This is a genomic window from Streptomyces sp. NPDC020807 (assembly GCF_040641575.1).
Taxonomy (GTDB): Bacteria; Actinomycetota; Actinomycetes; order Streptomycetales; family Streptomycetaceae; genus Streptomyces.
In genome coordinates, this window is record NZ_JBFADU010000011.1 from 1 (window position 1) to 113,394 (window position 113,394).

Below are 113,394 nucleotides of genomic sequence, written 5' to 3' on the forward strand. Positions count from 1 at the left end.
AGCCGCGGGACCGCTCACCCGCGGAGCATCGTCGGCCGCCGCCCCGGCGCCCCGGTCCGGATCCGGACCGGGGCGACGGTGTCCGAAAACCGCGAGCCGGACGGCCCGCGATCCCGCACACTGGGGGCGTGAGGGACGACGACACCCGCTATGAGGCGGTCAGCAGCAGGGACGCCCGATTCGACGGAGAGTTCTTCTTCGCCGTCCGGACCACCGGCATCTACTGCCGCCCCAGCTGCCCCGCCGTCACGCCCAAACGGCAGAACGTCTCCTTCTTCCCGACGGCCGCCGCCGCGCAGGGCCACGGCTTCCGGGCCTGCCGCCGCTGCCGCCCCGACGCCGTGCCCGGCTCCGCCGAGTGGAACGTGAGGGCCGACGTCGTCGGGCGCGCCATGCGGATGATCGGCGACGGCGTCGTCGACCGCGAGGGCGTGCCCGGGCTCGCGGGGCGCCTCGGCTACAGCACCCGGCAGGTGCAGCGCCAGCTCACCGCCGAGCTCGGCGCCGGGCCCGTCGCCCTCGCCCGCGCGCAGCGCGCCCACACCGCGCGCCTGCTGCTCCAGACCACCGACCTCCCGGTCACCGAGATCGCCTTCGCGGCCGGTTTCGCGAGCGTCCGGCAGTTCAACGAGACGATCCGCGCCGTGTACGCCCGCACCCCCACCGACCTGCGCGCCGAGGCTGGCAGCGGCGCGGGAGCCCGTACCGCGCTGGCGGCCGGCGTCCCGCTGCGCCTCGCCCACCGGGGGCCGTACGCCGCCGGCGAGGTCTTCGACCTGCTCGCGGCCGAGGCCCTGACCGGCGTCGAGGAGGTCGTCGGCACCCCGGGCGCCCGCACCTACCGGCGCACGCTCCGCCTCCCGTACGGCTCCGGGGTCGTCTCCGTCGACGAGCGGTCGGCCGGACGCTGGCTCGAAGCCCGCATCCACCTCGCCGAACTGCGCGACCTGACCACCGCCGTGCACCGGCTGCGCTGCCTCTTCGACCTCGACGCCGACCCGTACGCGGTCGCGGAGCGCCTCGGCGCCGACCCCCGGCTCGCCGCAGAGGTCGAGGCCAGGCCGGGCGTACGGTCACCGGGCGCGGCCGACCCGGAGGAGTACGCCCTGCGGGTCGTCCTCGGCCCCGAGGAGTCCGCCCGGGTCGTGGCGGCGCACGGCGTGCCGCTGGAGACCCCCAGCGGCACGCTCAGCCACGTCTTCCCGGGCCCGGGTGCGCTGACCGGCCACCCCGTCGTCGGCCCGCTGGCCCGTGCCCTCGCCGGCGGCGGGCTCCGCCTCGACCCCGGCGCCGACCGCGACGAGGCCGCCGCCGCCCTGCTCGCCGTGCCCGGCGTGACCCCGGAGGCCGCCGCCCTGATCCGCGTGCGGGCACTCGGCGACCCGGACGTGCCGCCGCCGGACGGCCCGGACGCGGAGGAGTGGCGCCCCTGGCGCTCGTACGCCCAGCGGTACGCGTCGGGAAAGCGGTACGCCCACGCGTGACGACCCGCGCCCGCACGCGCATGCGCGCCGGGTCGCACCGGTTCGCCCACCCGTGACGGCCCGCGCCCGCAGGCCCGCCCATGACGGGCCACGCCGGTACATCCCCACGTGTGACCGGCCCGCGCCCCCACACCCACTCATGACGGGCCGCGCCAGCACGCATACCTGCGGCGGGCCGCGCCGATACGCCTCCGAGTGACGGCCCGCGCCGGTACGCCCATGCGTGACAGGTCGCACCGGTTCGCCCACCCGTGACGGCACGCCACCGCACGCCCACCCGTGCCGGCCCCCGCCAGGGTCGTCAGGCCCAGAGCACCGCTCCCGTCCACGCGCCCACGATCAGCAGGCACGCGAACAGCTCCACGAGCACGCTCGTCCCCGCCGCACGCATGGCCGCGCGGGTCGCCGCCCGTGCCTGCCCGTGGCCGCCGAGCCTGAGCCGTTCCGCCAGGTAGATCCCGCCGACGAAGCCGGGGACCGCGCCGACCACCGGGACCAGGACGAAGCCCAGGAGCGCCCCGGCGCCGGCGTACCCGACCAGGCGGCGGTTGACGCCGCCGCCCCGGAACCGGCGTGGTGGCAGCTGCCAGACCACGACCTGGGTGAGCAGCAGCAGGCCGGTGGAGCAGGCCAGCAGGATCCAGGCCAGGTCGGTCCGCTCGTGCAGCGACCACCACAGCATCGCCGCCCACACGAGCCACGTCCCCGGCACGCCGGGGGTCAGCACCCCGAACAGCCCGAACAGCATCACCGTCGCGACCAGGAGGAGCTGCCACACACCCACGGGCCCAGCCTCTCCCAGAACGGAGGAGCCCGCAGGTCGCGCGCGCCGGGCGGGTCGGGCCCGGCCCCTCCCCGGAGGGTGTCTAGCCGCGCGACACCCAGCCCTTCTCGTACGCGTGCCAGCCCAGCTGGAGCCGGGTCGTCACCCCGGTCAGCTCCATGAGCCCCTTCACCCGCCGCTGCACGGTCCGCAGCCCCAGATCCAGCTGCTTGGCCACGCTCGCGTCCGTCATCCCGGCGAGCAGCAGCGACAGGATCTCCAGGTCCATGACGTCCGGACCCGGCGCCTCGTCCTCGGTGACCTGCGCGCCCGCCCCGAGCCGCAGCGGCAGCGCCTCGCGCCAGACCGACTCGAAGAGGCCCATCAGCGATTCGAGGAGGCCGCTCGCGTGGACGACGATCGCGGCCGGTTCGGCGCCCCGCCCGGTCAGCGGGACCATGGCGAGGGACCGGTCGGCGACGACCAGCTTGGTCGGGACCTTGTCGGCGACCCTGATCCGCTCCTCGCGGCTCAGCGCCGCCGAGAGTTCGAGCAGTCCGTTCGGCAGGCCGAGCACCTCCCGCTCGATCACCACCCGGTAGCGGACCCCGCGCCCCGCCGCCTGCTCCTCGGCGTCGTTCTCCAGGCCCGAGACCGCGATCGGCTTGCCCGTCACGAGCGCGCAGACCTCCTCGACCGCGCCCAGCTGGAGCTGGAGGAAGCGGTGGGTGACCGCGCTCGCGCCCGTCACCACCTCGACCAGGTCGTGGACGGCGCCCTCGGCGGCCTCCGCGCGGTACTCCTCCGCGAGCAGCGCCGCCGCCAGCTCCGCCTGCTCCAGCTCGTGGCGCTGCTGGGTGAGGAGCGCGCCGAGCGCGACTCCGGGCGGGGCCGCGACCCAGCGGCCGGTCCTCGCCGAGGACTGGGCGGCGAGGCCCTGGGACTCCAGACGGCGCAGGGCCCGTTCGGTGTCCCGCTCGGGCAGGGCGAGCCGGTGCGCGAGATCGGTGACCTCGGCCGCGCCCAGCGCGACGAGCGCGCGGTAAGCGGACTCCTGGCGTTCGTCGAGACCTATCGCTCCCAGCATGGATGCCCCACCCCTCGCCGTACGTCCGACGGACGCCCCCGAGGCTTCAGAGGACGTTCACCGGAGGGATTCGTTCCGTTGGTGACCTGGCGGGAAACGGCCACGGCGTATTCCCGCCTCGCCCATCATCCCTGTACCGCCCTCACCTCTGCCAATGTGGCGCCACCGCAGCACCAACAGCCTCCGGCAAGAGGTGACTTATGCCCTTTTTCCGGAATCAGATGGGGAGAGCGATGCGCCCGATTTCGCGTACGGCCCTGGGGGCGGCGACCGCCGTCGCCCTGGCCGTCACCGCGGTCGCGCCGTCCATGGCGAATGAGCCGCAGGACGGCACGGCCGGCAAGCGACCGCTGGTCGGCACCGAGGCCTCGGCCCGCGCCGGGGCCGAGACCGCCACCGTGACCCTGGTCACCGGCGACCGCGTCGTGGTCACCCGCGACGCCGAGGGGAACCCCTCGGCCACGGCCCTGCCCCGCGAGGACGGCACCGTCCCCCTCGTCCAGACCCGCCGCGCCGGCCAGGACCTCTACGTCTACCCCGAGGACGCCGCCCGGGCGCTCGCCGCCGACCGCGTCGACGAGGAGCTCTTCAACGTCACGGGCCTGATCCGCCAGGGCTACGACGACGCCTCCACCACCACGCTCCCGCTCATCGCCGTCTACGGCGCCGACCTCGCCGAGACCCGCTCGGTCCCCGCCGCCCCGCGCGGCGCCCGCCGCGGCCAGGTCCTGAGGAGCGTCGACGGCGTCGCGCTCACCGCCGAGAAGAAGACGGCCGCGACCTTCTGGGCCGACGTCACCACCCCGAGCGCCCGCTCCGCCTCCGGCGTCGCGAAGCTCTGGCTCGACGGCAAGGTCCAGGCCGCGCTGGAGGAGTCGACCCGCCAGGTCCACGCCCCCGAGGCCTGGGCCGCCGGATACGACGGCACCGGCACCAAGGTCGCCGTCCTCGACACCGGCACCGACACCGAGCACCCCGACCTCAAGGGGCGCGTCACCCTCGCCGAGAACTTCACCGACTCCGACACCGCGGGCGACCGCCAGGGGCACGGCACCCACACCATCTCCACCGTCGGCGGCTCCGGCGCCGCCAGCGGCGGGAAGAAGAAGGGCGTCGCCCCCGGCGCCGAACTCATCAGCGGCAAGGTCCTCAACGACTCCGGCTCCGGAGCCACTTCGTGGATCATCGCGGGCATGGAGTGGGCCGTCGCGCAGGGCGCCGACGTCGTCTCCATGAGCCTCGGCAACCCCTCGCTGCGCGACTGCACCGACCCGATGAGCCAGTCCGTCGAACAACTCGCGCAGAACAAGGGCACGTTGTTCGTCGTCGCCGCCGGAAACACCGGACCGGCGCTCAACTCCGTATCGGCGCCCGGCTGCGCCCCCAGCGTCCTCACCGTCGGCGCCACCGACCGCGACGACTCCACCGCGTACTTCTCCAGCCGCAGCCCGGTGGCCAACGCGGCCCACACGCTCAAGCCCGAGATCGCCGCGCCCGGCGTCGGCATATCGGCCGCCGCCGCCGGCGGCCGGGGCGTCTCCGCCTACCAGGCCATGTCCGGTACGTCGATGGCCACCCCGCACGTCGCGGGCGCCGCCGCCGTCGTCAAGCAGCGCCACCCCGACTGGACCGCCCAGCAGATCAAGGCCGCGCTCGTCTCCTCCGCCGAGAGCGACCTCCCCGGCGACGTCCGCGAGGTCGGCGCGGGCCGCCTCGACGTCAAGGCCGCCGTCGACCAGACGGTCATCGGCGCCCCCGCCGTCCAGGGCGGCACCTACGCCTGGCCGCAGGACAAGAGCGACCGCACCACGGTCCCGGTCCCGTACACCAACACCACCGACGCCCCGGTCACCCTCGACCTGTCCGTCGAGCAGGTCACCGGCAACGACGGCTCCGCCGTCCGCACCCCGGTCGCCCGCCTCGCCAAGCGCGGCGTCACCGTCCCGGCCGGCGCCACCGTCGAGGTCCCGCTCTCCCTCGACCCCGACGCCCACCTGGCACGCGCGCAGTACGGCGACGTCACCGGCCGCGTCCTCGCCACCGGCCCCGGCGGCATCCACGTCTCCACCCCCTTCTCGCTCTACGTCGAGCCCGAAACGGTCACCCTGCGGCTCAAGTTGATCGACCGTCAGGGCAACCCGGCCGCCGGCGCCTCCTCCGTCGACGTCATCGGCACCGACGACGCCACCGGCGAGCGCCGGTTCAACGACGGCGCCACCGAGCAGCTCTACCGCGTCCGCCCCGGCAGCTACTTCCTCTCCTCCTTCATCGGCACCCCCGACGCCGGCGCGGGGGCCAAGCTGGTCGACTCGCTCAGCTACCTCGGCCGCCCGCAGGTGGAGGTCAAGAAGGACACCACCGTCGTCCTCGACGCCCGCAAGGCCCACAAGCTCACGGTCACCACCGACAGGCCCACCGAGGTCCGCGGCGCCACCCTCGCGTTCTCCCGCCGCTGGGACGACTTCTGGATCCACGCGGCCACCGCCGCCGGCCCCCGGACCATCCGCGGCTACTACGCCTCCGTCGAGGGCCGCGCCGCGGAGGGCACGTTCGAGTTCGGCAGCTACTGGCGCGCCGCCGCCCCGCAGATCACCTCGCTGCGCACCACCGACGGCCTCGACCTCCACCCGGTCACCGGCTCCCTCGGCTCCGACAACCTCGACGGCACCGGCTCCGCCCGGCTCGTCGACGCGGGCGCCGGGACCGCCGCCGAGCTGAAGGCCGCGGGCGTCCAGGGCCGCGTCGCCCTCGTCCGCCTGCCCGACGACTCCACCAACGCGGGCACGATCGCCCGCAACGCCAAGACCGCCGGCGCCGTCGCCGTCGTCCTCCACCACACCACCCCCGAACGCTGGTACCCCGGCGGCTCCCTCACCGGACTCGGCCTGCCCGCCCTCGCCGTCCCCGCCGACGAGGCGGAGCGGCTCCGCGGCAAGCTCGCGGCCGGCGAGGTCACCCTCGCCTGGGAGGCCACCGCCAAGAGCCCGTACGTCTACAGCCTCGCCTTCCCCGAGGGCGGCGCGGTCCGCGAGAAGCGGGCCTACCGGGTCGCCGACGACGCCCTGGGCCGTACCGACGCCACCTACGGCTCCTCCGGCATCGCCGCCGACTTCATCGAAAGCCCCTCGGCCCTCCGTCCGGACGGCGTCGGCATCGGCTTCAGCTGGATCGAGCCCGTCCCCGCACCCGGCGCCCGCGCCGAGTACTACTCGGCCGGGGACACCCGATGGCAGCAGTACGTCGGCAGCAGCTTCCCCTTCGGCGAGCTCATGGTCGGGACGCCCCGCTCGTACAGGGCGGGCGAGTCGCGCACCGAGCGCTGGTACGACGGCGTCCTCGCCCCCACCGCCCCGCGCGACGCCAACGGTGCCGAGGTCCTCGTCGCCGAGCGCCAGGGCAACCTGATCGGCTTCGCCGACGCCATGTGGGGCGACAACACCCACTACGCCGAGCCCGGCTCCTTCGGCGACATCGGCAACGTCGCCCTCTACCGCGACGGCGAGCTCATCGACCGCAGCGCCTGGCCGTTCGGCGTATTCGAGGTGCCGGCCGAGGCCGGCACGTACACGCTCGAACAGAACACGATGAAGCTGGGCGGCAGCAGGGTCTGGGCCCGGTCCGCCTCCGTCAACTCGGTGTGGAAATTCACCTCGGAGCTTGACGAGACGGTCTATTCTCAAGGCATCCCGATTCTCTTCCCCCGGTACGACCTTCCGGAGGACGGACTCAAGACCCTCGCCGCGACCGACGGCCAGAAGATCGGCCTCACCGCGACGGGTCACGCGGGGTACAGCCCCGCGGCGCTCACCTCGGCGAAGCTCTCGTACTCCTACGACGGGGGCGTGACCTGGACCGAAGCGCAGGTCTCCCAGCAGGGCGGGGGCTGGACCGCGACCGTGAACCACGCGGGCGCGACCGGCAGCCAGGTGACCCTGAGGGCCGAACTGACGGACGCCAACGGCAACTCCGTCACCCAGACCGTGGTCCGCGCTTACGACGTGCGCTGATCACGCCGGTCCGCCGGGCGTCCTTCCCGTGGGGGGTGGGGCCGCCCGGCGGATCACCTTTTCCCGTCACCCGTTCGCAGCAACGGTTTTGCGGATGTCCGTTTTCGGGCGCCGCCCGCGGTGGACAATAAGGGCATGACTCAGCAGGGGGACAACTGGTGGGACAAGCTCTACGACGAGACGGAGTCGCCGGAGACGGCCCTCACGGGCGCCGCTGACTCGCTCGACTCGCTCGACGACCACTTCGCCACGACGCCCCGCGCGACCGCGGGACCGCCGGGCCGCGTGACGGTTGACCGCGTGACGGTGGACCGGGCGCCCTGGGAGGCGCCCGCGTCGGGACCCCGCTCGTTCCCGGCGCCGCCGCCGGCGGCGGAACCGGCCGACAAGCCGGACAGGCGGGTGGCGGAGAAGCCGGACGAGCAGTCGGCCGAAGCTCCGGACCACACCCCCACCGTCCAGGTCCCCATGCCCCGCCCCCGCTCCGCCGACTTCGTCGGCAGCCGCCCGCCCACCTACGAGCCCGAACCCACCGCACTCCCCGTCGCCCGCCCCGGCGAGCTCGGCGAACTCGTCGCCGACACCGTCCTCGACGGCGCCCGCTACGGGAACTGCACCCTGCGCGCCGCCTCCGTACGCGGCGACTCCGCCCGCTACCGGGGCGAACCCCGCCGCGACGCCCTCCTCACCGCCCGCTTCGGCCACGACGAGGCCGCGCTCGTCCTCGTCGCCGTCGCCGCCGGCTCGCGCGCCGCCGAGGACGCCCACCTCGCCGCCGCCGACGCCTGCCAGTGGATCGCCGAGGCCGTCGGACGCAGCCACGCCCGGCTCTCCGAGGACATCAGGACCGGCCGCCGCGGCGACCTCAAGTCCGGACTGCACCGCCTCACCGACCGGACGTACGGCAAGCTGCGCGCCCGCGCCGCCGAACGGGGCGCGGCCCCCGACGCGTACACCGCGACGCTCCGCTGCCTCCTCCTGCCCGCCGACCCCGAATGCCGGACGCGGGTCTTCTTCGGCATCGGCGGCGGCGGGCTCTTCCGGCTCCGCGACGGCTCCTGGCAGGACATCGAACCGCTCCTGCCCGAACCGGCCGCCGTCACCGGAGCCCCCGTCGTCGGCTTCGGCTCCCCGACGGCCGCCGCCCGGGCGACGGCCGCCGCGGACGCGGCCGTGCCCGAAGCGACCGACGATGGCGACCGGCTCACCATGGACCTCGGCATCGCGACCGCCCCGGGACCGCTCGTCGAGGAGCCCGTCCCCCCGCCGGCCGAACCCTTCCGCTTCCGGGCCTCCGTCGCCCGCCCCGGCGACACGCTGCTCCTCGCCTCGCCCGGCTTCGCCGAGCCGCTGCGCGGCGAGCCCGCCCTCGGCCGCGAGCTCGCGGCCCGCTGGGCCGGGCAGGAGCCGCCCGGTCTCGCCGCCTTCCTCGCCGACACCCAGCTGAGGGTGACGGGGTACGCCGACGACCGTACGGGGGTCGCCGTCTGGGAGGCGTAACGCGCCGGGCCGTGTGTTGATGGAGCCATGGCCAAACAGAACGTCGCAGAACAGTTCGTCGACATCCTCGTCCGCGCGGGCGTGAAGCGTTTGTACGGAGTCGTCGGCGACAGTCTGAACCCGGTCGTCGACGCCATCCGCCGCACCCCCCAGCTGGACTGGATCCAGGTCCGGCACGAGGAGGTCGCGGCCTTCGCCGCGGGCGCCGAGGCCCAGATCACCGGCGGTCTCGCCGCCTGCGCCGGCTCCTGCGGCCCGGGCAACCTGCACCTCATCAACGGCCTGTACGACGCCCACCGCTCGATGGCCCCGGTCCTGGCCCTGGCCTCGCACATCCCGTCCAGCGAGATCGGCCTCGGCTACTTCCAGGAGACCCACCCGGACCAGCTCTTCCGCGAGTGCAGCCACTACAGCGAGCTGATCTCCAGCCCGAAGCAGATGCCCCGGCTCGTCCAGACGGCGATCCAGCACGCGGTCGGCCGCCGGGGCGTCAGCGTCGTCTCGCTGCCCGGTGACATCGCGGACCTCCCGGCCCCGGAGAAGTCGGCGGAGACCGCCCTCGTCACCTCGCGGCCCACCGTCCGGCCGGGCGACGACGAGATCGAGCGCCTCGTCCGGATGATCGACGCGGCCGACCGGGTGACGCTGTTCTGCGGCAGCGGCACGGCCGGGGCCCACGCCGAGGTCATGCAGTTCGCCGAACGGGTCAAGTCGCCCGTCGGCCACGCGCTGCGCGGCAAGGAGTGGATCCAGTACGACAACCCGTACGACGTCGGCATGAGCGGACTGCTCGGCTACGGCGCCGCGTACGAGGCCACCCACGAGTGCGACCTGCTGATCCTGCTCGGCACCGACTTCCCCTACAACGCCTTCCTGCCCGACGACGTGAAGATCGTCCAGGTCGACGTCCGCCCCGAACACCTCGGCCGCCGCTCCCGGCTCGACCTCGCCGTCTGGGGCGACGTCCGGGAGACCCTGCGGTGCGTGATCCCGCGCGTGCGCGAGAAGACCGACCGCAAGTTCCTCGACAAGATGCTCAAGAAGCACGCCGACGCGCTCGAAGGCGTCGTGAAGGCGTACACGCGCAAGGTGGAGAAGAAGGTCCCCATCCACCCCGAGTACGTGGCCGCGGTCATCGACGAACTCGCGGACGGCGACGCCGTCTTCACCGTCGACACCGGCATGTGCAACGTCTGGGCGGCCCGCTACCTCACGCCCAACGGGCGGCGCCGCATCATCGGCTCCTTCAGCCACGGCTCGATGGCGAACGCGCTGCCGCAGGCCATCGGCGCCCAGTTCACCGACCGCCACCGCCAGGTCGTCTCGCTCTCCGGTGACGGAGGATTCTCCATGCTCATGGGGGACTTCCTCACCCTCGTGCAGTACGACCTGCCGGTGAAGGTGATCGTCTTCAACAACTCCTCGCTCGGTATGGTGGAGTTGGAGATGCTGGTGGCCGGACTCCCCTCGTACGGAACCACGAACAAGAACCCCGACTTCGCCGCCATCGCCCGCGCGGCCGGCGCCTACGGCGTCCGGGTCGAGAAGCCGAAACAGCTCGCGGGAGCCCTCAAGGACGCGTTCAGGCACAAGGGTCCTGCCCTCGTCGACGTCGTCACCGACCCCAACGCCCTCTCCATCCCGCCCAAGATCAGCGGCGAGATGGTGACCGGATTCGCCCTCTCCGCCAGCAAGATCGTCCTCGACGGCGGGGTCGGCCGCATGCTCCAGATGGCCCGCTCCAACCTCCGCAACGTCCCCCGCCCCTGACCTCCTGCCGACGGAGTGTCGGCATGCGGGCGTCCCGGCGGGGCATGCATCCACCTGAGTCCGTTCGACGACGTGTGGGTGGGGGTTATGGCCGGGGAGGCGCGACAGCCGACTCAACTGCTCAGAAAGGTGGGATGCGCCGATCTCACCGCGGTACCGGAGGTGCGGCACGCCTTGCGCGAACTGCTGCGGCGGTGGGGCGAACCGGGCGCCTCCGACGTGGCCGAACTGCTCACCAGCGAGCTGGTGACCAACGCCCTGGTCCACACCGAGCACGGGGCGGTCGTGACCGCGACGGTGGCCCCCGAGCAACTGCGGGTGGAGGTCAGGGACTTCGTCCCGGGACTCAAGGAGCCGGACGTACCGCCCGCCGACGACGGTACGCACGGCAGGGGACTCGTCCTCGTCCGGGCCCTGGCCGACTCCTGGGGGGTCGAGGACCACGGGGCGGGCAAGGTGGTGTGGTTCGAACTGGACGGCGGGGCCGCCTGAGAGAGGCGGCCCCGCCGGTTTCCGTCACCCGGGGCGTCAGCCGAGCTGCCGCTCCAGGTCCTCGAGCTTGCGCTCCAGGGAGTCGAGCCGGGGCAGCGCCTGGGTGTCGTCCTCGGCGGTGAGGTCCACCGTCCGGGAGTCGCCCGTGCGCCCGTCTCCGATACGGGAGTCAGCGCCGCGCACGGCTTGCAGGGAGGGCCGGGGTCGAAGCGGCAGCTGTCCCGCGTCCGCTATGGCGGGCTCCGCGACGGCGGCCCCCACGGACCCCGCCGCGGAGCCGGTGCCCGCACCGGAGCCCGGACCCGCACCGGCACCCGGGGCGGTGCCGAGCGCCGCCATCTCCACCTGCCGGTCGCCGCCGCCGCGACCGAGCCCGAAGGCGCGGTGCTGGCGGTTGATCGCCTTGAGCCGGGCCCGGTCCAGCTTGACCTGGTCGCGTCGGCGGATCCGGTTCTGCTCCTTCTCCCTGCGGTCCTCGCGCACCTCGTCGACCGCCTCGTCCAGCGTCCGTACGCCTTCCAGGAGCATCAGCGACCAGGCGGCGAAGGTCTCCCGGGGAGCCCGCAGCCACCGGACGATCCGGATCTGCGGCAGCGGGCGGGGCACGAGGCCCTGCTCGCGGAGCGCCGCCCTGCGGGTCTGCTTGAGCGCCCGGTCGAAGAGGACCGCCGCCGAGAGCGACATCCCGGCGAAGAACTGCGGAGCCCCGTCGTGGCCCAGGCCCCGCGGCGCGTGCACCCAGTTGAACCAGGCGGCGGCACCGGCGAAGAGCCAGACGAGGAGCCGCGAGCCGAGGGCCGCGTCGCCGTGGCTGGCCTCGCGGACGGCGAGCACCGAGCAGAACATGGCCGCGCCGTCGAGGCCGAAGGGCACGAGGTACTCCCAGCCCCCGGAGAGGCTGAGGTTCTGCCGGCCGAAGCCGACGAGTCCGTGGAAGGAGAGCGCGGCGGCGACCGCCGCGCAGCAGAAGAGCAGGACGTACGAAGCCGTTCCGTACACCGCCTCCTTGCGTCTGCGGCGCTCCTCGCTGCGTTCCCAGGAGTCCTCGGCCGCGGCCTGGTCACCGGCGCGCTTCCCGCGCGCGAGCACCGCCACCGCCGCCAGGACCCCGGCCACCATCACGCCGCCCGGAAGCAGCCAGTCCAGCGATATGTCGGTCAGTCTCATTGCGGTGTCCCTTGCATCGCAGTAGGGCGTTTGGCGGCCCATACTGGCCGACCCCGTGCCGGACTCACGGGGTTTCGGGGCAAGAGCACGCCAACGGGGTGCCAGGGCATACGAATAGGTACGTTCTGGCCGAACGAGTGTTCGGGGCGAGGGAATTCAGTTCGAGCGACGCCACCCTTTCGAGTGGCGTAATCACCCGGGAGTCTCAGGCGGCCTCGGCCAGACGGCGGACGCGCTCGGCGTCGCAGGTGCGCGGGCAGGTGAGGCAGGTGTCCTCGGGCCGCAGGGTGTAGAAGAAGCAGCAGGTCGCGCGGTCGCGGGTGGCGCGCGGCGAGCCGTCGGCGCGCTCGGCGCCGGGCAGCTCGCGGAAACCCGCGGATCCGGCGTACGGCTTGAGGGGCTTGAGCGGCGTGAGCGGCTTCTCGGGCGCGTGCGCCGTCCCGGCCGTGCGCGGTGCCCCGGCCCCGCCGGTGACCGTGCGGGTCGCGCCGGGCAGGAGGAGGTCCAGCTCCGCCACCGCCCGGTCCTCCTCGCCGAGGAGGTCGGCGACGTACCAGAGGCCCTCGACGATCTCGTCCGTCGCCATGCCCCACAGGGCACGGCGGCCGCGCCGCATCCGGGGCCCGAAGCCGTCGAGCACGGCCTCGAAGTGCTCCGCGAGCGAGGCGCGGACCTCCGCGCGCAGCGCCTCCTCGTCCGGGACGACCCGGGCGCCCGGCAGGGCGGCGGCGGGGTCGTCGGGCAGGCAGGCGAACTCCTCCACGCGGACCGACAGGCGGCCGAGCGCGCGGTGGAACGACACGTGGTGCGCGGGCAGGCGGGGGACCCTGCGGTGCAGGAACCAGGGGACGGTGACGAGGAGGCAGGCGGGCCAGGCGTACCGGTGCAGGCCGAAGCCGGCGACGACGTCGGGGCGGGCCTGGGTGCCGTAGTCGCGCAGGACCTGCGCGTTGTCCCAGGCGAGGAAGGCGTCCAGGGCGGGGCCGCCGGCCGCGAGTTCGTCCGCGCCGACCCATCCGGCGCCGCGGGGCAGCCGTGCGTCCGGGGCCGGTTCCTCTATCCGCAGGCCGGGGAAGACCTCGGCGAGCCGGGCGTACGAGGCCGCGACGGGCGAGGTGTGAGGCACGGTCAACAGGGCGGGGACGGTCATGCGGACCACCGAATCGCGAGCGTTGGCAGGTTAGCCTTACCTTACCCGAATCCGGACGCCGTCTCACCACACGCCCGGCCTTCCCACCTGCGAGATGACTCCGCGTGCCCCATATGTCGGCCCGTTCGCCTATGGTGCACAGGGGACCCGGCGCACGCGAGCCGGGCCCGGCACGAGGCCGCAGGAGGACCCGGGTGGAGCAGGGCGCAGCGCGCGAGCGGACGGCGGAGCCGTACCGCCCCTTCGGCGACGCCGCACGCGCGGACGCGGCGGACGCCGTACGCGTCCCGGAACAGGCGCGCGGCGAGCGGGAACGCGGGCGCGAGCAGGAGCGCGGGCTCGACCGGGAACGGGGAACCGAGCGCGACCACGGCCGGGGCCGCGACCACGAGCGCGGTGGGTCCGCGGGGCACGGCGCCCTCGGCCACGGGTACGGGCACGGCGGCCTGACCGCCCCGCGCACCGCCCCCACGACCCCTTCCTCCTCTCCCTCCCCTTCCACCCCGCGCGTCGTCCAGCGGCACTCCGTCCGCGACCAGATCCTCCAGGCGCTGCGCACGGCCCTCGTCGACGGCGAGCTCGTCCCCGGCGAGGTCTACTCCGGTCCCGCCCTCGCCGAGCGCTTCGGCGTCTCCGCGACGCCCGTCCGCGAGGCCATGCAGCGCCTCGCCGTCGAAGGGGCCGTCGAGGTCGTCCTGAACCGCGGCTTCCGCGTGATCGAGCGCACCCCGCGCGAGCTCGCCGAGCTCGCCGAGGTGCGGGGGCTCATCGAGGTCCCCGTCATGCTCCGGCTCGCCCGCACGGTCCCGGCCGCCCGCTGGGCCGAGCTCCGCCCGCTCGCCGAGGCGACCGCGGCGGCCGCCGCCCTGGGCGACCGCGCGCACTACGCCGAGACCGACCGCGCCTTCCACCGCGCGGTCCTCTCCCTCGCGGGCAACGAGCAGCTGCTCGCCGTCGCCGACGACCTCCACCGCCGTTCCCAGTGGCCCCTGATGAGCGCCCCCGCACTGCGCCACGGCGACCTCGTCGCCGACGCCGCCGAGCACACGGCGCTCCTCGACGCCCTGATCGCCCAGGACCTGCCGGTCGTGCAGGCGCTGGTACGGGAGCACTTCGCGGGATCGGAGTGCTGAGCCGCACGGCCGACTAAGGTCGGAGGCGTCAGACCGCCCGCACCGCGCCCGTGAGGTGTCCCATGCCGTCCGCGACCCCGCCCCCGGCACGGGAAGGACGTCGAGCCGTCAGCGGCACGGAAGCCGATGCGGTGGCCCTGCTCGGCTGGCTGACAGATCCGGAGGCGCCCCGGCTCTGCCTCGTCACCGGCCCGCCCGGAAGCGGCAAGACGGCGCTCCTCGACTGGCTCGCCGGGCACGAGCCCCGCGCGGGCCGTCGCCGCCGCGGCCGTACGTCCCGGGTGCTCGTGCCGCTCGCCGGGCAGAGCGCGCTCGCCGCGACCTGGACGATCGCGGACCGGCTCGGCGTGGTCGCCCGGTCGCCGGGCGAGCTCGTCCAGGCCCTCGCGACGGGCGAGAACCGGCTCCCGGGCCGCCCGGTCCTTCTCCTGACGGACCTCCACCTGTCCGCCGAACCGGCCGCCCTCACCGACCTCGTCGGCGAGCTGGCCGGCCTCGGCCGCCTCCGCCTGGCCGTCGAGACCCGCACGGACGACCCGGCGCACGAGGTCCTGGCGTCCGTCCGGCGCGCGAGGACCGTCACCCTCGACGCCGAGGGGATCCGCCCCCCGGCGGCCCCCGCGGCGGGCCCCGGGACCCCCGGCCGCGGTCCGACCGCGCCCCAGGACCGCGACCGTCCGGGAAGCCGCCCCTCGGGCGGGCGCCCGGGCGGCGGCTCGGCACGGGAGCCGGCCCAGGACCGGGAGACGGGCCGTCCCGGCGGCACCGACCGCGCCCGGGCTCCCGAACCGGCCGCCGGGCCCGCCGGAAGGGCGGGCGCCGACGGGGGCCGGGTCCCCGGCCCTGCCGGGGAGTCCGCCGGGGTGGCCGGGGAGTCCGCCGGGGTGGCGGCCGGCCCCCGGGGCGGGGCCCTCGCGCCGGACCTCTCCGATCCGCTGGCCGTGTGCGCCGCCGACCCGCTGCTCGTCACCTCCGCTTACGTCACCGGATCCGGTGACGACCGGGCGGCCGGGTCCGTTGACGATCACGGGGGGCTCAGGAGCGCCTGGCTGAGCGCCGGACAGTCGTTGTGCCGGGCGCAGTCGCCGGCCGACCGGGCGCTCGTCCTGCTCGCCGCGCTCGGTGACGGGGCCGACCCCCGCCTGCGGCCCGCGCTCGCCGAGCTCGCGGCCGGGTCCGCATGGCGGCTCTCGTGGGCCCGGCACCGGGGAGACGTGACGCCTCCGTGGCCGGGGCCCGTGGCCGTGCTGGGCGTCGCGGACGGGACCCTGCTCGTGGGCGACCGCACGGGCACCGTGCGGCTCCTGCGCGAGCCCGACGCGAGCCCCGCCGGGCGCCTCGCGCACTCCGTCCCCGGCCGGATCACCGCCCTCGCGCCCGCGCCGGACGGCACGGTGCTGCTCCTGGACGACCGGGGCAGGCTGCACGCCGTACGGGGGACGGCGCCGAGGCCCCCGTACCTGGAGCGCCTCACCGAGGCCGTCTCCGCGACCCTGGCCCGCCACCCGGGTACTGCCCTCGCGGCCATCGCCGGCTCGGTGGTCGTGGGGGACCGGCTCGGGTCCGTGCACGCCTTCGGCCTGACGGGGCTGTACCAGACCGCCGCGCACAGCGGCCGGGTCACGGCGGTCGCCGCCGTCGAGTCCGAGACCCCGTTCGTCTGCTCGGGCGGCGCCGACGGCTCCGTACGGCTCTGGACCCCGGGCCGTGACCCTCGCACCGAGCCGCTCGCCGAGCGCCGGGCCCCCGTGGTCTCGCTGCACGCGACCGAGACCCCGCACGGGCCGCTCGTCGCGGCGGCCTGGGCGGACGGTCTGGTCGAACTCCTCCGCCCCGAGGGCGGTCCCGCCCTCGCCTTCCGTCCCGGGCCCCCGGTCCGCGCGGTCGCCGTCACCGGAGCGGGCGCGCTGCTGGTCGGCACGGACGAGAGCCTGGTCCGGCTCGTCCCCGGGGAGTGACCTCGCCGGGGCGTCGGCCGTTGAGCCGGTGAATATGCCAGCGACATAGGGGAGGCCGGTCATGGCCGCCGATCGACGCGCCGCCGAACCGGACCGTTCCGCGCTCCAGTGGTACCTGGCGACCAGGCCGGGACCCGTGCCCGGGGTCTTCGGAGCGCTGAGCGGGCCGGCCCGCCGGACCGGCATGACGGTGGACCGACTGCGCCTGGCCGTCGACGTCCTGGCCGCCGACGGGAAGGTCTCGCTGTACCGGGGGATCCCGCGTGCGGCCGTCGCGGTCGGGGATCTGGAGGACCACCAGCGGTTCCACCTCGTCCTCGAAGGGGACGAGGACGCCTGAGCCGAGGCGACGGCATACTGACGCACCGTCACCTCGGCTCTGAGTGGCGTCGGTTCAGGTGGCCGCGCGCGGTGTCAACTGGGCCGTCAGCCACGTCGGCACCCCGCCGAGGAGGCGGAAGAGCCGTCGTGCCTCCTCGCGCAGCCGGCCCGCCTCCGGTTCCGTCTCCGCGTCGGCGAGCGCGGTGAGCGCCGGAGCCGTGCCGACGAGGTAGCCGAGCTCCTCGCGGATCCGCAGGGATTCCGCGAAGCCGTGCCGCGCCTCCGCCAACTCGCCCTCTCTCAGGGCGAGTCCGGCGAGGTGCCGCCAGGTGGAGGAGAGCAGGAGCGAGTCGCCCCGCTCCGCCGCACCCTCGTGCGCCCTGCGGTACGCGGCCCGGGCCGCCTGGGGCGAGTCGCCGAGGTTCTGGGCGACGAGCCCGCGCCGGAAGTCCAGGAGCGGACGCCCCGCGGCCGTGGGGGCGATCAGCGCCGCCGCCCGGCCGAGCGCCATCCGGGCCTCGTCCGCCCTGTCCCGTACCCCGAGCAGGGTCGACGCGTAGGCCAGGTAGCCGCGTTCGCAGGCCGCCGCCCCGCGTTCCTCGTCGGTGCGGGCCACGGCCTCGGCGGTTCGCAGCGCCTCCTCGGCCTCGGCCCAGCCCTGTTCGGTGTAGAGACAGCGTTCGATCAGCAGGGCCGCCCGTTCGAGTGCGGCGGCCGGTTCGGTCGCGTACGGGGCGAGCAGCGCTGCCGCGTCCGTCCAGCAACCTCGGGAGCGGAGCCGCCATATGGCGGTCTCCACGGGAGTCTCCTTGCCGTAGGCGAGGGACGGATCGTCGCCGCCCCTAGATTCGGAACCAGACATGGCGGTATCCGCCACATTGCCCTCCCCGAGCGCGCCATTGAGCTGTTGAGTTGAGCTGTTGGGTAGACGGCATCTCAGCACGAACGGGAGTACCTGGCCAAGGGGTCAGGTGAAAGAATTCACAAGAGTCCGGAGGGCGCGGCGGGGGCACCGGGGGAGGGGGCCGACAGCCCGTCAGATGGCCGCTGGGCCCGGGAAATGGCCTCGGTGGGACCCCTCCGCCGGGTCGGCCGAGGGGTCCCACCAGGCGGTACGCGCCCGCTTGGGGACTCCACCGAAAGGGTGAACGATCAAGCGCCCCGCGAGCTCCGCACGAGCGCCGGGCTCGCGGCACTCAGCTCATGCGCAGCGCGAGGAAGAAGTCGAGCTTGTCCTCCAGGCGGGACAGGTCGCGGCCCGTGAGCTGCTCGATCCGGCCCACCCGGTAGCGCAGCGTGTTCACGTGCAGGTGCAGCCGGGTCGCGCAGCGCGTCCAGGAACCGTCGCAGTCGAGGAACGCCTCCAGCGTCGGGATGAGCTCCGCGCGGTGGCGCCGGTCGTAGTCCCGCAGCGGGTCGAGCAGCCGGGCCGTGAACGCCCGGCGGACGTCGTCCGGCACGAACGGCAGCAGCAGCACGTGCGAGGCCAGCTCGTGGTGGCCGGCGGCGCAGACGCGGCCCGGGCGGGCGGCGGCGACCCGGCGGGCGTGCCGGGCCTCCTCGAGGGCTCCGCGCAGGCCCTCGGCCGAGTGCACGGCGGCGCTGACTCCGAGCGTGAGCCGCCCGTCGTCGCCGAGTCCGGACGACAGCGGAGCGCGCACGGCCGCGAGGAGCGCGTCCGCGTGGAGGCCGAGCGCGGGGACCGGGCCCTCGTCCTCGCTGTCCGGCAGCGGTCCCGCCGCCAGCGGCACGAGGGCGATGGCCTCGTCGCCGCTGTGGGCGACGGCGATGCGGTCGGCGGACTCGGCCCCGACGGTCGCAGGGTCGACGAGGATCTCCTCCAGGAGCGCCTGGGCGATCGGGCCGCCGTCCACGGCGGTGCCCTGGCCGGGCTCCTGCTCCCACTCGACGCGGGCGACGACGACCTGCCAGTGCGGGGCCGTGCCGAGCCCGGGCAGGAGCACCGGGGCGGCGACGCGCAGCCGGGCCGCGATCTCGGCGGGCGCGGCACCCGTCTGCACCAGCTCCAGGACCTCCTGGGCGAGCCTGCGGCGCACGACACGGGACGCGTCGCGCCGGTCGCGCTCGACGGCGATGAGCTGCGTGACGCCCTGGAGCAGGTCGAGCCGGGCGGCGGGCCAGTCGCCCGCGTCCGCCTCGACCGCGAGCAGCCAGTCCGACAGGACCGTCTCGCGCACGTCGCGGACGGCGGGGGCGGCGCCCCGGCCGCTGTTGCGGATCGGGAAGAGCGAGTACGTGGATCCGGCGGCGTTCAGCCGGTGGGGGCCTCGCCTGCCGGTGCGGGTGGCGGCCAGGTGCTCGCCCGCCAGAGTGGCCGCGAGGCCGGGTTCGAGGGGCTCGCCCGCGCCCGCGATCTGGCGTCCGGTGGGGGAGAGCACCCACGCCCGGAGGTCCAGGTCGGAGCCGAGGAGGTCGAGGACGACCTCCGGCCCGCCGCCCGCCGGTCCCGAGGTCATCAGCCGCCGGTGGCGGTCCACGACGGCCGCGAGGTCACCGGCCCGCTCGCCGGACACCTGTCGAACAACATGCTCGGTGATCGTCGCGAACGCAACGGATTCCTCCACGACGAACAGCGGGAGGCGGTGGCGCAAACACGCCTGTACGAGATCGTCGGGGACACCGCCCTGATCGGGCTCGCCGGTCGCGAGCGCGGCGACGCCGACGGCGCCCACCGCGAGCCCCGACACGCCGGCCGACGCGAGGATCCGGACGAAGGGCTCGGACTCGGCCGGGTCCCGCATCCAGGCGAGGCCGGTCAGCACGAGCTCGCCGCCGGACAGGTACCGGCTGGGGTCCTTCAGGTCCGTCGTCATCACGCCGCGTACGGTCCGGTCCAGCTCGTCGTCGCCGCCGAGCAGGCGCAGCCCCAGCGCGTCGTTCTCCAGCAGTGCGCGCAGCCGCATGGTGTCGCCGCCGTTCCTTCGTTTGGGTGGGTCGTGGGTGTCGCGTTGTCGACGGTGGCGTGGTGCCACCGTTTCCAGGGGAAAACGGAGAGGTTTCTGTTCTCCGCCTTTCGTTCGAATCTACAAGACGACCAAGGGACCCAGCCAACTCCTTCATGTTTTCGGTGACTGCACCCGGGCGATCCGGGCTTGTGTACTAGGCCACACACCGCGTTAACAGCACATGAACGTGAAGTCGAGGGCCGGCCGTCTCCCCGGGCCCATCCGTTCGACCCCCGATCGCCAGAATCACTAGAAGAGAGCCACCATGGACTTCCTTCGCCCCGCCAGCTGGGAGGAGGCGCTCGCCGCCAAGGCCGAGCACCCCACGGCCGTGCCCATTGCGGGTGGCACCGACATCATGGTCGAGATCAACTTCGACCACCGTCGTCCCGAGTACCTCCTGGACCTGAACCGCATCGAGCTGCTGCGCGAGTGGGAGGTCGGCGAGGAGAACGTCCGCCTCGGTGCGTCCGTTCCGTACACCCGGATCATGGAGAACCTCCGCGCCGAGCTCCCGGGCCTCGCGCTCGCCTCGCACACGGTCGCCTCCCCCCAGATCCGCAACCGCGGCGGCGTCGGGGGCAACCTCGGCACCGCGTCCCCCGCCGGTGACGCCCACCCGGCCCTGCTCGCGGCCGGCGCCGAGGTCGAGGTCGAGTCGCGGGCGCGCGGCAGCCGCTTCATCCCGATCGACGAGTTCTACACGGGCGTGAAGCGCAACGCGCTCCAGCCCGACGAGCTCATCAAGACCGTCCACATCAAGAAGGCGGACGGCCCCCAGCAGTACTCCAAGGTCGGCACCCGCAACGCGATGGTCATCGCGGTCTGCGCCTTCGGCCTGGCCCTGCACCCCGAGACCCGTACCGTCCGCACCGGCATCGGATCGGCCGCGCCGACCCCGATCCGCGCCAAGGCCGCCGAGGACTTCCTCAACGCGGCCCTGGAGGAGGGCGGCTTCTGGGACAACGGCAAGATCATCACCCCGTCGATCGCGAAGCAGTTCGCCGACCTCTGCTCGGGCGCCGCCAACCCGATCGACGACGTCCGAGGCACGGCCAAGTACCGCCGTCACGCCGTCGGCATCATGGCCCGCCGCCAGCTCGGCTGGACCTGGGAGCAGTACCGCGGAAGCGGCCGCACGCTTGAGGGAGCTGCATAACCATGCGCGTCAATTTCACGGTCAACGGCCGTCCGCAGGAAGCCGACGACGTCTGGGAGGGCGAGTCCCTCCTCTACGTCCTCCGCGAGCGCCTGGGTCTGCCCGGCTCCAAGAACGCCTGTGAGCAGGGCGAGTGCGGCTCCTGCACGGTCCGCCTCGACGGCGTGCCCGTCTGCTCCTGTCTCGTCGCCGCCGGCCAGGTCGAGGGCCGCGAGGTCGTCACGGTCGAGGGCCTCGCCGACTTCGCGAAGGAACGCTCCGAGAACGCGGCGCACGCCGGACACGGCTGCGGCACGGGCGCCTGCGGTGGCACCTCCATCGACCAGGCCAAGCGCTGGGAGGCGAAGCCCTCCCAGGACTCGCAGACCGGCGAGGGTGTGGAACTCTCCCCGATCCAGCAGGCGTTCATCGACGCCGGCGCCGTCCAGTGCGGTTTCTGCACCCCCGGCCTGCTCGTCGCGGCCGACGAGATGCTGGAGCGCAACCCGTCCCCGACGGACGCGGACATCCGCGAGGCGCTCTCCGGCAACCTGTGCCGCTGCACCGGCTACGAGAAGATCCTCGACGCGGTCCGTCTCGCGGCCGCCCGGCAGGGAGAGGCGGTCTGATCATGGCCGGCACCACCACGGGAATCCCCCGCGACGTCACCCAGAACCACACCAAGGGCGGCATCGGCGAGTCCACGCTCCGCCCCGACGGCACCCTCAAGGTCACCGGCGAGTTCGCCTACTCCTCGGACATGTGGCACGAGGACATGCTGTGGGGCCAGATCCTGCGCTCCACCGTCGCGCACGCCGAGATCCTCTCCATCGACACCTCCGAGGCCCTCGCGATGGACGGCGTCTACGCCGTCCTGACCCACGAGGACCTGCCGGCGGCGAAGAACTACGGCATGGAGTTCCAGGACACCCCCGTCCTGGCCTACGGCAAGGTCCGCCACCACGGCGAGCCGGTGGCCCTCGTCGCCGCCGACCACCCGGAGACCGCCCGCCGCGCCGCCGCCAAGATCGTGGTCGAGTACCGCGAGCTCCCGGTCATCACGGACGAGGCCTCCGCCACCGCCCCGGACGCGGTCCTCGTCCACGAGGGCCGCGACGACCACCACTCCGGTCACGTCCCGCACCCCAACATCGTGCACCGCCAGCCGATCATCCGCGGCAACGCGGCCGAGGCCGCCAAGCGCGCCGACGTGATCGTCACCGGCGAGTACACCTTCGGCATGCAGGACCAGGCCTTCCTCGGCCCCGAGTCCGGCCTCGCCGTACCGGCCGAGGACGGCGGCGTCGACCTGTACGTCGCCACCCAGTGGCTGCACTCGGACCTCAAGCAGATCGCCCCCTGCCTCGGCCTGCCCGAGGACAAGGTCCGCATGACGATGGCCGGCGTCGGCGGCGCCTTCGGCGGCCGCGAGGACATCTCGATGCAGATCCTCGCCTCGCTGCTCGCCCTGCGCACCAACAAGCCCGTCAAGATGGTCTACAACCGGTACGAGTCCTTCTTCGGGCACGTCCACCGGCACCCGGCGAAGCTCTGGTACGAGCACGGCGCCACCAAGGACGGCAAGCTCACGCACGTGAAGTGCCGGATCGTGCTCGACGGCGGCGCGTACGCGTCGTCGACGGCCTCGGTCGTCGGCAACGCCTCCTCCCTCTCGATCGGCCCGTACGTCGTCGAGGACGTCGAGATCGAGGCGATCGGCCTCTACACCAACAACCCGCCCTGCGGCGCGATGCGCGGCTTCGGCGCGGTCCAGGCCTGCTTCGCCTACGAGGCCCAGATGGACAAGCTCGCCGCCAAGCTGGGCATGGACCCGGTGGCGCTGCGCCAGCTGAACGCCATGGAGCAGGGCACGATCATGCCCACCGGCCAGGTCGTGGACTCCCCGGCCCCGGTCGCCGAGCTCCTGCGCATCGTCAAGGACCGTCCGATGCCGCCCGAGCGCCAGTGGGAGACCGCCGGCGAGGGCGCGGACGTCCGCGCGCTGCCGGGCGGCCTCTCCAACACCTCGCACGGCGAGGGCGTCGTCCGCGGCGTCGGCTACGCGGTCGGCATCAAGAACGTCGGCTTCTCCGAGGGCTTCGACGACTACTCGACCGCCAAGATCCGTCTTGAGGTCATCAACGGCGAGCCCGTCGCGCTGGTCCACACGGCGATGGCCGAGGTCGGTCAGGGCGGCGTCACGATCCACGCCCAGATCGCCCGTACCGAGCTCGGTGTCCAGCAGGTCACCATCCACCCCGCCGACACGCAGGTGGGCTCGGCCGGTTCGACCTCCGCGGGCCGCCAGACGTACATGACCGGCGGCGCCATCAAGAACTCCTGCGAGATCGTCCGCGAGAAGGTCCTGGAGATCGGCCGGCGCAAGTTCGGCTCGTACCACCCGGCCTGGGCCAACGCCGAACTCCTCCTGGAGGGCGGCAAGGTCGTCACCGACGGCGGCGAGGCCCTCGCGACCATCGCGGACGTCCTCGAGGACCAGGCCGTGGAGGTCGAGGAGGAGTGGCGCCACCGGCCCACGCAGGCCTTCGACCTCGTCACCGGCCAGGGCAACGGCCACGTCCAGTACGCCTTCGCGGCGCACCGCGCGGTCGTCGAGGTCGACACCGAGCTCGGCCTCGTGAAGGTCATCGAGCTGGCCTGCGCCCAGGACGTCGGCAAGGCGGTCAACCCGCTCTCCGTCGTCGGCCAGATCCAGGGCGGTACGACCCAGGGCCTGGGCGTCGCGGTGATGGAGGAGATCATCGTCGACCCGAAGACGGCGAAGGTCAGGAACCCCTCCTTCACCGACTACCTGATCCCGACCATCCTCGACACGCCGACCATCCCGGTCGACTACCTCGAACTGGCCGACCCCAACGCGCCGTACGGCGTCCGGGGCATCGGCGAGGCCCCGACCCTGTCGTCCACCCCGGCCGTCCTCGCGGCGATCCGGGCGGCGACGGGCCTGGAGCTCAACAAGACGCCGGTCCGCCCCGAGGCGCTCACCGGCACCCTGTAGGGACTCTCCGGGCGGTGTGTGCCTCCCCGGGAGCGTCACACGTCCCTCCCCGCCCACACCGCCCGGAGCAGCAGTACCGATTCACCCGCGGTACCGATCCACCCGCAGTGCCGATTCATCCGCAGTACCGATTCACCCGCAGTGCCGATTCATTCGTTCGTCTCGGGCCGTCCCCCGGGTCGTGCAGCCCACGCAGCATCCCAAATCCCGCAGCTTCAACCAGATCAGAAACCTTCGAAGTCTGATGCGGGTGCCCCTTTGAACCTTGGGAGTAGGCCCCATGACCCAGTCGTCCGTGGAGCCCAAGACCGCATCGGAGGACGCGGGCTCCGGCTCCAACGTCCCCGCCGGCCGTTCTTGGCTCGACCGGTACTTTCACATCTCGGAGAGAGGATCCACCGTCGCGACGGAGATCCGCGGCGGCGTCACCACCTTCATGGCGATGGCGTACATCCTCCTGCTCAACCCCCTGATCCTCGGCGGCAAGGATGTCGACGGCAACGTCCTCAGCCAGCCCGCGCTGATCACCGCGACGGCCCTCGCCGCTGCGGTGACCACTCTCCTCATGGGTTTCTGGGGCAAGGTCCCCCTCGCCCTCGCCGCCGGTCTGAGCGTCTCCGGCGTGCTCTCCTCGCAGGTCATCTCGGTCATGACCTGGCCGCAGGCGATGGCCATGTGCGTCGCCTACGGTGTCGTGATCTGTCTCCTGGTCGTCACCGGCCTCCGCGAGATGATCATGAACGCGATCCCGCTGGCCATCAAGCACGCGATCACCATAGGCATCGGCCTCTTCATCGCGATCATCGGCTTCGTCAAGGCCGGCTTCGTCCACGAGAACCCCTCGCCCGGCGGCGGCCCCGTCACCCTCGGCCCGCTCGGTGAGCTCCAGGGCTGGCCCGTACTGGTCTTCGCGGTCACCCTGCTCCTGATCTTCGCCCTCCAGGCCCGCAACATCCCCGGTGCCATCCTCATCGGCATCGTCGCCGGCACGGTCGTCGCGATGGTCGTCAACGCCGTCGCGGACATCCCCGCCAAGGGCGCCGGCGCCTGGTTCTCCGGCCCGCCGGAGCTGAACGGCAGCGCCGTCTCCGCGCCGGACTTCTCGCTCATCGGCGAGGTCTCCTTCAGCGGCTGGGGCGACGTCGGCTACATCACGATCACCATGATCGTCTTCACGCTCGTCCTCGCCGGCTTCTTCGACGCGATGGCCACCATCATCGGCGTCGGCTCCGAGGCGAACCTCGCCGACGAGCAGGGCCGTATGCCCGGCCTGTCCAAGGCGCTGTTCATCGACGGCGCGGGCGGCATCATCGGCGGTGTCGGCGGCGGCTCCGGCCAGACCGTCTTCGTCGAGTCGGCCACCGGCGTCGGCGAGGGTGCCCGCACCGGTCTCTCCTCGGTCGTCACCGGCGCCTTCTTCGCCCTCTGCCTCTTCTTCACCCCGCTCACCGCGATCGTCCCGGCCGAGGTCGCCTCCGCCGCCCTGGTCGTCATCGGCGCGATGATGATGCAGAACGCCAAGCACGTCGACTGGAGCGACCGCTCCGTGGCGATCCCGGTGTTCCTCACCGTGGTCCTGATGCCGTTCACGTACACCATCACCACCGGTGTCGCGGCGGGCGTCATCTCCTACGCCGTCATCAAGGTGGCGCAGGGCAAGGCACGCGAGGTGGGTGCCTTCATGTGGGGCCTCACGGCGATCTTCATCGTGTACTTCGCGATCCACCCGCTGGAGAGCTGGCTCGGCGTCGGCTGACGCCGCCCCGCCCGACAAGCCCTCCCACACTCCGAAGGAGAACCGACATGCTGGACATCGCCGAAGAGCTGAACCGGTGGGTCGAGCAGGGACGCACCTTCGCCGTGGCCACCGTGGTGGCCGTCGGCGGCAGCGCGCCCCGCCAGCCGGGAGCCGCCCTCGCCGTCGACAGCGAGGGGACGGCGATCGGCTCGGTCTCCGGCGGGTGTGTGGAGGGCGCGGTGTACGAGCTGTGCCGGCAGGCGCTCGAAGACGGCAGGACGGTCGTCGAGCGCTTCGGCTACAGCGACGAGGACGCCTTCGCGGTCGGTCTGACCTGCGGCGGCATCATCGACATCCTCGTCACCCCGGTACGCGGCGGGGTCCTCCCGGCCGCGTTCGCCGCCGCCGCCGCGGGGGAGGCGGCCGCCCTCGCCCGGATCGTCTCGGGCCCTGACGACCTGATGGGCCGGGCGCTCCTCGTCCGCCCCGACGGCACGTACGAGGGGAAGCTCGGCGGCCACCCCGAGCTCGACCGCACGGCGGCGGGGGAGGCCCGCGCGATGCTGGACGCGGGACGGACCGGGACCGTCGAGATCGGTGAGGACGGCAGCCGCTGCGGCCGGCCGCTGACCCTCCTCGTCGAGTCCTCCGTGCCGGCGCCCCGCATGATCGTCTTCGGGGCCATCGACTTCGCCGCGGCCCTGGTCCGGGTCGGCAAGTTCCTCGGCTACCACGTGACCGTGTGCGACGCGCGGCCCGTCTTCGCGACCCCGGCCCGGTTCCCCGAGGCCGACGAGATCGTGGTGGAGTGGCCCCACCGCTACCTGGCCTCGACGGAGGTCGACGGCCGGACCGTCCTGTGCGTCCTCACGCACGACGCGAAGTTCGACGTCCCCCTCCTCCAGGCCGCCCTGAAGCTTCCCGTCGCCTACGTCGGCGCGATGGGCTCCCGCCGTACCCACGAGGACCGGAACGCGCGCCTGCGCGACGTGGGCGTCACGGAGATCGAACTGGCGCGGCTGCGCTCGCCCATAGGCCTCGACCTGGGCGCCCGTACGCCCGAGGAGACGGCCCTGTCGATCGGCGCGGAGATCGTCGCGAACCGGCGGGGCGGCAGCGGGGCCTCGCTGACGGGCGCGCACACGCCGATCCACCACGACGGGCCGGACGGGCCGGTGGCGGGCCGCATAGGGTCGGTCGCCTGACCTCGTCCGTACGCCGAAGGGGCGTCCCGGAGAGCTCTCCGGGACGCCCCTTCGGCATGCCGTCGTCCCTTCAGGCTTCCCCTCAGGCCTTCCGCAGCCCGCTCAGCAGCAGCTCGGCGAGCTGGTCGTAGGCCTCCGCGTCCGCGAGTCCCGTGGACGCGGCCACCTGGCGGCGCTGGATGCGGACCATGACGGAGGCGATGACGTCGGCGGCGAAGACGACGTGCACCTCGCGGAAGACGCCCGCGCTGACGCCCTCCTCGATGAGCTGCTGGACGCGGCCGGCGGCGGCGCGGGTGTTGCGTTCGTACACCTCGGCGGCCGGCTCGAAGGCGGCGACGTCGTCGAAGAACTGCGGCGAGACGGGGGCGAGCTCGGCGGAGACGGCCCGCAGGTAGGCGGCGAGCCGCTCGGCCGGGCCGCTCGCGGCGGCGAGAACCGCCTCCACGCGCGCGGTGGCGCGCCGGAAGAAGTGCACGACGGCCGCCCGGACGAGCTGCTCCTTGCTGCCGGCGAGCCCGTACAGGGTCCGCTTCGAGCAGTGCAGGCGGGCGGCGAGATCGTCCAGGGTCAGGCGGGCGAAGCCCTCGCCGACGAGGAGGGCGACGAGGTCCTCGAAGAGGGCGGAGCGGCGCGCGGCTCCGCGGCCCGTCTGCTTGAGGGTGTCGGCGGTCTCGATCACCCGCCCAGTATTCCAGGCCGCCGCAGGAAGGGGCCGGGTCCTCCGACCCCTGAGGGGGTTACGTGAGAACCCTCCTGCGCTACGCTAAGCGGTACTGCAGTACCTGCCCCAGTACCACTTTGCGCGCCGCTGGAGTCGCCATGGATGTCGACCGCCTGCTTCCCACCCCCGAAGCGGCGGACCTCATCGCCCTCACCCGGGAGATCGCCGACAAGGAGCTCTCCTCGCGGGTGAACGAGCACGAGGCCGCCGAGACCTATCCCGAAGGTCTCTTCTCCACCCTCGGCGAGACGGGCCTCCTCGGCCTGCCGTACCCCGAGGAGTACGGCGGCGGAGGTCAGCCGTACGAGGTCTACCTCCAGGTCCTGGAGGAGCTCGCCGCCCGCTGGGCCGCCGTCGCCGTCGCCACGAGCGTCCACACGCTCGCCTGCCACCCGCTGTACGCCTTCGGGACCGACGCCCAGAAGGAGCGCTGGCTCCCGGCGATGCTGGAAGGCCGCGCGATCGGCGGCTACAGCCTGTCCGAGCCGCAGGCCGGCTCCGACGCGGCGGCGCTCGCCTGCAAGGCGGAGCTCCAGGAGGACGGCGGCTACCGCGTGACCGGCACGAAGGCGTGGATCACCCACGGCGGCAAGGCCGACTTCTACGCCCTCTTCGCCCGGACCGCCCCCGGCAGCCACGGCATCTCCTGCTTCCTCGCCCCCGGTGCCACCGAAGGCCTCAGCTTCGGCGCGCCCGAGCGCAAGATGGGCCTCCAGGCCGTCCCCACCACCTCCGCGTACTGGGACGGGGCCCTCATCGAGGCCGACCGCCGGATCGGCGACGAGGGCCAGGGCCTCCAGATCGCCTTCAGCGCCCTCGACAGCGGCCGCCTCGGCATCGCCGCCTGCGCCACGGGCCTCGCCCAGGCCGCCCTCGACGCGGCCGTCGACTACGCCAACGAGCGCACCACCTTCGGCCGCAAGATCGTCGACCACCAGGGCCTCGGCTTCCTCCTCGCCGACATGGCCGCCGCCGTCGACGCGGCCCGCGCCACCTACCTCGACGCGGCCCGCCGCCGCGACCTCGGCCGCCCCTTCAGCCGCCAGGCCAGCGCCGCCAAGCTCATCGCCACCGACACGGCCATGAAGGTCACCACGGACGCCGTCCAGGTCCTCGGCGGCTACGGCTACACGCGAGACTTCCCGGTCGAGCGCTACATGCGCGAAGCCAAGATCATGCAGATCTTCGAGGGCACGAACCAGATCCAGCGCCTGGTCATCAGCCGGGGCCTCGTGCGGACCTCGGAGAAGTAGCGGCCGGCGACACCAGGAAGGCGGCGGGTACGGCGAGCAGCGCCGTGCCCGCCGTCGCGGCGAGCGCACCCGGAAGGGACCAGGACGCCAACGGGCCGGCCACCGCCGCGCCCACGGCGAAGCCGGTGATCTTCAGGCTGGCTCCCGTGGTGAAGACCTGCCCGCGCAGATGCTCGGGGGACTCCCGATGGCGCACCGAGAACAAGGCGGTGAGCTGGGGGCCTTCGGCGACGCCGACGACGAGCAGCGCCGCTGTGAGACCCGCGGGGCCGCCCGTCGCGGCGAGAGCCGGAGCCACGGCCTGGACCAGAGGCGCGACGCCGAGGACCGTCTCGGCGGAGAACCGGCCCGGGAACCGGGCTACGAGGGCGTTCGCCGCCAGCGCGGACACGGCCGCGACGGAGAGCAGGGCGGTGCCGAGGCCCGCGCCCCCGAGGGCCTGGGCGCCCAGGAGCGGGAGACAGGCCGTCAGCATGCCCTGGGCGGAGCAGGAGACGGTCGAGGACACGGTCGCCCGCGCCAGCGCGGGGTTCCGGCGGATCGCGCGGGCGCCCTCGGCGAGGTCGGCGACCACCGTTCCGGACGGGACCGTGCCGACCGGACCGCGATCGGCGGGCAGGCGCCACGCGGCAGGCGCCGCGCAGCCGATCAGCGCGGCGGAGGCCACGACGGCGGTGGACGCCCCCGCGGCCTCCGCGAGGCACCCCGCGGCCACCGGCCCGGCGAGGCTCGCCGTGTGGAAGGTCATCGCGTCGAGCGCGGTCGCCCGGGACAGCCGCTTCCCCGAGGCCACTCGGGGCAACTGGGCGGACCAGCCGCCCGACAGCGCCGGACCGAACAGGCCCGTGAGGACGGAGACGGCGAGAACCAGGGCGAACGGGAGGCGGGCGATCCCGAGGAGGACGACGGCGAGCCCCGTCGCGTACAGGACGAGCGCCAGGGCGAGCAGGCGCCCCGGCCGCGCCGATCTGTCGAGGAGGGCCCCGAGGACCGGTCCGCCGACGGCCGCCGCGACGGTGATCCCCGCGAGGAGCGCCGAAGCCTCGCCGGTGGACCCGGTGAGGGCGAAGCCCGCCAGGAGGAGTGCGGAACCGGACATCTCGTCGCCGGTCCGGGCCGCCGCCGCTCCGGCCAGCCAGGAATGCGTCGCCTCACGTGCGCTCATCGGCCGGACGCTACGGACGTAACTCAAAGGTGCGCAAGATGCGTTACATTCCGGAGGGTGTCCTCACCAGTCGACGACCGCTCCGCCCGGCACTCCGTGCTCGCGACGGCCCGCCGCACGGCCGCCCTGCTCAACGTCCTCGCCGACGACGGTGCCGGGCCGTTCGACGTCGCCGACGTCCTCCGCGCGCACGGCGAACGCGATCCCCTCGACCTCACCGCCACCGACCTGCCCGAACTGCGCACGGCCGCGGGCCTGTTGCGGGCGGTGTTCACCGCCGACGACGCCGACGGCGCGGCCGCCGTGCTCAACCGGCTCCTGCGGGACCACACCGGGCCGCTCCGGCTGACTTCCCACGGCGGTGACAGTCCGTGGCACCCTCATCTGGACTCCGACGACGACGCGCCCTGGGCCGAATGGCTCCTCGCGTCGTCCTGCATGGCGCTGGCCGTCCTCGTCTGGGACCGCCAGCGCCCGCCCGGTCGCGCCTGCGCGTCGCCGAGCTGCGGAAACGTCTTCATCTCACCCGGAAGCGGACCCGAGCGGCGGTACTGCTCGCGCCGCTGCGCGACGCGTGAACGGGTCGCGGCCCACCGCCGACGAGGCGCGGTGCCCCGGCCGTAGTCACTTGGTGAGCGACGCCACGCCCGCCTGGGCGAACCTCTCGTCCAGGTCGCCGGAGGGGGCGCCCGCGACGCCGATGCCCGCGATGGGGGCGCCCTTCGACGTGACGGGGGCGCCGCCGCCGAGGAAGAGGGTGCCGGGGATGTCCTTGAGGGTCGGCGCGTTGGCGAGGCGCTTCACCAGTTCGGAGGTGGGGGCGTTCCAGGAGACGGCCGTGTACGCCTTCTTCACCGCCGACTCGTAGGACTGCGGGCCGGCGCCGTCGCCGCGCAGGGTGACGACGGTGTTGCCGTTGCGGTCGACGACGGCGACGGAGACGCGCTGGTTCTCCTTCTCGGCGGCGTCGAGGGTGGCCTGCGCGGCCTTCGTGGCGGCCTCGATCGTGAGGTGCGTCGACGTGGTCGTGTTCTTGTTCTTCGCGTCCGCCTTCGTGACGGCCGCGGTCTGGGTGGCCGTCGTGGCCTCGTCGGTGGCGCTGGCGGAGTAGGCGCCGAAGCCGCCGAGCGCGACGGCGGCGGCGATGGCTCCGCCGGTCAGGACCCGGGTGCGCGAGGTCTTCTTCACGTGCTTCATGGCTGTCTGCTCCAGGGGTGTCGGGGAACGGCCGCGGGGAGTTCCCCGCTCTCTGACGTCCATCCTGGTGGCCGATCGCTCACGGTCCGTCGTCGTCCCGGCTCGGACCGGCTGGCGCATCGGCCGACCCCGGGGTCAGCCGATCGGTTGACCCCCACCGTGCCGCGAGCGCGGCGAACGCCCCCGCCGCCGCGCTCCGGTAGCCCGCCGCGCGGCGCAGCAGCTCCACGCCCCGGGGCGGCAGGGCGGGGGAGAGGGGGACCCGGCTCAGGCCGGGGTGGGCACGGGTGACGGCGTCCGGCAGGACCGTGGCGAGCGCGGTGTTGCGGACGATCTCGGTGAGCGCGCCGACGGAGTCGGTCTCCACGGCGATCCGGGGCCGGAGCCCGTGCTCGGAGACGTACGCGTCCACGTGTAGTCTGGTCGCGAAGTCCCTGCTCAGCAGGGCAAGGTGATGATCCGTCAAAGATGCTGCCGGCAGCGGGGACTCGTGACCGGACAGGGGGTGGCCCGGGCCCACGACCAGGCCCAGGGTCTCGGTGAAGAGGCTCGTCGCCTCGATGCCCGGGAGGTGCCGGCCGGCGAAGGCGATGCCGAGGTCCAGGCGGTCCGCGAGGAGTTCGGCCTCGACACGGTCCTGCGCCATCTCCCGCACCTCCACGGTGATGCCCGGATGCCGGAGGTGGAAGTCCGCGACGAGCGGGCCCGTCAGGTAGGCCGTGAAGGTGGGGGTGACGGCCAGCCGGAGATGGCCCCGGGAGAGGCCCCCCACGTCCAGCACCGCCCGCTCGCCCGCGGCCAGGTCCCGCAGGGCCCGTCGGGCGTAGCGCGCGTACGCCTCCCCGGCGTCGGTGAGGCGCACCGTACGGCCGCCGCGGTCGAGGAGCTGCGCCCCGAGCGCCTTCTCCAACTGCTTGATCTGCTGCGACAGGGTCGGCTGGGCGATGCGGAGCTCTTCGGCGGCGCGCGTGAAGTTGGCGTGCTCGGCCACCGCGAGCAGATAGCGGAGATGGCGGAGTTCCGGCTGCATGGGGCCAAGTATAGGTGCCAGCTATAGCAGAGATCGATAGCGAGTCTTGGACGCTATAGAGGCTGGTCGTGCAGGGTGAAGCCATGCCTCATCTCGCCGAGGGAATCGCCCGCTTCCAGCGGGAGGTCTTCCCCGCCAAGGCCGGTCTCTTCGCCCGCCTGGCCACCGCCCACCGCCCCGGAACGCTCTTCATCGGCTGCTCCGACGCCCGCGTCGTCCCCGAGCTGATCACCCAGACCGATCCGGGCGAGCTCTTCGTCGTCCGCACCGCCGGCAACCTCGTCCCGGCCCACGCCCCCGGCGCCGACGGCGGCGTCACCGCCTCGGTCGAGTACGCCGTCGCCGTCCTCGGCGTCCGCGACGTCATCGTCTGCGGGCACTCCGCCTGCGGCGCCATGACCGCACTCGCCGAGGGCCAGGACCTCACGGCCGCACCCGCCGTCGCCGCCTGGCTCCGGCACGCCGACGCGGCCCTCGCCCGTACCGCCGCCGGCCGTCGGGGCGACGTCCCCGCGCTCGTACGGGAGAACGTCACCGCCCAGCTCGCCAACCTCGCCACCCACCCGTCGGTGGCCCGCGCCCTCGCCGAGGGGACCGTACGGCTGCACGGCTGGGTCTTCGACATCGCCGACGGCACCGTCGAGGATCTCACCGGCGCCCCGCACGCCTCCCTCGTCGCCTGACCCCCCCTCCCGCGAAACACCGAAAGGACGTACCTCTCATGGTGCACGCCCAGTTCGACCCCACCGCCCGCCAGGCCCTCGCCGTCGCCGCCGTCGACGCCAAGGACCGCAAGGACCTGACCTGGCAGCAGATCGCCGACGCCGCGGGTCTCTCCGTCGCCTTCGTCACCGCCGCCGTGCTCGGCCAGCACGCCCTGCCGGCCCCGGCCGCGAAGGCCGTCGCCGAGCTCCTCGGTCTGGACGAGGACGCGGAGCGCCTGCTGCGCGCGATCCCCACCCGCGGCTCGCTCGACGGCGCCGTCCCCACCGACCCGACGATCTACCGCTTCTACGAGATGCTCCAGGTGTACGGCACCACCCTCAAGGCGCTCGTCCACGAGCAGTTCGGCGACGGCATCATCTCCGCGATCAACTTCCGGCTGGACGTGAAGAAGGTCGCCGACCCCGAGGGCGGCGAGCGCGCGGTCATCACGCTCGACGGCAAGTACCTGCCGACCAAGCCCTTCTGAGACCGAGCCGCCGCGCACGGCGGGGCCGCCACCTCGGAACGGAGACTTCCAGCCTCCGCTTCCTGCGGCCCCGCCTGCGGTTCTATGGTGGGCGGCGCAGATCGCGCGGACCGCGCGGTCCCCCGCGGGCACGCGCCCGGTCCGGCGGCCATCCCGGCGGCAGGGTCGCATCCGCACGACACGAACGAGGAGTTCCATGGACATCGCCGGCTCCGCCGCTCTCGTCACCGGCGCCGCATCCGGCCTCGGCGCCGCCACCGCCGCCGCGCTCGCCGCGCGCGGCGCCACCGTCTACGGCCTCGACCTGGACAAGTCCGTCGCCGCCGCGGGCGAGCAGCCCGAGGGCGTGCGCCTGATCGCCGCCGACGTCACCGACGAGGACCAGGTCCGCGAGGCGCTCGCCGCGGTCGACGCCGACGGCGCGGAGCTCCGGCTCGCCGTGAACTGCGCCGGCATCGCCCCCTCCGCCCGGGTCCTGGGCCGCAAGGGCCCGCACGACCTCGACCTCTTCCGTACGGTCCTCAACGTCAACCTGCTCGGCACCTTCAACGTCATGCGGCTCGCCGCCGAGGCCATCGCCCGGCACGAGCCCGACGAGCACGGGCAGCGCGGTCTCGTCGTGAACACGGCCTCCATCGCCGCCTTCGAGGGCCAGGTCGGCCAGATCGCCTACGCCGCCTCCAAGGCGGGCGTCGCCGGCATGACCATCACGGCCGCCCGCGACCTCGCCCAGTTCGGCATCCGGGTCGTCACCATCGCCCCCGGCATCGTCGACACCCCGATGATGGCCGGGTTCGGCGACGAGGTCAGGGCGGGTCTCGCCGCCGGCGTCACCTTCCCGCAGCGCCTCGCGCGGCCGGAGGAGTACGCCCGGCTGGTCACGATGATCATCGAGCACGACTACCTCAACGGCGAGACGATCCGGATGGACGGCGCGCTGCGGATGGCCCCGCGCTAGCCGGCCCCGGGCCCCGGGCCCCGACCCGCCCGCAGCACTTGGTGCCGGAATTTTCCGGCACCAAGTGCCGCGCGATCCCGGACCGAGTGTTAGGTTCGGGCCATGGGAACAGCCTCGACGAACTCCGCGAAGCCCGCGATGCGGGACTCCCTCATCGCCGCGGCCTTCCAGCTCTTCCTGGAGCGCGGCTACGAGCAGACCACGGTCGACGACATCGTCACGCTCGCCGGCGTCGGCCGGCGCTCCTTCTTCCGGTACTTCCCCTCGAAGGAGGACGTGGTCTTCCCCGACCACGAGCAGTGCCTCGCCGACATGACCCGCTTCCTCGCCGCGAGCGCCGACGCCGACGACCCGGTCGTCCGCGTCTGCGACGCCGCCCGGCTCGTCATGCGGATGTACGCCGAGAACCCGACGTTCTCCGTGCAGCGCTACCGGCTCACCCGCGAGGTCACCGGACTGCGCACGTACGAGCTGTCGGTCGTCTGGCGGTACGAGAAGACCCTCGGCGACTACCTGCGCACCCGCTGGGCGGACCGCAGGGACGGCAGCCTGCGCGCCAACGTCGTCGCGGCGGCCGTCGTCGCCGCCCACAACCACGCCCTGCGCCACTGGCTGCGCTCGGGCGGCGAGGGCGATCCGCTGGCGACGGTGGACGATGCCCTGGAGTTCGTCCGCTCCACCTGGGGCGGGGACGGGGGCGCGGCGGAGGCGCGGGCCGAGGACGACGAGGACGTCGTCGTGGTCATCACGAAGCGGTCCACCCCCATGTGGCGCGTGGTGCGCGAGGTGGAGTCGAGTCTCGGCGAGAACTGAGGGGTCGCGGTATCTCGGATTGAGGGAACTCAGGTCTTTATTTGATGGCACTCAGTGCCATATCTTTTCTCCATGCACGGTCGAGCCGCCGAGTGCAAGGAGAAGCCATCGTGTTCCACGCGGGACTGAGGAGCGGGACCGCCGTCCCTGTCGACGAGGACGCCGACTCCGAGCTCTACTTCCAGCGCTGCCGCTGGTGCCACACCACGACCTTCCAGCGCCTGCTCTGTCCGACCTGCGGGTCGACCGACCTCGCGCCCGAACTCAGCGACGGCCAGGGCGTGATCTCCGTGCGCCGCGGGGTCGCCGCCGCGGACGCCGACCTCTGGCCGGTCCACATGACCGAGGGGTTCGTGGTCCGCTGCCGCGTCGAGGGGCCGCTGCACGCCGTGCGCCCCGGGGTCCGCGTGAGGCTCTCCTCCGGCGTCGGCGTGACGGGCCGCAGGCCGGTCGTCCGGCTCTGCGAGGAGGTCCCGCTCGACGGCTGGCTCTGAGCCCGCGCGGCGAGAACCCGAAGGGGCGGATGGCACAGAGTGCCATCCGCCCCTTTCCGTCGGTCCGCCGGACGGGTCAGCGCGCGCCGATCTCGTCCGTGAGCTGCGGCAGCACCTCGAAGAGGTCGCCGACCACGCCGTAGTCGACGAGGTCGAAGATCGGGGCCTCGGGGTCCTTGTTGACCGCGACGATGGTCTTCGAGGTCTGCATGCCCGCGCGGTGCTGGATCGCGCCGGAGATGCCCGCCGCGACGTACAGCTGCGGCGAGACCTGCTTGCCGGTCTGGCCGACCTGGTTGGAGTGCGGGTACCAGCCGGCGTCGACGGCGGCGCGGGAGGCGCCGACGGCCGCGCCGAGCGAGTCGGCCAGCTTCTCGACGACCGCGAAGCCCTCGGCCGCGCCGACGCCGCGGCCGCCGGAGACCACGATCGCGGACTCGGTCAGCTCGGGGCGGCCGGTGGAGACGCGCGGGGTGCGCGAGACGATCTTCGCCGCGTTGCCGGTGAAGGCGACCGAGACGTTCTCGACCGTACCGGCGGCCGGGGCGGCCTCCGGGGCGGCGGAGTTCGGCTTGACGGTGATGACCGGGACGCCGTGCGAGACGGTCGACTTCACCTGGTACGAGGCGGCGAAGACGGACTGCGTGGCGACCGGGCCGTTCTCGCCGGCCTCCAGCTCGACGGCGTCGGTGATCAGGCCGGAGCCGAGGCGGAGCGCGACGCGGGCCGCGATCTCCTTGCCCTCGCCGGAGGAGGTCACCAGGACGGCGGCCGCCCCCTTCTCCTTGGCGAGCTGGGTCAGCGCGTCGACCTTCGGGACGACGAGCTGGTCGGCGAACTCGGCGCCGTCCGCGACGTACACGGTGGCCGCGCCGTACTCGCCCGCCGTGGCGGCGATCGAGGCGGCGGCCTCGCCGGCGCCGAGGACGACCGCCGAGGGCTCGCCGATGCGGCGGGCGATGGTGAGGAGTTCGAGGGCCGGCTTGCGGACCGCACCGTCGGCGTGGTCCACGAGAACCAGGATCTCAGCCATGATTCATTGCTCCTGAGGGGGTTCCTGAGTGGGTCTCTGACGGACGGTCGGTCAGATGAACTTCTGGGACGCGAGGAACGCGGCGAGCTGCTTGCCGCCCTCGCCCTCGTCCGTGACGATCGTGCCCTGGGTACGGGCCGGGCGTGCGGCCACCGTGTCGACCAGGGTCCACGAGCCGGCGAGTCCGACCTCGTCGGCGTCGATGTCCAGGTCGTCGAGGTCGAGCTCCTCGACCGGCTTCTTCTTCGCGGCCATGATCCCCTTGAAGGAGGGGTAACGGGCCTCGCCCGACTGGTCGGTGACCGAGACGACGGCGGGCAGCGGGGCCTCGATCAGCTCCGTGGCGGCGTCGCCGTCGCGGCGGCCCTTCACGGTCCCGTCCTCGACGGAGACCTCGGAGAGGAGGGTGACCTGCGGGAGGCCCAGGCGCTCGGCGAGCAGCGCCGGGAGGACGCCCATGGTGCCGTCGGTGGAGGCCATGCCGCAGACGACCAGGTCGAAGCCGGTCTTCTCCAGCGCCTTCGCCAGGATCGCGGAGGTCGCGATGACGTCGGAGCCGTGGATGGACTCGTCGTTGACGTGGACGGCCTTGTCGGCGCCCATCGACAGCGCCTTGCGCAGCGCGTCCTTGGCGTCGTCCGGGCCGACCGTGACGACGGTGACCTCGGCGTCGTCCGCCTCCTCCGAGATCCGGAGGGCCTGCTCGACCGCGTACTCGTCCAGCTCGGAGAGCAGGCCGTCGACGGCCTCGCGGTCGGTCGTCAGGTCGTCGGCGAAACCGCGGTCGCCGGTCGCGTCGGGAACGTACTTCACACAGACGGCGATCTTGAGGGTCACGGCCTGTCTCCTTTCAACGGATGGGGAGGAGCGGGAGGTTACGGGAGGTTGCGCGCCATGACGATGCGCTGGACCTGGTTCGTGCCCTCGTAGATCTGGGTGATCTTGGCGTCGCGCATCATGCGCTCCACCGGGTAGTCGCGCGTGTAGCCGTAGCCGCCGAGGAGCTGGACGGCGTCGGTGGTGACCTCCATGGCGACGTCGGAGGCGAAGCACTTGGCCGCGGCGCCGAAGAAGGTGAGGTCGCCGTCGACGCGCTCGGACTTGGCGGCGGCGGCGTACGTCAGCTGACGCGCGGCCTCCAGCTTCATCGCCATGTCGGCGAGCATGAACTGCACGCCCTGGAAGTCGAAGATCGGCTTGCCGAACTGCTTGCGCTCCTTGACGTACCCCTTGGCGTAGTCGAGGGCGCCCTGCGCGATGCCGATGGCCTGCGCGGCGATCGTGACGCGGGTGTGGTCGAGGGTCTTCATCGCGGTGGCGAAGCCGGTGCCCTCGGCGCCGATCATGCGGTCCGCGGGGATGCGGACGTTGTCGAGGTAGACCTCGCGGGTGGGGGAGCCCTTGATGCCGAGCTTCTTCTCCGGGGCGCCGAAGGAGACGCCCTCGTCGGACTTCTCCACGACGAAGGCGCTGATGCCCTTGGAGCGCTTCTCCGGGTCGGTGACGGCCATGACCGTGTAGTACTCGGACTCGCCGGCGTTGGTGATCCAGCGCTTGACGCCGTTGAGGACCCAGAAGTCGCCGTCGCGCACCGCGCGGGTCTTCATGCCGGCCGCGTCGGAGCCCGCGTCGGGCTCGGACAGCGCGTACGAGAACATCGCCGTGCCCTGCGCGAGCGGCGCGAGGTACTTCGCCTTGAGCTCCTCCGAGCCGGACAGGACGACCGGCAGCGAGCCCAGCTTGTTGACGGCGGGGATCAGGGAGGAGGAACCGCAGACGCGGGCGACCTCCTCGATCACGATGACGGTGGCGAGCGCGTCCGCGCCGGCGCCGCCGTACGACTCCGGGACGTGGACCGCGTGCAGGTCGTTGGCGACCAGCGCGTCCAGGGCCTCCTGCGGGAAGCGGCCCTCCTCGTCCACCTCGGCGGCGAACGGCGCGATCTTCGCCTCGGCGAGCGCGCGCACCGACTCCCGGAGCATGTCGTGCTCCTCGGAGGGCCGATACAGGTCGAAGTCCTTGCCCATGATGTGGAGCTCCCCTAGACGCTTGTGGCACTGAGTACCCTCAGCAAAACACACTCAGTGCCACGACGCCAGAGCGCCCCGGCACTGTTCCGTGTCGGGGCGCGAGAAAAAGGGGGGAAGTGGGGGCGGGGAGGTCGGTGTGCGGGGGGCGTGCGCGCCGGGCGGGGCGGCCTGCCCGGGAGGGGGTCCCGGTCCTCAGTCCTCGGAATCGGCGGGGGTGTCGTCGTCCGACCGCCGCTGCTGCGCGGCGTACGCCGCCGCGAGCTCCAGCGCCCGGCCCTCGCTGATGTCGATCCGGGTGAGCAGGACGGGGGTGCAGATCGACGGCAGCAGGTGCTCGAAGAAGACCACGACGCGGTGGATGAGGTCCCGGCGCTCGCGCAGGACCGAGGACATCGTCTGGATGCCCGCGTAGGCGCCCGAGAAGAGCTCGGCGGTGTCCTCGATGTCCACGTGCGGCAGGAGTTCGCCCTGGTCGCGCGCGGCGGCCAGCACCTCGGAGACCTGCGCGATCCAGGTCTCGAACGGCGCGGCGCGGTCGATGCCGCTGGCACCGGTGTCGAGCGCCAGGGCGACGCTGGCCCGGACGACGGGTTCGTGCTGGATCCGGTAGGCGAGGATCAGGCCCTGGTCCACCAGTTCCTGGAGCTTGAGGGGGTGTGGGGGGAGGGGCTCGTCGAGCATCTGGGCGGCGAGCACGCCGAGGGCGAGGTCTTCCTTCGAGGCGAAGTGGAAGTAGAGCGCACCCTTGGTCACCCCGGCGCGCACCAGGATCTCGCCGACGGTCGCCCGCTCGTATCCGCGGTCGGCGAAGACGGCCGCCGCGGCCTCGAGGATGGCCTGCCGGGTTCGGATTGCACGCGCTTGCTGGGCCAAGGCGCCTCCTGTTCTGGCTCGCTGCTGTCTGTGCTCGATATGTTGCGATGTGTGCGGTGAGACATTGAGAAGCGTATCGGTCTAAACATATGATCTTTTACGGGCATATGCCCTTGGCTGATTGCTACGCGGTACGCGGAGGGAAACCATGCAGCGAGACCGGCGAGGATCGGTGACACGCGTCCCGGCGGATCCTCACACCTCTCCTCACACCTCTCCTCCCGCGCCTCCTCGCACCTCTCCTCCCGCCTCCACGGTGACACACGTTCCCGGCCCGTTCGTGCACCGGGAGGATCCGTCCGACATCATTCCGACAGGGTGGACGCGCCTTGAGGAGAACCGGTTCTCCGTCTCCGCCCGCTGGCCCGCCGCCCACCCCTTCTTCTCGCCCGTGGACGACGGCCTCCGGCACGACCCCATGCTCGTGGCCGAGACCGTGCGCCAGGCCACCATGCTCCTCGTCCACGCCGAACTCGGTGTGCCGACGGAGGACCACTTCGTCATGTGGGACCTCCACTACACCGCGGACCCCGACGCCCTCGCCGTCGACGGCCTGCCCCGGGAGGTCGCCGCGGAGGTCACCCTCACCGCGCTCGGGCGGGGCCGCGGGGCGAACCTGCGCACCGACGTCGTGCTCACCCGGGGCGGTCGCCCGCTCGGCGTCGGCGGCGGCACGCTCCACCGCACCTCGGACCCCGCCTACCGCCGGATCAGGGGCGCCCAGCTCGCCGCCCTCGGCCGGCCCGTCCCCCTGATCCGGGGCGTCGCCCCGCGTCTCGTCGGCCGTCGCCGCCCGCGGGACGTCGTCCTCGGTCCCGGCGCCAGGGCCGGGCAGTGGCGGCTGCGGATCGACACCGGACACAGCACCCTCTTCCGGCGCCCGAACGACCACGTGCCGGGGATGGTCCTCCTCGAAGCGGCCCGCCAGGCCGCGGTCGCCACGGTCGGCGGCGAGCCCTTCGTCCCCACCGGCATGGCCATCGCCTTCCAGCGGTACGCGGAACTCGACGTCCCCTGCTGGATCGAGGCCGAGATCGCGCCCGACGCCCGGATCGGGACGGGAAAGGGAACGGCGCCGGCCGAAGGACACCGGTCGGAGACGAGCGTGCGCATCAGCGGCCGGCAGGACGGTCACCCCGTCTTCCTCTGCACCCTGACCGGGCACGCCGCCGAGGCGCGGCCGGCCGGCCTCGGCCTCGCCGAGCGGGTGGCGAGCTGACGTGGGTCCCCGTCTTCTGATCACCGGGGCCAGCGGATTCGTCGGCGGCCGTGCGGCGGCCGCGGCGACGGCGCGGGCCGGCATCGCCCACGTACGCCTCCTGACACGGACCGAGCAGCCCCCGCGGCCCCGGCGGTCCCCGGAGTCTCCCCACCCCTCCGCGCCGGTCGTCGAGAACGTCCTCGGCGACCTCCGCGACCCCGCGTCCCTGCGCCGGGCCTGCGAGGGCGTCGACGTCCTCGTCCACTGCGCCGCCGCGATCGGCGCCGACGAGGAGACCGCCCGCCAGGTCAACGACGAGGGCACCCGTAGCCTCGTCGACGCCGCGGTACGGGCCGGGGTCACCCGGATCGTCGCCCTGAGCACCGCCTCCGTCCACGGCCGCGGCACCTTCAGGGCCGCCGCCCCCGGCACCCTGCCGATCGCCCCCGGCTCGACCACCAGCCGTACGCGGGCGGCGGGCGAGCGGCACGTCCTCGACGCGGGCGGGACCGTCCTGCGACCCCACCTCGTGTACGGGACGGGGGACCGGCAACTGGTACCGGGCCTGGTCCGGCTCCTCACCGCGCTGCCCGGCCCCTTCGCGAACGGCGGCGGCGCGGTGGGCTCGGTGCACTCCGTCATCGACGTGGAGAGCCTGGCGGGCGCCCTGCTGGGCGCCGCGCTCTCGCCGCGGACCGAGCCGGGCGCGTACTACGTCGGCCACCCCGAGCCGGTGCCGGCGGCGGCCCTGATCGCCGCCGCCGAGACGCTGACCGTCCGCCCGCCGGAGGCCCCCGGGACGCCGGTCGCGGACGTCGCGGCGGCCTGTAACCTCCTCGCGGACCTCCCCTTCGCGCAGCACCACCTCGCCATGCTCGCCACCGACCACTGGTTCGCCGACGACCGCCCCTGGCGGGAGCTCGGTTGCGTGCCGGGGCCGGGCTTCGCCGAGGGGTTCGCGGCGCACGCGCCGTGGTACCGGCGGCTGCTCCTCGGCGCTGCCCGAAGCGGACCCACCCCCACATCGTAGGAAGGCACCATCCACATGGCCCGCTTGGCCGGCAGGACCGCGATCGTCACGGGAGCGAGCCGAGGCATCGGAAGAGGCGTCGCCGAGCGGCTCGCCGCGGACGGCGCCCTGGTCGCCGTCCACTACGGCCGCGACGAGGACGCCGCCCGCGCGACGGTGCGGGGCGTCGAGGAGCGGGGCGGGCGGGCCTTCGCCTTCCGGTCCGACCTCGCGGCGCCGGACGCCGTCGACGTGTTCTACGCGGGCCTCGACGCGGGTCTCGCGGAGCTCGGCGAGGAGCCCGGCTTCGACATCCTCGTCAACAACGCCGGGGCGAGCGGCTCCGGCCGCGTCCACGAGCTGTCCCCCGAGGTCTTCGACCGGCTCTTCGCGATCAACGTGAAGGCCCCCCTCTTCCTCATCCAGCGGGGCCTCGACCGGCTCCGTGACGGCGGCCGGATCGTCAACGTCTCCTCCCTCGCGACCAGGACGGCCTTCCCCGAGTCCGTGACCTACGCGATGACCAAGGGCGCCGTCGACACGATGACGCTGGCGCTCGCCAAGGAGCTCGGCCCCCGGGGGATCACGGTCAACGCCGTCGCCCCCGGCTTCGTCGCCACCGACATGAACGCCCGGCGCCGGACGACCCCGGAGGCGCGCGCGGCCCTCGCCGCCCACTCGGTCTTCGGCCGGATCGGCGACCCCGCCGACATCGCGGACGTCGTCGCCTTCCTCGTCTCCGACGAGGCCCGCTGGGTCACCGGCCAGTACCTGGACGTCTCGGGCGGCAGCGCCCTCTGAGGGGTTCGCTGGATAAGGTGGGCGCACGATGACACGTTTCCGCGACAGCGTCCGGTCCCTCCTGCGCGAGCAGGTGCTCGACGCCGCCTACCGCCTCGTCGCCGCCGAGGGCTGGGGCGGCCTGCGCATGACCGGCATCGCGCGCGCCGCCGGGATCAGCCGCCAGACGCTCTACAACGAGTTCGGCTCGAAGGAGGCCATCGGCCAGGCCCTCGTCCAGCGAGAGCTGGAGGGCTTCCTCGTCGGAATCCAGCGCGAACTGGACGCCCACCGAGGCGAGTTGGAGGCCGCGGCGGCGGCCGGGGTCGGCTACACGCTCCAGCAGGCCGTGGACAACCCCCTCATCAAGAGCGTCCTGGTGGCGGCGCGCGGCGGCGACGACGACCTCCTCGCCTATCTGACCACCCGGCCCGAACCCGTCTTCGGGACGGCGATGACCCTGCTCGACGCGTACGCGATCGAGGCCTGGCCCGACGTGGACGAGGAGTCCCGCGGCCTCGCGGTCGAGACGATCGTGCGGCTCACCGTCAGTCACATCGTCCAGCCGGTGGCGTCCCCCGAGGTCTCGGCGGCGCGCATCGCGCGGATCACGGCCCGGATCGCGTACCCCGGCGGCCGCTGACCGCCACTCCCTCGCGCCGATCGACGGGCGGCGGGCGCGCCGACGGGGTACACCTCGACTGAGACCCCGTGACACCCCCATCGCCGATGACGACAGGGAGGCCGCCGTGGACGGCAGAAGCAAAGGGTTCGTGAAGTCCTTCAACCGTCGTGACGGATACGGGTTCGTCGTCCCCGTCGGTTCCGAGGAGCAGGTCTGGTTCAGCGCCGCCGACATCGAGGGCGAGGCCAGGACGCTCTCCGAGGGGCAGCAGATCACCTTCGTCCTCGCCCTCGGCGAGGGTCGTTTCGAGGCGAAGGAGATCCGCCTCTGAAGGCGCCGGCACTCCCATGGGGTGTGCGGGTGCGAAGAGGGCCTCGGCGGGCGCGGTGGTACTGTGCCGAAGCCAGTCGCACCTTTGTACGCACCCGAACGGGCGAGTGCACGGGTCAGGGAATCCGGTGGGAATCCGGAGCTGACGCGCAGCGGTGAGGGCGACGGGCGGAGCATCGGCCACTGGGCACTGTCGCGGGACGGGCCCGGGAAGGCGCTCCGTCCGGATGACCCCGAGTCCGAAGACCTGCTGGCGGCCCCGGCGTCGCGACGTCGCCCGGGGAGCACCGTACGACAGGCTCCGCGCATGAGCCGTGACGCAGAGGAAGCTCCGTGCCGTTCGCACACCCCGTCCCTCGCCCCGCCCGGACCCTGCTCCTGGCCCTGATGTCCGCGCTGGTCCTGGCCGTGGCCGGCTGCGCCGGTGGAACCGCCCCGAAGCCCGCGGCGAAGAACCAGGAGGAGGGCACCGCCTCCGGACACCCCGTGACGCTCGACAACTGCGGTCAGCGCGTACGGATCGACCGAGCGCCCCGGAGGGCCGTCGCGCTCGACCAGGGCGCCGCCGAGATCCTGCTCTCCCTCGGCCTCGCCGACCGGATGGTGGGCACCGCCACCTGGACCGACCCCGTCCTCAAAGGACTTGAGGCGGAGAACGCGAAGGTCCCGCGCCTCGCCGACCGCTACCCCTCCTTCGAGAAGGTCCTCGGCACCGAACCCGACTTCGCCGCCGCCTCCTTCGGCTACACGCTCGGCAAGGGCGGCGTGGCACCCCGCGAGCAGTTCGCGAAGCTCGGCGTCCCCACCTACCTCTCGCCGACCGACTGCGCCGGCAAGGACAACAGCGGCGACGGCGACGGCGTCCGCACCAAGCCGCTCACGATGGAGACCGTGTACGGCGAAATCCGTGACCTGGCCCGGGTGTTCGACGTGAGCGAGCGCGGCGAGAAGCTCGTCGCCGAGCTCAAGGGGCGGGTGGCGAAGGCCGCTTCGGCGGGCGACTTCACCGACGCGACCGTCCTCTACTGGTACGCCAACGCCGAATCCCCCTACATGGCCGGCTGTTGCGGGGCCCCCGGCGTCATCACCCGTGCGCTCGGCGCGAAGAACGTCTTCGACGACACCCGCGAGGAATGGCCCCAGATCAACTGGGAGAGCGTCGCCGACCGCGACCCCGACGTCCTCGTCATCGGCGACCTGATCCGCCGCTCCCAGTCCGCCGAGAGCGCCGCCAGGAAGATCGCCTTCCTGGAGTCCGACCCCGTCACGCGGAACATGACGGCGGTGCGGAAGAAGCGGTACGTGCTCCTCAGCGGCCAGGCCATGAACCCCACCCTGCGCACGGTCGAGGGCATCGAGAAGCTGGCGGCGGCGCTCCGCTCGTACGGACTCGCGAAGTGAGCGCACCCGCCACCAGGAGCCCCGCCGCCACCAGGAGCCCGGTGGCCCTCTGGGTCCTGGCCGGGCTCGCCCTCCTCGGCGCCTCCGTCGCCGTCGCGATCACCGTCGGACCCGCCGACCTGCGGGTCGGCGAGGTCGGGTCGGTCGTCGCCGCCCACCTCGGCGGCGACCCGGGCGCCTCCGGCGTCTCGCCGATCCGGGACGGCATCGTCTGGAACCTCCGTCTGCCCCGCACCCTCCTCGCGGCCGTCTGCGGCGCCGGACTCGCCGTCTGCGGCGTCGTGATGCAGTCGCTGCTCCGCAACCCGCTCGCCGACCCGTTCGTCCTCGGCGTCTCCTCCGGCGCCTCGACCGGCGCCGTCCTGGTCGTCGTCCTCGGTGTCGGCGGGGGAGTCCTCTCCGTCACCGGCGGCGCGTTCCTCGGCGCGGTCGCCTCCTTCGCGCTCGTCCTGCTGCTCAGTCACACCCTCGGCGGCTCCACCGACCGCGTGGTCCTCGCGGGCGTCGCGGCGATGCAGCTCTTCTCCGCACTGACGTCGTTCGTCGTCATGACGGCCGCCGACGCGGAGACCACCCGCGGCGTGCTCTTCTGGCTGCTCGGCTCGCTCGGCGGGGCGGGCTGGGGCGACGTCCGCGTGTGCCTCGCGGTGCTCGTCGCGGTCCTGTTCGTCTGCGGCGGGCACGCGCGGACCCTCGACGCCTTCGCCTTCGGCGAGGACGCCGCCGCGTCCCTCGGTGTCGCCGTCACCCGCACCCGTACGGTCCTGCTGTGCGCCACCGCGCTCCTCACGGCCGCGCTGGTCTCCGCCGCCGGCGCGATCGGCTTCGTCGGACTCGTCCTGCCCCACGCGGCCCGCGCCCTCGTCGGGCCCGGCCACGCCCGGCTCCTGCCGGTGTCGGCGCTTGCCGGGGCCGTCTTCCTCGTCTGGGCCGACACCCTCGCCCGCACCGTGCTCGCACCGCAGGAGGTGCCGGTGGGCGTGGTGACCTCGCTGGTCGGCGTACCGGCTTTCGTGCTCGTCCTCTACCGGACGCGGGGAACACGATGACCTCAACCACCGGTTCCGCCGGGGGGCTTCGCGCCGAGCGCGTCTCCCGCGCCGTCGACGGGACCCCCGTCCTCGACGGGGTCAGCCTCGCCCCGCGTCCCGGCACCGTCACCGGACTGCTCGGTCCCAACGGCTCGGGGAAGTCGACCCTCCTCCGGCTCCTCGCCGGAGTCCTCGCCCCCGACAGCGGCGTCGTCACCCTCGACGGCGAGCCCCTCGACCGGCTCGGCCGCAGGACCGTCGCCCGCCGGCTCGCCGCCGTCGAGCAACAGGCCGACACCCAGGTCGACCTGACCGTCCTCGACGTCGTCCGCCTCGGCCGGGTCCCGCACCGCAGGGCCTGGGCGCCCGCGTCGGCGGCCGACGAGACCGCCGTCCGCTCCGCGCTCGACCGCACGGGCCTGGCCGACAAGGCCCACCGCGCCTGGCGGACGCTCTCGGGCGGCGAGCGGCAGCGGGTCCAGATCGCCCGGGCCCTCGCCCAGGAGCCGCGCGAGCTCCTGCTCGACGAGCCGACCAACCACCTGGACATCCAGCACCAGTTGGAGCTCCTCGGGCTCGTTTCGGGACTCCGGACCACCGCCGTCGTCGCCCTGCACGACCTCAACCTCGCGGCGATGTACTGCGACCGGCTGGTCGTGCTCGCCGAGGGGCGGGTGGTGGCCCGGGGGACGCCCGAGGAGGTGCTGACGGAGGAACTCGTCGCGGAGGTGTACGGGGTGCGCGCCGAGGTCACCCGCCCCGGGAGCGGGGAGCCGGTGCACATCCGCTTCCTCGGCACCCTGCTCCCGGCGGCCGTCGACCGTCAGGGCTGACGCGGGTGGGCCTGCCTACGATGTCCCCATGCCCCAGGAGCCCGAAGCCGAGCCCGAAGCCGAGCCCGAAGCCGAGCCCGAGCCCGAGCCCGACGAGTCCCCTTCCGTCTCCACCCGGCCGCCCGTCGCACCCCGTCCGCCCGTCGCACCCCGTGCGCACGAGCGGACCCCGGGTGCGAGCGAACTCACGGCGGCGGCCGAGGTGTTCGCGCTGCTCTCCGACCCCACGAGGCTCCACGTCCTCTGGCTGCTCACGCGGGCCGAGGCCGACGTCACCGCCCTGACCGAGGCCTGCGGGGCCGCGCGGCCCGCAGTCAGCCAGCACCTGGCGAAGCTGTGCCTCGGCGGCCTCGTGCGCGACCACCCCCACCTCGTCGGGACGGCCGGCGGACCTCACGCGCACCGTGTCCGCGTCGACGAGCTGCACCGCCACTGGCCCTGAGCCGCGAAGGCCACCGGAGCCGGGAGAACGTCGGGAGAGCCCCGGGTGAGCCTCAGGAGGGCGTCAGGAGGAACCCGTCGCCGCGCGGTCGGACTCGCCGCGCAGGACGCAGAACTCGTTGCCCTCGGGATCGGCCAGGACCGCCCACCCCGAGCCGTCGGGCTTCCGCCGGTCGGCGACCATCGTGGCGCCGAGGCCGAGGAGCCGCTCCACCTCCGGCTCGCGCGAGGTGTCGGGGCGCAGGCACAGGTGGACCCGGTTCTTGACCGTCTTGGGCTCGTCGACCTGGTTGAAGTACAACACCGGTCCCTCGGCGAGCATCACCTGCGTCTCCCGATCGCCCGGCCGGTCCTCCGCGCCCAGCGGGCGGCCCGTCACCGCACTCCAGAACCGCGCGAGCCCATAGGCGTCCGCGCAGTCGATCGCCACGTTCTGCACCACCGAAAACATGGGGGTGAGCCTGCCTCACTTCGGGCGCAACTCCAAGAACTCTCGGCGTCCGGGCCCTCCGGCCTGGCACGCTTTCGTTCGTGACCTATGTCGTAACCGTGGAAATACGCATTCCGGAAGGCGCACCGGAGCTGGACGAACTCCACCGCGTGGGCGCCGCCGCCCTCCTCGACCAGGGCTTCGCCTCCGTGGCCGGGATCGAGGGCGCCGACGGCCGGGAGATGGACCTGCTCGACGTGGACGTGGACGTCCACCCCGGGGGCGCGGTCCTGAAGGTGATGGTCGCGGCACCGGCCCTCGAGTTCGCGGAGGACGCGGTCGGCTCCGTGAGCGAAGAGGTGCTCGAACGCACGGAACTGCTCGCCGAGTGGACGGTCGAGAGCAGCGAGGTGCAGCTCCACACCGACGCGGCCCGCGAGAGCCTCGAAGCCGCCGACGGCCCCGGCGCCCCGCCCAGCGACCCGCAGGCCAGGCGCGCCCACCACGCGGCGAAGCCGGAGCCGGCCGGGGACGAGGAGGAGCCGGAGACGCACGACCACGAGGCCGAGTTCCGCTCCCTCGCCCCGCGCCTGCGCGCCTTCACCCCGGCCGTGTTCGGCGTCGCGGGCGACGGGGAGGCGGAGGCCGCCGTCGGCCCCGCGAGCGCCGAACTCGCCGCCGGAGCGCTGGTGTACGGCGCCGAGGTCCTCATCGACGAGCTGTACGACGACGTCCAGGCCCTCGCCGACGAGGACGCCACCGTCGCCGAGTGCCGGGGCCACCTGTGGCACCTCGACCAGCTGCCGCAGCGGCACGCGTCCCAGTACACCGAACTCTTCGCCCGCCGCTTCCTCGTCACGGCCGTCGCCCTCACCACCCGCTTCACCGACGGCAGCTTCCGGCGCCTCGGCTGCCTCGCCGAGGAGCTCGCCCTCCGCCTCCTCATCGAGCAGGCGCACGTCACCCTCGACCTGCACGGTCTCCTCGACGACGAGGTCGCGGCGGCCCTCGCGCACTTCGCGGGCGAGGTGTACGAGTCCCTGGACTTCGCGTGGCTCCAGGACGGGGCGGCGGAGGAGGAGGCCGCCGGCGGTACGGGGCCGGCGGCACCGTACGGCTTCGGCACCTGGTTCACGCCCCTCGACGACACGCGGTACGTCCATCCGTACGCCCTCGACGAGACCGCGGGGACCGGGATCCCCGACACGGCCGGGAGCTGAACCGGGCGGCTGCCGGCCGACGGGGCCGCGCCGGGCACAATACGCGCCATGGTGCACTCCTTCCTCCCCGTCCTCGAACGCATCGGCGAGGAGATCGGGCGCCTCGCCGGGCGCGGCCGCTCCGCCGACTACATCCCGGCTCTCGCCGCCGTCGACCCGCGCCGCTTCGGGATGGCCGTGGCGGAGCTCGACGGCACGGTGTACGGGGTGGGGGAGTGGCAGCAGCCCTTCTCCACCCAGTCCGTCACCAAGGTCTTCACCCTCGCCCTCGCCCTCGCCCGGGAGGGCGACGAGGTCTGGGAGCACGTCGGCCGCGAACCGTCCGGCAACCCCTTCAACTCCCTCGTCCAGCTGGAGTACGAGCACGGCATCCCCCGCAACCCCTTCATCAACGCGGGCGCGCTCGTCGTCACCGACCGGCTCCACCGCCTCACCGGCGACGCCTCCGGCGCCCTCCTCGACTTCCTGCGCGCCGAGAGCGGCAACCAGGACCTCGACCTCGACCGGGACGTCGCCGCGTCCGAGACCGCGCACGGCGACCGCAACGCGGCCCTCGCCCACTTCATGGCCTCGTACGGCAACATCACCACGCCCGTACCGGCCCTGCTCCGCGAGTACTTCCGCCAGTGCGCGATCGAGGCCTCCTGCGCCGACCTCGCCGTCGCCACCGGCTTCCTCGCCCGCCACGGCATCCGCTCCGACGGCTCCCGGCTCCTCACCCGGAGCCAGGCCAAGCAGGTCAACGCCGTGATGATGACCTGCGGGACGTACGACGCGGCCGGGGACTTCGCCTACCGCGTCGGCCTCCCCGGAAAGAGCGGCGTCGGCGGCGCCATCATCGCGGTCGTCCCCGGCACCTGCACGCTGTGCGTCTGGAGCCCCGGCCTCGACGAGCGCGGCAACTCGGTCGCCGGCGTCGCCGCCCTCGACCGCTTCACCACCATCACGGGCCTCTCGGTCTTCTGAGGGCCCTTCCGGGGCGCGCTTATCCGGTGGCGTGGCCCTGCCACCGAAACGGATCATGAACCGCATGAGCGAAGACACCGCACGCTGGAGCCAGGCCACCACCTACCCCGACATGTGGACGGACCCGGAGAACGACCCCCGCCACCGGAGCGACTCCAGCCCGGAGGGCGAGCGCGCGACACTGGAGGAGTTCCTCTCCGGCTACCGCCTGACCCTACGCATGAAGTGCGAGGGCCTCACCCCCGAGCAGCTCGCCCGCCGCTCGGTCCCGCCGTCGACGATGTCGCTGCTCGGCCTGGTCCGCCACCTCGCGGAGGTGGAGCGCGACTGGCAGAACTGGATCACCGAGGGCGAGCCGCTGCCGAGCCTGTACGGAGAGGCCGACGGCGACTTCCTCGGAGCCGTCGGCGACCGGGCCGTCGTCGACGGCGCCTACGCCGACCTGGAGCGCGAACAGGCCGCGACCGACGCCGCCGTCGCCGCCTTCCCCGACCTGGGCGAGCGGATCGGCCGGGACGGGATCGCCGTGCGCGAGCTCATGGTGCACCGCGTCGAGGAGTACGCCCGCCACTGCGGCCACGCGGACCTGCTCCGCGAGTGCGTGGACGGGCGCGTCGGCCAGTAGCGCCCTCGGGACCTCCTCGTACCGCCACCCGATCGAGTGGCGGTACGAGGACGGGCACGGCCCACCGCGCGCCGGACGTCCCCACCCGCCGGGCCCGGCACCGACCCGTCCGGGGCGACTCGCGTCGGGCCGTAACGGCCATGCCCGGCAAGGGGAGTTCAGGTCGGTTCGGTCCCGCTTCCCGCGGCGTCGGCCGGGGGCGCGAGACGTCTCCCGGGGGCGCGCGGACACCCGGCGCGCACGTCGCGAGGCACGGCGCGCGCCCCCGTCGCGTCCCTAGACTCCGCGCACATGTCGCTCTGGCTGCTCAACAACTTCAGCACCACGGCCCTGACCGTGGTCATCGTCGGCGGGACCGTCGTCCTCGCCGTCCTCGGCAGCGTCCTCCTCCGCCGCAGGTACCCGTCCCTCTCCCGGGGCGAGCACAACGACATGGTCGGGGTCACCCTCGGCATGTTCGGCGCGATCTACGGGATCATCCTCGCCTTCGTCATCGTCACCCTCTGGACCCAGCTGGAGAACACGCAGACGATCGTCGCCTCCGAGGCCACCGAGGCCGCGCTCATCGCCCGCGACGCCGCCGCCTTCCCGCCACCGGTCCGCGCCCGCGTCGACGAGGCGCTCAGCGGTTACGTCCACGGGGTCGTCGAGGACCAGTGGCCGAAGATGCGCGAGGGCGTGCCGAGCTACGGCGCCACCGCCTCCAAGCTCCAGGACGTCTACGCGGCACTCCAGGGGTACGACCCGGCATCCGCCCGCGAGGAGGTCTTCTACGAGTCGGCCGTCGCCCACCTCGACGCCGTCGCCGCCCAGCGCCGCGCCCGGCTCACCATGGCCGAGCAGCAACTGCCCCCGCTGCTCCAGCTCCTCGCCTTCGGGGGCGCCCTCGTCCTCATCCCGCTCACCTTCCTCTACGGCATGCGCAAGCGGCGCATCCAGCTCCTCTTCGTCGCCTCGGTCGCCGGCCTCATCGGGTTCAGCCTCCTCCTGGTCCTCGTCCTCGACCGGCCCTTCGCCGGAGACCTGAGCGTGAGCCCCGCCCCGTACCGGGAAGGGGCCCTGGAGCGGTACTGGACCCCCGTGAGCCCACCGGGGACGCACCCGACCGCGTCGTAGGCTGGGCCGCGGAAGCGACACAGAAGAGGAGACCGCCGTGGCAGCGGAGGACACGACCCCCGACCTCGCCGAGGTGACGGCGGAGCTCGCCGCCCTCGACGACCCCAGGGCCCGCGCGGTCAACGAGCGCCACGGCGACGACCACGGGGTCAACCTCGGCAGGCTGCGCGCCCTCGCCAAGCGGATCGGCACGCGGCACGAGCTCGCGCGCGAGCTGTGGGCGACGGGGGACACGGCGGCCCGGCTCCTCGCCCTCCTCGTCTGCCGTCCCAAGGCCTTCGGGCGCGACGAGCTCGACGCGATGATGCGCGGGGCCCGCACGCCCAAGGTGCGGGACTGGCTCGTCGGGAACGTCGTCAGGAAGAGCCCCCACGTCGAGGAGCTCCGGGTCGCCTGGACCGCCGACCCGGATCCGGCCGTCGCGAGCGCCGGGTGGGCGCTCACCGCCGACCGCGTGGAGAAGCGCCCCGACGGTCTCGACCTCCCGGGGCTCCTCGACACGATCGAGGCGGAGATGAAGGACGCCCCGGAGCCCCTCCAGTGGGCGATGAACACCTGCCTGGCCCGCATCGGCATCGAGCACGCCGAGCACCGGGCCCGCGCGCTCGGCATCGGCGAGCGGCTCCAGGTCCTGAGGGACTATCCGACCTCGCCGGGGTGCACCTCCCCGTACGCGCCGGTCTGGATCGCCGAGATGGTGCGGCGCAGGCAGAGCGCCTGAGGGCGACGGCCCCGGTCGTCGTCAGCCGACGTGGACGCGCGGGCGGCGGTCCCGGTCCGGCTCCGCCTCGCGCAGCACCTCCCGGGTGACCGGGGCGACCTCGCCCTGGCCGAGGAGGAAGAAGCGGAGGAAGTTGGCGAAGGGGTTGCCCTCCGTCCACTCGAAGTAGACGTGGGGCCGGACGCCCGTCAGGTCGCGGGAGTGGAGCAGGAGCGCCGCTATGGCGTTCGGCACCGAGGACGACTCGACCGTGAGGACCCGGAAGCGGTCGTGCAGGACCTCGCCGCGGACGGTGAGACCGGCCTCGAACTCGGACGGGTCGGTGACGGTGACCTCGACGAAGACGAAGTCCTCGGTGGTCGGCAGGTCGTTGTCGGCCCGGATCTGGTCGATCTTCTCGCGGTACTCGGTGACGTCCCGCGCGTCGGGCTCGTTGGCGATGAACCGCGGCGTGCGGTGCGAGACGTCCCGGAGGAAGCGTTCGGCCATCTCGTCGAGTTCGACGTGGGTGACCCGGAGTTCGAAGGCGCGGCCGAGGCGGGAGAGGAGTGAGACGAGGATGATGCCGGCGATGAAGCAGGCGCCGATCTTCACGCCGTCGGGGCGCTCGATCACGTTGAGCACGGTCGTGTAGACGAAGACCGCCGCGATGACGCCGAAACCGATCGTCCAGCCGCGCTGGCCGGCCTTGCGGGCGGCGATGGTGACGGCGATGGCCGCCGAGCAGATGAGGACGAGGACGCCGGTGGCGTACGCGCCGCCCTGGGCGTCCACGTCCGCGTCGAAGATCCACGTGACGAGGAACGCGACGAGCGTGAAGACGATGACCATCGGCCGCACGGCGCGGGCCCAGTGCGGGGCCATGCCGTACTTCGGCAGGTAGCGCGGCATGAGGTTGAGCAGTCCGGCCATGGCGGAGGCGCCCGCGAACCAGAGGATGAGGATCGTCGAGACGTCGTAGACCGTGCCGAAGGTGTTGCCCAGGTGCTCGTGGGCGAGGTAGGCGAGGGCGCGGCCGTTGGCCTTGCCGCCGGACTCGAACTCCTCGTGCGGGATCAGCACGGTGGTGATGAAGCTCGTGCAGATCAGGAAGACGCTCATGACCAGCGCGGCGGTCGTCAGGAGCTTCTTCGTGTCGCGGATCCGGCCGGCGGGGTCCGCCTCCGTGTCGTCCGGGTCGCCCTTGACGTGCGGCATCACGGCGACGCCGGTCTCGAAGCCGGAGAGGCCGAGTGCGAGCTTCGGGAAGACGAGGAGCGCGACGCCGACCATGGCGACGACGTTGCCGTGCTCGGCGGTCAGCGCGGCCGTCCAGTCGGTGACGACGTGGCCCTCGGTGATCACCTGCCAGAAGCCGGTGACGACGACCACGACGTTGAGCCCGAGGTAGATGCCGACGAGGACGACGGCGACGCCGATCGCCTCCAGGAAGCCCTTGAGGAAGACCGCGCCGAGCAGCGCGATCAGGATCATCGTGATCAGGACCTGCTTGTCGTGCAGGGCCGACTCCAGGTGCGGGTTCTCCACGAGGTGGGTGGAGGCGTCCGCGGCGGAGAGCGTGATCGTGATGAGGAAGTCGGTCGCCGCGAAGCCGAGCAACGTCAGGACGAACAGCTTGCCCTTCCAGAAGGACAGCAGCCGCGACAGCATCGCGATCGAGCCCTCGCCGTGCGGGGACTCCTCGGCCACCCTGCGGTAGACCGGCAGGGCGCCGGCCAGGGTGACGACCACGAGGACGATCGTGGCGACGGGGGAGAGCAGGCCGGCCGCGAGGGCGGCGATGCCGGGCTGGTAGCCGAGGGTCGAGAAGTAGTCGACACCCGTCAGGCACATGACCCGGTACCAGGGCTGGCCCTTGTGCCCGGCGTCCGGCGCCGTTTCCTTGGGCCGGGAGGGTTTGCCCTTGCCCATGTCGGACAGGCCCTCCAGCATCCACGCGCGCAGCCTGCTCGCGCGCGTGTCCTCGATGGTGGGCATGGGTGGCTCCTGGCTGAAACTCGACGGATGGCGCCGCCGGTGGGCGGGGCCGGGACAGCCTAAGCAGCGCACGGGCCCAAGATCGGGGGTCGCGCGTCAGGGAAGCGTCAAGATGGCCCGGTCGGACGTCGTTCGCGTCACATCGGCGCAGGACGGAGGGGGTCGGGGCCGCCGCGGGCGCCCCGTTCGCGCCCCTCGCCCCGCCCCGTTCGCGCCCCTCACCCCGCCCTCTTCGGGACCTCGCCCCGTCCCCTCCGCGGCTCTCGCCCCGGTTCGCGTAGAGGACGCGTCAAGACAGGCGTCAGGAGTGTTAGGGCGGCGTCAACGGAGGCCGGATCCGTCCGGGAAGGCGGTTTCCTCATCTCGTCCGACAATCCGCTCTTCTTCTTCCCCTGGGAGCTCACGATGGCCGACCTGGCCTTCGTCGTCACCACCGTCGCGGTCTTCGCGCTGGTGGCGCTCATCGCGAAGGGGGTGGCGAAGCTGTGACCGCCGAGAACATCGTCGGCCTCGTCGTCGCCGTCGCCCTCCTTGGCTACCTCGTCCTCGCGCTGATCAAGCCGGAGAGGTTCTGAGCCCCGAGATGAGTCCTGTCCTCGCTGGAATCCTCCAGCTCCTCGCGCTCGTCGTCGCGCTCGGCCTCTCGTACCGGCCGCTCGGCGACCACATGGCGCGCGTCTACTCCTCCGACCGCCACCTGCGGCCCGAGAAGTGGATCTACAAGGCGATCGGTGCGAACCCGAACGTGGAGATGCGCTGGCCGGCGTACCTGCGCGGCGTGCTCGCCTTCTCCCTGGTGGGCGTCCTCTTCCTCTACCTGCTCCAGCGGGTGCAGGGGGCGCTGCCCGGCTCGCTCGGCTTCGTGTCGATCGACCCGGACCAGGCATTCAACACGGCCGCCTCGTTCGTCGCGAACACCAACTGGCAGTCGTACTACGGCGAACAGGCCATGGGCCACGTCGTGCAGACCGGCGGCCTCGCCGTGCAGAACTTCGTCTCGGCGGCGGTGGGGATCGCCGTGGCGGTCGCGCTCGTCCGCGGCTTCGCCCGGTCCCGTACCGGCGAACTGGGCAACTTCTGGGCCGACCTGGTCCGCGGTGTCGTCCGCGTCCTGCTGCCGATCTCCGTGATCGGCGCCCTCGTGCTCGTCGCCTGCGGCGCGATCCAGAACTTCTCCGGCATCCACGAGGTCGGCCAGTTCACGGGAGGCGCGCAGCAGTGGAACGGCGGCGCGGTCGCCTCGCAGGAGGTCATCAAGGAGCTGGGCACGAACGGCGGCGGTTACTTCAACGCCAACTCCTCCCACCCCTTCGAGAACCCCAACGGCTTCTCGAACCTCTTCGAGGTCTACCTGATCCTCGTCATCCCCTTCGCCCTGACGCGGACCTTCGGCCGCATGGTCGGTTCGCTGAGGCAGGGGTACGCGATCCTCGGCACGATGGCCACCATCTGGCTCGGCTTCACCGCGCTGATGATGTGGACCGAATTCGCCCACCACGGACCGGCCTTCGACATCGCCGGCGGCGCGATGGAGGGCAAGGAGACCCGCTTCGGCATCGCGGGTTCATCGATCTTCGCGGTGGCGACCACGCTCACCTCGACCGGCGCCGTGAACTCCTTCCACTCCTCCTACACCGGCTTCGGCGGCGGCATCACGATGCTCGGCATGCAGCTCGGCGAGATCGCGCCCGGCGGCGTCGGCTCCGGCCTCTACGGCATGCTGGTCATGGCGGTCATCGCGGTCTTCCTGGCCGGTCTGATGGTCGGCCGCACCCCCGAGTACCTGGGCAAGAAGATCGGCACCCGCGAGATCACGTTCGCGGCCTGCTACATCCTGGTCACCCCCGCGCTCGTCCTCTGCTTCACGGCGGCCTCGTTCGTCCTGGACACCCCGGCGCACTCGATGACCAACTCCGGCGCGCACGGCTTCTCCGAGATCCTGTACGCGTTCACGTCCGGCGCCAACAACAACGGCTCGGCCTTCGCCGGGCTGAACGCGGACACCCAGTGGTTCAACACCACGATCGGCCTCGCGATGCTCCTCGGCCGCTTCCTGCCGATGGTCTTCGTCCTCGCGCTGGCCGGATCGCTCGCCGAGCAGTCGCCCGTACCGGAGACCGCGGGCACCCTGCGGACCGAGAAGCCGCTGTTCACCGGCCTCCTCGTCGGCACCATCATGATCATTACCGGTCTCACCTACTTCCCGGCCCTCGCCCTGGGACCGCTCGCCGAAGGGCTCGCAGCATGAGCACCACCACTCCGACCCGCGCGCCGCACCAGGACGCGCCCACGGGTCACCGGACGGCCGCCCAGCCCGTCGGCGGTGGCCTGTTCGACCCCAGGCAGCTGATCGCCTCCCTCCCCGACGCGTTCCGCAAGCTCGACCCGCGCGTCATGATCAAGTCGCCGGTCATGTTCGTGGTGCTCGTCGGCTCGGTGCTCACCACCGTGCTGGCGGTCAAGAACCCCGGCGACTGGTTCGGCTGGGCCATCACCGCGTGGCTCTGGCTCACCACCGTCTTCGCCAACCTCGCCGAGGCGGTCGCGGAGGGTCGCGGCAAGGCCCAGGCCGACACCCTGCGCAAGGCCAAGACGGACACCGTCGCCCGCAGGATCACCGGGAAGAACGAGGAGCGCGTTCCCGGTACGGAGCTCCGCGTCGGCGACCTCGTCGTCTGCGAGGCCGAGGACGTCATCCCCGGCGACGGCGACGTCGTCGAGGGCGTCGCCTCCGTCGACGAGTCCGCCATCACCGGCGAGTCGGCCCCCGTCATCCGCGAGTCCGGCGGCGACCGCTGCGCGGTCACCGGCGGCACCAAGGTCCTCTCCGACCGGATCGTCATCAGGATCACGACGAAGCCCGGCGAGACCTTCATCGACCGGATGATCAACCTCGTCGAGGGCGCGGCCCGGCAGAAGACGCCCAACGAGATCGCCCTGAACATCCTCCTGGCGTCCCTCACCATCGTCTTCCTCCTCGCCGTCGTCACCCTCAAGCCCTTCGCGATCTACGCGGGCGCCGACGAGCAGACCTCGCTCATCGTCCTCACGGCGCTCCTCGTCTGCCTCATCCCGACCACCATCGGCGCCCTCCTCTCCGCGATCGGCATCGCGGGCATGGACCGGCTCGTCCAGCGCAACGTCCTCGCCATGTCCGGCCGCGCGGTCGAGGCCGCCGGCGACGTGTCGACGCTGCTCCTCGACAAGACCGGCACCATCACCCTCGGCAACCGCCAGGCCGCCGAGTTCGTCCCGGTCGCCGGGACCACCGCGGCCGAACTCGCCGACGCCGCCCAGCTGTCGTCGCTCGCCGACGAGACGCCCGAGGGCCGCTCGGTCGTGGTCCTCGCCAAGGAGAAGTACGGGCTCCGCGAACGCCACCGCGGCGAGCTCGACCACGCAGAGTGGATCGGGTTCACCGCCCGGACCCGCATGTCGGGCGTGGACGTGGACGGCGGCAGGGTCCGCAAGGGCGCGACCGGTTCGGTCGTCGCGTGGGTGACGGAACGCGGCGGCGAGGTGGCCGAGGACGCCGAGCGGCTCACCGAATCCATTGCCCGGGCGGGCGGCACGCCGCTGCTCGTGGCCGTGGAGGACGACAGGGGCGCGCGCGTCCTCGGCGTGATCCACCTGAAGGACGTCGTCAAGGAGGGCATGCGCGAGCGGTTCGGCGAACTGCGCCGCATGGGCATCAGGACGATCATGATCACCGGTGACAACCCGCTCACCGCGAAGGCCATCGCCGAGGAGGCCGGTGTCGACGACTTCCTCGCCGAGGCCACCCCCGAGGACAAGATGGCCCTCATCAAGAGGGAGCAGGCGGGCGGCAAGCTCGTCGCCATGACCGGCGACGGCACCAACGACGCCCCCGCGCTCGCACAGGCGGACGTCGGCGTGGCGATGAACACGGGCACGTCGGCGGCCAAGGAGGCCGGCAACATGGTCGACCTCGACTCGAACCCGACCAAGCTCATCGAGATCGTCGAGATCGGCAAGCAACTCCTCATCACCCGAGGGGCGTTGACGACCTTCTCGATCGCCAACGACGTCGCGAAGTACTTCGCGATCATCCCGGCCATGTTCGCCGTCGCCTACCCGAGCCTCGACAGGCTCAACGTCATGGGCCTGCACTCGCCCGAGTCCGCGATCCTCTCCGCCGTCGTCTTCAACGCGCTGATCATCGTCGCCCTCGTCCCGCTCGCCCTCAAGGGCGTCCGCTACCGGCCGGGCAGCGCCGACGCGATGCTCCGCCGCAACCTCGGGATCTACGGACTCGGCGGCCTGGTCGCCCCGTTCGTCGGCATCAAGCTCATCGACATGCTCCTCACCCTCATCCCCGGAATCGGTTGATCGCCGCCATGAACAACTCCGTAGGAAACACCGGACGCGTGCTCTGGGCGGGCCTGCGCGCCCTCCTCGTCCTCACCGTCGTCTGCGGCGTCCTCTACCCCCTCGCCGTCACCGGCGCCGCCCAACTCGCCTTCCCCGGCAAGGCGAACGGCTCGGAGGTCGAGGACGCGAGCGGCAGGGTCGTCGGCTCCGCGCTCATCGGCCAGACCTATCTGTCCGGCGGCGAGCCCGACCTGAAGTGGTTCCAGCCCCGGCCCTCCCGCGGCCTCGGCACCAACAGCGTCAACGGTCAGTACAAGCTGGTCCTCTCCGGCGCCACCAACCGCTCCGGCGATAACCAGGACCTCATCACGTGGGTCACCGAAGCCAAGGCCGCCGTCGTCAGGGACAACTCGGTGAACGGCTGGACCGTGAAGCCGTCCGACGTCCCCGCCGACGCGGTGACCTCCTCCGGCTCCGGCCTCGACCCGCACATCTCCCCGGAGTACGCGAGGATCCAGGTGCACCGCGTCGCCGCGCTCAACAAGCTGGACGTCGCCGCCGTCGAGAAGCTCGTCGCCGACCACACCGAAGGCCGCGTCCTCGGCTTCATGGGCGAGCCCCGCGTCAACGTCCTCCGGCTGAACACCGCGCTCAAGGCCCTGGTGGCGCAGGGGTGACGTCCCCCGGCGCGAGGAGGACCCCGGAGGCGACCTCAGAGGGGGACGACCGTCACCTCGGTCGCCTTCACCCCGGTCCACACCGGCACCCCGTCGGCGAGGCCGAGCTCGGCGGCGGCCTGCGGGGTGATCTCGGCGACCAGGTCCGGGGCGTCGGGCGAGGTGACGAGCACCCGCAGCCGGCTGCCGCTCGCGGTGATCTCCCGTACGGTTCCGGGCCAGACGTTACGGGGGCTGCCGGCCGGCCTCTCGCGGTGGACGGAGACGGCCTCGGGCGCGACGATCGCCAGCGCCGCGCCCCCGGCCTCCGGCGGCTCGGCGGCGACCAGGACGCCGCCGCCGTCGAGGGCGAGCCCCTCGGCCGTCGCCGTGCCGGGCCAGGCGTTGCGGCCCAGCATCCGCGCCACCCACGGCGAGCGGGGGTGCCGGGCGACCTCGGCGGGGGTGTCCTCCTGGAGCGCCCGGCCCCCGTCGAGGACGAGGACACGGTCCGCGAGGGACACGGCCTCCACCGGGTCGTGCGTGACGATCAGGCAGACGCCGCCGAAGCCGCCGAGGTGGGTGCGCAGGGTGTGCCGGACGTGCGCGCGGGTCGTCTGGTCGAGTGCGGCGAGCGGTTCGTCGAGGACGAGCAGGCGGGGGCGGGCGGCGAGCGCGCGGGCGAGCGCGACCCGCTGGGCCTGCCCGCCGGAGAGCTGCCCCGGACGGCGGTGGGCGAGGTGTCCGACGCCGAGCCGGTCGAGCCAGTCCTGCGCGGCCCGCCGTGCCTCGGCGCGCGGGACGCCCTGGGCGCGGAGCCCGTAGGCGGTGTTGGCGAGGGCGGTGAGGTGGGGGAAGAGGGCGCCGTCCTGGGGGACCCAGGCGACCCGGCGGCGGTGCGGGGGGAGCGCGGTGACGTCCTCGCCGCCGAGGCGGAGGTCGGCGTGGGCGCGGGGGGTGAGGCCGAGGAGGGCGCGGAGCAGGGTGGTCTTCCCGGCGCCGTTGGGGCCGACGACGGCGATGGTGGTGCCGGGGGCGGCGTCCAGGGTGAGCCGGGTGAAGCCGGTGACGTCGGCGCGGAGGGGCCAGCGGCCCTCGGCGGGGGTGGGGGGAGCGGCCGGCGGGCGCGCGGGCGCGGGGGCGGGCTCCGGCTCGGGTCCGGGTCCGGGTCCGGGTCCGGGTGCGGGTTCGGGTTCGGGTGCGGGCGTGGTGCGCGGCCTCCGCTCGACGGGCGTTCCCGTCCACCGGCCGCGCAGTGAGACCAGGACCCCCATGGCGATGGCGAGCAGCAGCAGGGAGACCGAGGTGGCCGCCTCGGGTTCGTCCTGGAGCAGCAGGTAGACCTGGAGCGGCAGCGTCTGGGTGGTGCCCGGCAGGTTGCCGGCGAAGGTGATCGTCGCGCCGAACTCGCCGAGCGCCCGCGCCCAGGTGAGCGCCGCTCCGGCGACGACGCCGGGGGCCACCATCGGCAGCGTGACGGTGAGGAAGACCCGTACCGGCGAGGCGCCGAGGGAGGCGGCGGTCTCCTCGTACCGGGGCCGCAGCCCGCCGAGCGCCCCCTCCAGGCTGATGACGAGGAACGGCATCGCGACGAAGGTCGCGGCGAGGACGGCGCCGGAGGTGTGGAAGGGCAGGGTGATGCCGAAGGTGTCCTCCAGCCAGGGGCCGAGGAGTCCCCGCCGCCCGAACGCGAGGAGCAGCGCGACGCCGCCGACCGTCGGCGGCAGCACCATCGGCAGCAGCACGAGCGAGCGGACGAGCGCCTTGCCGGGGAAGGAGACCCGGGCGAGCAGCCACGCGAGCGGCACGCCGAGCAGCAGGGAGAGGCCGAGCGCCCAGAAGGACACCACGAGGGACAGCTTCAGGGCCTCGACCGTGCCGGGGGAGCTCAGGTGCCCGGCGAGCTCGCCCCACTCGGTCCGTACGAGGATCCCGATCAGCGGCAGCGACAGGAACGCCACGGCGAGGAGCGCGGGCAGCGCGAGCGCCAGCGGCGGACGCGTTCCCGGCCTGCGGACGCTTGCTCGTTTCATCGATGACCCCACGTTGGTGACCCCACGAAGACGAAGACGAAGACGAAGGCGGGGGCCGTCCGCACCCCCGTGCCGGACAGCCCCCTGGTGCACATGCTGTTACGGCTTCTGGAAACCGGCGTCCTGGAGGATCCTCTGGCCCTCCGGCGAGGAGAGCCAGGCGACGAACGCCTCGGCGGCCTCGGCGTGCTTCGAGCCCTTCAGCGCCGCGGCCGGGTACTGCGCGACGGCGTTCTGGTCGTCCGGGATCTCGACGGCGTCGACCTTGTCCTTGGCGCTCTCGGCATCCGTCCTGTAGACGAGACCGGCGTCGGCCTCGCCCAGCTCGACCTTGCTGAGGACGGAGCGCACGTTCGGCTCCTGCGAGACCGGCTTCACCGCGATCTTCTGCGCGTCGAGGATCTTCTTGCTGTACTTGCCGGCCGGGACCTCGGGCGCGGCGAGGACGACCTTCAGCTTCGGGTCGGCCAGGTCCTTCAGGGCGTCGACCTTGAACGGGTTGCCCTCGCCGGTGGCGATGACGAGCCGGTTCTTGGCGATGACCGCCGGGGGGCCGGTCTCGGCCCTCACCTTGTCCATGCTCTTGGTGTCGGCGGTGACCAGGACGTCGGCGGGCGAGCCCTGCGAGACCTGGGCGACGAGCTCCTGCGAGCCGGCGAAGGAGAAGGTGAGCTTCGTGCCGGGGTGGGAGGCCTCGTACGCGGCTCCCGCCGTCCTGAAGACGTCGGTGAGGGAGGCGGCGGCGAGGACCGTGAGGCCGACCGGGGAGGAGGAGCCGGTGGAGCCCGCCGTCTCCTTCGCTGCGTCGTCGCCGCTCGACGAGCAGGCGGCCAGCGGGACGAGCAGCGCGGCGGTGACGGCGGCGGACGCGGCACGGCGTCCGGTGACGGCAGGAAGCAGGGGCATGCGTTCTCCTCGGAGGAGCTGCGGAAGGGGGCGCGGTGCGGTCGCGCGGTGCTGCGTGAGGGGTGGTCAGGTGCGGTCGATGTGCACGCTGGTCGACTTCACGCGGGCGGTGGCCTGCATGCCGACTTCGAGCCCCAGCTCCTCCACGGCCTCCCGGGTGAGGAGGGAGACCAGGCGGTGCGGTCCGGCCTGGATGGTGACCTGGGCGGCGATGTCACCGAGCTTGATCGCGGTCACGATGCCGGGGAACGCGTTGCGCGCCGAGGTGTACGAGGTCTCCTCGTCGTCGTCGTGCGCGAGTTCGGCGGAGAACGCGGCGAGCGACCTGCCGTCGATCACGCGCTTCCCGTTCTCGTCGCGGTGGGTCGCGACCCTTCCCGCGTCCGCCCAGCGCCGCGCGGTGTCGGGGCTGACGCCCAGCAGACGCGCGGCCTGGCCGATGGTGTAGGACTGCATGTGCGACACCGTAGGGCGCTCAGGCTGTCATCTGCAAGAAATCCGTGGGACCCTCCATGGCGAATGAGAGGGGCGTGGGAGGAAGCTACGAGGGCAGGCGCCGCCCGCCCGCTCGGTCCGCTCGGTCCGCTCCGCCGGCGTCAGCCCAGGTCGACGTGGACGCTGGTGGCCTTCACGCGCGCGGTGACGGTGTCCCCGACCTCCAGCGCCAGCTCCTCGACCGCCTCGCGCGTCACGAGCGACACCAGCCGGTGCGGTCCTGCCTGCACCTCGACCTGCGCGGCGACGTCGTCGAGCCGTACCGCCGTGACGATCCCGACGAACGAGTTCCGTACGGACGTCGGCACGTCGCCCTCGGGCACGGCGTGCAGTCCCGCCCCGCGCTCCGCCGCGAACCGCGCCAGCGCGACGCCGTCGACGGTCCGCCGCCCGGCCCCGGCGCGCTCCATGCCCAGCTTGCCGCCGTCCGCCCACCTGCGGACGGTCTCCGGACTCACGCCGAGCAGCCGCGCTGCCTGCCCCATGCTGTACGTCGCCACGCCTCGCACTCTAGGCGAGGCACCCGCCGGGGCCCGTCCGGTGGGCCCGATGGCTGTGGTCGGACCATAGTTACGATGTCCCGGCGTCGCGGAACAGGCACCGTGGCACCGACTGGCACCGACACAGGAGGCGGCCGTGGAGACCGAGTGGCGACCCGTGAAGCAGGCGCGCACCCATGAACTCGTCCTGGAGAGCATCGAGCGGATGGTGCTCGCCGGTGAGCTGAAGGCCGGGGACCGGCTGCCGCCGGAGCGGGAGCTCGCGACGGCGCTCGGCGTGAGCCGCTCCGCGCTGCGCGAGGCGCTCCGCGTGATGGAGAGCACCGGGGTCCTCGTCGCGCAGGTCGGCCGTGGCCCGGACGCCGGGGCGCGGATCGTCCGCAACCCCGACGACGCCCTCGGTCGGGTCCTCCGCCTGCACCTCGCCCTCGGCAGTTACGGCCTCGCCGACGTCCTGGAGGCGCGGGTCCTCCTCGAACGCTCCAGCGTCGAGGCGGCCGCCCGCTCCGCCTCCGCCCAGGACCTCGACGCGGCGGAGGCGCTCCTCGCCGGCATGGCGGAGGCGGGCGCGGACCCGGCCCGCTTCAACGAGCTGGACACCCGCTTCCACGTCCTGATCGCCCGGGGGTCGGGCAACGCCCTGGTCTCCACGCTGACCGCCGCGGTGCGCGAGTCCGTCCGCACCCTCATCCTCCGGGCGGAGGAGGGTGCGGAGGACTGGCCGACGACGGCGGCGCGCCTCAACGCCGAGCACGCGGAGCTGCTGCGGCTCATCAGGGCGGGTGAGGGCGCCCGCGCGGCGGAGCTGGTGGAGCGGCACATCCGGGAGTTCCACGGCACGCTGGTGGACGAGGAGCCGCGGGGCTGAGGCCGGCGGCGGGGCGGGCGAGGGGCCTCCCCCAGTCGTATGGTCCGACCAAACTGAGGACAGGTCTTTCCGTCCCCAGCTCCTCACTTGTATGGTCGGACCAAACCTGATCTGTGGAGGTCCCCGTGCGCGTCGGACTCTTCGCCACCTGCCTCGGGGACACGCTCTTCCCCGACGCGGTCAAGGCGACGGCCCTGCTGCTCACCCGCCTGGGGCACGAGCTGGTGTTCCCGCCCGACCAGACCTGCTGCGGGCAGATGCACGTGAACACCGGCTACCAGCGCGAACCCGTGCCGCTCGTCCGCCGCTTCGCCGAGCAGTTCGGCGACCCGTCGATCGACGCCGTCGTCATGCCCTCCGGCTCCTGCGCGGGCTGCGTGCGCCACCAGCACGGACTGGTCGCCGAGCGGTACGGGGACGCCGCGCTGCGCGCCGGGGTCGCGAGCGTCGAGGGCAAGACGTACGAGCTGTCGGAGTTCCTCGTCGACGTGGCCGGGACGGTCGACGTCGGCGCCTACTTCCCGCACCGCGTCACCTACCACCCCACCTGCCACTCCCTCCGCATGGTCCGGGTCGGCGAGAAGCCGCTCCGGCTGCTGCGCGCGGTCGAGGGCATCGACCTCGTCGAACTCCCCGAGGCGGACGCCTGCTGCGGCTTCGGCGGCACCTTCGCCGTGAAGAACGCGGCGACCTCGTCGGCCATGCTCGCGGACAAGATCGGGAACGTGACGTCGACCGGCGCCGCCGTGTGCACCGCCGGGGACTCCTCCTGCCTGATGCACATCGGCGGCGGACTCTCCCGCATCCGCTCCGGCACGCGCACGCTCCACCTCGCCGAAATCCTCGCCGCGACCCGTACGGCTCCCCACACCCTCACGGAGGCGACCCGATGACCCGCGAGGCGAGCGGCAAGGCGAGCGGCAAGGCGAGCGGCACGGCGGGCGGCGAGGCGGGCGGCGAGGCGGGCAGTGCGGCGAGCGGCAAGGGGAGCGGCACCTTCCTCGGGATGCCGGGTCTCCCGCCCCGGCCGCCGCACGGGTCGGGCCAGTTGAGGGGAGGGCACACGTTCCCCGAGGCCGCCGCGCGCGAGCTCGGCAACGAGCAGCTGCGCGCCAACCTCCACCGCGCCACCCGCACCATCCGCGCCAAGCGCCTCCACGTCACCGCCGAACTCCCCGACTGGGAGGAGCTCCGCTCCGCCGGCGCCGCCGTCAAGGCCGACACCATGGCCCGGCTGCCCGAACTCCTCGAACAACTGGAAGAACGCGTCACCGCCGCCGGGGGCACGGTCCACTGGGCCCGGGACGCCGCCGAGGCGAACGCGATCGTGACGCGGCTCGTCGAGGCCGCCGGAAGTCGGGAGGTCATCAAGGTCAAGTCGATGGCCACGCAGGAGATCGGCCTCAACGAGCACCTGGCCGAACAGGGCATCACCGCGCACGAGACCGACCTCGCCGAGCTCATCGTCCAGCTCGGCGACGACCGTCCCTCGCACATCCTCGTCCCCGCCATCCACCGCAACCGCGACGAGGTCCGCGAGATCTTCCTCGACGGCATCCCCGGCGTCGATCCCGAACTGACCTCGTCACCGGTCGAGTTGGCATCCGCGGCCCGCGCACACCTCCGCGAGAAGTTCATGACCGTCCCGGTCGCCGTCTCCGGCGCCAACTTCGGCATCGCCGAGACCGGCACGCTCTGCGTGGTCGAGTCCGAGGGCAACGGCCGGATGTGCCTGACCCTCCCCCGGACGCTCATCACGGTCATGGGCATCGAGAAGGTCCTGCCGACCTACGCCGACCTGGAGGTCTTCCTCCAGCTCCTGCCGCGCAGCTCCACGGGCGAGCGGATGAACCCGTACACCTCGCTCTGGACCGGCGTGACCCCCGGCGACGGGCCGCAGGACTTCCACCTCGTCCTCCTCGACAACGGCCGCACGGCCGCGCTCGCCGACGGGATCGGCCGCCAGGCCCTCCACTGCATCCGCTGCTCGGCCTGTCTCAACGTCTGCCCGGTGTACGAGCGCGTCGGCGGCCACGCGTACGGCTCCACGTACCCCGGCCCGATCGGCGCGGTCCTCACCCCGCAGTTCGCGGGCATGGACGCGGCGAAGAACGACCCCAACTCCACCCTCCCGTACGCCTCCACGCTCTGCGGGGCCTGCTACGACGCCTGCCCCGTGAAGATCGACATCCCGTCACTCCTCGTCGAACTCCGGCACCAGAGCACCGAGTTGCCCGGCCGCACCGCCGAACGGCTCGCGATGAGGGCCGCCGCGGCGGTCATGGGCAGTCCGAAGCTGTACAAGGCGGCGCAGAAGGCGTCCCGGCTCGGGCGGGTGGTGGCCGGCAAGGACGGCACGATCACCCGGATGCCCCCGCCGTTCGAGGGCTGGAGCGACAGCCGCGACACCCCGGCGCCGCCCCGCGCCACGTTCCGCGAGTGGTACGCCTCCGAGGCGGGCCGCGCGGCCCTCGCGGAGGCCGCCGCCCAGGGCGAATCGGAGAAGGAGGAAGGCGACCGATGACGAGCGCACGAGAGACGGTCCTGGCCCGCGTCCGCGCGGCGCTGGCCGGAGCCCCGGAGCCCGCCCCCGTCGAGCGCGCGTACCGCCGCGACCGTACGGCCCCGGACGCCGAGCGGCTCGCCCTGCTCACCGACCGGCTCCTCGACTACAAGGCGCGCGTCCACACCTGTACCGCCGCCGCGACGGCCGCGACGCTCGCCGACGTCCTGACCGGCCTGGCGGCCCGCCGCGTCGGCGTTCCCGCCGGTCTGGACCCGACCTGGCTCGCCGACTGGGACGGCGAGGCGATGCCGGACGGCCCGGACGTCCCGGCGGCCGACCTCGGCTCCCTCGACGCGGTGGTCACCGCCTCGACGACCGCGTGCGCCGAGACCGGCACGATCTTCCTGGACGGCTCAGCCGACCAGGGCCGCCGCGCCCTCTCGCTCGTGCCCGACGTCCACCTCTGCGTGGTGGACCTGTCGACGGTCACCGTCGGCGTGCCCGAGGCTCTCGCCCGCCTCGCGCCCCACCGCCCGACGACCCTGATCAGCGGCCCCTCGGCCACCTCGGACATCGAGCTGGAACGGGTCGAGGGCGTCCACGGTCCCCGCACCCTCGTGGTGGTGATCCGCACGGACGTGTGAGGCGCAGGGGCCTCACACGTCCGTGCGATGAAGGTGGCCGAGGTGATCCAGGTGATCGAGGTGTCGGTTCAGGCGCGGCGGAAGCGCAGCGTCCTCAGCTCGAAGGGGCGGAGCTCCACCGGCACGGGACCGGTCACCGGCTCCGCCCCGGCGCCTTCCAGGGGACGTTCGAGGAGGTCCGTCGCCACCACGTCCGCCGCCTCGAAGCCCGGCGTCAGGGTCGTCCTCGCCCGGCCGCCGTGGGCCTCGTGGAAGCGGACGACGACGTCGCGGCTGCCGTCGTCGGCGAGCTTCACGGCCGTCACCACCACCGCGTCGTCGCCCACGGCCACCAGCGGGGCCACCTCGCCCGCGCCGGTCACCTCGCGCTCCGGCAGGTTCACCCGGTAGCCCTCGCGGACCGCGTCCCCGATCGTCGCGCCCGGCACCAGCGCGTGCCGGAAGCGGTGGAGGCCCTGGTCGGTCTCCGGGTCGGGGAAGCGCGGGGCCCGCAGCAGCGAGGCCCGCAGCGTCGTCGTCGTACCGCCGTCACCGCCGTCCGCCCCGTCGCGGACCTGACGGGTGACGTCGTGCCCGTACGTCGAGTCCGTGACGAGGGCGACGCCCCAGCCCGGCTCCTCCATGTGGACGAAGCGGTGGTTGCACGCCTCGAACTTGGCCGCCTCCCAAGAGGTGTTGGTGTGGGTGGGGCGGTGGAAGTGCCCGAACTGGGTCTCCGACGCGTACCGTTCGGCGTGCACGTCCAGCGGGAACGCCAGCTTCAGGAACTTCTCCGTCTCGTGCCAGTCCACCTCCGTGTCGATGTCGAGCCGGCGCGAACCCGGACGCAGCGAGAGCACCTGGACGACCGTCGACTCGCCGAAGGCGCGCGCGACGCGGACCGCCACCGTGCCGTTCTCCGCGGCCGTCGTCTCCGGCGCCACCTCGTCGGCGTCGGTCAGGTCCGTGACCGTGTTCCGGTAGAAGGCGTCCACGTCCCAGGCGTCCCACATGTTCGGGAAGTCCGGGTGGATCTGGAGCAGGTTCGCCGGCGTGCCCGGCGCCACCGCCTCCCGCTCGTTCCCGACGTCGTACGCGGAGACGACCAGGCCCCGGGCGTCGACGACCACCCGCAGGAGACCGTTCTCCAGGACGTACGAACCGTCGGCCCCCTCGCTCAGGCGCGCCGCCCCCGCCCGGGCCGCCGCGCCCGCGCCACCCGCCGGGACGCCGTGCCGCGCGTGCGGCGCCGCGTTGAAGACCAGGGGAGTGCCGCCCTCGCCGGCGAGCGCGGCCTGCGCCGCCTCGACGATCGCGGTCAGCTCGCCCGCGATCCGCCGGTACGTGGCCTCCGCCTCCCTGTGCACCCACGCGATCGACGAGCCCGGCAGGATGTCGTGGAACTGGTGGAGCAGCACCGTCTTCCAGATCCGGTCCAACTCCTCGTACGGGTAAGGGAATCCGGTCCGTACGGCGGCCGTCGCCGCCCACAGCTCGGCCTCCCGGAGCAGGTGCTCGCTGCGCCGGTTGCCCTGCTTGGTGCCCGCCTGGCTGGTGAGCGTCGCCCGGTGCAGCTCCAGGTACAGCTCGCCCACCCACACCGGCGGCTTCGGGTACTCGGCCTGCGCCTTCTCGAAGAACTCGGCGGGCTTCTCCCAGGTCACCCGCGCCGAGCCCTCCAGGTCGCGCAGCCGGGCCGCCTTCGCGATCATCTCTCGGGTCGTGCCGCCCCCGCCGTCGCCCCAGCCGGTGGGGGCGAGGGAGTGGTGGGCGACGCCCTTGTCCTTGAAGTTCCTCGCCGCGTGGGCGACCTCGCCGCCCTTCATGGCGCAGTTGTACGTGTCGACGGGCGGGAAGTGCGTGAAGATCCGGGTCCCGTCGATGCCCTCCCACTGGAAGGTGTGGTGCGGGAACTTGTTCACCTGCGACCACGAGATCTTCTGCGTGAGCAGCCACTTGGAGCCCGCCGCCTTGATGATCTGCGGAAGCCCGGCCGCGAAGCCGAAGGTGTCCGGCAGCCACGCCTCGTCGTTCTCGACCCCGAACTCGTCGAGGAAGAACCGCTTGCCGTGCACGAACTGACGGGCCATCGCCTCCGACCCCGGCATGTTCGTGTCGGCCTCCACCCACATGCCGCCGGTCGGCACGAACCTGCCCTCGGCGACGGCGGCGACCACCCTCGCCCACACCTCGGGCCGGTGCTCCTTGATCCACGCCCACTGCTGGGCCTGCGACATGGCGAAGACGAACTCCGGTTCGCTCTCCAGGAGCGAGGTCATGTTCGACGTCGTCCGCGCCACCTTGCGGACGGTCTCGCGCAGCGGCCACAGCCACGCCGAGTCGATGTGCGCGTGCCCGACGGCGGAGATCCGGTGCGCGGACGGCTCGGCGGGAGAGGACAGGACCTCGTCGAGTCGCGAACGGGCCTCCGCCGCCGTCCCGTTGACGTCCTGGAGGTCCACCGCGTCGAGCGCCCGGTCGACCGCCCGCACGATCGCGTACCGGCGCCCCGAGTCCACCGGCAGCTCGGCCATCAGCTCGCCGAGCACCTCCAGGTCCATCACCAGCTGCCACACGGTCTCGTCGAAGACGGCGAGGTCCATGCGCGCCAGCGTGTACAGCGGGTCGCCGTGCGAGGTCTCGATGTCGCCCAGACGGGTCGGCAGGAAGGGGTGGTAGTCGAGCAGGACCGGGTTGGAGGCGGCCTCGATCCGGTACTCGACCTCCTCGCCGCCCTCCGCCGGCCCGGCGACCCGGACCCACTGGTTGCGCGGGTTGAGGCCCTTCACCGGCGTGCCGTCCGGCCGGTACACCAGCCCCTCGCACTGGAAGCCGGTCATGTTCTCGTCGAAGCCGAGGTCGAGGATCGCCTCGACGGTCCGCCCCGCCCACTCGCCCGGGACCGTCCCCGTCACGGTGAACCAGCTCGTCCCCCACGGCCTGCCCCACGCCTCGCCCACCGCCGCCGGGCGCGTCGCGGCGGCCAGGCCCTCCGCCACCGGCACGGGCTCGCCGCGGGCCTCCCACACGGCGATGTCCATCGGCACCGAGACGGGGTGGACGGCGGGTCGGATGCGTTCGTCCAGGACGCGCTTGAGGCGTGCCTCGACGAGTCCGCGGTCGTCGTGCATGGGGGGCTCCTTCGGTGCGGTACGTGCTGCCGTGCGTGGGGGATGGGCGGTGGGGGTGTGCCGGGAGGCGCTGGGGGGCGCCGTGGGGGTGTCAGTGGACCTGGTCGACGGTGACCACCTCCGTGATCCCCCGCGCTGCCAGGTGCCCCGCGTCGCCCGCGAGCTCCGCCCGCACCACCGCCGGCCGGACGCCGTCCGCGACGAGCCGGAAGTACGCCTCGTAGAACGCGCCGCCCGGCGCGCACACCGACCGCGTCACCATCCCCGGGCCCTCGCCCGCGTCCACCGCCAGGGCCGTGGTGCGCGGCGCGGGTGCGTAGGTCCGGGACCCGTCCCCGTACCCCCGCGCGTACGACTCCAGGACCCGCGCCGTGTCCTTCGGCTCCCGGTCGTTGGTGAGCAGCCCGAGTCCGTACTCGAGCTCGGGGAAGTCGGCGAGCGCGCGCGAGACGTCGTGCGAGCACCACCAGGTGACGCCCCACAGGTCCGGGCAGTCGAGCGCGTTCCGCAGCGTGGCCCCGGTGAACGCGGCCGCGTGCTCCGGCGGTACGAGCGGGGCGGGGGCGCCGACCTCCTGGAGCCACACCGGGCGGCGCGGTTCGCGGGCCCAGGCCTTCGACAGCTCGACCAGGTAGGCCGCGTGGTGCTCGGTGGGGACCGAGGTCCGGCCGTGGAGCTGGGCGGTGCCGTTGAACACCCAGGAGTGGACCGCGGTCATCGCCCCGTGCCGGGCCGCGTGGTCCGGGGTGAAGGGCATGTCGTCCTGGTACCAGCTGGCGTCGTACTCGGCGTGGAGGTGCGGCAGCCCCGGCGCGCCCTCCTCGCAGGCGGCGAGCATCCGGGTCAGCCAGGCGTCGATCTGCTCCGGCGTGGCCCGGTCGGGGTCCGGGTGCGGGTCGGCGGAGAACTGGTTGATCTCGTTGCCGACGGTCATCCCGAGGAAGTTCGGCCGGTCGGCGAGAGCGCCCGCGAGGGTCCTCAGGTACGCGGCCTGGCCGTCGACGACGTCCGGGTCGGTGAAGAGGTTGCGGCGGTGCCAGGTCCGCGTCCAGGCCGGCAGGAAGTCGAAGCTGGACAGGTGGCCCTGGAGGCCGTCCACGTTGACGTCGAGGCCGAGCTCGCCGGCCGTGTCGACGAGGTCGAGGAGGTGCTCGACGGCCCGCGGCCGGATCAGGGTCCGGTTGGGCTGGAAGTACGGCCAGAGGGGGAAGACCCGGACGTGGTCGAGGCCCAGCGCGGCGATCGACTCCAGGTCGGCGCGGACGGCGCCCGCGTCGTAGTCGAGCCAGTGGTGGAACCAGCCTTGGCTGGGCGTGTAGTTGACGCCGAAGCGGGGCGCGGTCGCGGTCATGCGGGGCCTCCAGGGAGGGGTGCGGGGGAGCGGGGGAGGGGACCGGCCGGAGCGGTGCGGCCCGGGCGGATGCCGGCGTCGGGGCTCAGCCCTTGACCGCGCCTTCGCCGACGCCCCGGAAGAAGAAGCGCTGGAGGCAGGCGAACATCACGATCAGCGGGGCCACGGCGATGATCGTGCCCGCCGCGACCACGCGCTGGTTGTTGGCGAAGGTGCCGTGCAGGAAGTTGAGTCCCACGGTGAGCGTGAAGTTGTCCGAGTCCGAGAGGACGATGAGCGGCCACAGGAAGTCGTCCCAGGCGCCCATGAAGGCGAAGATCGCGACGACGGCGAGGGTGCCCTTGACGGCGGGCAGCGCGACCTTCACGAACCGCTGCCAGACGTTGGCGCCGTCGACGATCGCCGCTGGTGGGCCGAGGGCCGCGTCGACGGCGTCATCGTCGTCGACCCCCGGGTCAGCGACCCCCGCCCCGAGACCCTCGCCGTCCTCGGGCTCCCCGCCGTCGCCATCGGCGCGATGGAGGGAGCGGACCGCGGCCCGGGGCCCCGCCGTCGGGGCGGCGGACTCTCCACCATCTGGGCCGACGACGCCGGCGCGATGGACCTGATCGTCCACCACCTCCACGAGCTCGGACACCGCCGGATCGCCCACATGGCGGGCCCGCCCGGCCTCGCCCACACCGCCCGCCGCATCGCCGCCCTCCGCTCGGCGGCCCGGCAGCTGCGGCTCGACCACATCGTCTCGGTGACCACCGACCACTCCGACCGGCAGGGCGCCAAGGCCGCCCGTCGCCTCCTCGGCGCGTCCCTGCGCCCCACCGCCCTCATCTGCCACAACGAGGTCATGGCGGTCACGGCCGCCGGCGTCGCCACCGAGCGCGGCCTGCGGATTCCCGAGGACGTGTCGATCGTCTCCTGGGAGGACTCGGCGCTCTGCCGCGCCTTCCACCCGCCGCTCACCGCCCTCACCAGGGAACCCGGATCGTTCGGCCGCCGGGCGGCGGCCGAGGTCCTCCACCTTTTGGCGGGCGCCCGGCCGCGCCGTCTCCAGGACCCGCTGCCGAGCCTGGAGGTCCGCGAGAGCTGCGGATCGCCGCCGGCCCCCTGACCGGCACGGCCGGCCCGCCCGCCACCCCACGGCCCCTCACCCCAAGACCCCACCACCCCAAGACCCCACCACCCCAAGACCCCTCCACCCCACGACTCTTCGACCCCTCCACCCCACGACCCTTCGACCCCTCCACCCGCCAACGACAGCGAGCGAGACACCCTCCCCATGCCCCTCACTCCCCCCTCCACCTCGGTTTCCTCCTCGGCTTCCGCGTCCACCTCCGCCGCCGACCTCGTCGCGGCGATCGACATCGGCGGTACCAAGATCGCCGGGGCGCTCGTCGACGCGACCGGCGCGCTGCTGGCCCGTACCCGGCATCCCACCCCCGCCACCGAGGGCGCGGACGCGCTCATGGCCCAAGTGGTGCGCGTGCTGGACGAGTTGCGCGCCCATCCCGAGTGGGGACGGGTGCGGGCCCTGGGCGTGGGATCCGCCGGCCCGGTCGACACCGCCGCGGGCACGGTCAGCCCCGTGAACATCCCCGGGTGGCGCGGGTTTCCCCTCGTCGACCGTCTCGACGAGGCCGTCCGCGCCGGGGGTGAGGAGCTCCCGGTGCGGCTGATCGGCGACGGCGCCGCGGTGGCCGCGGCCGAGTTCTGGGACGGCGCGGCCCGGGGTCGTACCCACGCCCTCTGCATGGTCGTCTCCACCGGCGTCGGCGGTGGTCTCGTGCTCGACGGAAAGCTCTACACGGGCCCCAGCGGCAACGCGGGACACATCGGCCACATGAGCGTCGACCTCGACGGCGAACCGTGCCCCTGTGGCGGCCGGGGCTGCGTGGAGCGCCTCGCCAGCGGTCCCAGCATCGTCCGGTACGCGCTGGCGCACGGCTGGAGCCCGCCGGCGGGCGAGGAGGCGACGGCCCGTACCGTCGCGGACGCGGCCCGGCGAGGCGAGCCCGTCCCGCGCGCGGCCTTCGCGCGGGCCGCCCGCGCGGTGGCCGCGGCGGTCGCGGCGACGGCCGCGCTGGTCGAGCTGGAGGTCGTCGTCATCGGCGGTGGCGTCGCGGCCGCCGGCGACCTCCTCTTCGCCGCCGTCCGCGCCGAGCTGACGACGTACGCGACGCTCTCGTTCACCCGCGACGTGCGGGTCGTCCCGGCCCGGGCGGGCACGGACGCGGGCCTGGTGGGCGCGGCGGCGGTGGCCTTCGGCATCTGAGGCGGCGGAGGAGACGAGGAAGCCGGGTCGCGCGGGAGGTGCGCGACCCGGCTTCCTCGTGTCGTCTCAGTCGGGCAGCCGCTCTCCGGTGACGGCGGAGAACAGGTGGATCTCGTCCTCGCGGGGGAGGACGCGCACGGTCTGCCCCCGCAGCCCCTCCTCGCGCCCGTAGGTCCGGACGGTCATGGGTGCCTCCTCGCCGCCGCCCAGGTCCACGCGCCCGTAGGCGAACCCCTCGGATCCGAGCTCCTCGACCGTGTAGAAGGTGACGGGGAGGCCCTTGTCGCTGTGCTTGGCGTGGAAGTCGAGGTGCTCGGGCCGGATGCCGAGGGTGACGGTGTCGCCGTCGGCTGCCTTCCGCGCCGACTCGCCGACCTTGACGATGCTGCCGCCGAAGCGGATGCCCTCGTCGGTGAGCGGCAGCGTGAAGAGGTTCATGGCGGGGGAGCCGATGAACCCGGCGACGAAGACGTTGGCCGGACGGTCGTACATCGTGCGGGGCGGGTCGCACTGCTGGAGGACGCCGTCCTTGAGCACGGCGACGCGGTCGCCCATCGTCATGGCCTCGACCTGGTCGTGGGTGACGTACACGGTGGTCGTCCCCAACCGCCGCTGGAGCGCGGCGATTTCGGCGCGGGTCTGGACGCGGAGCTTGGCGTCGAGGTTGGAGAGGGGCTCGTCCATGAGGAAGACCTGCGGCTCCCGGACGATCGCACGGCCCATGGCGACGCGCTGTCGCTGGCCGCCCGACAGCGCCTTCGGCTTCCGTGCGAGGTACTCGGTGAGGTCGAGGATGCGGGCGGCCTCCCGGACGCGCCGGTCGATCTCCTCCTTGTCCACCTTGGCGATCTTCAGGGCGAAGCCCATGTTCTGAGCGACCGTCATGTGCGGGTAGAGCGCGTAGTTCTGGAACACCATCGAGATGTCACGGTCCTTGGGGGGAAGGTCCGTGACGTCCCTCCCGCCGATCCTGATCGATCCCTCGGTGACGTCCTCCAGGCCGGCCAGCATGCGCAGGGTCGTCGACTTCCCGCAGCCGGAGGGTCCGACGAGGACGAGGAACTCCCCGTCGCTGATGTCGAGTCGGAGGTTCCTGACGGTGGGGGCGTCCGCCCCCGGGTAGGTCAGCGACACGTTGTCGAAGACGATGTCTGCCATGGCGGTTCCTGTCCCATCACCGGCGGTACGTGCCGGACGGTCCGAGTGGGGGTGTCGGCCTTGTGGTATAGACCAATTGCCCCTACTCAATGCGGTCGGTGACGGGCGGGTCAAGCGATCCGCGTCCCCGGCGGACGGCTCCGCGCAAGTGGGGACGTACGCCCCCTTCCGGACGGGACCAAGGACCCCGGCCGGCGAGGGGAGGCCGAGCCGAAGGGCCCGGACCGCCGGGCCGCCCGACCGGGCGACGGGAGCCCACGGGGTGCGCCGGGCGACCACGGGCACACCGGTGTGAACGGGGCGGCTACAGCCCACCCGTGTACAACAGCTTGTTGGGGGTGGCGGGACTGAGGTTGCTGAGGATGCCCTTGGTGGAGTTCCCGTCGAGCCACTGGGCGATCTCCGCCGGTGCCGCCGTGGGGTGTTCGGCCTTGTAGAGCGCGGCGACGCCGGTGACGTGCGGGGCCGCCATGGACGTACCGCTGCCGGAGGCGCTGCCCCCGTCGAGCCGCGCCGACACGATCCCCTCGCCGGGGGCGAGGAGCTCCACGCACCGGCCGTGGTTGGAGAAGGACGCCTCCTCGTCCCGCGCGTTGGAGGCGGCGACGGTGAAGCCGCCCGAGGCCGAGGCGGGCGAGACGCCGCAGGCGTCCTTCGCCGAGTTGCCGGCGGCCAGCACGGGCAGGACGCCGGCGTGGGCGAGCGCGTTGGCGGCGTTGTTGAGCGCCGTGGAGAGGTTCCCGCCGAGCGAGCCGTTGAGCACGGCGGGCTGCTGGGCGTACCGGGCGACCCAGTCGAGACCGGCGATGATCGCCGAGTACGGTCCGGAACCGTCGCAGCCGAGGACCCGGACGCTGACCAGGGAGGCCTTGCGCGCGACCCCGTACGTCTTCCCGGCGACGGTCCCCGCGACGTGCGTCCCGTGGCCGTTGCAGTCCCGTCCGTCCCGCCCGTCGCCCATGGCGTCGAAGCCGGGGACGGCGCGGCCGTCGAACTCGTCGTGGTCGTAGTCGATCCCGCTGTCGAGGACGTACACCGTCACCCCGGCGCCGTTGCCGCGCGTGGTGAAGTCGTCGTCGAGCGGCAGCGTCCACTGGTTGATCCGGTCGACGCCCCAGGTGGCGGCCGGTGCCCGGGACCCTCCGGCGGGGTCGGCGGGCCGCGGCGGGGCGACGGCCATCGCGTCCTCCTCTACCGAGGCGACGCCCGGGGTCCGCCGTACGAGCTCCAGCTGAGCGGCGTCCAGCGCGACCGCGAACCCGTGGAGCGCCTTCTCGTAGACGTACGTCGGCTTCAGTCCGAGGCTCTGCGCCAGCTGCGTCGGGTCGGCGGTCCGGTCGAGCGTCACGAGGTACCTGCCGGGCAGCGCCTTGACGGCCGTGAGCAGCGGCGCGGGCGGCGGCTCGGGCACGACGGCGTCCGGGGACGCGGCCGCGAGGGGCGCGGCGAGGCCGAGGGCGGCGGCGAGTGCGCAAACGAGTGCGACTCCGGTGCGTGTGTTCATGGCGCAGAGGCCATCACGCGTTCGCGACGACTGCCGACGACGCCACGAGGGCGCCCGGGTGATTCCGGCGGAGGCCCGGAACATCACCGCAATGCGCGCACGCGGAAGCGGCCCACGGGTCCGGGGACCCGCGGGCCGCTCGCACGTCGTGGTGCGTCAGGCCGCCAGGGTGGTCTCGGTGGTGGACGCCGGGGAGGCGGACAGGTCCTTCCGAACGGCGGAGGGGACACCCGTCCCCTCGGCCCCCTTGGTCCCCTCGACCCCCCTGGTCCCCTTCGGTCCCGTGGCCCCCTTCGGCCACAGCAGGAGCGAGGCGGTGGCCCCGATCGCCGCGAGTCCCGCGAGGACGGACCAGGCGACGGTGAGACCGGGGTCCGTGCCGAGCCATCCCGCGACCGGGTACGTGACCAGCCAGGCGAGGTGCGACAGGGAGAACTGGGCGGCGAAGGCCTCCGGGACCCGGTTCGCGGGGACGGCGCCCCGGATGACCTTGCCCGTCGGGGTGATGACCAGTGCCATCCCGACGCCGATCAGCCCCCACACGGCCGCGGTGCCGGTCCAGGAGGCGGCCCCGGAGGTGAGTCCGGCGGCGGCGAGGACGACGGCGCCCGCGGTGCCGCCGACGAGGACCCCGGCGCCGGTCGTCATGACCGTGCGGGCGGCGACCCGGTCGAGGACCCGGGGAAGCGCGAGGGCGGCGAGGAGGGTGCCGCCTCCGGACGCGGCGAGCATCCAGGCGACGTCGGACCGTGTGCCGCCGAGGGTGTCGCGCACGTGGTTGACGGTGTTGACGACGACGATCGAGCCGGCCGCCGCGACCACCAGGTTCAGGGCCATGACGCCCCGCAGCCGCGGGGTGGCGAGGAAGGTCCTGATCCCGGCCGCCGCCTTGTCCCAGGCCTTGGCGTGCACGCTGGGGCGGGCGTCGGGGACGCGGGTCGAGAGGACGAGCGCGGTGGAGAGGGCGAACCCCACCGAGGTCCCGAGGAACAGCAGGTCGAAGCCGACGAAGCTCAGGGCGACCGCCGCGAGGACGGGGCTGAGCAGGCTCTCCATGGTGGAGGCGACCTGCGAGGCGGACAGGGCCCGGCTGTAGGCGGCCTCGTCGGTGACGATGTCGGGGATGACGGCCTGGAACGTCGGCGTGAACGCGGCGGACGCGGACTGCAGGACGCCGATCAGCACGTACACCTGCCAGACCTCGGTGACGAGGGGCAGGGCCAGGACGACGAGCGCGCGGACGACGTCGAGGGAGGCGAGGAAGGCCCGGCGCGGCAGCCTGTCGACGTAGGCGGCGGCGAGCGGTGCGATGACGACGTACAGGACCATCTTGATGGTCAGGGCGGTACCGAGAACGGTGGCGGCGCGCGGCCCGGCGAGCTCGTAGGCGAGGAGGCCGAGCGCGACCGTGGTCAGTCCGGTGCCGAAGAGGGCGACGATCTGGGCGCTGAAGAGGCGGCGGTAGTCGCGGAGGGCGAAGAGTCGCATGGCGTGGTCCCTTCCGTGTCCATGCGGTGGGGCAGGGGGGGTCTCTACACATCGGCGGTGTCCTCCGGGGCGGGACAGCGGAGGGAGAGCGGGATCGAACCGGTTCGGCGAAGCACGGGATGCCTCCAGCGAGAACGAGACTCAGTGGTGTGCGTGGTGTGCGTGGTGTGCGTGGTGTGCGTGATGGGCGTGCGCATCCGCCTGCTCACGGGTGCGGACGGTGAATTCGGCGGTGCGCACGACGCCCCCGTGCCGGAAGTCGAGGAAGAGGCGGTAGACGCCACCGGTGGGGGCGACAGCCATGAAGGTGACGTCGGGCCCCGGCACGGCGGTGCCGTCACCGGGCGCGCCCTCGGGATGCACGTGGAGGTAGCCGAGGTCGCCGACGCGGAGCGCGACGAGGTGGCCGTAGGCGCCGAGGTAGGGCTGGAGGTCGGTGACGGGTTCGCCGTCGCGGCTGACGGTGAGCGTCAGACCGCTGGCGGCACCCGGCACGAGGGCGCCGCGAAGGGCGACGGTGTACGCGTCGACCTGGGCGACCGGGCTCTCGGCGGGAAGCTCCCGTGGCTCGTACGCCCCCGCGACCGCCGCGTCCACGCCGAGGGTGAGGCTCCTGCCGTGCCCGGTCGGGTGGATGTCGGCGAAGAACCGCCAGTCGCCGGGCGTCAGGTCCAGCTCGGCGGTCCAGGTGCCCTGCTCGTCCCGGACGGGGTGCACGTGCTGGAACCCGCTGGTGTCCCGCCGCACGGCGATGAAGTGCAGCTCCTTCTCGTGCTCGGCCTCGAACCGGGTCACGGCCCGCCCGTCGGGACCGACGATCCGGAAGGTCACCTTCTGCGCCCCCACCGGAAGCACGCTCGCGTCGAGCTCGAACGAGAACCCGTCCTCGCTGACCGCCAGCCCTCCGGGCCGCTCGCCGCCGTGGCTCCCATGGCCGATGTGGTTGTTCATGACGCTGCCTCCACGTCCTGCTCGGTCGTCCTTGATGTCCACGACCATATACCCCCTGGGGGTATGTGCGCCAGGGGGGCGCGCTGCGGAACGACGCGAAGGACCGCGACCCGGCGCCCCCCGGGGTGGCGCCCCCGACACCCTGTGACGCAGGTCACATCCGATTCCTGTCAGGGATCGGGGCGCTGTCCCGCTCAAGTCACCGAGAGCAAGCGAACCGACAGGAGCGTCACATGAAGCACCGCATCGTCGTCCTCGGCGCCGGTTACGCAGGGGCCTACGCGGCCGGGAACCTGGCCCGCCGGCTGTCCCCCGCGGACACCGAGATCACCGTGGTCAACGCCGAGCCCGACTTCGTCCAGCGGCTGCGGCTGCACCAGCTCGCGGCCGGCCAGGAGATCGAGGCTCCACGGCTCGCCGACGTCTTCTCCGGCACGGGGATACGGCTGCACCTGGCGCGTGTCACCGCCGTCGACCCCGAGCGCCAGGTCGTCACCGTGGCCGACACCGACGGCGGCGCCGACGAGCTCGGCTACGACACCCTGCTCTACGCGCTCGGCAGCCACGGTGACGACCGAGGTGTCCCCGGCGTGGCCGACCACGCCTTCGACGTCGCCGCCCGCCCCTCGGCGCTCCGGCTGCGCGAACGCCTGGACGGGCTGCGCGAAGGCGGGAACATACTGGTCGTCGGCGACGGGCTGACCGGCATCGAGACCGCCACCGAGATCGCCGAATCCCGGCCCGGCCTGTCGGTGACCCTGGTCGCCCGTGGAGAGCTGGGCGCCCAGCTGTCCTCCGGAGCCCGCGGCCACCTGCGCCAGGCCTGCGACCGGCTGGGCATCACCGTCCTGGAACACGCCGGCGTCGAAGCCGTCGAAGCGACCCGGGTCCTGTGCGCCGACGGCACCGCCCTGCCGTCCGACGCGACCGTGTGGACGGCCGGGTTCGCGGTCGCCCCCATCGCCGCCGCCGCCGGGCTGGACGTCACCGAGGACGGCCGGATCCTCGTCGACCACGCCATGCGCTCGCTCTCGCACCCCAACGTCTACGCCGCCGGCGACAGCGTCCACGCCATGGGAGCCAACGGCAAGCCGCTGCCCATGTCCTGCGCCTCGGCAGGCTTCACCGCCATGCAGGCCGTGAAGGCCATCATGGGAAGCCTGACCGGCAGCAGGATCGGACACGTCAAGCTGGCCTACCCGGGCAACCACATCAGCCTCGGCCGGCAGGACGGGATCCTTCAGCTGGTCGACCACGAAGCGCAGCCGAAGCCGAAGTACACGGGCGGCCGGAAGGCCGCACGGATCAAGGCGGGCATCCTCAGGATGTCGCAGTGGACCACCTTGCACCCGACCTTCTGCCTGCCCAGGCGGCAGCGCCCCCTGGCTGCCGCGCCGAACGCCCCCCACCGACAGGGCGGTCGAGTAGCCGCCTAGGCTGGCCAGGTGGACAGCACCGCTACCGATCGCTTCGACACCAGCCGGTTCGAGGCCAGCCGGAATCGGCTGGCCTCACTGGCCTACCGCCTGCTGGGCTCCGCCGTCGACGCCCAAGACGCCGTGCAGGACGCGTACTTGCACTGGCAGGCCGCCGACCGGCAGCAGATCGAGGTGCCCGAAGCCTGGCTGACCAAGGTCGTCACCAACCTGTGCCTCGACCGGCTCCGCTCGGCACAGGCCCGCCGCGAACGCTCCGCCGGCGCCTGGTTCCCCGAACTGCTCCTCGAGGGCGACCCGATGCTCGGCCCGGCCGACACCTTCGAGCAGCGCGAATCGGTCTCCCTGGCCGTGCTGACCGTCATGGAGCGCCTGTCGCCCGTCGAGCGGGCCGTCTACATCCTGCGCGAAGCGTTCTCCTACGGCCACGCCGAGATCGCCGAGATCCTCGACATCACCGAGTCGGCAAGCCAGCAGCACCTCCACCGCGCCCGGACCCGTGTCACCGCAACGCGCCGCCGGGGCGGCCGCGAAGTCGATCCGGCGGCCGCCCGCAGGATCGTCGAGGAATTCCTGACCGCCGCCACCTCGGGGCGCACCGAACGGCTGGTGGCGCTGCTCACCGACGACGTGATCGCCCTCTCCGACGGCAACGGCCTGGCCAAGAAGCTGCTGCGCTACGACAATCCGCGGCGGGTCGCCACCGTCATGCGGGGCGGCTTCACGTCCACGCCCGCGAAGCAGCGGCTCGCCGGCGGCGCGCTCGCCCTCCACTACGCGGTCGTCAACGGTGCCCCGGCCGTCCTCTTCGTCCTCGGCGAGCAGGTCGTGGGCGCGGTGACGTTCGAGGTCACCGAGGACGGGATCGCCGTCGTACGCGGCATCGCCGCCCCCGCCCGCCTCCTGCGACTCGCCGAAGCCTGGCGGCAGCACGGACCGGACACGCCCCTCATCACCGAGTGGTGACCCGGCACCGACCGCGGCCAGGCGCAGCCCCCACGGACGCTCCGGAGCCGTGGAAGTTCCCCTCCAGGCTGATGCTGTCCAGGGCGGTTCCGACGCCGTGATCACACCGTTTCACCGGGGCAGCCCGGCCGGCTACAGCCAGTCCTTCCGCTTGAAGATGACGTACAGGCTCGTGCAGACCGCTGCCATCAGGACGATCGCGAAGGGATACCCCGCCGACCAGTGCAGCTCCGGCATGGTGTCGAAGTTCATGCCGTAGATCGTTCCGACCAGCGTGGGGGCGAACAGGATGGCGGCCCACGACGAGATCTTCTTGATCTCCTCGTTCTGTTCGAAGCCGGCCTCCGCCAGTGCGCGCATCTCGGCGTTCTGTTGTTGGGTGACGAGGGTGGCGTTGACCGTGAGGATGTCGGTGAGGGCCTGGCGGAAGCCGTCCACGCGTTCGCTGGTGTGGGTGACGTGGTCGGCCACGTCGCGGAGGTAGCGCTGGAGTTCCTCGTCCGTGCCGTACTTGGTGAAGCCGGCCATCAGGCCGTGGAGCATGCCGACCAGGGGCCGGGTGGCGCGTTGGAACTCGACCATTTCGCGGGAGAGTTCGTAGATGCGGCGGGAGACCGCCGGGTCGCCGCCGAAGACCTCCGTCTCGATCTCGTCGATGTCGTTCTGGACGCCCGCGACGACCGGGGCGTAGCCGTCGACCACCGCGTCGAGGATCGCGTAGAGGACTGCTTCCGGGCCGAGGGCGAGGAGGTCGGGGTTCTCCTCCATGCGGCGGCGGACCGAGGACAGGTCCGGTGCGGCGCCGTGGTGGACCGTGATGAGGAAGTCCGGGCCGACGAAGAGGTGGAGTTCGCCGAAGTCGACCTCCTCCTGCGCGTCCAGGTAGCGGGCCGCGCGCAGGACCACGAAGAGCGTGTCGCCGTACCGTTCCAGCTTCGGGCGCTGGTGGGCTTCGAGCGCGTCCTCCACCGCCAGTTCGTGCAGGTCGAACTCGGCGGCCAGGGAGTGGAGTTCCGCCTCCGTCGGGCGGTGCAGGCCGATCCAGGCCATGCCCTCGGGGTGCTCTCGCAGCCGGCGGAACGTGTCCGCGAGCGTGGCGGGGGACGCCACCCGTCTGCCCTCTCGGTACAGGCTCGCCTGGACGACGCTGGGCCGCTCGGTGGCGGGCGGTGGGGTGTCGGGGTCGGGCAGCGGCGGCTCCGCGTGGCGGCGCCAGGCCGCTCGGGGGCGGCGGTCGGAGCGGTCCGGGCGGTCCGGCACGTGTCTCGGCCTCCTCTGCGTTCGCCCGTGGCGATCCGGGTGGTGATCCGGGTGGTGACTCGGGTGGTGATCCGGGTGGTGATCCGGGTGGTGATTTGGGTGCGTTTGGGAAGGATATACGCGGCGTGCCCGAGGTCGAATGGACGCGCGGCTTCCGTACCCTCCGTCGTAGCGTCTCCCCATGGTCACCACGGCGAATCCCCCGACCCTCAGCCCCCGCGCCCTCAACCGCGCCACCCTCGACCGTCAGCTCCTCCTGCGCCGGGCGCCCCTCGCCGCCGAGGACGCCGTCGCCCATCTCCTCGGGCTCCAGGCGCAGAACACCAAGCCCCCGTACTACGCCCTCGCCGCCCGCCTCGACGGCTTCCGGCCCGAGGAGTTGTCCGGGCTGATGGAGTCCCGGGCCGTCGCCCGCATCGTGACCATGCGGTCGACCGTCCACACCCACACCGCCCGCGACGCCGTCGCGCTGCGCCGACTCGTCCAGCCCGGCGCCATCGACCGCGAGCTCGCGATCTTCGTCTCCCGCGGCGGCCTCGACGGCGTCGACCTCGACCGGCTCGCCGCCGTCTCCCGCGCCCTCGTCGAGGAGAAGCCCCGTACGCCCAAGCAGCTCCGCGAGGAACTCCTCGAGGAATGGCCTGACGCCGACCCCCAGTCCCTCTCCCTCGCCGCCCGCTGCCTGCTCCCGCTCGTCCAGGTCACCCCGCGCGGGCTGTGGGGGCGGGGCGGGCAGGTGGCGCTCACCACCGTCGACGCCTGGTTCGACGGGCCCGCCCCGGAGGCCGCCGACCTCGACGCGACCGTCCTCCGCTACCTCGGCGCCTTCGGGCCCGCCTCCGTCAAGGACATGCAGACCTGGTGCGGCCTCACCGGTCTCGCCCCGGCCTTCGAGCGGCTCCGGCCCCGGCTGCTCGTCTTCCGCGGCGAGCGCGGCACCGAGCTCTTCGACCTGCCCGACGCGCCCCGTCCCGACGAGGACACCCCCGCCCCGGCGCGGCTCCTCCCGGAGTTCGACAACCTCCTGCTCTCGCACGCCGACCGCACCCGTGTCGTCCCCGCCGAACACCGCTCCCGCACCTGGAGCGGCAACCAGGCCCGCCGGGTCTTCCTCCTCGACGGGTTCCTCGCCGGGCTCTGGTTCCTCGACGAGGCGAAGGACCGCACCACCCTCACCCTCGAACCCTTCGCCCGCCTCACCCGGGCCCAGCGCGCCGAGCTCACCGCCGAGGCGGAACGGACCCTGCGCGTCACGGTGCCGGCGGGTGTTCCGTACGACGTCGTCCACCGTGAACCCGGCGTGACCGGGTCCTGAGGGCGAGCAGAAGCGTTCCGGTCGTGAGCAGGGGGCTGTTCCGATGAGGGCGGGGTCGTCGCGGGCGGGTTCGACACGGGTACGGGCGCCCACGGGCCGGTCGCCGTCGCGCTGAGCGCCCGCTCGGCGGTGTGGGAGTCCAGGAGGCCCTGGCAGTCGGGCCGTTCGGTCGCGGTGACGAGGAAGCGCGGCGTGGGCACCGGGTCCGCGGACTCGACCGTCACGGTGAGCGGGCCCGGGGCGGAGAACACCTGATGAGCGGAACATCGGCTCGCGGGGAGGGGTGCGGGGGTGCGTGGCGCTTGTGGGCGTGGGGGGCGTGTCAGGGCGCCCGGCGGCACGCGCTGTTCAGGGCAGCGCCCCCGCCCTCCGCGCCGCCACCACCGCCTCCAGGCGCGTGTGCGCGCCCAGCTTGCGCATGGCCGAGCGCAGGTAGCCCTTCACCGTCTCCGGGCGCAGCCCCAGGCGCTCCGCCGCCGTGGCGTTCGTCGCGCCCGAGGCGACCGCCGCGAGGACGTCCGTCTCGCGCGGGGTGAGGAGGACGCCCGGGACGGAAGGGACCGTGCCGGAGGCGGATTCCAGGCGGCCGCAGACCGCCAGGAGGCGGTCGCGGACCGCCGGGTCGAGGACCTGCGGGGCCAGTTCGCGCAGCTCCCCGTACGCCTGGCGGACCTCTTCCCAGGACGGCCCGCCGGCCGGCGCCGACGTCGCGTGGCGCACCTCGTCCCGTACCGCCAGCGCCTGTTCGACGTCGCGGGCGGCCGCCACCGCCGCGTCGAAGACCCGCTCGCCGATCGGCAGCGACTCGCGCAGCGCGCCGTACAGCACCCCGCGCACCTTGCGCCGTACGACCACGGGGACCGCGATCACCGAGCGCAGGCCCTCCGCCGAGACCGGCAGGTCGTACTCGTGGGTGATGTGCCGCGCCGACGCGTAGTCCGTCACCGCGCACGGCCGCGACAGCGCGAGGCACTTCCCGCCGAGTCCGGAGCCCGGCGAGACCGTCAGGCCGTGCAGCGCTGGCGTCACCGCCCCGCTCATCTCGGCGATCCGCACCGACAGCCCCTCCTGGAGCAGGCCGCCGAAGACCACGGGCAGCCCGGTGGCGCGGCGGAGCCGCAGCAGCGCCGCGCGCAATTCCACCGAATCCGTCTGGTCGGACACGGAACCACTCCTTCACCCCCGAATGGGGGTAGTGAGACCTGGGTCACCGATTACACGATGTCGGGGACCGGTCCCGCAACGAGGAGAACGACACATGACGGCAGCGAGCGTGCCCCATCCGACCAGCCCGACCGGCCCGACGGGCGCCACCGAGGACTTCCGGGACGCCCGGGACTTCCTGCTCCGGCACCGCGAGGACTACGAGACGGCGTACGAGGGCTTCGTCTGGCCCCGCTTCGACCGCTTCAACTGGGCGCTCGAATGGTTCGACGTCATCGCCGCCGGCAACGACAGGACCGCGCTGCACATCGTCGAGGAGGACGGTTCCGAGGCGAAGGTCAGCTTCGCCGAGATGTCCGCCCGCTCCAACCGCGTCGCCAACTGGCTGCGCGGCCAGGGCGTCCGCGCGGGCGACCGGATCGTCGTCATGCTCGGCAACCAGGTCGAGCTGTGGGAGACCATGCTCGCCGCGATGAAGCTGCGCGCCGTCGTCATCCCCGCCACCCCGCTCCTCGGCCCCGCCGACCTCCGCGACCGCGTCGAGCGCGGCCGCGCCCGCCACGTGATCGTGAGGGCCGAGGACATCGCCAAGTTCGACGAGGTCCCCGGCGACTACACCCGCATCGCGATCGGCGGCGACGGGGTGAGCTGGCTCGGGTACGAGCACGCGGCCCGCGAGTCCGACGCGTTCACGCCCGACGGCGTGACCTTCGCCGAGGACACGCTGATGCTCTACTTCACCTCCGGCACCACCGCCCGCCCCAAGCTCGTCGAGCACACCCACACCTCGTACCCCGTCGGTCACCTCGCGACGATGTACTGGATCGGGCTCAAGCCCGGCGACGTGCACCTCAACATCTCCTCGCCCGGCTGGGCCAAGCACGCCTGGTCGAACCTGTTCGCGCCGTGGAACGCCGAGGCGACCGTCTTCATCCACAACTACACGCGCTTCGACCCGGCCCGCCTCATGAGCGAGATGGACAAGCACGGCGTCACCAGCTTCTGCGCCCCGCCGACCGTGTGGCGGATGCTGATCCAGGCCGACCTCGGCCAGCTGACCACCCCGCCGCGCGAGGTCGTCGCAGCGGGCGAGCCCCTCAACCCCGAGGTCATCGACTCCGTCCGGCGCGCCTGGGGCGTCACCATCCGGGACGGCTTCGGCCAGACCGAGACCGCCGTCCAGGTCTCCAACAGCCCCGGCCAGCCGCTCAAGGAGGGCTCCATGGGCCGTCCGAGCCCCGGCTACCGGGTCACGCTCGTCGACCCGGTGAGCGGCCGTCCGGGCGTGGACGAGGGCGAGATCTGCCTCGACCTCTCCGCCCACCCGGTGGGCCTCATGACCGGCTACCACGGCGACCCGGAGCGTACGGCCGAGGCGATGGCGGGCGGCTACTACCGCACCGGGGACATCGGTGCCCGGGACGAGAGCGGCTACATCACCTACGTCGGCCGCTCCGACGACGTCTTCAAGGCCTCCGACTACAAGATCAGCCCCTTCGAGCTGGAGAGCGCGCTCCTGGAGCACGAGGCCGTCGCCGAGGCCGCCGTCGTCCCCGCCCCCGACCCGCTGCGGCTCGCGGTCCCGAAGGCGTACGTCGTCCTCGCGGCCGGCTGGGAGCCCGGCGAGGAGACCGCCCGCGCCCTCTTCGCGCACTCGCGCGCGGTCCTCGCCCCGTACAAGCGGATCCGCCGCATCGAGTTCGCCGAGCTGCCCAAGACCGTCTCCGGAAAGATCCGGCGCGTCGAGCTGCGCCGCCTCACCGCCGAGGGCGGCGGAACCGAGTACGCCGAAGGGGACCTCTCGTGAACCTCGCGTACGCGCACGGCGTCTCCGACACGCCCCTCCTCGGCGACACCGTCGGGGCCAACCTCGACCGGGCCGTCGCCACCTGGCCCGACCGCGAGGCCCTCGTCGACGTCCCGACGGGACGCCGCTGGACCTACGCGCAATTCGGCTCCGACGTCGAGCGGTTGGCGGACGCGCTGCTCGGCAGCGGCGTCCGCAAGGGCGACCGCGTCGGGATCTGGGCCGTCAACTGTGCCGAGTGGGTCCTCGTGCAGTACGCCACCGCCCGCATCGGCGCGGTCATGGTCACCATCAACCCCGCCTACCGGGCCAGCGAGTTGGCGTACGTGCTCCACCAGGCGGGGATCTCCCTCCTCTTCGCCTCCCTGCGCCACAAGGGGAGCGACTACCGCGCGATGGTCGACGAAGTGCGGGGAGAGTGCGAGGACTTGAGGGAGGTCGTCTACTTCGGGGACCCCAGCTGGGACGCGCTCCTCGCCCGTACGGCCGGGGGAGCGCGCCCCGAGCCGCTCTCCTGCGACGAGCCGGTCAACATCCAGTACACCTCGGGCACGACCGGCTTCCCGAAGGGAGCCACGCTCTCCCACCACAACATCCTCAACAACGGTTACTTCGTCGGGGAGATGATCGCCTACACGGAGCGGGACCGGATCTGCGCGCCGGTCCCGTTCTACCACTGCTTCGGCATGGTGATGGCCAACCTGGCGGCCACGTCCCACGGCGCCTGCCTGGTCATCCCCGCCCCCTCCTTCGACCCGGCGGCCACCCTCAGGGCCGTACAGGAGGAGCGCTGCACCTCGCTCTACGGGGTGCCGACGATGTTCATCGCCGAACTCGGCCTCCCCGACTTCGCGTCGTACGACCTCTCCTCGCTCCGCACCGGGATCATGGCGGGCTCGCCGTGCCCGGTGGAGGTGATGAAGCGGGTCGTCGCCGAGATGAACATGGCCGAGGTGTCGATCTGTTACGGCATGACGGAGACCTCGCCCGTCTCCACCCAGACCCGCCGCGACGACGACCTGGAACGGCGCACGGGAACGGTCGGCCGGGTCATGCCGCACGTCGAGGTCAAGGTCGTCGACCCGGCGACCGGCATCACCCTCCCGCGCGGCGAGGCCGGCGAGCTCCGCACGCGCGGCTACGGCGTGATGCTCGGCTACTGGGACGAACCGGAGAAGACCGCCGACGTCATCGACGCGGGCCGGTGGATGCACACGGGCGACCTCGCGGTGATGCGGGAGGACGGGTACGTCCAGATCGTCGGCCGGATCAAGGACATGATCATCCGGGGTGGCGAGAACATCTCCCCGCGCGAGATCGAGGAGTTCCTCTACGGGCACGCCAAGATCGCCGACGTCCAGGTCGTCGGCGTCCCCGACGCGCGCTACGGCGAGGAGATCCTGGCCTGCGTCGTCCCCCGCGACCCCGCCGACCCACCGACCCTGGAGGAGGTCACGGCCTTCTGCCGCGACCGCCTCGCGCACTACAAGATCCCGCGCCGCGTGGAGGTCCTGGACGAGTTCCCCATGACGGTCAGCGGCAAGGTGCGGAAGGTCGAACTGCGGCAGCGGTTCGGAGGCGGGGCCGGGCAGGGCCTGTCCGGCGGATCAGGGTCGGACAGGTCGTAGGGGGTGTCCTGCCGATGGGGTGTCTTGTCGGTCATGCCGGGCTGATCGGCAGGACACCCTCTAGACGGCGCCGGGCGCTGGCACCTCCGTGCGCACCCGGACCTCCCGGCGCATGCAGATCCGCGGCCAGGCCGACAGGCCGTGGGCGGCCTCCGCGCGGCTGATCGCGCGCAGGCCGTCGGTCAGCGCCGGGTCGGAGTCGTCGAGCGCGCGGAAGCCGAGCCGCGCGTAGTACGGGGCGTTCCACGGGACCTCGCTGAAGGTCGTCAGGGTCAGGGCCGCGAGGCCCTGCTCCCTGGCGGCCGCCTCCAGGTGCTCGATCAGCGCCCGGCCCACGCCCCGCCGGGCGGCGTCGGGGTGCACCGACACCTGCTCGATGTGGGCGGCGCCGTCGACGGTGTCGGAGAGCAGATAGGCGACGGGCCGGTCGTCCGCGTCCACCGCGACCCAGGCCCGCCCCTCGCGTCGGTACGCCTCCAGGACGTCCAGGGGCAGTGGGTCGTCGTCCGCGACAGCCCCCATCCCGAGAGAACGGAACGGTTCGCCCGCCGCCCGTTCGATGTCCTGGAGCAGCGGGAGTTCGGCCGGAGCGGCCGCTCTGATGCGCATACGACAGTATGGCCCGACCCCGTCGGCCACCGGAATGCGGTCGCCGCCGGGGTCGGCCTCAGCCACAGGGGGGGACCTCAGCCGCCGGGCCCGGCCGTCAGCCGCCGAAGTCGGCCCGGTGATCCGCGGCCCACCGGGCGTACGTCCGCGCGGGGTGGCCGGTGATCTGCTCGACGACGTCGTTGACCGGCGCGGGCTTGCCGACCGCCTGGGCCATGAGCGCGAACAGCGCGGCCAGGAACTCGGCGTCCATGAACTGGCTCATCTGCTCGAGGACGGGCGCCGGGTCGAGGTCCTCGACCGTGAGCGGGCGCCCCAGCGCCTCACCGAGGACGCGGACCTGCTGCGCCTGGGTCAGCGACTCCGGACCGGTCAGGTCGTAGGCCAGCCCCGCGTGCCCGCCGTCGATCAGGATCCGCGCGGCGACCTCGGCGACGTCCCGCTCGTGCACGGCGCTGAAGGCCGCCTCGGTGTACGGCGCGCGAATGACGTCACCGCCCTGGAGCTGCATCGCGAACGTCAGCGAGTTGACGGCGGGGAAGAGCAGTCGCAGGAACGTCCACTCGATTCCGGTCGCCTCGACGGCCCGCTCGACGTCGCGGTGGTACTGGGCGATCACGTCGGGCTGCCGGTCGGCGCCCGGCACGACCGCGCCCGAGGACAGGAACACCAGGCGCCGTACCCCGGCCCGGCTCGCGGCCGCCAGCAGCGGGGCGACGTCCATCCCGTACTGCACGACCAGGAAGACGGCCTCGACGCCGGCCAGCGCCGCCGGCAGCGTCTCGGGCCTGGTCAGATCGGCCTGGACGACGTCGACGCCCTCCGGAAGCGCGGCCCGCTCCGGGGTGCGGGTCAGCGCCCGCACCGGGGCACCCGCGGCGACCAACTCCTCCACCGCCTGACGTCCGAAGTGAGCCGTGGCACCGATGACGAGGTACATGGGAATTCCTTCCGTGCGCGTGCGCGCAGGGGGACTGAGGACTGAGGACTGAGGGTTCGAGAGGTCCTGAACGGGCCTGAGCGGGCCCGATGGGGAGTCAGCGGGCCGCCGCGGCGGCCGTGGTGGTCAGCCAGCCGACCGGTCGTCGAGGTCGGACTGCGGTGCGTCGACCCGGAACGGGGCGGTCGTGTCGTTCGTCATGGTCGTCAGCGTAGGATTCCTTTAGGCAAGAGACGTTCCTAATAGGTCGGCAGACTCCGAAGAATGTTGGAAACCTCGGCGCGACTCCTGCGCCTGCTCTCACTCCTCCAGACGCCTCGCGACTGGACCGGCACCGAGCTGGCCGAACGGCTGGCGGTCAGCACCCGCACCGTCCGCAACGACGTGGACCGCCTGCGCAACCTCGGCTATCCGGTGCACGGCACCCGCGGCGCGGTGGGCGGCTACCGGCTCGGAGCCGGAGCCGCGCTGCCACCCCTGCTCCTCGACGACGAGGAGGCGGTCGCGGTGGCGATCGGGCTCAGGACCGCCGCCGGGGGCACCGTCACCGGGGTCGAGGAGACCTCGCTGCGGGCACTGGCCAAGCTGGAACAGGTGCTGCCGGCCCGCCTCCGGCACCGGGTCGACGCCCTCAGGCGGTACGCCGAGGCGGTGCCGCGCGACGACCCGGGCCCGCGGGTGGACGCCGACACGCTGAGCGCCCTCGCCGCCGCCTGCCGGGACCACGAGCGCCTGCGCTTCGACTACCGGAGCCACGACGGCTCCGAGAGCCGACGCGAGGTCGAACCGTACCGGCTGGTCACCTGGGGACGCCGGTGGTACCTCGTCGGGTTCGACGTCGAGCGGAACGGCTGGCGGACGTTCCGGGTGGACCGCCTTCACCCGCGCACACCGGCAGGCCCCAGGTTCGTCCCCCGCGACCTCCCGGAGGAAGCCGTCGACCAGGTGCGCCGGGGCGTGTCGTCGGCCGCCTGGCGGTACCGCGCCCGAGTCGTCGTCCACACGCCCGCCGAACGGCTCGCCGAACGGATCAACCCCGCCATCGGCACCGTCACGGCGGTCGACGACACCCACTGCCTGCTGGACACCGGCGCGGACAGCGTCGAGGCGCTCGCCGTCCATCTCGGCCTGCTCGGCGCCGACTTCACGGTGACCGAACCCCCGGAACTCGTCGAACTCGTCCGTGCCCTCGGTGACCGCTACCGGCGCGCCACCGAGCCACCGCCGACGGAACGTTAGGACGGCCGGCCGCCGGTGGGGCGCTCCGGGCGGTCGAGGAGGCCGCCGTCACGGGCGAAGCGCGGGAGGAAGAGGGCGAGGGCGGGGTCTCCGTACAGCGCCACGTAGAGCTGGACCAGGCGCCCGTCCGTCACCTCGCGGCGGTGGACGGGCAGGGGGTGGCGCTCCCTCAGGGCGGCCAGCAGGCGGTGGGCGGCGGGCGTCGACGGCGGCAGGCGCAGCAGGAGCGCCGCCGCGGCGACCGGTACGAGGGCGATGCCGAGCGCCAGGGGTACGGGGACGGGGCCGCCCCGCTCGCCCGGCCACGGCACGACGAGGCCCGCCCCGACCGTCAGGGGCACGCAGGCGAGCAGCGCACGTGCCGCGCGCAGCCGGCCGGGCGGTCTCAGGAGACCCGCCCGGCCGAGCTCGTGGTGCAGCGCGTCCACGGCCCGCCGTGCCTCCGGGCGCTGGGCGAGCCTCCGCAGCTCCAGGGCCCGGTGCAGCGCCCGGTGCACCCCGAGCTGCACGGGGTCGCGGGTCCGGCCCGGACCGCCGTTGGCCCGAATCGTACGTTTGCGGCCCGCCGCCACCGCCCCGCGCTGGTGGAGCGCGACGAGCGCGACCGTCACGGCGGCCCGCCGTCCTCCCCGCAGCAGCGCGAGCGCCTGCGGCGGCGGCTCGTCATCCGCCGGCCACGACCCGTCCTCCCGGCTGCGCGTTCGCAACAGCCAGGCGGCGACCACCAGTTCGCCGCAGGCCACCCCGATGAACCACCACATCCCCGTCGGCATGACGCCACCCCCCCCGGAGTGTTCTGCCCGGCGGACCGTGATCGTCACCCTCGCGTGGCCGGATCCCGTGGGGGAAGCGGTGCGCGCCCCGGTGTCACGGGCTTCCCGCCGCGAGGTCCTCCGCCGGAGGGTTGACCGGCTGCGGCGTACCCGACAGGTCGAGGACGAAGAGCGGGAGCCCGATCTCGGTCGCCCGCCGCCGGGCCTCCGGGGTGTAGCCCGCCAGCGAGAAGAAGACCCCGACGCTCGCCACGGGCGCGCTCAGACCGGTGAGCCACAGGCACTCCACGGGGCGGACGCCGGTCGGGCGGGCGCCCGGGTCCACCTCGGCGACCAGCCCCGGCGCCCGCAGGTCCATGCCGGACGCGGGGCGTTCCTCGGGCTGGACTACGTCCCGGAACCCGAGCCAGCCGAGGTAGGCCGCCGCCGCCGTGACGGCGTCCTGCGCCGTCTTGACGGCCACCGGCCGGAAGGCGCCGCGCGTCGGTGACGGGCGCGGGCCGGCGGGCGACGGCCCGGGTCCGCGCGCCGGGTGCCGTTCGGCGAAGGGGAGGAGGGCGGGGGAGGCGGGTGCGGCGTCCGGACCGGGATCTGAGCCCGTGCCGGCGCCTCCGCCTGTACCCGTACCCGTACCCGTACCCGTACCCGAGCCTCCGCCTGCACCCGTACCCGAGCCTCCGCCTGTACCCGTATCCGTACCCGTACTCCCGTCCGGGCCGTCGTGGCGCGTCGGGCCCGGGCCGAACCAGTCCGAGCCCGGCTCCGGCAGCCGGGAGCGTACGGGCGGAGCCCCGGCGGGCGGGGACGGCGGTGCCTTGCGCGGCGGCAGCGGGGGTCGGGGGTCGGGGGCCTCGTGCAGCGGCTCATCGAACGGCGCGATCTCGCGCGGCGAGGGCTCGCGACGCGAGGGATCCGCTTCCTCCGGCGCGGACGCGGACGCCGGCCCCATCCCCGATCCCGGCCCCATCCCCGATCCCGGCCCCATCCCCGACCCCGGCCCCAGCCCCGACCTCGACCCCGGCCCCGACTCGGACCCCGTCCCGTCCCCGCCCGCCCCCGCCACGCCCGTCGGGCCCACCGCGATCCGCAGCACCGTCCCGCACGCGCAGCCCAGCTCCGGCTGCGGCCAGTCGTCCTCGCGCCCGCAGGCCCCGCAGCGCACGGTCACCCACAGGTCGGCCCAGTTCCGGTCCGTGATCGGTTCGGCCGCCGCGCCCGCCGTCACCGGCGGGGCCACGGGGGCGCCGCACGGGCACGGGAAGGCGGGCGGCGCGTACATCTGCGTCCGCAGGCACTCCGGACACCGGATCTCTATCGCCTTCGACTCACCCACAACACCAACCCCCCTGTCGTCAGCCCCGCCACATCGTCCACCCAACGGCCGCCCGGAGGAGGCCGTTCGCCCGGACTTCTCTTGACGGTTCTCCGGAAGCCGACCTACATTGCTTCCGTATAGCAGAACAGTATTTCCGCATTACGGAAACAGGTCGCGAGCGAGCCAACGAGCCGCCCGCGCGCCCGCATCCGACCGGCCGAAGCAGGAGCACTCCCATGCCTCGTATGACCGCCGCCGCAGCGGCCGTTGAGATCCTCAAGCGCGAAGGCGTCACCACCGCCTTCGGCGTGCCCGGCGCGGCGATCAACCCCTTCTACCGCGAGCTCAAGAACGTCGGCGGGATCGGTCACACGCTGGCCCGCCACGTCGAGGGCGCGTCCCACATGGCCGAGGGCTACACCCGTGCCAAGGCCGGCAACATCGGCGTCTGCATCGGTACGTCGGGTCCCGCCGGCACCGACATGATCACCGGCCTCTACTCGGCCATCGCGGACTCGATCCCGATCCTCTGCATCACCGGTCAGGCCCCGGTCTCGAAGCTCCACAAGGAGGACTTCCAGGCCGTCGACATCGCCACGATCGCCAAGCCGGTGACCAAGGCCGCGACGACCGTCCTGGAGGCCGCGCAGGTCCCCGGCGTCTTCCAGCAGGCCTTCCACCTCATGCGTTCCGGCCGCCCGGGCCCGGTCCTCATCGACCTCCCGATCGACGTCCAGCTGACCGAGATCGAGTTCGACCCGGAGACCTACGAGCCGCTGCCGGTCTACAAGCCGTCCGCGACCCGCGCCCAGGCCGAGAAGGCCCTCGGCTTCCTCCTGGAGTCCGAGCGCCCGCTGATCGTCGCCGGCGGCGGCATCATCAACGCCGACGCCTCCGACCTGCTCGTCGAGTTCGCCGAGGTCACCGGCATCCCGGTCATCTCCACCCTCATGGGCTGGGGCACCATCCCGGACGACCACGAGCTCGCCGCCGGCATGGTCGGCGTCCAGACCGCGCACCGCTACGGCAACGCGACCTTCCTGGAGTCGGACTTCGTCCTCGGCATCGGCAACCGCTGGGCCAACCGCCACACCGGTTACAACATGGACGCCTACACCAAGGGCCGGAAGTTCGTCCACGTCGACGTCGAGCCCACCCAGATCGGCAAGATCTTCGCCCCCGACTTCGGCATCGCCTCCGACGCCAAGGCCGCCCTGGAGCTCTTCATCGAGATCGCCAAGGAGTGGAAGGCCGCGGGCAAGCTGCCGGACTTCTCCGCCTGGGCCGCCTCCGCGCAGGAGCGCAAGGCCACCCTCCAGCGCCGCACGCACTTCGACGACATCCCGATGAAGCCGCAGCGCGTCTACGAGGAGATGAACAAGGCCTTCGGCCCGGAGACGCGTTACGTCACCACCATCGGTCTCTCCCAGATCGCGGCCGCACAGTTCCTGCACGTCTACAAGCCGCGCCACTGGATCAACTGCGGACAGGCCGGCCCGCTCGGCTGGACCATCCCGGCCGCCATCGGTGCCGCGACCGCCGACCCGGAGACCCCGGTCGTCGCGCTCTCCGGCGACTACGACTTCCAGTTCATGATCGAGGAGCTGGCGGTCGCCGCCCAGCACAAGGTCCCCTACGTCCACGTCCTCGTGAACAACGCCTACCTCGGTCTGATCCGGCAGGCGCAGGGCAACCTCGGCATCAACTTCGAGGTCAACCTCGAGTTCGAGAACATCAACACCCCGGAGATCGGCGTCTACGGCGTCGACCACGTCAAGGTCGCCGAGGGCCTGGGCGTCAAGGCCATCCGCGTCACCGACCCGGACAAGCTGGGCGAGGCCCTGGAGCAGGCCAAGAAGCTGGCCGTCGAGCACCGGGTCCCGGTCGTCGTCGAGGCGATCCTGGAGCGCATCACGAACATCGCGATGAGCAAGACGGTCGACATGAGCGACGTCACCGAGTTCGAGGACCTGGCCACCGAGCCGGGCCACGCGCCGACGGCGATCAAGGCCCTCCAGGTCTGACGAGGCCGCGATCTCTTAGGCTGTGACCTCTTAGGCTGTGACCTCGCCGAACGGCCCTCGGTGCATCGCGCCGGGGGCCGTTCGACGGCGGATCCAGAGCCTTTCCGAGAGGACGCACCCCATGCCCGTCGTCACCCGCCTCGTCACCCACGTCGAACTGGACGAGGTGGCGACGACCCCCTCGCAGCTCTCGGTGTCGGCCCGCCTGGAGGCCGAACTCTCCGACGGGCGGCCCCTGGTCCTCCTCGACGACCGGGGCTGGAGCGAGTCCGTCCTGGGCGACGGGGACCTCCGCGACCTCCTCGACGTCGCCGACATCGAGGACACCGCCCGGACGGTCGTCGGTCCCGACGAGCCCTTCGGCGACGAGACGCGCGAAGAGGCGGACGCCGCCCACTGGTCGGCCCTGGCCGCCCACGTGGAGGCGAAGGCCCCGGGAGTACGGGTGGTCGGCGCCGAGCTCGCCGGCCTCACCCACGACGTCGTCCTCGGCGAGGGACTCCGCCGCTGGGCGGGTCTCGACACACCGCGAACGGACTGACCGACCCCGCCACTTCCCGGGCCCGCCACTTCTGCGGCCCCAGGGCCTCACGCCTTCTGCGCCCGTACGAGCACGGCGCCCGCCTCCGTCCACCCTGGGCCCGATCGCCCGGATGCGTCGGCGTGCCCGCGTGCAGCGTCTTGAGCGAGGCGACCGTCTCGGCGAGCGGAGACAGTACGAAGGCGCTCCCCGCGAGGGTGTCCGTCCCGATCCGCCACCAGCCCGATGTTTCGCCTCCCGGCAAAACAACATGCACGGGCGCGTGCCGGCCCGCAGAATCCAGGGATGTCCAGCCCACGCATCCGCGACAGCTCCGTGTCAGCCGAGAGCCCCGTTCCCGCAGACGACGTCACCTACCGCGCCGTCTTCCGCACGCCCGAGTTCACCCCGCTCTTCCTCACGGGCGCCGCCCAGATCGCCGCGCACACCGTCGCCGGGCTCGGGCTCGCGATCCTCGTCTACCGCGCGACCGGCTCCCCCCTCCTCTCCTCCCTCGCCCTCTTCACCCCCTCGCTCGCCCAGCTCGTCGGCGCGACCACCCTGCTCTCCGCGGCCGACCGGGTCCCGCCGCGCGCCGCCATCGCGGGCATCGCGCTCTTCTTCGCCGTCGGCACCGCCGTCCTGGCGCTCCCCGCCGTGCCGACCTGGGCGGTCTTCGCCGTCCTCCTCGTCCTGGGGCTCGCGGCCTCGCTCGGCGGCGGCGTCCGCAACGGCCTCCTCAACGAGATCCTGCCGCGCGAGCGGTACCTCCTCGGCCGCTCGGTGACGAACATGTCGGCCGGCGTCTGCCAGATCGCCGGGTTCGCCGCCGGCGGCGTCCTGCTCGCCGTGCTCTCGCCGCGCGGCACGGTCCTCGTCGGCGCGGGGCTCTACCTCGCCGCCGCCCTCGTGGCGCGTTTCGGCCTGGACGCTCGCCCGCCGCGCACCTCCGGGCGGGCCTCGGTCGCCGAGACCTGGCGGACCAACGCCCGCCTGTGGGCCCTGCCCGCCCGGCGCCGCTGCTACCTCGCCCTCTGGGTGCCGAACGGGCTCATCGCCGGAGCCGAGTCGCTCTTCGTCCCGTACGCCCCCGAGCACGCCGGCCTGCTCTACGCCTGCGGCGCGCTCGGGATGCTCGTCGGGGACGCGGTCGTCGGCCGCTTCCTGCCCGCCCGGCTCCGCGAACGGCTCCGCTACCCCCTCCAGGCACTCCTGGCGGCCCCGTTCCTCGTCTTCGCCCTCGACCCGGGACTGCCGCTCGCGGCCGTCCTCGTGACCCTGGCGACGATCGGGTACGGGGCGACCCTCCTGCACCAGGAGCGGCTGATGGGCCTGGTGCCGGAGGAGCTGAGCGGGCACGCCCTGGGGCTGCACGGATCCGGGATGATGGCGCTCCAGGGCGTGAGCGCGGCGCTCGCGGGCGCCGTCGCCCAGTTCACGTCCCCGCGCACGGGCATGGTGGCGCTCGCGGTCGCCTCGCTCCTCGTCACGCTCGCGCTGGTGCGCGCGGACGGCCGCGACCGGAAGGCTCCTACTGCGGAGCCTTCGACCGCATGACGACGGTCTCCTCGCAGGGCCCGTCGGCGAAGAGCTTGAGCGCCTCCATCTCGTCCTTGTCGACGGACAGGCCCCAGCGCAGCTTCGTGCCCACCCACTCGCCGACGTAGCGGCAGTAGCGCGTCGAGTCCTCCGGGACCCACTCCGCGGGGTCGCGGCCGGCCTTCTGCCGCAGGCTGCGGGCGGTGACGGCGACGAGGGTCGCGGCGGCGCCCTGGTCGTTGGCGTAGCTCTCGCGCCGGGCCGCCGACCAGCCGGAGGCGCCCGACTCCCAGGCCTCCGCGAGCGGGACGAGGTGGTCGACGCGGAGAGAGGCCGGGTCGCTGACGCGCTGGCCGTCGTAGGCCGAGGTCCACCGTCCGCCGGTCAGCACGCAGCCGGCACCGGTCTTCGGGGCCTCGTCGGCCTCGGCGACGAGCACCTCGGAACGGGTGTCGCAGCCGTCGTCCGGGTCGAGCCCCCGGTTCCAGTGGGTGAAGGCCGACTCCTTGTAGCCGTCCGGGTCCTCGGCGGCCTCGGTGAGCTCGGCGAGCGCGTCGGGGAAGAGGACGACGCCGGCGGAGAGGGCGGGGGAGGGGAGGGCGAGCGGGGACAGGATCAGGGCGAGCGGCGCGAGTCCGCGCACGAGGTTCTTGATCATGACTCGTGGATAGCCCGGGAAGCGTCACGGTCGGGGCCGCCCCGCTGCGGGCTCGCCCGAGCGGGTGCGGAACTTCACCGCAGAAACGATGCGCTGGAACCCGTACCGCTGCCCGCGCACACGAAGAAGAGCGCGGAACCAGGGACCGTAAACCTGGTTCCGCGCTCTCCCGTTGATGACCGTCCGACGGCGCGAGGCTGGCACGACAGGACGTTCGCGCCGCCGGACGGCGGTCTGTGGGCGGGCTCCCGTAGCGGGCGGACGGAGTCCGCCGCAGCTGTCCGAAGCCTGCGAAGCAGTGCGAGGGCTGCGTCGAGAATGGGTCGTTCGCGCCGCCGGACGGCGGTCTGTGGGCGTTGGGACCGCGGTGGCGTCGACGGGTCGGTCCGCCGTCTCCTTCTTTCAGGTCAAGAAGGAGGGCGGCCGCCCTTACCACCGCACTGGCTCGACTCCACCGCGGTCCTCACGCTTGTCCGGACCGCCGGCCACCCCTCATTCGGGCCGGCGATCCGGACCGCGCACGGCACCGACCTCCCGTCAGGTGCCGCACGCAGTCTGGGTACTGCCCGGTGGTCAGTCCTCGCGCAGCGCGCGGACCGCCTCGGCGACGCGCTTGCCGTAGTCCGCGTCGGCGGCGGCGAAGTGCGCGAGGTTCTTCTCGATGACGTCCTCGCGGGACACCTGGGAGAGGCCGCCGGCGATGTTGGCGACCAGACGCTTCTTCTCGTCCTCGGACATCAGGCGGTAGAGCTCGCCGGCCTGGAAGAAGTCGTCGTCCTTGGTGTGCGCGGGCGCCTCGTGCGTACCGGTCCAGCCGTGGATCGCGAGCGGCGCGGAGAGCGCGAGGTCGGTCTGGGCCGGGCCCTGGTACGAGTTGGGCTCGTAGTTCTTGTCGTGGCGCGAACCGTTGCGGGTGGCCATGAAGCCGTCCCGGCCGTAGTTCTGGGCCGTGGTCGCCTTGGGGGCGTTCACCGGCAGCAGGGTGTGGTTGACACCGAGGCGGTAGCGGTGGGCGTCCGCGTAGGCGAAGAGGCGGCCCTGGAGCATCTTGTCCGGCGAGGGACCGATGCCCGGCACGAAGTTGTTCGGCGAGAACGCGGCCTGCTCGACCTCGGCGAAGACGTTCTCCGGGTTGCGGTCGAGGACCAGGCGGCCCACGCGCTGGAGCGGGTAGTCGCCGTGCGGCCACACCTTGGTGAGGTCGAACGGGTTGAAGCGGTACTCCGCGGCCTCGGCGGCCGGCATGACCTGGACGTACAGGGTCCAGCTCGGGTTCACGCCGCGCTCGATGGCCTGGAGCAGGTCGGTCTGGTGCGAGTTCGCGTCCTTGCCGACGAGCTCGGCGGCCTGGTCGGCGGAGAGGGAGCGGATGCCCTGGTTCGTCTTGAAGTGGTACTTGACGAAGAAGGCCTCGCCCGCCTCGTTGGTCCACTGGTAGGTGTGCGAGCCGTAGCCGTTCATGTGGCGGTACGAGGCGGGGATGCCGCGGTCGCCCATGAGCCAGGTGATCTGGTGCGTCGCCTCGGGGGCGTGCGCCCAGAAGTCCCAGACGTTGTCCGCCTCCTGCTTGCCCGTGAAGGGGTCGCGCTTCTGGGAGTGGATGAAGTCGGGGAACTTGATCGGGTCCTTGATGAAGAACACCGGGGTGTTGTTGCCGACGAGGTCGTAGTTGCCCTCTTCGGTGTAGAACTTCAGGGCGAAGCCGCGGGGGTCGCGGACCGCGTCCGCGCCGCCGAGCGAGTCGGCCACGGTGGAGAAGCGGATGAAGGTCTCGGTCCGCTTGCCGACCTCACCGAGGAAGTTCGCCTTGGTGTACGCGGTGACGTCGTCGGTCACCTCGAAGTAGCCGTACGCGCCGGAGCCGCGGGCGTGGACCACGCGCTCCGGGATCCGCTCGCGGTTGAAGCGCGCGAGCTTCTCCAGGAGGTGCTGGTCCTGGAGGAGGATCGGGCCACCGACGCCGGCGGTGGCGGAGTTCTGGTTGTCGGCGACAGGGGCGCCGGACTCGGTCGTAAGCACGCGCTTCGACATCGTGACCTTCCGTACGGGAGCTGCACTGGAGACGGTGTCAGGAGCGTAAGGAGACGTTCCGAATGGCGTCAACAGTTTGTTGAAAAGGAAGTGGGGTGTTCCGGTCGGCGACGGCGCCTGGGCGCGACAGGACAGTTGTCAGCGCCGCCGCCGACCGGAAATCCGGGGGCCCCGCGAGGGGGCGTGGGGTCAGACCTGCTGGCCGGAGAGGCGCTCGACGGCGCGGAGCAGGGCCGAGTGGTCGAGGCCGCCGTCACCCTGGGCGCGCAGCGAGGCCACGAGCTGGGCCACGACCGCGCCGACCGGGAGGGCCGCGCCGACGTTGCGGGCGGCGTCGGTGACGATGCCCATGTCCTTGTGGTGGAGGTCGATCCGGAAGCCGGGCTTGAAGTCCCGGTTCAGGAAGTTGTCCTTCTTGCGGGTCAGCACGGTGGAGCCGGCGAGACCGCCGTTGAGGACGTCCAGGGCGGCCTGGAGGTTCACGCCGGACTTCTCGAGGAAGACGACGGCCTCGGCGCAGGCCTGGATGTTGACCGCGACGATCAGCTGGTTGGCGGCCTTCACCGTCTGGCCGGAACCGTGCGGGCCGCAGAGCACGATGGTCTTGCCGAGGGCCTCCAGGATCGGGAGGGCCTCGTCGAAGTCGGCCTGCTCGCCGCCGACCATGATCGAGAGCACGGCCTCGATCGCGCCGGCCTCGCCGCCGGAGACGGGCGCGTCGATGACGCGGATGCCCTTCTCCTTGGCGTTCTTGGCGAGGTCCACCGAGGTCTGCGGGGTGATCGACGACATGTCGACGATCAGCGCGCCCTGCTTCGCGTTCTCCAGGATGCCCTCGGGGCCGTAGGAGATGGCCTCGACCTGGGGGGAGGCGGGCACCATCGTGATGATGACGTCGGCGTCCTTCACGGCCTCGGCGATCGAGGCGGCGGCGGTGCCGCCGGCCTTCGCGAGCCGGTCCAGCTTGTCCTGCTCCAGGGTGAAGCCGGTGACCGGGTAGCCGGCCTTGAGGAGGTTCTCGGACATGGGGGAGCCCATGATGCCGAGGCCGATCCAAGCGATCTTGGGAAGAGTGCTCATGGTGAGGGTGCCTCTCAAAACAAGGTGGTACGGGGAGGTGGCCTGCGTCAGCGGGCGGGGCGGGCCTCTGCAGGCAGCCACTCGAAGGAGGCGGCGGCGTCGGCGGCCTTGTACTCCAGGCCGACCCAGCCGTCGTAACCGGCCTTCGCGAGCTGGTCGAGCAGCTCGGCGAGCGGGAGCTCGCCGGTGCCCGGGGCGCCGCGGCCCGGCATGTCGGCGATCTGGACGTGACCGGTCTTGTCCGCGTACTCCGCGATGACCCGGGAGACGTCCTCGCCGTTCATGGCCAGGTGGTAGATGTCCAGGAGGAACTTGGCGTTGCCGAGGCCGGTCGCCGCGTTGACCTTGTCGACGACCTCGATCGCGGAGGGGGCGCTCACCAGCGGGTAGAGCGGCGACTCCGGCTTGTTGAGCGTCTCGACGAGGAGGATCGCGCCGACGCGGTCCGCCGCACGGGCGGCCAGGACCAGGTTCTCCAGGGCGAGGGTGTCCTGGATCTGCGGGTCGACGCCCTCGACGCGGTTGCCGTAGAGCGCGTTGAGCGCCTTGCAGCCGACGGAGGCGGCGAAGTCGGCGACCACCTCGATGTTGGCGCGGAAGCGGTCCGACTCGTCACCGGGCACGGAGAGGGCTCCGCGGTCCGGGCCGGGGAGCTGCCCGGCGTAGAAGTTCAGGCCCACCAGCTGGGTGCCGGCGTCCTCAAGAGCCTTCTTGAGGGCGTCGAGCTCACTCTGCTCGGGGGTGGCGGTGTCGATCCAGGGCCACCACAGCTCGACCGCGGTGAAGCCCGCCGCGGCGGCGGCCGCGGGGCGCTCCAGGAGCGGGAGTTCCGTGAAGAGGATCGACAGGTTCACATCGAAGCGCTGGTTCTCGAATCCCATGAGGGGTGCGCTCCTTCCGTATCGCGGAAGTAAGTTTCTGTCTGGTGGAATGTTGCAAGGGGGTTGCCGCGCTTGTCAAGCGGTACTCGCAGGTCCGGGGCTCCCGCGCGCCGGATCGGGGCCGTAGCGTGGGGTCATGGTGCGTTTGAAGTTGGAGTTCACGACCGAGCCGTTCGACCTCGACGAGGCCCCGGCGCACGCGGTCGTCGCGCGTGAGGTCATCCAGTCGGCCCAATTGGACGCCGTCGACGTCGGCCCCTTCGGCAACACGGCGGAGGGCGGCGCCGACGAGGTGCTGACCGCCGTCGACGCCCTGCTGCGGCAGTCGCTCGCGGCCGGCGCCACCCGCGTCTCGCTCCAGGTGAACGTGATCGGGGAGGGCGAGAAGTGACCGAACACCCGCTGGTCGCGGCGGTGAAGCCGCTCGTGGACGCGATGGGGGCGGAGCTGCTGGGCCCCGCGCAGGCGGAGGCCGACGACGTCGTCCTCTCCTGGGAGGGCGAGGACGTGCTCGCCGTACGGCTTCCCCAGTTGTCGGAGTCCCTCGACCACATCCTCGTGGCGATGGAGCGGCGGCACGGGATGCCACTGGCCGAACTCGATCGCAAGGCCAAGCAGGAGGTCGTTCGTCTGCTCGAGGCGCGGGGGGCCTTCTCGGTCCGGCACGGGGTGGAGACGGTGGCCGGGGCACTGGGTGTCAGCCGGTTCACCGTATACAACTACCTGAACCGCGAAACCGCCCTGAACAGGGAAAAGGCCGCCGAGAACGGCTAGTTGATCATGTTCGGCCCCAAGTCGTCGTCCAGATGTCGGGACGGCGGCTTCTGTGTGGCCGAGTTTTCAACAAAGTGTTGACGTTGTGTTGCGGAGGGCGTTAGCTATCCGCAGCCCGTCCGACGCACAGCGAAAAACAGCCACGGAGGCTTCCCGTGACTTCAGGTACGACACCGGGCCTCGCCCGGTTCAACACCTCGGCGGACAGCGAGGCCGTCGCCTCGCTCCACGAGGTGTGTTCCAGCTCGGCGTGGGGGAGCAAGCTGCTCGCCCAGCGCCCGTACACCACCGTCGAAGCCCTCTTCCTCGCCAGCGACGCCGCCATGGCCGAGCTCACCGCCGAGGACCTGGCCGAGGCGATGGCGGGGCACCCGCCGATCGGTCGTCCGAAGGCAGGGGACCCGACCTCCTCCCGCGAACAGAGCGGGATGGCCGGCGCCTCCGAGGAACTCAAGGCCGAGATGCTCGAACTCAACCTGGCCTACCAGGACAAGTTCGGACACGTCTTCCTCATCTGCGCCACCGGCAAGACCGGCGAACAGATGCGGGACGCGGTCCGGGACCGGATCGACAACACGCCCGAGGCGGAGCGGGAGATCGTCCGCACCGAACTGGGCAAGATCAACCGCATCCGTCTCACCCGTCTCGTAGAAGAGGAGGGCTCGGCATGAGCACCGACACCACCGCATCCGTGTCCACGCACATCCTGGACACCAGCATGGGCCGCCCGGCCGAGGGCGTCGCCATCACGCTCGCCGCCCGCAGCGGCTCCGACGCCGCGTGGGTCACGCTCGGCGGCTCCGCCACCGACGCGGACGGGCGTTGCAAGGACCTGCCGGCGCTGCCGGAAGAAACCACCCACGTACGTCTCGACTTCGAGACCGAGACGTACTTCGCCAAGAAGCAAGCCGAGGCGCAGCAGGACGCCCCCCGCGTAAGGGACAGCGGTGCGTTCTTCCCGGAGGTGGCGATCACGTTCGCCGTCAAGCCGGGCGAGCACTACCACGTACCGCTGCTGCTCAACCCGTTCGGCTACTCCGTTTACCGAGGGAGCTAGCAGACATGCCCACGATTCTCGGCCAGAACCAGTACGGCAAAGCAGAGAACCGCGTCGTCAAGATCACGCGGGACGGCGCCACCCACCACATCAAGGACCTGAACGTCTCCGTCGCGCTCTCCGGCGACCTCGACGACGTCCACCTCACCGGCTCCAACGCCCACTGCCTCCCCACCGACACGACGAAGAACACCGTCTTCGCGTTCGCCAAGGAGTACGGCATCGAGTCCGCCGAGCAGTTCGGCATCCACCTCGCCCGCCACTTCGTGACGAGCCAGGAGCCGATCAAGAAGGCCCGCATCCGCATCGAGGAGTACTCCTGGGAGCGCATCGCCTCCTCGGACGCCAACTCCAAGTTCATCGGCTCGGACGAGGTCAACCACTCCTTCGCCCGCAAGGGCCAGGAGACCCGCGTCTCCCAGATCACCTACGACGGCGAGAAGTGGGAGGTCATCTCCGGCCTCAAGGACCTCGTCGTCATGAACTCCACCAACTCGGAGTTCTGGGGCTACATCAAGGACCAGTACACCACCCTCCAGGAGGCGTACGACCGCATCCTGGCGACCCAGGTGTCCGGCCGCTGGCGGTTCAACTGGACCGACGACGAGCAGCGCATGCCCAACTGGGAGCGGTCCTACGAGCAGACCAGGAAGCACATGCTCGAGGCCTTCTCGGAGACCTACTCGTACTCCCTCCAGCAGACGCTGTACCAGATGGCCACGCGCATCATCAACCACCGCTCGGAGATCGACGAAGTCCGCTTCTCGCTCCCGAACAAGCACCACTTCCTGGTCGACCTCGAGCCCTTCGGGCTGAAGAACGACAACGAGGTCTACTACGCCGCCGACCGCATGTACGGCCTCATCGAGGCCACCGTCCTCCGCGACGGAGCCACGGCGCTGATCCCGGTCGACATGACCAACCTCTAAGCGGCATCTGAGTGCCGGCCCCGCCCGTCCGCAGTCGGGCGGGGCCCGCGCCAGACCGGAGGGAACTCCATGGCACAGCCTGCAATGGGGCCGGCATCCGCCGAAGGCCCGTGTTCCACCCCGCCGGACGCGACCCACCAGGTCCATCCGGTGGACGAGAAGCTCCCCGCCTCGCGGCTCGTCCCCGCGGCGCTCCAGCACATCGCCGCCATGTACGCCGGCGTGGTCACCCCTCCGCTCATCATCGGCCAGGCCGTCGGCCTGGACGCCGCCGGGATGACCCGGCTCATCGCCGCCGGACTGCTCATCGCCGGCTGCGCCACGATCCTGCAGACGCTCGGCATCCGGCGCTTCGCCGGCAACCGGCTCCCGTTCGTCAACGCCGCCTCCTCGGCCGGCATCGCCCCGATGCTCGCCATCGCGGAGACCAGCGCCCCAGGGCACCAACTCCCCGCCATCTACGGCGCGGTGATGGTCGCCGGCGTCTTCTGCCTCGCCGTCGGCCCCTTCTTCGGCAGGCTCCTGCGCTTCTTCCCGCCGCTCGTCACCGGCGTCGTCATCACCCTCATCGGGGTCACCCTGATGCCCGTGCCCGTCAGCTGGGCCCAGGGAGGCGACAAGAACGCCGCCGACTTCGGCGCCATGAAGTACCTCGCGCTCGCCGCGTTCACCCTCGTCGTCGTCCTGCTGTTCCAGCGCTTCGGCAAGGGCTTCGTGAAGCAGATCGCCCTGCTCCTCGGCCTCTTCATCGGCACCCTCGCCGCGATCCCCTTCGGGATGGCCGACTTCTCCGCCCTCCGCGAGGCGCCCGTCGCCGCGCTCCCCACCCCCTTCGCCTTCGGCGCCCCCGAGTTCCAGCCCGCGGCGATCCTCTCGCTCTGCATCGTCATGCTGGTCCTGATGACCGAGTCCAGCGCCGGCATGCTCGCCCTCGGCGAGATCTGCGAGCGCCGCAGCGACGGGAGGACCATCACCCGCGGACTGCGCACCGACGGCATCGCGACCCTCCTCGGCCCCGTCTTCGGCGGCTTCCCGACCTCGGCCTTCGCGCAGAACGTCGGCGTCGTCTCGCTGACCCGGGTCCGCTCCCGGTACGTCGTCGCCGTCGCCGGCGCCGCCCTGATCGTCCTCGGTGCCTTCCCGGTCCTCGGCGCGGTCGTCTCCATGGTCCCGATGCCCGTCCTCGGTGGCGCCGGCATCGTCCTCTTCGGCTCCATCGCGGTCAGTGGCATCCGCACCCTCTCGGAAGCCGGACTCGACGACAGCTCCAACATCATCCTGGTGGCCGTCGCGCTCGGAGCGGGCATCATCCCGCTCGCCGCACCCACCTTCTACGCCGACTTCCCGGCCTGGGCGCAGACCGTGCTCGGATCCGGCATCAGCGCGGGCGCGCTCGTCGCCGTCCTGCTCAACCTGTTCTTCCACCATCTCGGCACCCGGAGCCGTCACGCGGCCCCGGCACTCAAATCCTCCTAGGGTCCTGCCGTGCCCACACCACCCCCGAGGAATGAAGGAAGCACCGCCATGGCAGCACCTTCGGCAGCGCAGCGCATCGTCATCGAGAACGCGGCGATCGCGACCGTCGACGCGAACGACACCGAGTACGCCTCCGGCTACCTCGTCGTCGCCGACAACAGGATCGAGTCCCTCGGCGCCGGCAGGGCGCCCGAGGGCCTGGAGAACGTGGTCCGCCGGATCGACGCCACCGGTCACCTGGTGACGCCCGGTCTGGTCAACACCCACCACCACTTCTACCAGTGGATCACCAGGGGTCTCGCCACCGACCACAACCTGTTCAACTGGCTGGTCGCGCTCTACCCGACCTGGTCGCGCATCGACGAGTCGATGGTCCGCGTCGCCGCCCAGGGCTCCCTGGCGATGATGGCCCGCGGCGGCGTCACCACCGCCATGGACCACCACTACGTCTACCCGAAGAACTCCGGCGACCTGTCCGGCGCCATCATCGGCGCCGCCTCCGACATGGGCGTCCGCTTCACCCTCGCCCGCGGCTCCATGGACATGAGCGAGAAGGACGGCTTCCTGCCGCCGGACTTCGCCGTCGAGACCACCGAGGGCGCGCTCGCCGCGACCGAGGAGACGGTCAGGAAGTTCCACGACGCCTCCTTCGACGCGATGACCCAGGTCGCCGTCGCCCCCTGTTCCCCCTTCTCCATCTCCACCCAGCTCCTCAAGCAGGGCGCCGAGCTGGCCCGCCGCCTCGGCGTGCGCATGCACACCCACGGCTCGGAGACCGTGGAGGAGGAGAAGTTCTGCCACGAGCTCTTCGGCATGGGGCCGACGGACTACTTCGAGTCCACCGGCTTCCTCGGCGAGGACGTGTGGATGGCGCACTGCGTCCACATGAACGACTCGGACATCGCCGCCTTCGCCCGCACCGGCACCGGCGTCGCCCACTGCCCCTCCTCGAACGCGCGCCTCGCCGCCGGCATCGCCCGCGTACCCGACATGCTGAAGGCGGGCGTCCCCGTCGGCCTCGGTGTCGACGGCACCGCCTCCAACGAGTCCGGCGAACTCCACACCGAACTGCGCAACGCGCTGCTCATCAACCGGCTCGGCGCCCACCGCGAGGGTGCGCTGGGTGCCCGCCAGGCCCTGCGCCTCGGCACCTACGGCGGCGCTCAGGTCCTCGGCCGCGCCGACAGCATCGGCTCCCTCGAAGCCGGCAAGCTCGCCGACTTCGTCCTCTGGAAGATCGACGGCCTCGGCCACTCCTCGATCGCCGACCCGGTCACCGCGATCGTCTTCGGCGCCGCGGCCCCGGTCACCGCCTCCTTCGTCAACGGCAGGCAGATCGTCGAGAACAACCGCCTCCTCTTCGCCGACGAGGAGCAGATCGCGCGCGACGCGCGCGCGGAGGCACAGCGCCTGGCCCGCATCACGGCCCAGGGCTGACCCTCCCCACGGAGTCCGACCGAGGGGGACGGCCCTCGGTCGGTCGCCGCGAACCCGAGCGGGGTTCGCGGCAGCCCGACCGGGAGGCGCCGTACGCAGAAGACGTACGGCGCCTCCCGGGAAGGTGACGCCTGCCCGCACCCCCACCGGGCACGCGTCACAGGGCCCCCGTCCGGCACCTCGCAACGAGCCGCACCTCCTGCACCCCCGCACCGCATCGCACCACCTCCCTGAACCCCGCGTCGCCGCCGACGTGTAACCGACCGGAGGAACCGCCGTGGCCGCCAAGCCCCAGGTTCGCAATGCACCAGACGCAGGCTCCGCCCCCGAAGACCGCGAGAAGCATCCGGTCGACGAGACGCTGCCCCCACTCAAGATGCTCACCAGCGGCCTCCAGCACGTCGCCGCCATGTACGCGGGCGTCGTCGCCCCGCCCCTGATCGTCGGAGCGGCCGTCGGCCTCTCCGGCACCGAACTGACCTTCCTCACCGGCGCCAGCCTCTTCACCGCGGGCCTCGCGACCTTCCTCCAGACGCTCGGGGTCTGGAAGATCGGCGCCCGGCTCCCGTTCGTCAACGGCGTCACCTTCGCCGGTGTCGCCCCGATGCTCGCCATCGTCGACACGACGGAGAACAAGGCCGACGCCCTCCCCGTCATCTTCGGCGCGATCATCGTCGCCGGCCTGCTCGGCTTCGCCGCGGCCCCCTTCTTCTCCAGACTGGTGCGGTTCTTCCCGCCGGTCGTCACCGGCACCGTGATCACGCTCATAGGCGTCTCCCTCCTCCCCGTCGCCTTCGGCTGGGCCCAGGGGCCCAACCCCAAGGCCCCCGACTACGGTTCGACGACCTACCTCGCCCTCGCCGGCGTCACCCTCCTCGTCGTCCTGCTCCTGCGCCGCTTCACCCGCGGCTTCCTCAAGCAGGTCGCCGTCCTGGTCGGCCTCGTCATCGGCACGGTCATCGCCATACCCTTCGGGGTCACGGACTTCTCGCCGGTGACCGAGGCCGACATCGTCGGCTTCCCCTCCCCGTTCCACTTCGGAGCCCCGCAGTTCGCCCTCGCCGCGATCATCTCGATGTGCGTGGTCATGCTGGTCTCCATGACCGAGTCGACCGCCGACATGCTCGCCCTCGGCGAGATCGTCGAGCGCCCGGCCGACGAGAAGACCATCGCCGCGGGCCTCCGCGCCGACACCCTCGGCTCCGCCATCAGCCCGCTCTTCAACGGCTTCATGTGCAGTGCCTTCGCGCAGAACATCGGCCTCGTCGCCATGACCAGGATCCGCAGCCGGTTCGTCGTCGCCTGCGGCGGCGGCTTCCTCGTCCTGATGGGCCTGTCCCCGGTCGCCGCCTCGCTGATCTCGGTCGTGCCCCGCCCCGTCCTCGGCGGCGCGGGCGTCGTCCTCTTCGGCTCGGTCGCCGCCAGCGGCATCCAGACCCTCGTGAAGGCCGGCCTGGAGAAGGACAACAACGTCCTGATCGTGGCCGTCTCCCTGGCCGTCGGCATCATCCCGATCACGAAGCCGGACTTCTACCACGCCTTCCCGGAGACCGCCCAGATCATCCTGGACTCCGGCATCTCCACCGGCTGCGTCGCCGCCGTCCTCCTCAACGTGGTCTTCAACCACCTCGGCAAGGGCAAGGACGCCGACGAGGTCACCGCGCCCATGGAACCGGGCGAGGAGATCTCCGGCAGCGCCACGGCGAAGGCGGCGCACGCCCACTGAACCCGCTCGTCGTCCCCCCGCCCGCCCCGGTCCCCGCGCACGCCGCGGAGGCCGGGGCAGCGGTCGTCCTCGTCAACCCCAACACCTCCACCACGACGACCGCGATGATGGCCGCCATCGCCCGCCGAAGCCTGACGCGGCAGGCCGGGCCCGGACGGGCGGTCCGCGGCGTGACGGTCGCCCGCGGCCCCGGCATGCTCACCGACCCCGCCGCCCTCCGCGCCGCCGCGCCCGAGGTACTCGCCGCCGGCCTGCGCGCCGCCGCCGGGGGCGACTGCGCCGGGCTCGTCGTCGCCGCCTTCGGCGACCCGGGCGTCGAGGAGCTCCGCGCCGCCGTCGGCGTCCCCGTCGTCGGGATCGGCGAGGCCGCCCTCGCCGAAGCGGCCGCCCACGGCGTCCCGTACGGCATCGCCACCACCACGCCGCTCCTCGCCGACACCATCGCCGAGCGCGTCGAGGCCCTCGGCCACGCCGACCGGTACACCGGCGTCCGCCTCACCGCCGGAGCCCCCGAACGCCTCTCCGCCGATCCGGCCCTCCTCCTCGACCGGCTCGAACGGGCCGTCCGCGCCTGCGTCGAACGGGACGGGGCACGGGCCGTCGTCATCGGCGGCGGCCCGCTGGGCGAAGCCGCCGAGGAGCTCCGCGCCCGCTGCCGGATCCCGGTGATCGCCCCGATCGCGGCGGCGATGACCGCGATCACCCACCTGCTGGGAAGGTGAACCCCGGCCCCTCCGCCGCCCCTCACCGCTCCACCGCGATCCGCCGCCGGCACTCCTCCGCCAGGTCCGGGTAGGCGGCGGCGACGGCCTCGTACAGCCTTCGCCTGAGCAGCCGTTCGGCCTCGGCCCGGCCCGTGTCCCCGTACAGCCCGTCGAGCAGCCATTCGTACCGCGAGAGCGCGTACCGCAGATAGTCCACCTGCCTGCGCCGCGACGCCGGCCCCTCCGCCGCTCCCGGTTCCCGTGCGCCGAGCAGCCGCCGGTGCCGGACGGCACGCCGCTCCAGCTCCGGCCCGGACAGCAGTGGCACCTCGATCGGCTCGGCGCGGATCGCGGCGAGCACGGCGGCGCGCCGCCGTGCGGCGTGGACGCCGACTCCGGCGGACCGGGACGCGGACAGCCGGGAGGCCAGGGCGAATTCGGCGGTCCGCTCCACCGTCTCCACCCGGGCCAGGAGATACAGCCGTACCGGCGCGAGGGACCAGCGGCGCGGATCGCGCCCCTGCACGTCGGGCGTGCCCAGCAGGTCCCGGACCATCGAGTCGGTCCAGCCCCGGCGGCGGACACCGGTGAGCGTCACATAGGTCATACGGTCCGTCATGCTTCCCCCTGGAATCGACTACGGAGAGTGATGGGTCCAGTGAAGCGCACCCCACTGACAACGCCCTCGCGACGTCCTCGGGGATGCCCCCTTGCCCCTCTCTCGTCACCTGTGCGATATAGGTCTGGACCTTTTCGCCGGACGGAGGGATTGCCATGCAACACCGCTTCACCGCAAGCCTGTTGCTCGCCCTGACGCTCGGCATCTCCGCCTGCGCGAGCACCCCGGAACCCGCCCCCGAGGACACCGCCGCCCCCACCGCGCCCACCGGCGTCACCGCCACCGCCGGCAGCGCGAGCACCGTCCACGTCATGTGGAGCGCCGCCACCGACGACCGCGCCGTCACCGGCTACGAGGTCCTCCGCGCGGGCCGTAAGGTCAAGGACCTTCCCGCGACGACCCTCATGACCGACGTCGTCGGCCTCGCGCCCGCCACCCGCCACACCTTCACGGTCCGCGCCCGCGACGCCGCCGGAAACGTTTCGCCCGCCAGCGCCGCCGTCACCGCCACCACCCTCCGCGCCGCCGCCGAGGACCGCACGCCGCCCACCAGCCCGAGAACCCTCCGCGCCACCGCCGACGGCAGCGGCGCCGCCACCCTCGCCTGGACCCCCGCCCGCGACGACCGCGCCGTCACGGCGTACGACGTCTACCAGGCCGACGTCCGCGTGCACACCGCCCCCGGCACCGCCACCACCGCCCGCGTCACCGGCCTGCGCCCCGGCACCGCCTACGCGTTCACCGTCCGCGCCCGCGACGCCGCCGAGAACTCCTCCCCGGACGGCCCCCGCGTCGAACTCACCACCGCCCCCGCCCCCGGAGCCCCACCCAACACCGCCCCCGCCCGCCTCACGGCCACGGCCGAGCACGGCGAGATCACCCTCACCTGGACCCCGCCGGACACCGGCGCCCCGGTCACCCACCACGAACTCCACCTGAACGGCCGCTTCGCCACCACCATCGTCTGGGGCACCACCCCGCCCCCGGCCCGCGCCACCTACACCTTCCCGGTCCAGGACGCCCCGGGCACCCGCTACACCGTCACCCTCCGCGCCCGCCTCCCCGACGGCACCTGGGGCGACTTCTCGGCACCCCGGACGGTCGTCGTCCGCTGAGGCCGCCCGAACTCGGCCCCGTCCCCGTCCCCGTCCCCGTCCCCGCCCCGTCCCCGTCTCCGTAAAGAACGCTCCTGGCCGAAATCGCCCTCTTTCGCCGCGGGGAACGGCCCCTCACCCTGCGACCAGGGGAAGTCAGGCCCACCGGGGGGAGCGCCGATGCCCGCACCGCTCTACGTACCCGCGCTCCCGGCCCGCCGCAGCGCCTTCCAGGCGCACGCCGGCCTCGCCCCCCACGTCCGCGCCGCCGTCGCCCCCCTCTGGACCGTCCCGCCACGCGTCCCCGGCCCGGACGACCCCGACCCCACCGCCCTCGGCCGCCACCTGTGCAGAGCCCTGCGAGGAGCCGCCGACGCGCAGCGCGGACTCCCCGCCTGGCTGGACGCCTCCCACGCCGAGAGGCAATCGCCGGGGACCCTCGGGGAGTTCACGCACGCCCTCGCCGACACCCCGCTCCGCCCCGTCACCGGCGTCGGGCGGACCGTCCGTCAGCAGCTCGCGAGCGCCGAGGCGGCCCTCGCCGGCGGGGACGGCCTGGGCATACGGGTGTCCCTGCCCGCGCTCCCCGACGAGCGATTGCGGGACGCGGTCGGCGCCCTCCTCGAACGGACGGCGTCCGCCGGCCCCCCGCTCGACCTCCTCCTCGACCTCGGCGCGGTCGAGGACGAGCATCTCCCCGCCGAGAAATGGGCGTTGCGCGCCCTCGACCTGCTCGGCCCGCTCCATCCCTGGCGCACGCTCGCCGTCCTCGCCGGCTCCTTCCCCCGAAGCGTCCCCGAGGGATACGGAGCTCCGCTCGCCGAGGCCGAGCGCCTCGACTGGGACCTGTGGCACATGCTCGTCGACGGCCCCGAACGGCCGGGATTCCCCCTGACGTACGGGGACTACGGCGCCGACCACCCCGCCGCCCTCGACCGTCCCGCCGAGGCCGGCGGCGGATCGCCCTGGGGCGTCCTCCGCTACACCACCGACCGCACCTTCCTCCTCGGCCGCGTCCCCACCCGGGGCGACGGCCGCGCGGAGGCGATCCGCGCCGCCGCCCGGGAGATCGTGGAAGCGGAGGACTTCCGCGGCTCCCTCTTCGGCGAGGGCGAGCGCTGGCTCGTCGCCTGCGCCGGCGGAAGGGGAGGCGAGGGAGCCGGCAACCCCGCCGTCTGGCGGCGCGTCGCCCACCTCCAGCACCTCACCAAGACCGTCCGCGACCTGCGGCGACGCCTCTAACGGAGTGCTCCCGC

101 protein-coding genes, 1 pseudogene and 1 riboswitch are annotated in these 113,394 nt (G+C 72.9%); of the genes and pseudogenes, 64 read left to right on the top strand and 38 right to left on the bottom strand.

What is annotated here, in order from left to right; genetic code table 11:
• The first annotated feature begins 128 nt into the window (after positions 1–128).
• Positions 129–1,484, top strand: a complete 1,356-nt coding sequence (locus AB0G79_RS18065) for an AlkA N-terminal domain-containing protein (RefSeq protein ID WP_360807435.1) — start codon at positions 129–131, stop codon at positions 1,482–1,484.
• A 301-nt stretch (positions 1,485–1,785) separates the two neighbouring features.
• Here AB0G79_RS18065 and AB0G79_RS18070 read toward each other — a convergent pair whose 3' ends face one another.
• Entirely contained in the window at positions 1,786–2,268 is a 483-nt protein-coding gene (locus tag AB0G79_RS18070) for a DUF456 domain-containing protein (protein ID WP_360807437.1), read from the bottom strand.
• A gap of 82 nt (positions 2,269–2,350) precedes the next feature.
• Positions 2,351–3,334 carry a helix-turn-helix domain-containing protein gene (locus tag AB0G79_RS18075; RefSeq protein WP_360807439.1) on the bottom strand — a complete coding sequence of 328 codons (984 nt, stop codon included), beginning with the start codon at positions 3,332–3,334 and terminating at the stop codon, positions 2,351–2,353.
• Between the two features lie 233 nt (positions 3,335–3,567).
• On the opposite strand from AB0G79_RS18075, the gene AB0G79_RS18080 reads away from it, so the two are divergent.
• The 4 genes from AB0G79_RS18080 (at position 3,568) to AB0G79_RS18095 (ending at position 11,103) form a co-directional block, all read left to right on the top strand.
• A complete protein-coding gene (locus tag AB0G79_RS18080; protein ID WP_360807441.1) occupies positions 3,568–7,341 on the top strand; it encodes a S8 family serine peptidase in 3,774 nt (1,257 codons plus the stop codon).
• Between the two features lie 135 nt (positions 7,342–7,476).
• Complete coding sequence (locus tag AB0G79_RS18085; RefSeq protein ID WP_360807443.1) at positions 7,477–8,841, top strand: protein phosphatase 2C domain-containing protein; 1,365 nt, start codon at positions 7,477–7,479, stop codon at positions 8,839–8,841.
• 27 nt (positions 8,842–8,868) lie between these two features.
• Positions 8,869–10,611: a pyruvate dehydrogenase gene (locus AB0G79_RS18090; RefSeq protein WP_360807445.1), complete on the top strand. Its 1,743-nt coding sequence runs from the start codon at positions 8,869–8,871 to the stop codon at positions 10,609–10,611.
• Positions 10,612–10,698: 87 nt separating this feature from the next.
• Positions 10,699–11,103 (top strand): ATP-binding protein, encoded by a 405-nt coding sequence (locus AB0G79_RS18095; protein WP_360807447.1) that lies wholly within the window; start codon positions 10,699–10,701, stop codon positions 11,101–11,103.
• A gap of 36 nt (positions 11,104–11,139) precedes the next feature.
• Here the strand turns inward: AB0G79_RS18095 and AB0G79_RS18100 are convergent, their stop codons facing one another.
• Entirely contained in the window at positions 11,140–12,270 is a 1,131-nt protein-coding gene (locus AB0G79_RS18100) for a DUF2637 domain-containing protein (RefSeq protein WP_360807449.1), read from the bottom strand.
• Between the two features lie 205 nt (positions 12,271–12,475).
• Positions 12,476–13,420 carry a (2Fe-2S)-binding protein gene (locus AB0G79_RS18105; protein ID WP_360807450.1) on the bottom strand — a complete coding sequence of 315 codons (945 nt, stop codon included), beginning with the start codon at positions 13,418–13,420 and terminating at the stop codon, positions 12,476–12,478.
• 194 nt (positions 13,421–13,614) lie between these two features.
• Between AB0G79_RS18105 and AB0G79_RS18110 the strand changes: the two genes are divergently transcribed.
• From AB0G79_RS18110 to AB0G79_RS18120, 3 genes are all read left to right on the top strand, one after another.
• Positions 13,615–14,553 (top strand): GntR family transcriptional regulator, encoded by a 939-nt coding sequence (locus AB0G79_RS18110; protein ID WP_360807452.1) that lies wholly within the window; start codon positions 13,615–13,617, stop codon positions 14,551–14,553.
• 62 nt (positions 14,554–14,615) lie between these two features.
• On the top strand, positions 14,616–16,511 hold the full coding sequence (locus tag AB0G79_RS18115; RefSeq protein WP_360807454.1) for a hypothetical protein: 1,896 nt from the start codon (positions 14,616–14,618) through the stop codon (positions 16,509–16,511).
• Between the two features lie 61 nt (positions 16,512–16,572).
• Entirely contained in the window at positions 16,573–16,851 is a 279-nt protein-coding gene (locus AB0G79_RS18120; RefSeq protein ID WP_360807456.1) for a hypothetical protein, read from the top strand.
• Between the two features lie 54 nt (positions 16,852–16,905).
• On the opposite strand, the gene AB0G79_RS18125 is transcribed toward AB0G79_RS18120, so the two are convergent.
• A complete protein-coding gene (locus tag AB0G79_RS18125; RefSeq protein WP_360807458.1) occupies positions 16,906–17,709 on the bottom strand; it encodes a hypothetical protein in 804 nt (267 codons plus the stop codon).
• A gap of 319 nt (positions 17,710–18,028) precedes the next feature.
• Positions 18,029–19,756: a PucR family transcriptional regulator ligand-binding domain-containing protein gene (locus AB0G79_RS18130; RefSeq protein ID WP_360807460.1), complete on the bottom strand. Its 1,728-nt coding sequence runs from the start codon at positions 19,754–19,756 to the stop codon at positions 18,029–18,031.
• 307 nt (positions 19,757–20,063) lie between these two features.
• Between AB0G79_RS18130 and AB0G79_RS18135 the strand changes: the two genes are divergently transcribed.
• The 5 genes from AB0G79_RS18135 (at position 20,064) to AB0G79_RS18155 (ending at position 26,898) form a co-directional block, all read left to right on the top strand.
• Positions 20,064–20,957: a xanthine dehydrogenase family protein subunit M gene (locus AB0G79_RS18135; protein ID WP_360807461.1), complete on the top strand. Its 894-nt coding sequence runs from the start codon at positions 20,064–20,066 to the stop codon at positions 20,955–20,957.
• A gap of 2 nt (positions 20,958–20,959) precedes the next feature.
• The gene (locus AB0G79_RS18140; RefSeq protein WP_360807462.1) at positions 20,960–21,565 is read left to right on the top strand and encodes a (2Fe-2S)-binding protein; all 606 of its coding nucleotides are present in this window, start codon (positions 20,960–20,962) and stop codon (positions 21,563–21,565) included.
• Positions 21,566–21,567: 2 nt separating this feature from the next.
• Positions 21,568–23,955 (top strand): molybdopterin cofactor-binding domain-containing protein, encoded by a 2,388-nt coding sequence (locus tag AB0G79_RS18145; RefSeq protein WP_360807464.1) that lies wholly within the window; start codon positions 21,568–21,570, stop codon positions 23,953–23,955.
• A 280-nt stretch (positions 23,956–24,235) separates the two neighbouring features.
• Positions 24,236–25,711, top strand: a complete 1,476-nt coding sequence (locus AB0G79_RS18150; protein WP_360807466.1) for an NCS2 family permease — start codon at positions 24,236–24,238, stop codon at positions 25,709–25,711.
• 47 nt (positions 25,712–25,758) lie between these two features.
• A complete protein-coding gene (locus AB0G79_RS18155; protein ID WP_360807468.1) occupies positions 25,759–26,898 on the top strand; it encodes an XdhC/CoxI family protein in 1,140 nt (379 codons plus the stop codon).
• Between the two features lie 82 nt (positions 26,899–26,980).
• Here AB0G79_RS18155 and AB0G79_RS18160 read toward each other — a convergent pair whose 3' ends face one another.
• Positions 26,981–27,580 carry a TetR/AcrR family transcriptional regulator gene (locus AB0G79_RS18160; RefSeq protein ID WP_360807470.1) on the bottom strand — a complete coding sequence of 200 codons (600 nt, stop codon included), beginning with the start codon at positions 27,578–27,580 and terminating at the stop codon, positions 26,981–26,983.
• A 140-nt stretch (positions 27,581–27,720) separates the two neighbouring features.
• On the opposite strand from AB0G79_RS18160, the gene AB0G79_RS18165 reads away from it, so the two are divergent.
• Positions 27,721–28,875 (top strand): acyl-CoA dehydrogenase family protein, encoded by a 1,155-nt coding sequence (locus tag AB0G79_RS18165; RefSeq protein WP_360807472.1) that lies wholly within the window; start codon positions 27,721–27,723, stop codon positions 28,873–28,875.
• On the opposite strand, the gene AB0G79_RS18170 is transcribed toward AB0G79_RS18165, so the two are convergent.
• Positions 28,841–30,040 (bottom strand): MFS transporter, encoded by a 1,200-nt coding sequence (locus tag AB0G79_RS18170; RefSeq protein WP_360807474.1) that lies wholly within the window; start codon positions 30,038–30,040, stop codon positions 28,841–28,843. The genes AB0G79_RS18165 and AB0G79_RS18170 overlap by 35 nt on opposite strands.
• 57 nt (positions 30,041–30,097) lie before the next feature.
• Between AB0G79_RS18170 and AB0G79_RS18175 the strand changes: the two genes are divergently transcribed.
• Positions 30,098–30,664: a CGNR zinc finger domain-containing protein gene (locus AB0G79_RS18175; protein WP_360807476.1), complete on the top strand. Its 567-nt coding sequence runs from the start codon at positions 30,098–30,100 to the stop codon at positions 30,662–30,664.
• On the opposite strand, the gene AB0G79_RS18180 is transcribed toward AB0G79_RS18175, so the two are convergent.
• Positions 30,665–31,228, bottom strand: a complete 564-nt coding sequence (locus tag AB0G79_RS18180; protein WP_360807767.1) for a heme-binding protein — start codon at positions 31,226–31,228, stop codon at positions 30,665–30,667.
• Positions 31,229–31,316: 88 nt separating this feature from the next.
• Positions 31,317–32,267 carry a transcriptional regulator CynR gene (gene cynR / locus AB0G79_RS18185; RefSeq protein WP_360807478.1) on the bottom strand — a complete coding sequence of 317 codons (951 nt, stop codon included), beginning with the start codon at positions 32,265–32,267 and terminating at the stop codon, positions 31,317–31,319.
• 83 nt (positions 32,268–32,350) lie between these two features.
• On the opposite strand from cynR, the gene AB0G79_RS18190 reads away from it, so the two are divergent.
• The 5 genes from AB0G79_RS18190 to AB0G79_RS18210 all read left to right on the top strand — a co-directional run bounded on the left by AB0G79_RS18190 (position 32,351) and on the right by AB0G79_RS18210 (position 35,724).
• Positions 32,351–32,950 (top strand): carbonic anhydrase, encoded by a 600-nt coding sequence (locus AB0G79_RS18190; RefSeq protein ID WP_360807480.1) that lies wholly within the window; start codon positions 32,351–32,353, stop codon positions 32,948–32,950.
• A gap of 38 nt (positions 32,951–32,988) precedes the next feature.
• Positions 32,989–33,459, top strand: coding sequence for a cyanase (cynS, locus tag AB0G79_RS18195; protein ID WP_360807482.1), 471 nt, complete (start codon positions 32,989–32,991; stop codon positions 33,457–33,459).
• A 196-nt stretch (positions 33,460–33,655) separates the two neighbouring features.
• Positions 33,656–34,417 carry an SDR family NAD(P)-dependent oxidoreductase gene (locus AB0G79_RS18200; protein ID WP_360807484.1) on the top strand — a complete coding sequence of 254 codons (762 nt, stop codon included), beginning with the start codon at positions 33,656–33,658 and terminating at the stop codon, positions 34,415–34,417.
• Between the two features lie 102 nt (positions 34,418–34,519).
• A complete protein-coding gene (locus AB0G79_RS18205) occupies positions 34,520–35,230 on the top strand; it encodes a TetR family transcriptional regulator (protein ID WP_360807486.1) in 711 nt (236 codons plus the stop codon).
• Positions 35,231–35,340: 110 nt separating this feature from the next.
• The gene (locus AB0G79_RS18210) at positions 35,341–35,724 is read left to right on the top strand and encodes a zinc ribbon domain-containing protein (RefSeq protein ID WP_360807488.1); all 384 of its coding nucleotides are present in this window, start codon (positions 35,341–35,343) and stop codon (positions 35,722–35,724) included.
• A 76-nt stretch (positions 35,725–35,800) separates the two neighbouring features.
• On the opposite strand, the gene AB0G79_RS18215 is transcribed toward AB0G79_RS18210, so the two are convergent.
• The 4 genes from AB0G79_RS18215 to AB0G79_RS18230 all read right to left on the bottom strand — a co-directional run bounded on the left by AB0G79_RS18215 (position 35,801) and on the right by AB0G79_RS18230 (position 39,660).
• On the bottom strand, positions 35,801–36,757 hold the full coding sequence (locus AB0G79_RS18215) for an electron transfer flavoprotein subunit alpha/FixB family protein (protein WP_360807490.1): 957 nt from the start codon (positions 36,755–36,757) through the stop codon (positions 35,801–35,803).
• 51 nt (positions 36,758–36,808) lie between these two features.
• On the bottom strand, positions 36,809–37,594 hold the full coding sequence (locus AB0G79_RS18220) for an electron transfer flavoprotein subunit beta/FixA family protein (RefSeq protein WP_360807492.1): 786 nt from the start codon (positions 37,592–37,594) through the stop codon (positions 36,809–36,811).
• A 38-nt stretch (positions 37,595–37,632) separates the two neighbouring features.
• Positions 37,633–38,784 (bottom strand): acyl-CoA dehydrogenase family protein, encoded by a 1,152-nt coding sequence (locus AB0G79_RS18225; protein WP_360807494.1) that lies wholly within the window; start codon positions 38,782–38,784, stop codon positions 37,633–37,635.
• A gap of 195 nt (positions 38,785–38,979) precedes the next feature.
• The gene (locus tag AB0G79_RS18230) at positions 38,980–39,660 is read right to left on the bottom strand and encodes a ScbR family autoregulator-binding transcription factor (protein WP_360807496.1); all 681 of its coding nucleotides are present in this window, start codon (positions 39,658–39,660) and stop codon (positions 38,980–38,982) included.
• A 256-nt stretch (positions 39,661–39,916) separates the two neighbouring features.
• On the opposite strand from AB0G79_RS18230, the gene AB0G79_RS18235 reads away from it, so the two are divergent.
• The 9 genes from AB0G79_RS18235 to AB0G79_RS18275 all read left to right on the top strand — a co-directional run bounded on the left by AB0G79_RS18235 (position 39,917) and on the right by AB0G79_RS18275 (position 47,312).
• The gene (locus AB0G79_RS18235) at positions 39,917–40,879 is read left to right on the top strand and encodes a ScbA/BarX family gamma-butyrolactone biosynthesis protein (protein ID WP_360807498.1); all 963 of its coding nucleotides are present in this window, start codon (positions 39,917–39,919) and stop codon (positions 40,877–40,879) included.
• Position 40,880: 1 nt separating this feature from the next.
• Complete coding sequence (locus AB0G79_RS18240; RefSeq protein WP_360807500.1) at positions 40,881–41,891, top strand: NAD-dependent epimerase/dehydratase family protein; 1,011 nt, start codon at positions 40,881–40,883, stop codon at positions 41,889–41,891.
• A gap of 15 nt (positions 41,892–41,906) precedes the next feature.
• Positions 41,907–42,671 (top strand): glucose 1-dehydrogenase, encoded by a 765-nt coding sequence (locus AB0G79_RS18245; protein WP_360807502.1) that lies wholly within the window; start codon positions 41,907–41,909, stop codon positions 42,669–42,671.
• Positions 42,672–42,699: 28 nt separating this feature from the next.
• A complete protein-coding gene (locus AB0G79_RS18250; protein ID WP_360807504.1) occupies positions 42,700–43,293 on the top strand; it encodes a TetR family transcriptional regulator in 594 nt (197 codons plus the stop codon).
• 106 nt (positions 43,294–43,399) lie between these two features.
• Entirely contained in the window at positions 43,400–43,606 is a 207-nt protein-coding gene (locus AB0G79_RS18255) for a cold shock domain-containing protein (protein WP_360807506.1), read from the top strand.
• A gap of 117 nt (positions 43,607–43,723) precedes the next feature.
• Positions 43,724–43,854: riboswitch (cobalamin riboswitch) on the top strand.
• A gap of 138 nt (positions 43,855–43,992) precedes the next feature.
• Complete coding sequence (locus AB0G79_RS18260; protein ID WP_360807769.1) at positions 43,993–45,006, top strand: ABC transporter substrate-binding protein; 1,014 nt, start codon at positions 43,993–43,995, stop codon at positions 45,004–45,006.
• Positions 45,007–45,047: 41 nt separating this feature from the next.
• Complete coding sequence (locus AB0G79_RS18265; protein WP_360807771.1) at positions 45,048–46,055, top strand: iron chelate uptake ABC transporter family permease subunit; 1,008 nt, start codon at positions 45,048–45,050, stop codon at positions 46,053–46,055.
• Positions 46,052–46,870: an ABC transporter ATP-binding protein gene (locus AB0G79_RS18270; RefSeq protein WP_360807508.1), complete on the top strand. Its 819-nt coding sequence runs from the start codon at positions 46,052–46,054 to the stop codon at positions 46,868–46,870. The genes AB0G79_RS18265 and AB0G79_RS18270 overlap by 4 nt, the downstream gene beginning before the upstream one ends.
• Positions 46,871–46,898: 28 nt before the next feature.
• On the top strand, positions 46,899–47,312 hold the full coding sequence (locus AB0G79_RS18275; protein WP_360807510.1) for a metalloregulator ArsR/SmtB family transcription factor: 414 nt from the start codon (positions 46,899–46,901) through the stop codon (positions 47,310–47,312).
• A 63-nt stretch (positions 47,313–47,375) separates the two neighbouring features.
• Here the strand turns inward: AB0G79_RS18275 and AB0G79_RS18280 are convergent, their stop codons facing one another.
• Complete coding sequence (locus tag AB0G79_RS18280) at positions 47,376–47,762, bottom strand: VOC family protein (RefSeq protein WP_360807512.1); 387 nt, start codon at positions 47,760–47,762, stop codon at positions 47,376–47,378.
• A 98-nt stretch (positions 47,763–47,860) separates the two neighbouring features.
• Here AB0G79_RS18280 and AB0G79_RS18285 point away from each other — a divergent pair, with 98 nt between their 5' ends.
• The 5 genes from AB0G79_RS18285 to AB0G79_RS18305 all read left to right on the top strand — a co-directional run bounded on the left by AB0G79_RS18285 (position 47,861) and on the right by AB0G79_RS18305 (position 52,389).
• Complete coding sequence (locus AB0G79_RS18285) at positions 47,861–48,961, top strand: hypothetical protein (protein WP_360807514.1); 1,101 nt, start codon at positions 47,861–47,863, stop codon at positions 48,959–48,961.
• 48 nt (positions 48,962–49,009) lie between these two features.
• Positions 49,010–49,927 carry a glutaminase gene (locus AB0G79_RS18290; protein ID WP_360807516.1) on the top strand — a complete coding sequence of 306 codons (918 nt, stop codon included), beginning with the start codon at positions 49,010–49,012 and terminating at the stop codon, positions 49,925–49,927.
• Between the two features lie 55 nt (positions 49,928–49,982).
• The gene (locus AB0G79_RS18295; RefSeq protein WP_360807518.1) at positions 49,983–50,552 is read left to right on the top strand and encodes a DinB family protein; all 570 of its coding nucleotides are present in this window, start codon (positions 49,983–49,985) and stop codon (positions 50,550–50,552) included.
• Positions 50,553–50,843: 291 nt separating this feature from the next.
• Positions 50,844–51,668: a DUF4239 domain-containing protein gene (locus AB0G79_RS18300; RefSeq protein ID WP_360807520.1), complete on the top strand. Its 825-nt coding sequence runs from the start codon at positions 50,844–50,846 to the stop codon at positions 51,666–51,668.
• A gap of 37 nt (positions 51,669–51,705) precedes the next feature.
• On the top strand, positions 51,706–52,389 hold the full coding sequence (locus AB0G79_RS18305; protein WP_360807522.1) for a DNA alkylation repair protein: 684 nt from the start codon (positions 51,706–51,708) through the stop codon (positions 52,387–52,389).
• 21 nt (positions 52,390–52,410) lie between these two features.
• On the opposite strand, the gene AB0G79_RS18310 is transcribed toward AB0G79_RS18305, so the two are convergent.
• Positions 52,411–54,366, bottom strand: coding sequence for an amino acid transporter (locus AB0G79_RS18310; RefSeq protein ID WP_360807524.1), 1,956 nt, complete (start codon positions 54,364–54,366; stop codon positions 52,411–52,413).
• A gap of 485 nt (positions 54,367–54,851) precedes the next feature.
• Here AB0G79_RS18310 and kdpF point away from each other — a divergent pair, with 485 nt between their 5' ends.
• The 4 genes from kdpF to AB0G79_RS18330 are packed head-to-tail and all read left to right on the top strand — an operon-like array spanning position 54,852 to position 59,375.
• Positions 54,852–54,941 carry a K(+)-transporting ATPase subunit F gene (gene kdpF, locus AB0G79_RS18315; protein WP_360807526.1) on the top strand — a complete coding sequence of 30 codons (90 nt, stop codon included), beginning with the start codon at positions 54,852–54,854 and terminating at the stop codon, positions 54,939–54,941.
• An 8-nt stretch (positions 54,942–54,949) separates the two neighbouring features.
• Positions 54,950–56,614, top strand: a complete 1,665-nt coding sequence (gene kdpA, locus AB0G79_RS18320; protein ID WP_360807529.1) for a potassium-transporting ATPase subunit KdpA — start codon at positions 54,950–54,952, stop codon at positions 56,612–56,614.
• The gene (gene kdpB, locus AB0G79_RS18325) at positions 56,611–58,716 is read left to right on the top strand and encodes a potassium-transporting ATPase subunit KdpB (protein WP_360807531.1); all 2,106 of its coding nucleotides are present in this window, start codon (positions 56,611–56,613) and stop codon (positions 58,714–58,716) included. Before kdpA ends, kdpB begins: the two co-directional genes overlap by 4 nt.
• An 8-nt stretch (positions 58,717–58,724) precedes the next feature.
• A complete protein-coding gene (locus AB0G79_RS18330) occupies positions 58,725–59,375 on the top strand; it encodes a potassium-transporting ATPase subunit C (protein WP_360807533.1) in 651 nt (216 codons plus the stop codon).
• A gap of 35 nt (positions 59,376–59,410) precedes the next feature.
• Here the strand turns inward: AB0G79_RS18330 and AB0G79_RS18335 are convergent, their stop codons facing one another.
• The 4 genes from AB0G79_RS18335 to AB0G79_RS18350 form a co-directional block, all read right to left on the bottom strand.
• Positions 59,411–61,387 carry an ABC transporter permease gene (locus AB0G79_RS18335; RefSeq protein ID WP_360807535.1) on the bottom strand — a complete coding sequence of 659 codons (1,977 nt, stop codon included), beginning with the start codon at positions 61,385–61,387 and terminating at the stop codon, positions 59,411–59,413.
• Between the two features lie 99 nt (positions 61,388–61,486).
• Positions 61,487–62,293 carry a molybdate ABC transporter substrate-binding protein gene (gene modA, locus AB0G79_RS18340; protein WP_360807537.1) on the bottom strand — a complete coding sequence of 269 codons (807 nt, stop codon included), beginning with the start codon at positions 62,291–62,293 and terminating at the stop codon, positions 61,487–61,489.
• Positions 62,294–62,359: 66 nt separating this feature from the next.
• Complete coding sequence (locus tag AB0G79_RS18345) at positions 62,360–62,749, bottom strand: helix-turn-helix transcriptional regulator (RefSeq protein ID WP_360807539.1); 390 nt, start codon at positions 62,747–62,749, stop codon at positions 62,360–62,362.
• A 140-nt stretch (positions 62,750–62,889) separates the two neighbouring features.
• Positions 62,890–63,288, bottom strand: a complete 399-nt coding sequence (locus AB0G79_RS18350) for a TOBE domain-containing protein (protein ID WP_360807541.1) — start codon at positions 63,286–63,288, stop codon at positions 62,890–62,892.
• Positions 63,289–63,424: 136 nt separating this feature from the next.
• Here AB0G79_RS18350 and AB0G79_RS18355 point away from each other — a divergent pair, with 136 nt between their 5' ends.
• From AB0G79_RS18355 to AB0G79_RS18370, 4 genes are all read left to right on the top strand, one after another.
• The gene (locus AB0G79_RS18355; protein WP_360807543.1) at positions 63,425–64,156 is read left to right on the top strand and encodes an FCD domain-containing protein; all 732 of its coding nucleotides are present in this window, start codon (positions 63,425–63,427) and stop codon (positions 64,154–64,156) included.
• 125 nt (positions 64,157–64,281) lie between these two features.
• Positions 64,282–65,049, top strand: coding sequence for a (Fe-S)-binding protein (locus AB0G79_RS18360; RefSeq protein WP_360807545.1), 768 nt, complete (start codon positions 64,282–64,284; stop codon positions 65,047–65,049).
• A gap of 113 nt (positions 65,050–65,162) precedes the next feature.
• Positions 65,163–66,680 (top strand): lactate utilization protein B, encoded by a 1,518-nt coding sequence (locus AB0G79_RS18365; RefSeq protein WP_360807773.1) that lies wholly within the window; start codon positions 65,163–65,165, stop codon positions 66,678–66,680.
• Entirely contained in the window at positions 66,677–67,306 is a 630-nt protein-coding gene (locus AB0G79_RS18370; protein WP_360807547.1) for an LUD domain-containing protein, read from the top strand. Before AB0G79_RS18365 ends, AB0G79_RS18370 begins: the two co-directional genes overlap by 4 nt.
• A 68-nt stretch (positions 67,307–67,374) precedes the next feature.
• Here AB0G79_RS18370 and AB0G79_RS18375 read toward each other — a convergent pair whose 3' ends face one another.
• From AB0G79_RS18375 to AB0G79_RS18385, 3 genes and pseudogenes are all read right to left on the bottom strand, one after another.
• Positions 67,375–70,416, bottom strand: a complete 3,042-nt coding sequence (locus tag AB0G79_RS18375; protein WP_360807549.1) for a glycoside hydrolase family 38 C-terminal domain-containing protein — start codon at positions 70,414–70,416, stop codon at positions 67,375–67,377.
• Positions 70,417–70,507: 91 nt separating this feature from the next.
• Positions 70,508–71,767 carry a glycosyl hydrolase gene (locus AB0G79_RS18380; protein WP_360807551.1) on the bottom strand — a complete coding sequence of 420 codons (1,260 nt, stop codon included), beginning with the start codon at positions 71,765–71,767 and terminating at the stop codon, positions 70,508–70,510.
• A gap of 85 nt (positions 71,768–71,852) precedes the next feature.
• Positions 71,853–72,173 (bottom strand): annotated as a pseudogene (locus AB0G79_RS18385) (ABC transporter permease subunit); the annotation flags it as partial.
• Between the two features lie 30 nt (positions 72,174–72,203).
• On the opposite strand from AB0G79_RS18385, the gene AB0G79_RS18390 reads away from it, so the two are divergent.
• Complete coding sequence (locus AB0G79_RS18390; protein WP_360807775.1) at positions 72,204–72,875, top strand: substrate-binding domain-containing protein; 672 nt, start codon at positions 72,204–72,206, stop codon at positions 72,873–72,875.
• 168 nt (positions 72,876–73,043) lie between these two features.
• The gene (locus AB0G79_RS18395) at positions 73,044–74,036 is read left to right on the top strand and encodes an ROK family protein (RefSeq protein ID WP_360807553.1); all 993 of its coding nucleotides are present in this window, start codon (positions 73,044–73,046) and stop codon (positions 74,034–74,036) included.
• 66 nt (positions 74,037–74,102) lie between these two features.
• Here AB0G79_RS18395 and ugpC read toward each other — a convergent pair whose 3' ends face one another.
• The 4 genes from ugpC to AB0G79_RS18415 all read right to left on the bottom strand — a co-directional run bounded on the left by ugpC (position 74,103) and on the right by AB0G79_RS18415 (position 79,137).
• On the bottom strand, positions 74,103–75,194 hold the full coding sequence (ugpC, locus tag AB0G79_RS18400; protein ID WP_360807555.1) for a sn-glycerol-3-phosphate ABC transporter ATP-binding protein UgpC: 1,092 nt from the start codon (positions 75,192–75,194) through the stop codon (positions 74,103–74,105).
• A 304-nt stretch (positions 75,195–75,498) separates the two neighbouring features.
• Positions 75,499–76,698, bottom strand: coding sequence for a S8 family peptidase (locus AB0G79_RS18405; protein WP_360807557.1), 1,200 nt, complete (start codon positions 76,696–76,698; stop codon positions 75,499–75,501).
• A 156-nt stretch (positions 76,699–76,854) separates the two neighbouring features.
• The gene (locus tag AB0G79_RS18410) at positions 76,855–78,186 is read right to left on the bottom strand and encodes an MFS transporter (RefSeq protein WP_360807559.1); all 1,332 of its coding nucleotides are present in this window, start codon (positions 78,184–78,186) and stop codon (positions 76,855–76,857) included.
• Between the two features lie 141 nt (positions 78,187–78,327).
• Positions 78,328–79,137: a hypothetical protein gene (locus AB0G79_RS18415; protein ID WP_360807561.1), complete on the bottom strand. Its 810-nt coding sequence runs from the start codon at positions 79,135–79,137 to the stop codon at positions 78,328–78,330.
• Positions 79,138–79,370: 233 nt separating this feature from the next.
• On the opposite strand from AB0G79_RS18415, the gene AB0G79_RS18420 reads away from it, so the two are divergent.
• Both AB0G79_RS18420 and AB0G79_RS18425 read left to right on the top strand, forming a co-directional pair.
• Positions 79,371–80,573 carry an FAD-dependent oxidoreductase gene (locus AB0G79_RS18420; RefSeq protein WP_360807563.1) on the top strand — a complete coding sequence of 401 codons (1,203 nt, stop codon included), beginning with the start codon at positions 79,371–79,373 and terminating at the stop codon, positions 80,571–80,573.
• Positions 80,574–80,582: 9 nt separating this feature from the next.
• Entirely contained in the window at positions 80,583–81,539 is a 957-nt protein-coding gene (locus tag AB0G79_RS18425) for a sigma-70 family RNA polymerase sigma factor (protein ID WP_360807565.1), read from the top strand.
• Positions 81,540–81,671: 132 nt separating this feature from the next.
• On the opposite strand, the gene AB0G79_RS18430 is transcribed toward AB0G79_RS18425, so the two are convergent.
• On the bottom strand, positions 81,672–82,730 hold the full coding sequence (locus tag AB0G79_RS18430; RefSeq protein WP_360807777.1) for a magnesium and cobalt transport protein CorA: 1,059 nt from the start codon (positions 82,728–82,730) through the stop codon (positions 81,672–81,674).
• 250 nt (positions 82,731–82,980) lie between these two features.
• Here AB0G79_RS18430 and AB0G79_RS18435 point away from each other — a divergent pair, with 250 nt between their 5' ends.
• On the top strand, positions 82,981–84,114 hold the full coding sequence (locus AB0G79_RS18435) for a winged helix DNA-binding domain-containing protein (RefSeq protein ID WP_360807567.1): 1,134 nt from the start codon (positions 82,981–82,983) through the stop codon (positions 84,112–84,114).
• A gap of 348 nt (positions 84,115–84,462) precedes the next feature.
• Here AB0G79_RS18435 and AB0G79_RS18440 read toward each other — a convergent pair whose 3' ends face one another.
• Complete coding sequence (locus AB0G79_RS18440; protein WP_360807569.1) at positions 84,463–85,278, bottom strand: helix-turn-helix transcriptional regulator; 816 nt, start codon at positions 85,276–85,278, stop codon at positions 84,463–84,465.
• Positions 85,279–85,372: 94 nt separating this feature from the next.
• On the opposite strand from AB0G79_RS18440, the gene AB0G79_RS18445 reads away from it, so the two are divergent.
• Together AB0G79_RS18445 and AB0G79_RS18450 are read left to right on the top strand one after the other, a co-directional pair.
• Entirely contained in the window at positions 85,373–87,085 is a 1,713-nt protein-coding gene (locus AB0G79_RS18445) for an AMP-binding protein (RefSeq protein ID WP_360807571.1), read from the top strand.
• Positions 87,082–88,713 carry an AMP-binding protein gene (locus tag AB0G79_RS18450; RefSeq protein WP_360807573.1) on the top strand — a complete coding sequence of 544 codons (1,632 nt, stop codon included), beginning with the start codon at positions 87,082–87,084 and terminating at the stop codon, positions 88,711–88,713. The genes AB0G79_RS18445 and AB0G79_RS18450 overlap by 4 nt, the downstream gene beginning before the upstream one ends.
• Positions 88,714–88,773: 60 nt before the next feature.
• Here AB0G79_RS18450 and AB0G79_RS18455 read toward each other — a convergent pair whose 3' ends face one another.
• On the bottom strand, positions 88,774–89,322 hold the full coding sequence (locus tag AB0G79_RS18455; protein ID WP_360807575.1) for a GNAT family N-acetyltransferase: 549 nt from the start codon (positions 89,320–89,322) through the stop codon (positions 88,774–88,776).
• A gap of 97 nt (positions 89,323–89,419) precedes the next feature.
• Positions 89,420–90,262 (bottom strand): NAD(P)H-binding protein, encoded by an 843-nt coding sequence (locus AB0G79_RS18460; protein ID WP_360807577.1) that lies wholly within the window; start codon positions 90,260–90,262, stop codon positions 89,420–89,422.
• Between the two features lie 264 nt (positions 90,263–90,526).
• On the opposite strand from AB0G79_RS18460, the gene AB0G79_RS18465 reads away from it, so the two are divergent.
• Positions 90,527–91,501 (top strand): YafY family protein, encoded by a 975-nt coding sequence (locus tag AB0G79_RS18465; RefSeq protein ID WP_360807579.1) that lies wholly within the window; start codon positions 90,527–90,529, stop codon positions 91,499–91,501.
• Here the strand turns inward: AB0G79_RS18465 and AB0G79_RS18470 are convergent.
• Positions 91,498–92,274 carry a TIGR04222 domain-containing membrane protein gene (locus AB0G79_RS18470; protein WP_360807581.1) on the bottom strand — a complete coding sequence of 259 codons (777 nt, stop codon included), beginning with the start codon at positions 92,272–92,274 and terminating at the stop codon, positions 91,498–91,500. The genes AB0G79_RS18465 and AB0G79_RS18470 overlap by 4 nt on opposite strands.
• Before the next feature lie 94 nt (positions 92,275–92,368).
• Positions 92,369–92,737, bottom strand: coding sequence for a hypothetical protein (locus AB0G79_RS18475; protein ID WP_360807583.1), 369 nt, complete (start codon positions 92,735–92,737; stop codon positions 92,369–92,371).
• 1,088 nt (positions 92,738–93,825) lie between these two features.
• On the opposite strand from AB0G79_RS18475, the gene gcl reads away from it, so the two are divergent.
• The 3 genes from gcl to AB0G79_RS18490 all read left to right on the top strand — a co-directional run bounded on the left by gcl (position 93,826) and on the right by AB0G79_RS18490 (position 97,690).
• The gene (gcl, locus tag AB0G79_RS18480; RefSeq protein ID WP_360807585.1) at positions 93,826–95,613 is read left to right on the top strand and encodes a glyoxylate carboligase; all 1,788 of its coding nucleotides are present in this window, start codon (positions 93,826–93,828) and stop codon (positions 95,611–95,613) included.
• Positions 95,614–95,734: 121 nt separating this feature from the next.
• A complete protein-coding gene (locus tag AB0G79_RS18485; protein WP_360807587.1) occupies positions 95,735–96,154 on the top strand; it encodes a hypothetical protein in 420 nt (139 codons plus the stop codon).
• Between the two features lie 285 nt (positions 96,155–96,439).
• A complete protein-coding gene (locus tag AB0G79_RS18490; protein ID WP_360807589.1) occupies positions 96,440–97,690 on the top strand; it encodes an MFS transporter in 1,251 nt (416 codons plus the stop codon).
• Here AB0G79_RS18490 and AB0G79_RS18495 read toward each other — a convergent pair.
• From AB0G79_RS18495 to AB0G79_RS18510, 4 genes are all read right to left on the bottom strand, one after another.
• Positions 97,665–98,330, bottom strand: a complete 666-nt coding sequence (locus AB0G79_RS18495; protein WP_360807591.1) for an HNH endonuclease — start codon at positions 98,328–98,330, stop codon at positions 97,665–97,667. The two genes, AB0G79_RS18490 and AB0G79_RS18495, sit on opposite strands and share 26 nt — an antisense overlap.
• Positions 98,331–98,903: 573 nt before the next feature.
• Entirely contained in the window at positions 98,904–100,361 is a 1,458-nt protein-coding gene (locus tag AB0G79_RS18500; protein WP_360807593.1) for a catalase, read from the bottom strand.
• 189 nt (positions 100,362–100,550) lie between these two features.
• On the bottom strand, positions 100,551–101,441 hold the full coding sequence (locus AB0G79_RS18505; protein WP_360807595.1) for a 2-hydroxy-3-oxopropionate reductase: 891 nt from the start codon (positions 101,439–101,441) through the stop codon (positions 100,551–100,553).
• 47 nt (positions 101,442–101,488) lie between these two features.
• Entirely contained in the window at positions 101,489–102,322 is an 834-nt protein-coding gene (locus AB0G79_RS18510; RefSeq protein WP_360807597.1) for a TIM barrel protein, read from the bottom strand.
• A gap of 136 nt (positions 102,323–102,458) precedes the next feature.
• Between AB0G79_RS18510 and AB0G79_RS18515 the strand changes: the two genes are divergently transcribed.
• The 9 genes from AB0G79_RS18515 to AB0G79_RS18555 all read left to right on the top strand — a co-directional run bounded on the left by AB0G79_RS18515 (position 102,459) and on the right by AB0G79_RS18555 (position 110,443).
• Positions 102,459–102,713, top strand: coding sequence for a hypothetical protein (locus AB0G79_RS18515; protein WP_360807599.1), 255 nt, complete (start codon positions 102,459–102,461; stop codon positions 102,711–102,713).
• A 44-nt stretch (positions 102,714–102,757) separates the two neighbouring features.
• Entirely contained in the window at positions 102,758–103,096 is a 339-nt protein-coding gene (locus AB0G79_RS18520; protein ID WP_360807779.1) for a helix-turn-helix domain-containing protein, read from the top strand.
• Between the two features lie 155 nt (positions 103,097–103,251).
• Positions 103,252–103,767 carry a 2-oxo-4-hydroxy-4-carboxy-5-ureidoimidazoline decarboxylase gene (uraD, locus tag AB0G79_RS18525; protein ID WP_360807601.1) on the top strand — a complete coding sequence of 172 codons (516 nt, stop codon included), beginning with the start codon at positions 103,252–103,254 and terminating at the stop codon, positions 103,765–103,767.
• Positions 103,764–104,153, top strand: a complete 390-nt coding sequence (gene uraH / locus AB0G79_RS18530) for a hydroxyisourate hydrolase (RefSeq protein WP_360807603.1) — start codon at positions 103,764–103,766, stop codon at positions 104,151–104,153. The genes uraD and uraH overlap by 4 nt, the downstream gene beginning before the upstream one ends.
• A gap of 5 nt (positions 104,154–104,158) precedes the next feature.
• A complete protein-coding gene (gene pucL / locus AB0G79_RS18535; RefSeq protein ID WP_360807606.1) occupies positions 104,159–105,082 on the top strand; it encodes a factor-independent urate hydroxylase in 924 nt (307 codons plus the stop codon).
• A gap of 69 nt (positions 105,083–105,151) precedes the next feature.
• Complete coding sequence (locus tag AB0G79_RS18540) at positions 105,152–106,558, top strand: nucleobase:cation symporter-2 family protein (RefSeq protein WP_360807608.1); 1,407 nt, start codon at positions 105,152–105,154, stop codon at positions 106,556–106,558.
• Between the two features lie 48 nt (positions 106,559–106,606).
• Complete coding sequence (locus AB0G79_RS18545) at positions 106,607–107,995, top strand: 8-oxoguanine deaminase (RefSeq protein WP_360807610.1); 1,389 nt, start codon at positions 106,607–106,609, stop codon at positions 107,993–107,995.
• Between the two features lie 376 nt (positions 107,996–108,371).
• Positions 108,372–109,721, top strand: a complete 1,350-nt coding sequence (locus tag AB0G79_RS18550) for a nucleobase:cation symporter-2 family protein (RefSeq protein ID WP_360807781.1) — start codon at positions 108,372–108,374, stop codon at positions 109,719–109,721.
• Positions 109,718–110,443, top strand: a complete 726-nt coding sequence (locus tag AB0G79_RS18555; protein ID WP_360807783.1) for an aspartate/glutamate racemase family protein — start codon at positions 109,718–109,720, stop codon at positions 110,441–110,443. The genes AB0G79_RS18550 and AB0G79_RS18555 overlap by 4 nt, the downstream gene beginning before the upstream one ends.
• Before the next feature lie 22 nt (positions 110,444–110,465).
• On the opposite strand, the gene AB0G79_RS18560 is transcribed toward AB0G79_RS18555, so the two are convergent.
• Positions 110,466–111,044: a hypothetical protein gene (locus AB0G79_RS18560; protein ID WP_360807612.1), complete on the bottom strand. Its 579-nt coding sequence runs from the start codon at positions 111,042–111,044 to the stop codon at positions 110,466–110,468.
• A 155-nt stretch (positions 111,045–111,199) separates the two neighbouring features.
• Here AB0G79_RS18560 and AB0G79_RS18565 point away from each other — a divergent pair, with 155 nt between their 5' ends.
• Positions 111,200–112,159, top strand: a complete 960-nt coding sequence (locus tag AB0G79_RS18565; protein WP_360807614.1) for a fibronectin type III domain-containing protein — start codon at positions 111,200–111,202, stop codon at positions 112,157–112,159.
• A 159-nt stretch (positions 112,160–112,318) separates the two neighbouring features.
• On the top strand, positions 112,319–113,380 hold the full coding sequence (locus tag AB0G79_RS18570) for a hypothetical protein (RefSeq protein WP_360807616.1): 1,062 nt from the start codon (positions 112,319–112,321) through the stop codon (positions 113,378–113,380).
• Positions 113,381–113,394: the final 14 nt, after the last annotated feature.

What these genes read in the sequence shown, in the direction of transcription:
- AB0G79_RS18075 (WP_360807439.1), bottom strand. Translation starts at nt 3,334, where the DNA reads ATGCTGGGAGCGATAGGTCTCGACGAACGCCAGGAGTCCGCTTACCGC.
- AB0G79_RS18080 (WP_360807441.1), top strand. Translation starts at nt 3,568, where the DNA reads ATGCGCCCGATTTCGCGTACGGCCCTGGGGGCGGCGACCGCCGTCGCC.
- AB0G79_RS18085 (WP_360807443.1), top strand. Translation starts at nt 7,477, where the DNA reads ATGACTCAGCAGGGGGACAACTGGTGGGACAAGCTCTACGACGAGACG.
- AB0G79_RS18090 (WP_360807445.1), top strand. Translation starts at nt 8,869, where the DNA reads ATGGCCAAACAGAACGTCGCAGAACAGTTCGTCGACATCCTCGTCCGC.
- AB0G79_RS18095 (WP_360807447.1), top strand. Translation starts at nt 10,699, where the DNA reads ATGGCCGGGGAGGCGCGACAGCCGACTCAACTGCTCAGAAAGGTGGGA.
- AB0G79_RS18100 (WP_360807449.1), bottom strand. Translation starts at nt 12,270, where the DNA reads ATGAGACTGACCGACATATCGCTGGACTGGCTGCTTCCGGGCGGCGTG.
- AB0G79_RS18105 (WP_360807450.1), bottom strand. Translation starts at nt 13,420, where the DNA reads ATGACCGTCCCCGCCCTGTTGACCGTGCCTCACACCTCGCCCGTCGCG.
- AB0G79_RS18115 (WP_360807454.1), top strand. Translation starts at nt 14,616, where the DNA reads ATGCCGTCCGCGACCCCGCCCCCGGCACGGGAAGGACGTCGAGCCGTC.
- AB0G79_RS18120 (WP_360807456.1), top strand. Translation starts at nt 16,573, where the DNA reads ATGGCCGCCGATCGACGCGCCGCCGAACCGGACCGTTCCGCGCTCCAG.
- AB0G79_RS18130 (WP_360807460.1), bottom strand. Translation starts at nt 19,756, where the DNA reads ATGCGGCTGCGCGCACTGCTGGAGAACGACGCGCTGGGGCTGCGCCTG.
- AB0G79_RS18135 (WP_360807461.1), top strand. Translation starts at nt 20,064, where the DNA reads ATGGACTTCCTTCGCCCCGCCAGCTGGGAGGAGGCGCTCGCCGCCAAG.
- AB0G79_RS18140 (WP_360807462.1), top strand. Translation starts at nt 20,960, where the DNA reads ATGCGCGTCAATTTCACGGTCAACGGCCGTCCGCAGGAAGCCGACGAC.
- AB0G79_RS18145 (WP_360807464.1), top strand. Translation starts at nt 21,568, where the DNA reads ATGGCCGGCACCACCACGGGAATCCCCCGCGACGTCACCCAGAACCAC.
- AB0G79_RS18150 (WP_360807466.1), top strand. Translation starts at nt 24,236, where the DNA reads ATGACCCAGTCGTCCGTGGAGCCCAAGACCGCATCGGAGGACGCGGGC.
- AB0G79_RS18155 (WP_360807468.1), top strand. Translation starts at nt 25,759, where the DNA reads ATGCTGGACATCGCCGAAGAGCTGAACCGGTGGGTCGAGCAGGGACGC.
- AB0G79_RS18165 (WP_360807472.1), top strand. Translation starts at nt 27,721, where the DNA reads ATGGATGTCGACCGCCTGCTTCCCACCCCCGAAGCGGCGGACCTCATC.
- AB0G79_RS18170 (WP_360807474.1), bottom strand. Translation starts at nt 30,040, where the DNA reads ATGAGCGCACGTGAGGCGACGCATTCCTGGCTGGCCGGAGCGGCGGCG.
- cynR (WP_360807478.1), bottom strand. Translation starts at nt 32,267, where the DNA reads ATGCAGCCGGAACTCCGCCATCTCCGCTATCTGCTCGCGGTGGCCGAG.
- AB0G79_RS18190 (WP_360807480.1), top strand. Translation starts at nt 32,351, where the DNA reads ATGCCTCATCTCGCCGAGGGAATCGCCCGCTTCCAGCGGGAGGTCTTC.
- cynS (WP_360807482.1), top strand. Translation starts at nt 32,989, where the DNA reads ATGGTGCACGCCCAGTTCGACCCCACCGCCCGCCAGGCCCTCGCCGTC.
- AB0G79_RS18200 (WP_360807484.1), top strand. Translation starts at nt 33,656, where the DNA reads ATGGACATCGCCGGCTCCGCCGCTCTCGTCACCGGCGCCGCATCCGGC.
- AB0G79_RS18205 (WP_360807486.1), top strand. Translation starts at nt 34,520, where the DNA reads ATGGGAACAGCCTCGACGAACTCCGCGAAGCCCGCGATGCGGGACTCC.
- AB0G79_RS18215 (WP_360807490.1), bottom strand. Translation starts at nt 36,757, where the DNA reads ATGGCTGAGATCCTGGTTCTCGTGGACCACGCCGACGGTGCGGTCCGC.
- AB0G79_RS18225 (WP_360807494.1), bottom strand. Translation starts at nt 38,784, where the DNA reads ATGGGCAAGGACTTCGACCTGTATCGGCCCTCCGAGGAGCACGACATG.
- AB0G79_RS18245 (WP_360807502.1), top strand. Translation starts at nt 41,907, where the DNA reads ATGGCCCGCTTGGCCGGCAGGACCGCGATCGTCACGGGAGCGAGCCGA.
- AB0G79_RS18250 (WP_360807504.1), top strand. Translation starts at nt 42,700, where the DNA reads ATGACACGTTTCCGCGACAGCGTCCGGTCCCTCCTGCGCGAGCAGGTG.
- AB0G79_RS18260 (WP_360807769.1), top strand. Translation starts at nt 43,993, where the DNA reads ATGTCCGCGCTGGTCCTGGCCGTGGCCGGCTGCGCCGGTGGAACCGCC.
- AB0G79_RS18270 (WP_360807508.1), top strand. Translation starts at nt 46,052, where the DNA reads ATGACCTCAACCACCGGTTCCGCCGGGGGGCTTCGCGCCGAGCGCGTC.
- AB0G79_RS18275 (WP_360807510.1), top strand. Translation starts at nt 46,899, where the DNA reads ATGCCCCAGGAGCCCGAAGCCGAGCCCGAAGCCGAGCCCGAAGCCGAG.
- AB0G79_RS18280 (WP_360807512.1), bottom strand. Translation starts at nt 47,762, where the DNA reads ATGTTTTCGGTGGTGCAGAACGTGGCGATCGACTGCGCGGACGCCTAT.
- AB0G79_RS18290 (WP_360807516.1), top strand. Translation starts at nt 49,010, where the DNA reads ATGGTGCACTCCTTCCTCCCCGTCCTCGAACGCATCGGCGAGGAGATC.
- AB0G79_RS18295 (WP_360807518.1), top strand. Translation starts at nt 49,983, where the DNA reads ATGAACCGCATGAGCGAAGACACCGCACGCTGGAGCCAGGCCACCACC.
- AB0G79_RS18300 (WP_360807520.1), top strand. Translation starts at nt 50,844, where the DNA reads ATGTCGCTCTGGCTGCTCAACAACTTCAGCACCACGGCCCTGACCGTG.
- AB0G79_RS18310 (WP_360807524.1), bottom strand. Translation starts at nt 54,366, where the DNA reads ATGCCCACCATCGAGGACACGCGCGCGAGCAGGCTGCGCGCGTGGATG.
- kdpA (WP_360807529.1), top strand. Translation starts at nt 54,950, where the DNA reads ATGAGTCCTGTCCTCGCTGGAATCCTCCAGCTCCTCGCGCTCGTCGTC.
- kdpB (WP_360807531.1), top strand. Translation starts at nt 56,611, where the DNA reads ATGAGCACCACCACTCCGACCCGCGCGCCGCACCAGGACGCGCCCACG.
- AB0G79_RS18330 (WP_360807533.1), top strand. Translation starts at nt 58,725, where the DNA reads ATGAACAACTCCGTAGGAAACACCGGACGCGTGCTCTGGGCGGGCCTG.
- AB0G79_RS18335 (WP_360807535.1), bottom strand. Translation starts at nt 61,387, where the DNA reads ATGAAACGAGCAAGCGTCCGCAGGCCGGGAACGCGTCCGCCGCTGGCG.
- modA (WP_360807537.1), bottom strand. Translation starts at nt 62,293, where the DNA reads ATGCCCCTGCTTCCTGCCGTCACCGGACGCCGTGCCGCGTCCGCCGCC.
- AB0G79_RS18345 (WP_360807539.1), bottom strand. Translation starts at nt 62,749, where the DNA reads ATGCAGTCCTACACCATCGGCCAGGCCGCGCGTCTGCTGGGCGTCAGC.
- AB0G79_RS18365 (WP_360807773.1), top strand. Translation starts at nt 65,163, where the DNA reads ATGCCGGGTCTCCCGCCCCGGCCGCCGCACGGGTCGGGCCAGTTGAGG.
- AB0G79_RS18370 (WP_360807547.1), top strand. Translation starts at nt 66,677, where the DNA reads ATGACGAGCGCACGAGAGACGGTCCTGGCCCGCGTCCGCGCGGCGCTG.
- AB0G79_RS18375 (WP_360807549.1), bottom strand. Translation starts at nt 70,416, where the DNA reads ATGCACGACGACCGCGGACTCGTCGAGGCACGCCTCAAGCGCGTCCTG.
- AB0G79_RS18380 (WP_360807551.1), bottom strand. Translation starts at nt 71,767, where the DNA reads ATGACCGCGACCGCGCCCCGCTTCGGCGTCAACTACACGCCCAGCCAA.
- AB0G79_RS18395 (WP_360807553.1), top strand. Translation starts at nt 73,044, where the DNA reads ATGCCCCTCACTCCCCCCTCCACCTCGGTTTCCTCCTCGGCTTCCGCG.
- ugpC (WP_360807555.1), bottom strand. Translation starts at nt 75,194, where the DNA reads ATGGCAGACATCGTCTTCGACAACGTGTCGCTGACCTACCCGGGGGCG.
- AB0G79_RS18405 (WP_360807557.1), bottom strand. Translation starts at nt 76,698, where the DNA reads ATGAACACACGCACCGGAGTCGCACTCGTTTGCGCACTCGCCGCCGCC.
- AB0G79_RS18410 (WP_360807559.1), bottom strand. Translation starts at nt 78,186, where the DNA reads ATGCGACTCTTCGCCCTCCGCGACTACCGCCGCCTCTTCAGCGCCCAG.
- AB0G79_RS18415 (WP_360807561.1), bottom strand. Translation starts at nt 79,137, where the DNA reads ATGAACAACCACATCGGCCATGGGAGCCACGGCGGCGAGCGGCCCGGA.
- AB0G79_RS18420 (WP_360807563.1), top strand. Translation starts at nt 79,371, where the DNA reads ATGAAGCACCGCATCGTCGTCCTCGGCGCCGGTTACGCAGGGGCCTAC.
- AB0G79_RS18435 (WP_360807567.1), top strand. Translation starts at nt 82,981, where the DNA reads ATGGTCACCACGGCGAATCCCCCGACCCTCAGCCCCCGCGCCCTCAAC.
- AB0G79_RS18445 (WP_360807571.1), top strand. Translation starts at nt 85,373, where the DNA reads ATGACGGCAGCGAGCGTGCCCCATCCGACCAGCCCGACCGGCCCGACG.
- AB0G79_RS18455 (WP_360807575.1), bottom strand. Translation starts at nt 89,322, where the DNA reads ATGCGCATCAGAGCGGCCGCTCCGGCCGAACTCCCGCTGCTCCAGGAC.
- AB0G79_RS18460 (WP_360807577.1), bottom strand. Translation starts at nt 90,262, where the DNA reads ATGTACCTCGTCATCGGTGCCACGGCTCACTTCGGACGTCAGGCGGTG.
- AB0G79_RS18465 (WP_360807579.1), top strand. Translation starts at nt 90,527, where the DNA reads ATGTTGGAAACCTCGGCGCGACTCCTGCGCCTGCTCTCACTCCTCCAG.
- AB0G79_RS18470 (WP_360807581.1), bottom strand. Translation starts at nt 92,274, where the DNA reads ATGCCGACGGGGATGTGGTGGTTCATCGGGGTGGCCTGCGGCGAACTG.
- gcl (WP_360807585.1), top strand. Translation starts at nt 93,826, where the DNA reads ATGCCTCGTATGACCGCCGCCGCAGCGGCCGTTGAGATCCTCAAGCGC.
- AB0G79_RS18485 (WP_360807587.1), top strand. Translation starts at nt 95,735, where the DNA reads ATGCCCGTCGTCACCCGCCTCGTCACCCACGTCGAACTGGACGAGGTG.
- AB0G79_RS18490 (WP_360807589.1), top strand. Translation starts at nt 96,440, where the DNA reads ATGTCCAGCCCACGCATCCGCGACAGCTCCGTGTCAGCCGAGAGCCCC.
- AB0G79_RS18495 (WP_360807591.1), bottom strand. Translation starts at nt 98,330, where the DNA reads ATGATCAAGAACCTCGTGCGCGGACTCGCGCCGCTCGCCCTGATCCTG.
- AB0G79_RS18500 (WP_360807593.1), bottom strand. Translation starts at nt 100,361, where the DNA reads ATGTCGAAGCGCGTGCTTACGACCGAGTCCGGCGCCCCTGTCGCCGAC.
- AB0G79_RS18505 (WP_360807595.1), bottom strand. Translation starts at nt 101,441, where the DNA reads ATGAGCACTCTTCCCAAGATCGCTTGGATCGGCCTCGGCATCATGGGC.
- AB0G79_RS18510 (WP_360807597.1), bottom strand. Translation starts at nt 102,322, where the DNA reads ATGGGATTCGAGAACCAGCGCTTCGATGTGAACCTGTCGATCCTCTTC.
- AB0G79_RS18515 (WP_360807599.1), top strand. Translation starts at nt 102,459, where the DNA reads ATGGTGCGTTTGAAGTTGGAGTTCACGACCGAGCCGTTCGACCTCGAC.
- AB0G79_RS18520 (WP_360807779.1), top strand. Translation starts at nt 102,758, where the DNA reads ATGGGGGCGGAGCTGCTGGGCCCCGCGCAGGCGGAGGCCGACGACGTC.
- uraH (WP_360807603.1), top strand. Translation starts at nt 103,764, where the DNA reads ATGAGCACCGACACCACCGCATCCGTGTCCACGCACATCCTGGACACC.
- pucL (WP_360807606.1), top strand. Translation starts at nt 104,159, where the DNA reads ATGCCCACGATTCTCGGCCAGAACCAGTACGGCAAAGCAGAGAACCGC.
- AB0G79_RS18540 (WP_360807608.1), top strand. Translation starts at nt 105,152, where the DNA reads ATGGCACAGCCTGCAATGGGGCCGGCATCCGCCGAAGGCCCGTGTTCC.
- AB0G79_RS18545 (WP_360807610.1), top strand. Translation starts at nt 106,607, where the DNA reads ATGGCAGCACCTTCGGCAGCGCAGCGCATCGTCATCGAGAACGCGGCG.
- AB0G79_RS18550 (WP_360807781.1), top strand. Translation starts at nt 108,372, where the DNA reads ATGCTCACCAGCGGCCTCCAGCACGTCGCCGCCATGTACGCGGGCGTC.
- AB0G79_RS18560 (WP_360807612.1), bottom strand. Translation starts at nt 111,044, where the DNA reads ATGACGGACCGTATGACCTATGTGACGCTCACCGGTGTCCGCCGCCGG.
- AB0G79_RS18565 (WP_360807614.1), top strand. Translation starts at nt 111,200, where the DNA reads ATGCAACACCGCTTCACCGCAAGCCTGTTGCTCGCCCTGACGCTCGGC.
- AB0G79_RS18570 (WP_360807616.1), top strand. Translation starts at nt 112,319, where the DNA reads ATGCCCGCACCGCTCTACGTACCCGCGCTCCCGGCCCGCCGCAGCGCC.